The organism is Legionella maceachernii (genome assembly GCF_900167045.1).
Lineage (GTDB): Bacteria > Pseudomonadota > Gammaproteobacteria > Legionellales > Legionellaceae > Tatlockia > Tatlockia maceachernii.
Genome location: NZ_FUXJ01000008.1, coordinates 1 through 115,343, shown reverse-complemented (window position 1 = coordinate 115,343; position 115,343 = coordinate 1). Strand labels below are relative to the sequence as shown.

The window sequence follows — 115,343 nt, the reverse complement described above, 5'->3', positions numbered from 1 at the left end:
TTATTATCGATTGACTCACCCTTAGGAATTTTCGCGAGAATACTCTTTATATGATCCAAACGTTGTTCACTCATGGACAAAAATTTATCGACATTAACCCCTTTTAACTTGGCGTCTAATGCCATGACCTCCTGTAATTTAGCCAATTTTTGAGGCTGACTTGCCAACTCTAATACCTTCTGAAGATTACTTTTAGTTAACTTGCCTGCTTTAGAAAGTGCTTCAGCAATATCAATAATCGCTTTCTTATTGTTATCATCGACAATGGCGTCTTCGGTAGCCTTTATCTCCACGTTATTGCCTAACTTGGCAAGATCAATGTATTTTTTTAGTTCACCAAGCTTCGGATTTGCTTTTAACACGCTAATTTTTGGCATACTTAGCTCCAGGAATTGTCTCCACTTTGCACCAGATTAAATAGACATTTACGACTTGTATTAAACAATCAAGAAAAACAAAGTGGTAATTAATTGAAATATTTGTGTAAATTATAGCAATTATGGAGAAATTATGTTTCCCCGTTATTCGTAAAAATTTGGAAAAATCGCTGATTGGCTAAAGGAGAGGGTATTGCTTTAAAAACAAACGGATTTTATTGAATTATTCTTCTTCATAAGTTGAGCATTGGTCAACAATAAGTGAGGGAGATTTAACCAGGATCAATGTTGGACCAAAGCCTCCTCTACATTTGTCTCGCTTGATGATCTCTCACCGATATGAGGTATACTCATAGAATATCATCCAATTTAGGATTCGACTTTTGATGAGATTAATGAGAATAGCCTGCTTCATTTGTGGATTTTTGTTCACCACTTTCGCTCATGCTCAAAATGAACTACCACTCAAAATTGCCGTTAATGGGTTCTCCCCTCCTTTCGTTATGCAAACAGGCAATAAACAACTTTATGGTTTTGACATCAGCATGATGAACAGTATTTGTAAAATTTTAAAGCGACCTTGCCAATTTACTGCTATGCGCTTTCAAAATTTAATTCCTTCGGTTGAAGCAAAAAAATTTGATGTGGCTGTGGGTTCTATCATTATTACTCCTGAACGCTCCACGCATGTTAATTTTTCATTACCTTATTTAATGAGTCATTCTCGCTTCCTAGGGCCAAAAAACTTAGCCGGACAACCTTTTAGCTTGCAAATGTTAAATGACAAAACCATTGGTGTGGAAAAAGGCAGTATTTTTACGGATCAAATTAATGACATGGGTGTGCGCAATCCTAACATTGTCAGTTATAACCACATCGTGGATGTCGTGGACGCGGTGAATAATGGCGATGTCGACATTGCCTTAATGGACGATCCAACCGCTAAATATTGGGAAATCGAATCATCAGGAGGGCTCGTCGCTTTAGGACAACCCTTTATCTACGGTTTTGGGATTGGTATCGCTGTCAATAGAGAACAAGCAGGATTACTAGAACAGATTAATAAAGCCCTCATTCAATACCAAAATAGCAATGAGTTCAAACAAAATTATGATCGGTACTTAAAGCAGTTTTAAGAGAAGTGATCAATTTACTTATAGCGGCAATTTCGAATTCTCCGAAGAGGGCGGAGGAGCAGTGTTGAACAAGCTAAAAATCACCAAGAGCAAGAAAACGAAGAGAAAGGCAAAAAATAACAATTTGGCAATATAAGAAGAAGTAGAAGCAGATTTCGTATAGCCATACGCTGCGGCAATAGCGGCAATAATCAACACAACAAAAGCCCATTCCAACATTCCCTGTCCTTAGGTGATTTATCAATCTCAGTAGTCTGGTAATAGCTAATGACCTCTTCTGACTCCTGAGTCCCGCGAGATCCAGGAATTTTCCCATCGTATCCCGATCTGCGGACAAGCTGGGGAAGGGAGTGAGCTACTCTTTCTATATTAGAAGCATTAGCCTTATTTTGCTATCCCTATGAATATAATTTCAGAATTGATTACAAGATAGTTGAACTAGAGGATCAAATAAATGCCGATCCTCTCAGGCCTGAGTAAAATTCATTGCTTAGTGAACGGTTTCACCTTTAATGATGCAAGTGCTAATGACTTGACGAGTAATGAAATCGCCTCTGCTTTCTCCGTATAAGGATTTAAAATGTTCAGCTAGCATTAAAACCCAAGAGGACAACCGAAAATCCATTCGTTTTTCTTCCTGATTGACCACGACTTCAAATAATCCCAAAGAATCAGTCTCTTGCTCATTGGCATATTCCTCCATAATACGCTGAGCAGTACTCATGTCCTTATCCTTTGTTGGCCAATTCTTATTCATACACACCCCCTCTACTTCATGACTACGGGTCATTTAAAAATGGTACATCCGATAAATTGGGTCTAATAGGGCAATTGCAAGGGCTTAATCATTTCTATTATGATGCCATAAAATGAATATATTTTCAATATATTGATCATTTTTTAGCTAGTCTATGCGCCCTACCGCTCCCTTGCGACTCCTGCCAAAGCGTAATAAACAGCACCATTATAATAGGGCCAACAAACAATCCGAGCAAGCCAAGGGTCTCCACACCGCCTAAGATACCAAAGAGCACTGCAAGAAAAGGCAGCTTAATTGCTCCGCCTATCAATACTGGCTTAATAAAATGATCGGCCACAAACATGATAAACGTCCCCCAAATGATCACTATCAGTGCCCCTACCATGCTTCCACTAGCAAGCAAGATTAAGGCAACTGCCGCAAATACCACTGGGACAACAAAAGGAATCATTGCTGCGAATGCGGTTATAAATCCAATCAAGGTGGGTGCTGGAAAACCGACTACAAAATAACAAAATCCCATGAGAATACCTACACCGATACCAACCACGATCGTTCCATTTACCGTAGCTCGTAAGGCTGAAGGGAGTCGATCGGCATAACGAAACCAACGATCGCCCAAACAATATTCACCAATGTGATTGATTTGCTTAAATAATTCATCTCCATCGCGATAAAAGAAAAATAAAGTGAGCAAAGTAAAGCCCAGTTGGAACCCACGATGTGCAAGATTAACCCCTACTTGCTTAATATAGTAACTTGCGGGTGTTAGCGAAATATGCAGATTGGTGAGCAACTCACGAAGGTTTCCGGGATGACTAAAATGCGCATTCCAATAATTCACCAAATCATTCCCCACCACCGGAAATTTAACAATAAAAGCAGGAGCGGGACCACCCACTTTATTGATGACCTGTAAGTAATTAATAAATAATTGGATTTCCTTGACCAGAATCGAAATTAACCAACTCAAAGGCAATAGAAGGATGAGGCCCACAACCGTGGTGAATAATAAAGCCGCTAAATTGTCATGGCCGCCGAATAATCGCCGCCAATATTTATAGAGTGGATAAGTGGCTATCACGATAATAGCAGCCCAGATCATGGATGGGATGAATCGATGAACAATAAATATGGCGAAAGCCACTATACTAATGGTCAGGCTTATACTGAGTAACTCTTTGTGGCTTTCATTCATTTTGCAAAACCCCACACAAGTAATTGCATGATTAACCAGGCAGGTACCGCAGCTAATAAATCATCTAACATGATCCCGAGTCCACCCTTTACGCGTTCATCAACAAATCCTATTGGCTGTGGTTTCCAAACATCAAAGAGGCGGAACAAGAGAAATCCAAGAATCATCCAGATGAGTCCAACCGGCACCATGGTCATGGTCAGTAAATAACCCACCACCTCATCCCAAACGATACCTGAATAATCATGCTCACCCAAATCTCGCGATATTTTATCACATACCCATACCCCAAGAATAAAGGCAGCAAGGGTAAACAACAAGTAAAACCACAGAGAATGTCCAGCCAGTAATAAGTACAAAGGCACTGCGGCCAAACTTCCCCATGTCCCAGGAGCTATCGGCATTAAACCGCTTCCAAATCCAAAACCGATGAAATAAATTGGATCCTGCCAGACTTTTTTCGATAAATTGAGAGGATACATTTAAACTCCTGGTTGCTAAATCATCAGTTTGCCAAATATCAAATAAATCTTCGGTTAAAAATGGCTATATCCCTGCGGGGCAAAATTTTTTATCTCACCTTTGGCCATTTCTACACGCAAACCTCGATTTTCTTCAATAACCCCAATGGGATAAGCGCTCAAACCCGCTTTGTTCAAGGCAGTTAAAAACCTTGTCTCGTTTACCGCAGGCACCGTAAAACATAACTCATAATCATCACCGCCAATGAGCGCAAAATTCACTGCTTTTTCTTGCTGATACTTTTTTACCAAGGGATGCACAGGAATTGCGGTAAAGTGAAGGCAAGCGCCTACTTTGCTTGCCACACAGATGTGATTTAAATCAGCACTTAATCCATCGGAAATATCAATCGCAGCGGAAGCATAAGTTTGCAAAATTTCAGCTAAATCAACACGAGGATTCGGGTGTTGCAATTTTTGCATCAATACTCTTCTATCTTGTTCATCAATGTCATTATTCTTTAAAAATTGAACCGCTAATGCCGCAGCCCCTAGCTCGCCACTCACGTAAATTTTATCTCCTGGCTTCGCCCCATTGCGTCGTACGGCTTTTCCTGAGGGAATTAACCCATGAAGAGTTATTGTTATACTTAAAGGCCCGCGCGTAGTATCACCGCCTATTAAAGCAATATTAAATCGGCGCAATGAATCATGCAGGCCTTGAGCAAAACGATTAAGCCATGTTTGATTCAATTCAGGGATAGTCAGGGCTAAACTAAGCCAACAGGGTTTTGCTGCCATGGCTGCAATATCGCTAATGTTCACCATGACGGCTTTGCAAGCAATATCGTAAGCATCCCAGCTCGATAAGAAATGCACTTCGGCAAGTAATGTATCAGTGGAGACTAACAATTGCTGCCCTGCTGGTACAATTAAACAAGCAGCGTCGTCTCCTATTCCAAAAATCACATCGTCGCGGCTAGATGCTGGCGCTTTGAAATAAACATCGATTAATGAGAATTCATTCATCATTTAGACTGATTTCAACAGCTCTGACCTTTCTAGCCAGATTATTCAGCACACCGTTGACATACCGATGGCCGTCTTGAGATCCGAATTCTTTCGTTAATGAAATGGCCTCATCAAGCACAACCCGATAAGGGATTTCTGGACAATAACATAACTCAAAAGCACTTAAACGCAATACGGTTAACTCAATTGGATTTAAATTTTGAATAGGTCTATCGAGAAACGGAACTAAATTGTCTTCTAAACTCTTCACCTGTTGAGGCACACCATGAAGTAAATGACAGAAATAGTCTGCATCAACCTTGGTCATATCATTGGCAACACGAAATTGAGCCTCAATTTCATACAATTCATGACCTGACATCAGCCATTGGTAAAGGGCCTGTAAGGCCAGCTTTCGAGCACGCCTTTTGCCCTTAATTGATTGTTTTTCCACAAATTACCTCATTTAGTTTATTGCTCAGAACGCAGTGAGAGACTTCCTGAGTAGGTTGGGCCTTGGCCTAAGCCGCCAAGGTAGCCCGGATTATGGCTATGCTCAGGGTGCATTTTACTTAGAAGTTCGATCATCTTTCATTTGATCGATAGTCTGTCTGAAATCACTGACATCTTTAAAGCGTTTATACACTGAGGCAAATCGGACATAAGCCACGTGATCAAGCCGAAATAACTGCTTCATGACCAATTCACCAACTAACTGTGAATCGACTTCTCGTTCACCGCTGCGTCGAATTTCTTGCATAATGGCGACGATAGCCTCTTCAAGTGCATCCACACTTACTGGCCTTTTTTCAAGGGCACGTAACATGCCTGCACGCAAATTACTCACATTAAAAGGTTCACGCCGGCCATCACGCTTAATAATGGAAGGCATGATCAATTCTGCCGATTCAAAAGTAGTGAAGCGCTCATGGCAAAGAAGACATTGGCGTCTTCGCCGTACTTGCGCCCCTTCCGCAACTAAACGCGAATCAACGACCTTGGTATCTTCGGCGTGACAAAATGGACAATGCATAATTATCGATATACTGGAAATTCACGACACAATTGCAACACCTGTGACTTAACACGAGCAATAGTGGCCTCATTGTTGATATCATCGAGCACATCTGCTATCCATCCAGTCAATTGACTCACTTCTTTTTCCTTAAATCCGCGCGTCGTAATTGCGGGGGTTCCTAAGCGCAACCCACTTGTTACAAAAGGAGAACGCGGATCATTAGGCACTGAATTTTTATTCACAGTAATGTTCGCTCGCCCTAAAGCAGCATCGGCATCTTTACCGGTAATGTTTTTCTCAATCAAATTAACCAAAAGAAGATGGTTTTCTGTACCACCCGACACGATGGGATAACCGCGGCTTTTTAGAACCTCAGCCATAATTTTCGCATTTAACAGCACCTGCTGCTGATAGCGCTTAAAGTCAGGTTGTAATGCTTCTGCAAAAGCAACTGCTTTGGCCGCAATCACATGCATCAGAGGACCGCCCTGCATGCCGGGAAACACGGCCGAATTGAGCTTCTTTTCAATTTCTTCGTTCGCGCGCGCCATAATCATACCACCCCTTGGACCGCGTAAGGTTTTATGGGTGGTTGTGGTGACCACATCAGCATAGGGCAACGGAGAGGGATATAAGCCAACAGCAACTAAACCTGCTACATGCGCAATATCAGCCATTAAATAGGCACCGACTTTATCAGCAATCGCTCGGAATTTTGGCCAATCAAGCACTTGAGAATAAGCGGAAAATCCAGCAATGATTAGTTTTGGCTTATGGGTCTCTGCCAGGCTTTCGAGTTCGTCGTAATCAATAAGGCCCGTTTGCACATCCAAACCGTATTCCACTGACTGGTACAACTTTCCGGAAAAGTTAACTTTTGAACCGTGCGTTAAATGCCCCCCGTGAGGTAAGGCCATGCCTAAAACCACATCACCAGGGGAAAGAAGCGCCATCATGACAGCCGCGTTAGCTTGTGAACCTGAATGAGGTTGCACATTGACATAATCAGCCGCAAATAATTTTTTTGCGCGTGCTATAGCAAGGGATTCGGCTATATCCACGTATTCACAACCGCCGTAATACCGCTTACCCGGATAACCTTCTGCATATTTATTGGTAAGGACAGAACCTTGCGCCTCTAAAACGCGTGGACTCGCATAATTTTCTGAGGCAATTAACTCAATGTGATCCTCTTGACGCACACGCTCTGATTCGATGGCCTGAGACAGTTCCTCATCAAAACCTGCAATCGTGTAATTTCGATTATACATAGCAATCAGTCCTCAACCCTTAAATAATTTATACAATTATAGAACGCTTAAGTTGCATCAGCAGAACTTTCCGGGTAAACGATTATCCTCTTTCGCGCTCGAAGACAGGAAGGATAAGCGCTTACCTTGCCTGATATTCATTCAGGCAAGAGCTCGCTAATTTTCTTGGTGTAACGAAACTTACAAGATTACCACAGTGTCATGAACTAGTCATGACCATGAGCATGAAGATCTGCACGATTATTTTGGCCATGGGTATTATTTTTCTTAGCGTAAGCAGGCGTACGAGTCGTGTTTGGAGCAGCGTTGCGATGACCATGATGATTAGGCATTGCTGGTACCGTTACTGCTTGTCGCCCATGGTGATGGCTTTGAGCTGGGGTACTTCTTCGATGAGAATGAGAAGTCGAGGGTGAAGATGAATCAACCACAACTTGTGCAGCCCAAGAGCCCAATGGGAAAAGCACACAAGACAATAGCACTATACGTTTCATAAAAACCTCGCTTGGACATAAAAGAAAGGCACGTTAATACGTGCCTTTTTAACTGGTTCTGCCGATTACTTCTTTTTAGTTTCAACTTGGAGCTGACTATTGAAGTTAGGTCTGACTTCAAGCGGAGTACCCGTGGTAGTCCATTTCGAATACAAGGTACGCCCTCTATAATCCTCAATAGTAAGGTACATGCCTGGATGGCAAAAAACATAACCATAACGGCTATCATAATAATCCAAATGGATATAATGAGGGGTGTCGCGAGGCGGAATATAGAATGACTCCATAGGGTTGCCATTATCAAATGTGCCGTAAACCCATACCCCATCGTAGCTATTATTAAAAATTTCAATGGTACAGTAGTATGGATCCGGATAGCCTGCCCCTTTTTTTGCAGCTGATTTTGCTGCCTCTTGATTTGTTTGTGGGTAACGGTGATCGTGGTCAGCATAAGCTGAAGCAAATGCACTTAAGCAACCCGCTAAAAGCAACGTCTTAAACTTCATTATTGTTATTCCCCTATTCGTAGTGGAAACCAGATGTTAACAAAGACCTTAATTTAGTCAACAGGTTTTTTTTGTAAGCATTATCACAAAACAATTAACCTTATGAGAATGAATAACTTCCTGTTTAACAGAAAGACAATAAACCTGTAAAAACCCTCTTGGCAGTCACTTCACCAAGGAGATCCCTCTCTATGTCCGGGACGACAATACCACTCACTGTCATCCTGAGCGCAGCGAAGGACCTCCCGACTTATCACAGCCCTATTTTATGCCTCTTTTAAATAAACTTTACCATTGAGTAATCATGCAAGGATGCCGATAGCTTGGATATACAACTTATGCTATATTTACGCGTCTTTAAGGCCTGTACTCTCATTTCCTGTAAGTTGGGTCTTGGCCCAACAAAAACGTGTAGTTTACATTGTTGGCTCAAGGATCCATCTACGTTCAACGAGTGCAAGGCTTGTACTCAAGCATTTTGGGTAACATACCCTTTCTGAGGAAGCAAATGAAAAAACGCATGATCATCATGATAAGCGCCTTAGGTGTGGTCTTTGGGGGAATTATAGGGTTTAACCTGTTTAAGGGCTTTATGATAAAGCGCTTTTTTGCTAGTTACGAACCACCACCTGTTAGCGTCTCGTCAGTTATCGCCGTAAGAAAAAACTGGCAACCCCATCTTTCCGCAGTCGGTAATTTCGTCGCCATGAATGGTGTCGATATTAATGCCGAAACCTCAGGCAAAGTCGTCAAAATTCATTTTGAATCGGGACAATACCTTGAGAAGGAAAACCCCCTCATTGACATTGACGATCAGGTTGACGAAGCCACACTGAAATTTAACCAAGCAGAACTGGCTTTAAGGCAGTTGAATTTTAAGCGTCAATCCGACTTGTTCAAACGAGGTGCTACCTCGAGTTCAGTTGTCGATGAAGCAACTGCTAGTCTGCAACAAGCTCAAGCCAATGTGGAACGCACCCAGGCGGAAATCAGGAAAAAGCACATCGTTGCTCCTTTTTCTGGACAATTAGGCATTCGTCAGGTCAATTTAGGGCAATACATTACCCCAGGGCAAACCACTATTGTGACTTTACAATCACTGGATCCTCTATACCTGGAATTCTATTTGCCAGAGCATTTATTAAAGCGTTTACATATTAATCAAGGTATTCGATTTAGCGTGGAGGGATTCCCCAATTTATTATTTGAAGGAAAAATTACAGCAATTAATGCCAAAGTGGATACCAACACCCACAATATTCTTGTTCAAGCGACCCTACCCAATTGCCCCGCTGATGTACAGAGCAAGCTGGACCACTCCAACTTAGTCACGGTAAAAAAACAACCCGACGGAGAAAAGAAAATTGTCAGCTGTAATAGCCAATTAAATGCAACCAATCACGTCACACAATTTTCTTTTATACCGGGTATGTTTGCTTCCATTGAAGTAGAACAACCCCCTATTCCGGATGTGGTCGTTTTACCTTCTACTGCAATCTCTTATAGTCTCTATGGCAATTCTGTTTTCGTCATTGAGAAAGATAAAACCCAGAAAGATAAGGATGGAAAGGATATTTTGCGCGTAAAACGCGTTTTTGTAAGCACTGGAGAGCAAGAGGGTAACTACACCATTATCAAAAAAGGAGTAGAAGACGGTCAGCAAGTGGTAAGCTCAGGCGAGCTAAAACTGCAAAATGGAACCCACGTAGTCATCAATAACAGTGTGAAACTGAATGAAGTCAGTAAACTTGATGCTTTGGGTCAGTAGCTGAGGCATTTTATCGTAATAGCCCCTTATCCCTACATCCCGTAGAGAAAGAAAGAGATAGTTATTACGTTTTTACCAGGATAATTCATGAAATTTACAGATTTATTTATCAAACGGCCGGTTCTCGCCACAGTGGTCAGTTTGTTGATTTTTTTGTTTGGTTTAAATTCAATTTTATCCATGCAAATCCGTCAATATCCGCGCATGGATAACACCGTTATTACAGTAACAACAAGTTATCCTGGTGCTGATGCTAAATTAATTGCGGGATTTATTACGACTCCTTTAGAGTCCGCTGTGGCTAGTGCTGAGGGAGTCGATTACATGACCTCCTCAAGTGTGCAGGGCCTGAGCACGATTACTTTAACGATTAAGTTAAATTTTGACCCTCAAGTCGCTTTTACCGATGTGATGTCTAAAGTGCAACAGACCCTTAATAAATTGCCTCATGAATCTCAACAACCGGTTATTATAAAAAGCTCAGATACGTCTACCCCGCTTATGTACATTAGTCTTGATAGCCAAGATATGACACCGCAACAAATCACAGACTATGCAACACGCGTCGTGCAACCGCAAATAGAAACGGTTGACGGTGTGGCAAAAGCAGAAATTTTAGGTGGTGCTACCTATTCGATGCGAATATTTCTTGATCCCGTTAAGATGGCTGCGCTTAATATTGCCCCCTCTGACGTATCCAACGTGTTGGCACGCAATAATTTCCTCACCGCTGCCGGAAGCACCAAGGGGGAATACGTTTCGCTCAATATGACCGCTAAAACGGATTTAAACAGCGCAGAAGAGTTTAGCCAATTGATTGTGCGCGCCAATAATAATTCCATTATTCGCCTGCGAGACATAGGTAGAGTAGAGTTAGGTTCTCAAGACTATAACACCACGGTACGCTTTAACGGTAAAAAGGCCGTTTTCATTGCCATCACCCCCACTCCGACAGCTAATCCGCTAACCGTAATCACGAATGTGCGCAAGATGATGCCTTCCATTCAACACGAATTTCCACCGTCATTAACTGGTACCATCGTTTATGATGCCACGGATTTTATTCGCGCCTCAATTGATGAAGTAATGCACACTATCATGGAATCCGCAGCGATTGTGATCTTAGTTATCTTTTTATTTCTAGGCTCTCTACGCTCGGTCATTATTCCAGTTGTTACCATTCCCCTATCTCTTATTGGGGTCTGTACCTTAATGCTCTTTTTAGGGTATTCCATCAATCTATTGACCCTGCTCGCTTTTGTTTTGGCCATTGGTTTGGTGGTTGATGATGCCATCGTTGTGGTGGAAAATGTACACAGGCATATTGAAGAAGGCCATACGCCTTTCCAGGCTGCCCTCATTGGCGCGCGCGAAATTGCCGTTCCTGTGATCGCGATGACCATTACTTTAGCCGCGGTTTATGCGCCCATTGGATTCATGGGCGGATTGACCGGCGCTTTATTCAAAGAGTTTGCTTTTACCTTAGCTTGTGCGGTCATTATATCGGGGATTATTGCTTTAACCTTAACACCGATGATGTGTTCTAAAGTGCTGTCAGCGGATATTTCTAATGGTCGCCTTGTCCATTTTCTCGATCAAAAATTTAATCGGTTGAAAGAACGCTATCAGCGCGCATTGCATAGCCTACTAAATACACGCGCTATTATGCTAGTCTTTGCTGCAGTGGTTTTATTGATGTTGCCTTATTTATACACCCATACACCGCAAGAAACGGCCCCTGAAGAAGATCAAGGGTTTTTCTTTGTGGCAAGCCAAGCGCCTCAATATGCCACTATCAATTACCTTGAGACTTATACGAAACCTTTTGATGCAATTTACAAAAGCTTTCCTGAGGCAGAACATTATTTTACTGTCAACATGGGTTCCCCCATTTCCGGCATGGTGTTAAAGCCTTGGAATAAACGTGAGCGCAGCCAATTTGCGTTAAAAGAACCTTTGCAACAAAAACTAGATGAAGTGACTGGACTTAAATCGTTTGCGGTCATCCCACCCCCGCTTCCAGGCGGCGGTAGTGGCACGCCCATTCAATTTGTGATTAAAACCACCAATGACTTCCAAACCCTGTTTGCTCTTTCTAATCAATTGATTGAGAAAGCCCAAAAAAGTGGTCTCTTTATCTACATGGATAATAGCCTTAAATTCAACCAGCCTGAAATTGAGTTTCAAATCAATCGTTCTAAAGCAGCCGATTTGGGCATTGATATGCAAGCGTTGGGAAGCAGTTTAACCAGTGCGTTATCCGGCAATTACATTAATTATTTTAATTTGCAAGGCCGGAGTTATCAGGTGATTCCGCAATTGGAGAGGCAGTACCGTTTGACTCCTGAACAATTAGGGCAGATCTTTGTGCGCACCGTTTCAGGAACCATGATTCCCATTTCCACGGTAGTGACTGCAAAAGAAAAAATTCAGCCTAATGCAGTATCTCATTTTCAACAACTCAATTCAGCCACTATACAAGGTGTTACCATGCCGGGTACCACTTTAGGGCAAGGATTAGCTTATCTAAAAGAACAAGCCGATGAACTGCTGCCTAAAGGATTCAGTTATGATTATGGCGGACAATCAAGGCAATTCATTCAGGAAGGCAATGCCCTCATTTTTGCATTCTTTTTAGCCATCATCGTCATTTTTCTTGTCCTGTCGGCACAGTATGAGAGCTTTCGCGATCCCCTCATTGTCCTTATCAGTGTGCCCATGTCGATATGCGGAGCCCTTATTCCACTGAATTTAGGCGCAGCCTCAATCAATATTTACACGCAGGTCGGGTTAATTACGTTGATAGGTTTAATTAGTAAGCATGGTATTTTGATTGTTGATTTTGCGAATCAATTACAACGAGAGAAAAAACTGGACCGCAGAGCGGCGGTGGAGGAAGCTGCTGCAATCCGTTTACGTCCCATTTTGATGACGACAGCGGCGATGGTTTTTGGGGTTCTACCTTTATTGATTGCCAACGGTGCGGGGGCGGTAAGCCGTTTCGATATTGGCCTGGTCATCTCTGCTGGGCTATTAGTGGGCACTGGTTTTACTCTATTCGTGGTTCCTACCATGTATACTTATTTAGCTGCGGATCATCGCCATGATGACGATGACAATAAAACGGAGAAAAATAAAGGTAGAAGAAATAAATTCGCCTCGTTGATGAAAAAGCTTAAAACAGAACGTGACTTGGAAGTACAGTAATTCACATAAAAAAGGCCGACCGATTACTAAAAATTAGTCATAGCTCACGCCCCTTCTTATCCGGCTTGCCAGGAACATAGAGAAAAGTTTGATGCTGTTTTATCCATGAACCAGGTTATGCTAAAATTCGCGACTTTCACCAGTACAGGTTAAACCCATGGATACAACTTATTCTCCGCAAGACATTGAGCAAACATGGTATAAAAAATGGGAAAGTCATCACTATTTTGCTCCTCGCGGTGAAGGCAAAAGCTATTGCATTATGTTACCTCCACCGAATGTGACTGGCAGTTTACACATGGGCCACGGGTTTCAACACACTTTAATGGATGCACTTATTCGTTATCAACGCATGCAAGGATTAAAAACCCTCTGGCAACCTGGTACTGATCACGCTGGCATATCAACACAACTCGTAGTAGAGCGTAAGTTAGAGAGTGAGGGACTGAGCCGTAAAAACATGACCAGGGAAGAGTTCTTGGAGCGGATTTGGCAATGGAAAGAAGAATCAGGAAATACCATTACCAGCCAGATGCGCCGTATCGGTTCTTCAGTAGATTGGTCTCGAGAGCGATTTACTATGGATGAAGGCTTATCTGCTGCGGTGCAACGCGTTTTTGTGCAACTCTATGATGAAGGATTGATTTACCGCGGCACTCGTTTAGTGAATTGGGATCCTAAACTGGGTACTGCCGTTTCCGATCTGGAAGTGATCGCTGAAGAAGAAGAGGGTTTTCTATGGCACATCCGCTATCCTCTCGTTGATTCTAACGAATCAGTAGTCATTGCAACGACCCGACCTGAAACGCTGCTCGGTGATACCGCAGTCGCCGTTAACCCTAACGACCCACGCTACCAACATCTCATTGGCAAGCAAGTGCAGCTTCCCTTATGCGATCGGGTTATTCCCATCATTGCGGATGAGTATGTTGACCAAGAATTTGGCAGTGGATGCGTAAAAATAACGCCGGCTCATGACTTTAATGATCATGAGATAGGTAAACGGCACGATTTACCAGTCATTAATATCTTAACTAAAAAGGCAACTATCAATAAAAATGCGCCCGTCGCTTATCAAGGCATGGATCGTTTTATAGCACGCGATCAAATTGTTCAAGATTTGGATAAAGCAGGGTTGCTCGTCAAAACAGAACCTCATCAATTAAAGGTTCCTCGTGGTGAGAAATCAAATGTCGTCATTGAGCCGCTATTAACGGATCAATGGTACGTCAAAACAAAACCCCTGGCAGAACCAGCAATCGAAGTCGTCAAAAAAGGCGAAATACGATTTATCCCCGAAAATTGGACAAAGACTTATTTTCAATGGATGGAGAATATTGAAGATTGGTGTATTAGCAGACAATTATGGTGGGGACATCGCATTCCCGCTTGGTATGATAGCCAAGGGCATGTGTATGTTGGCTACAGTGAAAATGATGTCCGCTTTAAATACAAGCTTGATCAATCCACTCCTCTAAAACAAGATGAAGACGTTCTTGATACTTGGTTTTCCTCTGCTCTTTGGCCTTTTTCAACCTTAGGTTGGCCAGAACGAACTCCCGAATTAGAATCGTTTTACCCGACTTCGGCATTGATCACCGGATTTGACATCATTTTCTTCTGGGTTGCACGCATGATCATGATGGGCTTGAAATTCACTGGAAAAATTCCTTTTAGGGATATCATTATCACCGGCCTTATCCGTGATAGCGAAGGCCAAAAAATGTCTAAGTCGAAAGGGAATGTCCTTGATCCAATTGACATTATTGACGGCATTGACATTGAAAGCTTAGTCGAAAAACGCACATCCAACCTTATGCTTCCTTCAGTACGGGACAGAATTGCCAAAGCAACTCGCAAAGAATTCCCCGAAGGCATCCCTGCATTTGGTACGGATGCGCTGCGTTTCACTTTCTGTTCGCTCGCTTCCACCGGGCGTAATGTGCGCTTTGACACGGGCCGTGTGGAAGGGTATCGGAATTTTTGTAATAAATTATGGAATGCTTCTCGCTATGTTTTACTCAACACCGATGAAGAGCAAGTTGATTTTGGAGATGGCGCTTTCCAATATAGCCCTGCCGATCAATGGATCCTCTCTCGTTTACAACATACTATTGCGCAATGCCACCATTACTTTGAAACGTATCGTTTCGATTTGTTAGCAAATACCTTGTATGAATTTGTCTGGCACGAGTATTGCGATTGGTATCTTGAACTTTCTAAGCCTGTGCTATATGACCCGCAAGCGTTAGGCGCAATGAAACGTGGAACGCGTCGAACTTTAATCCATGTCCTTGATCATATCCTCAAATTACTGCATCCGATCATGCCCTTCATTACCGAAGAAATCTGGCAGCGCACGAGTAAATTCACCAGTCAAAATGGAGAAAGTCTCATGCTCAGCGCCTATCCTCAAGTGAACGAAGAATTTATTAACCCAGAGATTGAGGAAGAGCTATCATGGCTAAAGACAGTCATCCAATCCATTCGCACCATTCGCAGTGAGATGACTATTTCTCCAGCTAAATTAATTCCGTTGTCATTGCGTAATGTAACACCCGCAATAAAAGAACGAATTGAAAAATATCATGCTACTTTAATGGCTTTAAGCAAACTCACTCATATCCATTACATGCAAGCACAAGAGCCAATCCCAGTCTCTGCCACTGCTGTTGTCGGTGAATTAGAGTTACTTATCCCCATGGCCGGCCTAATTGATAAAGAGGCCGAGTTGTCGAGGCTTACTAAAGAGCTGGCAAAATTGGATAAAGACATAGCGCTGGCCGAAGGCAAGCTTAACAATCCTAAATTCACGGATAAGGCACCCGCGGAAATCATTGCCAAAGAACAGGAAAAATTGGCGCAAGCAAAGCTTACCAAAGATAAGTTATTACATCATAAACAGACTATTGAAACGCTTTAGCAACAAGCCTAGTTGGCGCAGTGCGACAGCTAGGCTACACTTGCAAAATAATGGATTATGGAGTCAATAAAATGGATTTGATTGTGCCGAAATACATCCAAAATGCCTTAGATAAAGCAAACATCACTATTAATGGTGATAAGCCCCACGACATTAAACTCCTCGATGAAAGCGCTTTAAAACGTATTATTACTGACGGTGCATTAGGTTTAGGCGAAACTTATATGGAGGGATGGTGGGAATGTGAATGCCTTGATGTCCTTTCTTACCAACTTTGCGTCGGTGAAGTGTATAGAGCAATAAAGCCCAATTTCTTTCAATTCCTTTATCATCTTTCAACCAAACTCATTAATTATCAGACGCCTAAAAAGTCAAAGCAAGTTGCGCAGCAGCACTACAATTTAGACAATCATTTATTTGAACTCATGTTAGGCAAAAGCATGGCTTACAGTTGCGCTTATTGGCAGAATGCGAATGATCTTGATTCAGCCCAATGGGCAAAATACGAACTAGTCTGTAAAAAATTATATTTAACTTCAGAAGATACACTTTTAGATATTGGCTGTGGTTGGGGAGGATTTGCTGCTTATGCCGCTGAGCATTATGGCTGCAACGTAGTGGCCATCAGTATTTCATCGAATCAAATTTCTTATGCCAAAGAACATTTTGGTCATTTGCCGATAGAATTTCAGATCGCGGATTATCGCAGTCATTCCATTTATAACCCCACAAAAAAGCAATTTACCAAGCTCGTGAGTATTGGCGCTTTTGAACACTTTGGCTATAAAAATTATGTTTCTTTTTTTCAATTGATGAGGGAGCAACTAAGCGACGACGGATTATTTCTACTGCACACCATAGGAAATAATGAGACCGCAATCGCTACGGATCGCTGGATTAACAAATACATTTTTCCTAATGGATATTTACCTTCGATGGTGCAGATTTCACAGGCTTTGGAGTCTGCTTTTCTAGTTGAGGATTGGCATAATTTCGGTGCTTATTACGACAATACACTATTAGCTTGGAATCAAAATTTTGCAAATAACTGGGATGCACTAAAATCTCGTTTCGATACTCGTTTTTATCGCATGTGGCAATACTATCTATTAATGTGCGCCGGTATGTTTAGGGCAAGGGCTGCGCAACTCTGGCAGATTGTGCTATCTAAATCAGGTGTTAAAGGGGGGTATGAGAGTATTCGGTAAGAATACTCTTTTGTAATAGGCCAACCTCCTCGACAAGGGGTAGGTGACCTAAGACTATTCCCTCTTCCCACAAACACGATGCCCAATCCAAATCGCCAAAGCCAACGTGGATAACATGGCAAGAAAGACACTGTAGCCATACCAACCCGGCCCCACCAAGGTTAAAGCATCTGGCGAATGTAAAATAGAAAAAGGGATAGCAAGTAAAACATCAATTAATGCGGCGCCAGCAACAAGTCCACAGGCCACTAAGATGCCTTTTTGCTTGTTTGCATGTTTCTTCTCATTCGATATAGGACGCTTATTGATTCGTCGATGAACAGCTAAAGCAATCATCCCTCCTAAAAATAAAGGAACAGATGACGCAATAGGCAAATACATACCAATAGCCACCCCTAAAACTGACAGCCTAAAAAAGCGCCCTATTTTAAATAGGTAGTTAATGATTAAGAGTAACAAAATAATTGCAGCCCCAATAAACATCATCGTCCAGGGTAAAGTGTTACGAAACACCGCTTCCGTAATGGCCGCCATTAAAGCAGCAGTAGGTGCAGGCAAAGATTGACTGATATCCATTCCTTCATGGGGCATTACCCCTGCTATTCCGTAGACGTCGAACAATAACTGCATGACTGGAGGAATCACTAGAGAAGAAATCACTACGCCAAGCAAAAGCATCACTTGCTGACGCCAAGGTGTAGCTCCTACTAATTGCCCCACTTTTAAATCCTGCGTATTATCGTTAGCAATGGCAGCAATTCCTGTCACAACAGAACCAATGATGATAGTAATGGCCTCAGCTGCTTTGATTTGCCCGTCCGTTAACGGCAAAGGCAAGGCGTGGTTAATCACGGTCAAGAGCGCCCACGCAGCAAAAAGCATGCCGGCAATAACGACTGAACTCCCAGGGCTTGCGGTCACTCCAACCATGCCAGAAAAATAGCCAGTAATCACTGAAAATAAGAAACCAATCACCAGCACATACAAAACAGCCCCAAAAATGAGAGTAGGTTGAAACCCTTCGTCTAAGCCAACTTCAGCCAAAGGGAAAATGAATTGGAAGAATAAGAACAATATGGCGGCCATGATAACCACCCCAATTAAAATAAAAGGCAGAGGAATATCTCTATCCGTTCGAGGTAATTGTTTTGCCGTTTGACTTTTGGCAATGAAAGCATTGAAGGAAACACTCATGCTCTTTGCTAATGGCTTAATTAATCGAAGAAAAGTCCAAGTGCCGGCAAACAACATCGCTCCAATACCTAAATAGCGCATTTCGCTATTCCATAAAAGCGTAGCGGCTTTATCCGATGGATAATGTAAGAGAAAGTGTGGATAAAATTGGCTTACAATCGGCATTGCGATAAGCCAAGAAATAATCGCACCTAAGAAAATACTGATCGCCATTTCATGGCCAACTAAATACCCCGCCCCGATCATCGTGGCTGAAAAACCAACCCCAAAACCAAATAAAGAACGCTTCGCAGTAAACCAAAAAGACCAACTACTCGCAATGATTTTAAAGCCTGCTTGAAATAATTCGATTACCCCGCCAACTAACCCTCCTAAGAAAATATCACGAATACCCACTTTCTCAGCGGAGGATTTTAGGACTTCAGCGATTGCTCGTCCCTCTGGAAATCTTAATATAGGCTCATTGACCAAGACTCGGCGTAGCGGAATAGAAAATAAAACACCTAAAATACCACCACATGCAGCGATGAAAAAATTAGTGAGGTAATCAAAACCATGCCAATACTGAATAATGATTAATGCTGGAATAGTATAAACAATCCCTCCAGCAACTGCCTCCCCAGCAGAAGCTGCTGTTTGTACCGCATTATTTTCAAGAATGGTAGCATTTTTGAACAAGCGCAAAATGCCCATAGAAATGATCGCTGCAGGAATTGAAGCTGAGGTCAAAATACCCAGTTTAAGTGCTAAATACGCATTGGATAATGCCAATAACACCGTAAGAACAATGGCTAAAATGACACTACGTACTGTTAACTCAGCAATTTTCTGATCCGCGGCAATAAACGGACTTGGTGTATTCATGGGTTACCCCAAACAGAGTTCGCTATTTCGGGGCGTAAAAGATTGCTCAATTCTGTCTTAGAAATCTTCACTTTTTGTGGACCGTAAACGTAAGCAGCCACCTGATAAGTATCAAATACAATGGTTATCCCTTCTTTATTGAATAACCAGGTTTGATAATTTTTTATTGTTGGTTCGGTTCCTTTTGCAATCCAATCGTCATCGGAGATTTTCTTCTTTTTCATCGCCCTACGACTTATCTCAGCGACTTTAGCTAAGTAATTAGTTTTTGGTTTAAATAATTGATCCATTGTTATTTCTTGGCCATTTAAAAAATTTAACGACCGTACACTGTTTGCAGGATGCGCAGCACCTTGAGTGTAAGCAGAGATGGAGAAAAAGAGACTCACGGCATGTGCATTTTGAAATACGGTTTTATAATCAATGTATAAACTGCTTTTTCCTGACTTAGCAACCGATAATTCACCTTTGCTGCTCTTTAGAGAAACTTCTTTCTGCAATCGAGTCACTAAATTTAAAACGGCAGTGTCGATTCGTTTATCGGTAAAGCCTTGAGGGTATTTAATTTGCAGATCCATTTCAGGTGTCTCTTTTTTTATCGTGACAGTCTGTGAATCCAAGGCCCAAGTACTTATCGAAAAAAACAACAGGACGGTCACACAAATCGACCTTCTCATCCACCACTCCTTAAATAACCTAATTTTCTAACCACTGACCTGCCACCATGGTATGATGAGGCAGCGGATACCCAAAATGATAACAAAGTGATGCACTATCATTCACCGACCAACGCACTAAATCAGCCACTAATCCAGTACCGATGGTGCCAATTTCTGTTTCTAAACCCAATGCCCTTGCTGCTTGATAAGTGACACCTGCTAAAGCTTCAGGTACGGTGAGTGAGAACAATTGGCAAGCCATATTTAACATGAGCAATAAAGAAGCTGTTGGCGATGTGCCCGGATTAGCATCCGTAGCAACTGCAATGCCTATATTCTTTTCACGAAGAAGCGATAGAGGGGGTTTATGCGTTTCTCGTAAAAAATAATAGGCACCAGGTAAAAGCACCGCAACCGTTCCACTGCGCGCCATAGCAGCTGCTCCGCGTTCATCTAAATACTCTAAATGATCGCAAGACAAAGCGCTGAAATGGGCAGCCAGCTCACTTGCTCCCAAATTAGATAATTGTTCTGCATGGCATTTAATGGGCAAAGACAATGCTTTTGCTCTAACAAATAGCTGTTCGGTCTGTTTAAGAGTAAATCCTATGGACTCACAAAATACATCCACCGCATCCGCAAGACCTGTTTCTGCTATGGCAGGTAGCATTTCTGAGCAAAGAAAATCGACATACCCTTGTTGATTATCTCGGTATTCAGGAGGTACTGCATGGGCGCCAAGAAAAGTCGTTTTAACCCTTAGACCACTTAATTCGCCTAAATTTCTTGCGACACGAAGTAATTTCAGTTCTGTCTCTAAATTAAGCCCGTAGCCCGATTTAATTTCGACAGTAGTCACTCCTTCAGCGCGCAAAGCTAAAATTCGAGGTAAAGATTGTTGTAGTAATTCCTCTTCTGAAGCAGCTCGGGTAAGTCTCACTGTGGATAAAATGCCTCCGCCGGCTTGGGCAATCTCAATATAGCTTCTCCCTTCAAGGCGCTGCTTAAATTCATTAGCACGATTTCCTGCATAAACAAGATGAGTGTGACAATCAATCAAACCTGGAGTGACTAAATTATGGCTGCAATCTTCAATTACTTTTGCTTGCTGCTGATATTCTAACGGTAAATCAGTCTGATTACCGCACCAGATAATACGCCCATTCGCAATGCCTATTGCCTGTTCTGCTAATTGCATGCCTTTCGCATTGATTATTGTCGCGTTTAACAGCAATCGTTCACAGGCGTGCATGATTACTCCCAATGGGGTACTTGATGTGGTGCAGCAAGCCAAAATGAGTGATGACTCTTATCATAAATATCCCATTCTTTAGACACATAAGTTGCTCTGTCTACGTCGAGTAACAGCCAGCTTAAGAAAAGAGCAACAGTCTCTGCCGACACTAATTTATTTTCATTTTTGAGAGTATGAAAAAAATTCCGTTTTTCCGTTTCCATAAATTCTGCATGGCGAATTACTCCTTGCATATCCGTATCAATAATACCAGGCATGACACTCGCAAAAGCCAAATGCGGATTTTCAAGTTGCCAGCACCGGGTTAGCATTGCTAAGCCTGCTTTTGACACACAATAACCAGACCAACCCACCACGGGAAAATAAGCTGCTCCTGAACCGATATGCAAAACGCGACCATGCTGGAGCTTATCCAATAGAGATTGGGTTAAAAATAGCGGTGCATCGAGATTAGTCGCTATGATTTGATGCCAAGCCGATTCATCGATTGCAGAGATGGAGACGATGGGTTCAATAATGCCAGCATTATGGATTAATCCTTCCAAAGAAGGAAGTTCTCGCAAATGCGCTGTAATCTGCTTTCGTCCTTCGGGTGTTGACACGTCAGCACAAAAATACTGAATTAATGGGGAAAACGCGGACGCTTCGACAAGAGTGTGCTTACGTCGTCCAATAATCATCACTTCTTTATCTCGAGTCGCTAAAGCCTGTGCTAAAGCAAGACCTATCCCTGACCCTCCTCCTGTGATTAGAAACATGCCTCTCCCCAGTAATTAGCTCCAAGTTGAATGTATTTCAATTGCTGATTGACCTAATCAAAATTGTGGCGATAATATCAGACCTAAGATCAATTCGCACGATTTTAGCAGAAACTCCCATTGCAAACTAAATAGTCTAAATTTTGGCAAGAGTTCAAACGAATGTATCGCGCATTTTTTGAACTAAAATCTAACCGATTTGTTGTTCAGTGGGAACTTCTGAAGTCTGAAGCGAAACGCAGTTGAAATACCTACCACAACCTGGCAAAGTGGTATGCTTTGTGGCGGAATTAACATTTAATGCAAGGAGTGTTATCAATGAAGAAATCCATGCTGTGTGCAGGATTAATAACTGTTTTAAGTACAGCAGTGTGTGCTGAAAGCAATGGAAGTATGGTGAATGTCAATGCTGAACCAGTAGCATCCGTTCCTACAAATACTCAACTAGCGCAGAATTCGGCCTCTACTGAATTACCAGTTACAGCACAAATCATTGCCTCCGGAGAGGTAAAAACACCTTCAACTCAAGGTTTACAACTACCTGCTGATAAAGGGACTCAAACGCCTTCAACGACTAATCCACTTCCCGCTTCAGGTAACCCTACACCAACGAGCACGCCGATGCCAGCTGCAGGGTCTTCGAATACAGGCACCCCGTCGTCTTCTCCGACGAACACAAGTACACAATCTTCTGCCAATGCGCAAACGCCGGGCAATGAGACAACAAAAAAATCTACTGCTACTGCGACATCCCCTGCTGTGAATGCCGCATCACCCGCTAACAATAAAACTTCCGAAGGTGCGTCTTCAACAAACGCCCCCTCTACCACGACCCCAACCACCGATACTTCACTTCCTGCTTCAGGCACAGCAACACCTGCTAGCCCGACACCGGCTTCAAACACCGCACCGGTTTCAGGAACAGCGCCAAGTACTAATACTACTTCTCCTACGAATGGTAGCGCTAATCCAACTACGAGTGGAACTCCTACATCGCCTGCGCCGTCCGCTCCGGGAGCAACTACTACGGCCCCTGCTACAGGAACTCCAAGTACTGCTACTCCAGCAGCCACACCGCCGCAACCTCTTAACTGCACCTACCGTATTCCTGCTGAAACGACGCATATTGAGCAAACGATTGTGATGAAATGGGCTGAAAAAGCGGCAGAGCAATCTTTCGATTTTGATCACGATACTATTGATAGCCAATTAGCAGCCCTAAAATCCTGCTATACGGAACAAGGCTGGCAAGGATTCAATGATGCATTACAAAAATCAGGGAACCTTAATGCAATTAAATCACAGCAGCTTACAGTGAGCTCAATGGTTAACGGAGAAAGCAAAATCACTGAGATTAAGGATAATCAGTGGAAGGTCAGCATCCCTATGCAAGTGGTTTATCAGAACGATAAAGAAAAATTGACTCAACCACTTACTGTCAATTTGGTAGTTGGCCGTAAAATTTCAGGCGACTTAGGTATTATGCAAATGATTGCTATCCCAAGCCAGACAACAAGTACCGATAATGGAACAATGCCTACTGCATCGGCACCGGGAACTACTACAGCTCCAATCACACAACAACCTAATCAGCCGTAAAGCTAGACGACATACCCCTTGTCATCTCGAGCAAAAGCGAGGGACCTCCCGACTCTTGGCAGTAACCCCATCCAGGGGATCCCTCACTGCGTTCGGGACGACAACAACCTCTGTCATCCCGAGCAAAAGCGAGGGACCTCCCAACTCTTGGCAGTAACCCAAAAAGGAGATCCTTCGCTTCGCTCAGGAGGCCCCCCATGTCGGCTAGAATTATTTAAAATGGATCACATAGCGAAGAATGAAGTTTGTTCCCTGAGGGCGATTCCTTGCGTCAGCCTCAAAATACAGATTAAAGAATAAAAATTGATCTTTAGTAAAACCATAAAGCATTCCTGGCCCAAGTGCCCAAACTCGTTCACGTCGGCCGGGAGCCTCAACATCGTTAACGCGAGTATCGGTGATTTGCTCAAAGAAATAGCCATTTATGCCTAAGTGAAATTTCTCAGTGATGGCATAATCGGTTGCAATATCTGCAAATATCGCTTGCCCAGCTTGTGTTGAAAAAGCTGAAGGTCCAAAAGCATCGTTCGGGTTATGATTTTTTGCGTTCCACAGGTAGTGAAGACGGTAGGAAAGATCCCATTTAGGGGTAAACCAATAGGTGACCGCCCAATAAGGATTCAACGACCAAAAATTAGAGCTCGCATTGACGGCAAACGCCTTATCGTAGTGACCAATAGGAAACACAATGTCTAAATCAAACCGCTGTACGAAGCGCGGACCTTTTCCATCCTTACGCATAATGGGATCAAACTGTAAGGCAGGACCAATAAAAAGATCACCAGCGCCGTCAGAAGCCCTTAATACTGGTTCTGGTAATCCATCATGGACGCTTGCATGAATCAACCACGGCAAAAGCACCGAGAGCCCTAAATTTGCTCCTAATACTTTTTTTGTGGAAACATAGATAAGTTGCACTATATCAGCTGTTGCATTTAAATCGGTGCGGGGAAAAGGTAATTGCCGCCCTTTCTTATCGGTTAATTTATCTACTGTATAGTATTGCGCATAGTTCTGCAGATAAAGTCCTGGTCCGGAGGGGGGGCCACCATCTAAAAAGCTGGTGTAACCCAAATTAACAACCGGTTCGTCGTAAGCAAAAACCATGGATGAAAAAACAATGCAGGCAAAACTCAACAAGCCAAGCAATGTTTTGGTCCTTTTCATAAAAATCTATCCTTAGACAATTAGCTCACAGTAGAATAACGAGTTTGACCATACCTTGGAATACAAAAGATAAAATCTTGCTATCCCGCACCACTTTCATCGGGATAAGGCAATATCGTCACCTGCGTCCCTATAGTAATAAATTGCTCATTTAACCATTTAGCAGCACTTGGAAGTACACGAACACACCCATGACTGGTATTAGCATAAGGCACCTCATAGGCAGCATGAATAGTAAATCCTCTAAAGAAATACATGCAGTAAGGCATTTTTGCTCCTCCAGTGGTTTCTACAGGGTACTCACCGGAGCGGCAATCGAGCCCTCGTTTATTGTAAACGCGGAATGTTCCCGTGACTGTACGGCAGGACTCGTTGGGATTTTCATCGCAAACATCTTTACCACCGGAAGCACTGCCTGTCATTACACGATTGCCTTCCTCATCGTAGGCAGCCCACGCGTAAGCCTTAGGATCAAAGATGAATTGTTTTTTGCCTGTTGCAGGCGCTTTCATGGGAAAGTATTCGCGTCCCCGTTTATCACGAAGATAGTGGGTTGTGCGATGCACGAAACCTGCATCATCAGTAATTAGGGTTGATTCATCATAATATTCCATACAGCCAGTTAACCCAAGGCACAGCGCACTAGCCCACAACAACTTTTTCATGGTAGAAATTTCTCTCTCTTATTATTAAATTAATCAATCTTTTAATCGGCGATATTTAATGCGTGAGGGCCTATCTGCCTCATCCCCTAATCGTTTCTTTCTGTCCGCTTCATAGTCACTGTAATTACCCTCAAAAAAAACAACTTGAGAGTCACCTTCAAAAGCCATTAAGTGAGTACAAATACGGTCAAGAAACCAACGATCATGCGAAATGACGATGGCACAACCGGGGAAATTTAATAACGCCTCTTCTAAAGCTCGTAATGTTTCCACGTCGAGATCGTTACTTGGTTCATCAAGTAACAAAACATTACCGCCTCGCTTGAGCAATTTGGCTAAATGCACACGATTCCGCTCACCACCGGATAGCTGAGCGACATTTTTTTGTTGATCAGCACCTTTGAAATTAAAGCGCCCAACATAGGCACGCGACGGCATTTGGAAAGACCCGACTTGCATAATATCATGCCCATCAGAAATTTCCTGCCATACTGTTTTACTATCATCCAAATGATCGCGCATTTGATCAACGTAAGCTAAATGAACCGTGTCACCGATGCGAATCTCGCCGCCATCAGGCTTCTCGCGGCCAGTAATCATCTTTAAGAAAGTGGACTTACCCGCACCGTTTGGACCAATAATACCCAGAATGCCTCCTTTGGGTAGCTGGAAACTTAAATCATCAATGAGCAATCGATCACCAAACGATTTACGAATGTGATTCCCTTCGATAACCAAATCACCCAAACGTTCACCAGGAGGAATATAGAGTTCATTGGTTTCATTACGTTTTTGGAACTCTTTTGAACTCATTTCTTCGAAACGAGCTAATCGAGCCTTACTTTTTGCATGACGGCCTTTGGGTGAAGTACGAACCCACTCCAGCTCGGCTTTAATGGCTCGTTGATGTGCGGCTTGTTGCTTTTCTTCCATGGCCAACCGGGCTTCTTTCTGTTCAAGCCAAGCCGTATAATTTCCTTTGTAAGGAATTCCTTCACCGCGATCCAGTTCTAATATCCATTCTGCTGCATTATCTAAGAAATAGCGATCGTGTGTAATAGCTACCACCGTACCCGGAAACTCTTCTAAATAACGTTCTAGCCAAGCCACGCTTTCCGCGTCTAAATGGTTTGTGGGCTCATCCAGCAACAACATGTCTGGGCTTGATAATAATAAGCGACAAAGCGCTACACGACGGCGCTCTCCACCCGATAACACACTCACTTTCGTATCCCAATCAGGCAAGCGCAGCGCATCTGCAGCAATATCCAAGCGACGCTCAAGATCCCAACCTCCGTGGGTTTCAATGTCGTTTTGCAATTCACCTTGCTTTTCCAGCAAGGCATTCATTTCTTCATCGCTCATGGGTTCAGCAAAACGCATACTGATTTCATCAAACTCAGCCAACTTAGCTTTTATTTCCGCCACACCTTCTTCAACCACTTCGCGTACTGTTTTATTCAAATCAAGCTGTGGTTCTTGCTCCAGATAACCAATTTTAATGCCTGGTTGAGGTCTGGCCTCACCTTCGTATTGTTTATCCACTCCAGCCATAATGCGCAATAAAGTTGATTTACCGGAACCATTTAAACCCAAAACCCCTATCTTCGCACCCGGGAAAAAACTTAAAGAAATATCTTTTAAAATAAAACGTTGATTATCGACAATTTTCGATACCCGATTCATGGTAAAAATGTATTGCGACATAGCGACTCCACACGGTGTTATGCCGAGCAAAGCAAGAAACTTCCTTAATGTAGCACTGCCTATAAACTCAGGAGGTCCCTCGCTTTGCTCGAGATGACATTCTATTATTTTAAGACCAATCTAAAATTACTTTCCCTGATTGACCTGATGCCATAATTTGAAAGGCATGCTGATATTCATCAACGGGAAAATGATGGGTGAGTACTGGTTCTAAATTCAAACCACTTTGCAACATGGCAATCATTTTATACCAAGTTTCGAACATTTCACGCCCGTAGATGCCCTTAATGACTAATCCCTTAAAAATCACATGGTTCCAATCAATGCAGGTTTCTTGCGGAGGAATCCCTAACATCGCAATGTGCCCACCATGATTCATCACTCTAACCATGTCATTTAAGGCCATAGGATTTCCAGACATTTCTAGTCCCACATCAAACCCTTCAACCATACCTAATTCGTTCATGACCTCATTGAGATTTTGATATTTAACATTCACTGCACGGGTAGCACCCATTTTACGAGCCAATTCAAGGCGATAATCATTGACATCCGTAATGACCACATGACGGGCACCGATATGACGAGCGATGGCTACCGCCATAATGCCTATGGGGCCTGCACCAGTAATCAACACGTCTTCACCAACCATATCAAAAGCAAGCGCGCAATGCGTGGCATTCCCAAAAGGATCGAAGATGGCTGCTTGTTCATCCCGAATATTATCAGGCAAAACAATCACATTGCTGGCCGGTAATGAAAGGTATTCTGCAAAGCAACCTGGACGGTTGACCCCAACCCCTAAGGTATTGCGGCACAAATGCCTTTTACCAGCGCGACAATTGCGGCACACGCCACAGGTAATATGTCCTTCGCCGGAAACACGTTGCCCAACCTTAAGCCCAGTTACCTCACGACCCACTTCCGCAATCTCCCCGTAAAACTCATGGCCTACTGTCATGGGCACAGGAATAGTGGCTTGTGCCCAATCATCCCAGGAATAAATATGGATATCGGTCCCGCAGATAGCCGTTTTATGAATTTTAATCAGGACATCATTAACGCCATACTCAGGTACTGGCACATCTTCCATCCAAATTCCTGGTTCACGTTTCGCTTTTACTAGTGATTTCATGTACCCCTCCGAAATCGTCTGCTTTGATAATCAATGACAAATTGAGCAGATTTATTTTATAACCCCAAGCTCTCTGCCTACTTTTGCAAAGGCATTAATCGCTTTATCGAGATGCTCTAATTCGTGTGCCGCTGACATTTGCGTTCGAATTCTGGCTTTTCCCTTAGGAACAACTGGATAAGAAAAACCAACGACATAAATACCTTCTTTTAATAAGCGCTCAGCCATACGACCCGCTAAGGAAGCATCACCCAACATCACAGGGATAATGGGATGTTCGCCAGAAACCAAATTAAACCCAAGTTCTGTCATTCCCTTACGAAAATACTGCGCATTGCGTTTAAGCTTTTGTGCCAATTCATTGCTGTTTTCCAGTAAATCCAAAACGGCAATAGAACTGTGCGCGATAACAGGTGCTAATGTGTTTGAAAAAAGATAGGGTCTTGAGCGTTGACGCAACCAATCAACAATGACAGCGTTGGCAGCAGTATAGCCTCCAGAAGCACCACCAAGTGCCTTTCCTAGCGTTCCAGTGAGAATATCAATCCGATCAGCAACACCACAAAATTCGGGGGTTCCACGCCCTGTTTTACCCATGAACCCAACGGCATGGGAATCATCCACCATCACCATGGCATCATAGCGATCCGCCAATTCACAAATGGCAGGCAAATTCGCAATAATGCCATCCATTGAAAATACTCCATCAGTCGCAATAAGGCGGAAACGAGCATTTTTAGCTGCAATAAGTTGTGCCTCTAAATCGCTCATGTCATTGTTGGCATAGCGAAAGCGCTGAGCTTTACACAGACGAACTCCATCAATGATGCTGGCATGATTTAAAGCATCGCTAATAATGGCATCCTCAGTACCTAGAAGGGTTTCAAATAGGCCAGTGTTAGCATCAAAGCAGGAAGAATAAAGGATAGTGTCTTCTGTGCCGAGAAAATGACTTATTCTGCGTTCAAGTTCCTTATGGACTGTTTGAGTACCGCAAATAAAACGCACTGAAGCCATACCATAGCCATATTTTTCAAGGGCTTTTTGCCCTTCAGCGATTAATTTAGGATGATTTGCAAGTCCTAAGTAATTGTTTGCACATAAATTGATTACTTCACCTTCTTTGACTTGCACTGCAGCTTGCTGCTGGCTTGCTATGATACGCTCTGATTTATATAAGCCTTCCTCTTTAAGCGTATTGAGCTCAGTTTGTAAAAACTCAGTGAATCGCTCGCGCACATTCCTCTCCTTTTGGGTCTTAATAAAATGGGGCGATAATATCAAATTTTACACAAGTCCACTACGTAAATAATTCAATTCCATAGAACTCATTAAAAACGCCAGTTTAAATGCACGAATTACTATGGAATCGATCGCACCTTTTCTCAATTCTTGCTAAAATCTCCCGCAACTGATTTTTCAAGGTAACGGTGAATCAATGACTACGAGTCAAAACGCACGAATTAATATGCTTAAGCAGCAGCTTCGTACGGGTAATGTGCTTGATGAAACTATCCTCGCTCTCTTTGATGAGATTCCTCGCCATCAATTCGTACCGAGTGCTATGCAAGATTTTGCTTACTCAGACATGCAAATCCCTTTAGCTCATCATCAAAGAATGATGACCCCCTTAGAAGAAGGCGTTTTGTTGCAAGCGCTTGCTCTCCAAGGCCATGAAACGCTCTTGGAAGTAGGGACGGGGACAGGGTTTCTTACCGCTTTACTAAGCCGCTTAAGCAAAAAAGTGATCAGTGTCGACTATTATGCTGATTTTACCAATCAAGCACGACAAAAACTCAACGAGCATCGCTGCACCAATGTTGAGTTATTCACAGGTGATGCTTGTCGTGGCTGGTTAGATAAAGCCCCTTATGATGTAGTCCTGTTTACCGGCTCTCTCGAAACCCTTACTGACACTCATCGGCTACAAGTTTTACCGGGTGGAAAGTTATTCGCAATTATCGGTAAAGAACCCATCATGCAAGCGCAATTGCATCATCTGGATCATAATGGGACTTGGCACGGTCGTGTGCTCTATGAGACCTGTATTCCACCTTTAATTGATAAATTGAAATCGAAAGAGTTCGTCTTCTAGGAACAAGTTGTATGAAAAAAACGCTATTGTGCTTGCTCTTTGCTTCCAGCGTGCCTTTCATGTCGCATGCAACTGACTTGCTGGACATTTACCAGCAGGCGCTAGAAAACGATCCTGTTTTCAAGCAAGCCTATAGCACCTATATGTCAAGTACTGAGGCAATCCCTCAAGCCCGAGCAGCTTTGTATCCGAAACTTACGGTCAGTGGCCAAGTAGCGCGTAATTATGAGAATGTGGTCACTGCTGACGGCACGCTCATCAGCACATATAACAGCAACCAATGGACAGTTAATTCATCTCAAGCACTTTTTAACTATCAGGCCTGGTCACAAGTTCAGCAAGCTAAAGCCTCTGCTAAAGCTGCGCAGGCGACTTTTAATGATGCGGCCCAAAATTTAATTCTGCGTACCGCGAGCGCTTACTTCCAGGTCTTATTAGCTAAAGACACCCTTAATTTTGCTGAAGCAAAAAAACGTGCCAATAAACGCCAGCTTGACCAAGCAGAGCAGCGATTCAAAGTAGGTTTGGATGCCATCACGTCGGTTTATGAAGCCAAAGCAGCCTATGATCAATCCGTGGCACAAGTCATTCAATCCAAAAATAATCAGATCAATCAAAATGAAAATTTGCGTAAATTAACCAATCATCTTTACGAACACCTCTCGCCCTTACGCGATAACCGCATTCCATTAGTTAGACCTGAACCGGATGATATTAATGAATGGGTCAATACGGGACTCCGACAAAATTATAGGCTTTTTTCTGCGAAATACGGCTTGCTCGCCGCGCGTGAAAACATCAAAATACAATCAGCCTCCAGCTGGCCTACTTTCGCACTGCAAGGCAATGCAACGCAAACACATAATCAGGCAAATGTAAATTCGAACAGCACCACTGCCTTTTTTGTGCCATCAAAACAAAGTAATGCCAATTTAGCCATTGCTATGAATTTCCCTGTGTTTCAAGGTGGCTTGGTTGAAGCAAAAACAAGGCAAGCTCAGTATGACTTTCAAACACAAAGTCAAAAATTAGAGCAAACATATCGAGATGTTGAAGTCAATAGCCGCATTGCTTTTAATACTATTATTGATGGTATTTCCAAGGTAAAAGCGGATAGGCAAACCATTATTTCCCAACAGAACTCATTAGAAAGCACCGAAGCCCAATTCCAAGTTGGAACACGTACCATGGTTGATGTTGTGAATGCTCAACAGCGATTATTTGAAGCACAGCAGCAACTTGCCAGCGACCAATATAACTTAATTAATTCTTTTTTGAATCTGAAATACCTGGCAGGTACCTTGAATGTGAATGATCTCGAAGAAGTTAATTCTTGGCTTGAAACCACCCGCATCACAGGCTTTCCACCGCAAATTCCAGTGGATGCGGGCAAAAAATAAGATCATTTAACCCTTTCACCCATTTTTAATTTAGGTTGTTGTTATGTCCAATCTTACTGCTATCGAAAAAAAGTTACTTCATTACACCGGAAAAGCGATTGCCGATTTCAATATGATTCAACGAGGTGATCGCGTGATGGTTTGTTTATCCGGTGGAAAAGATTCGTTTAGCTTACTTACTTTACTGCATCATTTACAGCGTCGCTCTAACAATAAATTTGAGCTATTCGCTTTTACGCTGGATCAGGCGCAACCAGGGTGGGACGATAGTCAATTACGTCGTTGGCTTAATGAAAGAAACATTTCCCATGAAATATTAACGCGTGATACCTACAGTATTGTCAAAGAAAAAATACCTGAAGGTAAAACGTATTGCTCTCTGTGCTCACGCTTAAGGCGAGGCATTATTTATCGGTATGCGGAAGAGAACGGTTACACCAAGATTGCTTTAGGTCACCATCGTGATGACTTAATCCGCACCCTTATGATGTCCATTCTTTACAATGGTGACATACGCTCCATGCCCCCCAAATTACTCAGTGATAACAAGAAGCATATTGTTATTAGGCCTCTTTGCTATGCGCAGGAACGCGATATTATCCAATTCGCCGAAGAGCAATCTTTCCCTATTATTCCCTGCAATTTATGTGGTTCTCAAGAAAATCTTGCTCGTAAACGCATCGGAAAGCTCATTGATCAACTTGCTGAGGAAAATCCCAAAGTGCCAAGTAATATTTTGCATGCATTGCAGAGTATCAAACCCAGTCAATTGATGGACCAAGATCTTTGGCAGTTTAAAAATTTAGAAAAACAGTTAATTAATGCAGTCCCTAATGAGACTGAGTCGCTGTTTTTTGAAGAGGATACGGCAATTCTTGAGGAAGACGAAAAACAAATACTCTAACTCTGTACACAGAAAAAGGAATAAATTAACTGGCACAGAGAGCGAGAGCGTTATAAAAGCACTATCGTCAAGTCGACAACTGCTATTATATTTACAAAAAAGTTAAGAAATATATCTTTCTTGTAAAGAGTGGGCGACTTAAGGTATATTACAGCCACCATAATAGGAGTACGAATGATGACTGACACATTGAGTATTGGTTTTCGTAGATTGCGTATTTATCAACAGCGACTTTTTAAATTTGATCTCATCGCAGGTATTGTTGTTTTTTTAGTAGCAATCCCTTTATGTTTAGGAATCGCGCTTGCTTCAGGCGCTCCTTTGTTCTCGGGAATAATAAGTGGGATCATTGGCGGCGTGCTTGTCGGCGCTTTAAGTAATTCGCAGGTTAGCGTAAGCGGCCCAGCAGCAGGCATGGCGGCAGTGGTTCTCGCCGCAATAACGCAATTGGGGGATTTTAATGTCTTTCTATTTGCCTTGTTGCTAGCTGGCATGATTCAAATCATTATTGGTGCCCTGCGCGCCGGTTTTATTGCGGATTATATTCCTTCCAATGTCGTTCAGGGTCTTTTGTGTGCTATCGGGCTATTATTAATTATTAAACAACTTCCTTTGGCTTTTACCCTATCGACTGATCTTAAAGAGCTACAAAGTCATCTCTTAGAATCGACCGAAGGACTTGCTTTTAATCCACTCTACGAATTGTCGGATCATATCAACACAGGTGCCTCTATTATTTCGCTTATTTCAGTGGCGCTATTGATTTATTTCGAAAAAACCAATGTAAGATGGCTTAAAGGAATCCCTGGACCTATCATTGTAGTCATTGCTGGTATTTTGCTTAATGAAGCCTTCCAAGTTACTCATTCTTCGTTTGCGCAAGATTACCCGCACTTAGTGAATATTCCCAGTCACAATGGTTTTACTGATTTACTAAGCCAGTTGCAGTATCCAGACTGGGCAGCATGGTCAAATCCTAAAGTTTATCTTTATGCGTTTATTATTGCTCTCGTTGCGTCCATGGAAAGTTTGCTTAATGTTAAAGCATCTGAAAAATTAGATAAAAAACATCGTTACTGCTCTAAAGATCAAGAACTCATCGCGCAAGGATGTGGTAACTTTGCCGCTGGCTTAATTGGTGGTATTCCTGTGACCTCCGTGATTATACGAACCTCGGTTAATATCCAGGCAGGTTCAAAAACTAAAATGTCGGCTATTTTTCATGGGCTATTTCTCTTTCTAGCGGTTTTACTTATTGAAGAATGGCTCAACAAAATCCCACTCTCTTCTTTAGCGGGTATTTTAATTTACACTGGTTACAAGCTCACTAAACCATCCATCTATCGCTCCATTTACCAGCAAGGCATGGATCGATTTATTCCCTTCATAGCAACGGTTGTTAGCATTGTCATTTTTAATCTGCTAGCAGGGATTCTCATTGGTTTAGCCATTAGTATCCTCTTTATTCTGAAATCAAACTCCACGGCTCGTTTGGATATTATTAAAGAAATCTATCCCACTGGTGAAATCAGTCGGTTGGTTTTACCCCAGCAAATCACCTTTTTGAACAAGGCGTCTTTGGTTGCGGAACTGAGTTCAATACCTAAAAATTCTCAGCTTATTATCGATGCACGCTATTCGAACTACATCGATAAAGAAATCATTGAGCTTATTAAAGAGTTTCAACGCGAACAAGCACCTTTGAAACAAATCTCGTTAAATTTGATTGGCTTCCAAGACAAGTATGATATTCATAATTTTATCGATTTCATCAATGTCACCACTTACGACGTGCAATTTAATTTAAGGCCTCATCAAGTACTCGATATTCTGCGCGAAGGAAATCAACGTTTCCTTAATGATACTCGCATCCACCGTGTTAATAAGCTTGATATTCAATACACAGCTAAAACCCAACACCCCATAGGTGTTGTTCTTGGGTGCATTGACTCGCGCGTGCCTGTAGAAACTATCTTTGACATGAGTTTTGGCGATCTATTCTGCGTTCGCGTGGCAGGAAATGTCGTTAATGAAGATATCTTAGCCAGCATAGAATATGCGTGCCATGTGGTAGGCGCAAAATTAATCGTGGTCTTAGGCCATACGTGCTGCGGTGCAATTCAGGCGGCTTGTGATCATGTCGAAAAAGGCCATATCACACAATTACTAGCTAAAATTCAACCAGCTATCTCCGCAGAAACACAAACTAAAATGGATAGAAGCTCTAAAAATAGCGACTTTGTAAATAAAGTAACTGAGCTCAACATTGCCAATACATTGCAACAAATTTATCGAGACAGCGAAATTTTAAGATTAATGATTGAGCAAGAGAATATTGGCTTAGTGGGAGCTATTTACGACGTCAACACGGGTAAAGTCGCTTTCAAAGACTACTCTACCCTTGTTAAACAAATAGATAGTGCAAAAGTGGAGAATCAGCTGGCTGAGAAAGTGCAGAAAGTATGGAACTCCGCTGAAATGACAGCCTCTGTAGAATAAGTGTTAGAGCTCATTCGCCTAACGACGCCTAAGTTATGCCGCAATCTTTGCTAGAAAACACCTGTCACCCTCCATGAGGGATGACAGATGTTTTAAAAAAACCACATTGCTTAATTTGCAATAAGTTAATTATACGCAACAGCCCTCAAATCATTTCTAAAACAGGCTTCAAGACCTGATGGGACTTCAATAGGAATGCGCTCACAAAAGTCGATAAAATCGGTGATAATCTCATGATTATCTTGTAATCCCACATTTCTTAATCGCATTTCTATCAAACGCTTAAGCTGGCTTCCACTTCCATGGCTTTCCGTCCTAATTTTAAAGCGCACCAAATTGAGTGCACTTAGTTTAAGCTTCTCTTTATTTTCGGCAGAGAGCACTCCCCCTTCCTGTTGTAAATAAAAATCAATATCTTCAATAAACTTTAATTCTTCCGTACGAGAATCTTGTCTAAAGTAACGCTTAATGGGTAATTTAAAAAAACCAAAGAGACCACTGCCATGTTTTAGAACATAGACTCTCTCATAATCGACTCGGAGGTCAGACAATTTGAGAGTAAATACTTTTTCTCTACGCGATATAAGTCCATCAAGTGTTGAATCCACGAGATGCTGAAATTGAAGAACAGCAGGCAACCCTGCTGCTCTTAAGGGTTCGTGGTGTTCAAGATAAGCCAAACTATTCTCCAACACCTTGGGAACTGCCACTAGCAATAAATAAAGCATGGCATTGTAATGATTACGCTTCGTCGGACTAAGATTGGGATTTTTTAAAAACTGGACATAGGATTTAATATGAAGTTTAAACTGATCCAGACGGGTTTGATGATTAAACCATGTAGAACTTGGACTTAAACTGCTTAATTGTTTTACTATTTCTTCATACTCGGGCTGAAGATTTAAATTCACAAGGACTAACTCGTTTTTCCATCGTTCAATAAAATGATTGAGCTTATTTTGATTCTCCCGAATAGTCTCAAACTCGAGTGCCATATTAACCCTTTAACCCTTTAAAAATGAACAAATTTAACACAAAAAGAATAGAAAGTAAAAATCAGTGAAGTCGGTTGGCCTTGGACAACGCCCAACCGACTTCGTCTATAAAAAATTACGCATTAATTCTCAAAGGAGGCTAATCCATGCTTACATGAACGAAGGTAAATCAGCAGACATCGCATCTATCCAAACCTTTACTTTCGGTTGAATAAATCGCGCTGGATGATAAAAAAGATACACCGGAATAATAGGCATGCGGTATTTGGGCAGGACCTCAACCAGTTTTTCACATTTCAATGCTTCGGCAACTTGATAATGATGAAGCGCTGTAATTCCGAGACCTCGGCAGGCTGAATCACAAAGGGCTGCGGCATCGTTCAAATAGAGAGCAGGTTCAAGATACACTGTTTCGCCGGTAGCAAAAACCCATTGATTATTAGGATTGCGCATGCTGTGAGTTAAATAGCGATGACCGTGCAAATCACTGGGCTTTTGCGGGCTACCAAAGCGGGCCAGGTAATCCGGAGAAGCGCAGAACACATAGCGTGTTGTGGTTATTTTCTTTTGAATCGAATTTGAAGCAACCTGCATGGACATCCCAAAAACAACATCGAGTCCCTCGTCAAGTAAATGCGGAACTTCTTCAGCGATTTGTAAATCCAAATGAATCTGCGGGTATTGCGCAGAAAAAGCTGGCATCCGCGGTAAAATAATATTTTTGGCAAAATAACGCGCACTTTTTACCCTTAGTAACCCTCTAGGTTTAGCTTGAGATGCTGCCACGACACTGGTTGCTTGTTCTAAAGCGTGTAAGACAGCTTGCACTTCTTGATAGTACGCTTCCCCTATGGAAGTAAGGAAAACCTTACGGGTCGTTCGCTCGAGCAGAGAAACCCCTAACTCAGTCTCCAATAAATTAACCTGCTTACTCACCGCTGCAGGCGAAATACCCAATTGTTTGGCAGCACCCGTAAAACTTTGACATTGCACTACTTTGCAAAAAGTTTGAATGAGAGCAATGGTGTTCATCAGGTCATCTCCAAGTGAAGAACTACAAAATACAGGAATCTTTTTATTTGCTCAATGATACAGTCGATATACCCAAGGCACTTCAAAATGCTCGGTTTAGTCTGTCGATTTTTCTACACTGAGGCTTTTAAAGATTCAAAACAAGAGCTCCCGAAGCAAAAAAATCAAATCGCCTAAAATCTAGCATTTTGAAGTACCTTGGGTATAATCTTTTTCTTCTATTTCTCTTCAGGAGCTTGCATGCGTGCATCCGAATGGCTATTAGCTACTCTCAAAGAAACGCCTAACGATGCGGAAATTGTCTCGCATCAATTGATGTTAAGAGCCGGTATGATCCGCAAATTAGGTTCAGGACTTTACACCTGGTTACCCTTAGGCCTTAAAGTACTGCGTAAAGTTGAGCAAATTGTTCGCGAAGAAATGAATCGTGCTAAAGCCATGGAAATCTTAATGCCTGCAGTGCAACCCGCAGAACTGTGGCAGGAAACAGGCCGATGGGAAACCTTCGGGGGCCAACTTTTAACGATGCGTGACAGTAACGAACGCGAATACTGTTTTGGTCCGACGCATGAAGAAGTGGTTACTGACATAATCCGCAATGAATTGCAATCTTATAAGCAATTACCGATAAATTTATACCAGATTCAAACCAAGTTTCGCGATGAAATCAGACCACGCTTTGGGGTCATGCGCGCGCGTGAGTTTATAATGAAAGACGCTTACTCTTTTCATTTAACCCAAGAGAGTTTGCAACAGACCTATAATGACATGTACCAAGCCTATTGCCGTATTTTTGACCGTCTTGGTTTACGCTACCGTGCGGTTGAGGCAGACTCAGGGGCGATTGGCGGGTCTGCTTCTCACGAGTTTCAGGTACTTGCTGATTCAGGTGAAGATCTCATCTTCTACAGTGATGGCAGTCATTACGCCGCAAACATTGAGCAAGCCACTTCTTTACTTCCCGCAAAAGCCACCTCCCTTCCTTTAGAAAAAATGGCCATAGTGGACACTCCAGGGCAAAAAACAATTGCTGAAGTCGCTCAATTTTTAAATGTAGGAGCAGGGCAAACGGTAAAAACTTTAATCGTTGAAGGTCAACAACATCCTTTGATCGCGCTCGTTTTATGCGGAAATGACGAATTAAATGAAGTCAAAGCAAGCAAACATCCCTTAGTCAAATCCCCACTACAATTGGCTGATGACGCGACAATTCAACGTATTTTGAATGTTCCACCCGGTTATATTGGTCCTATTGGCTTATCCATTCCAGTGATCGTTGATCACCATGCCTTGGCATTAACTTCGTTTATTTGTGGGGCAAATCAAGTCGATAAGCATTATCAACATGCGGCTTGGGGGCGTGACGCGCAGTATCAAGAGGCCTATGATCTGCGCAATGTAAAAGAGGGGGATATTAGTCCAGACAATAAAGGCCGCTTACATTCATGCCGTGGAATCGAAGTAGGCCATGTATTCCAATTAGGTGATAAATATGCGCGGGCGATGAATGCTGCGGTGGTTGATGAAGAAGGCCAATCACAAACGCTGATCATGGGTTGTTATGGCATAGGCATTACGCGCGTGGTGGCTGCAGCTATTGAGCAACACCACGATGAACAAGGCATTGTTTGGCCGCAAAGTATTGCACCTTTTCAATTGGTCATAATACCCATTAATGCGCACCGCTCAACAATGGTAAAAGAAACGGCAGAGTCTCTTTATCAAAACCTCATAAAACAGGGTTACGACGTATTGATTGATGATCGAAATGAGCGCCCTGGTGTTTTATTCGCAGACAGCGACTTAATTGGCATTCCTCATCGTTTAGTTGTCAGTGAACGTAACTTGGAACAAAATACCATTGAATACAAGGCAAGAAATCGCGAGGAGATTATTCGGATCACGTTGTCAGATCTGGATCATTTTTTAAAGGACCAACTCGGTTAATGCTTTGAATTAACACTTGGCCGCTGCACGTAGCATAGGATCTCCCTAATCAAGGTATTGCCCAGCATTGGAGGTCCTTTGCTGTATTCAGGACGACAGAAGAGATTAGGAAGAAGCTCAAATTTGCAAGACGCTTGCTAGCAACTGGCGGGTATAATCGTGTTTTGGGTATTTTAAAATCGTTTCGCAGGTTCCCGTTTCAACCGTTTTTCCATCATGCATGACTAACACATCATCGGCAATGTAGGAAACCACTGCCATATTATGAGTAATAAATAAGTAAGCTAATCCCGTTTCATATTGCAAGTCTTTCAATAAATTAAGAATTTGTGCCTGGACCGAAATATCAAGTGCACTGGTGGGTTCATCACAAATTAATACCTCAGGTTCGGTTGCTAAAGCGCGAGCAATACAGATTCGCTGTCGCTGACCGCCTGAAAATTGATGTGGATAACGATGCAGGCTGTTGCGCGGTAAATTCACTTGTTCTAAAAGAAGCTGCTGCTTTTTACGAATAAAACGGGCACTTAGTCCTTGAGCATGCATGCCTTCTGCAAGAATCTCCCCCACCGTCATGCGTGGATTCATCGAAGAAAAAGGATCTTGAAAAATAATTTGTACCTTTTTGCGGTATTCACGCAGGGCTCGCCCTCTTAATGCCCTGACATTCTGGCCACGATAATTCACCTCTCCACCGCGGATCGGTTGCAATCGTAATAACGCGCGGCTTGCCGTTGTCTTCCCACACCCTGATTCACCAACCAAGGCTAGTGTTTTTCCTTTATATAAGTTAAAAGACAACCCATCAACAGCGTTGATGGGATCGATCTTGCGCTGAAATAATCTCCTCTTTACAGAAAAAGAGACTGCAAGATCTTTCACCTGCAATACGATTTCAGTGCTTCCCTTTTTTACCATGTGATTGGTTTCTTTCATTGCGATCGCAGGCGGACGTTCATACTCAGGATATAAATGGCAACGCACCTCTCGTGCTTCAATAGCCTGCAGTTGCGGTGTGATTAAGGAGCAAATTGAAAAAGCATGGGCACACCGGGGATGAAATCGACATCCCTCAGGTAATGCATCTAAAGAGGGAACAGCACCAGGAATCGCTTGCAAGCGCTGCTTGCGCTTATTAAAGCTGGGTAGAGAAGCCAGCAGTTGCTGCGAATAAGGATGCAAAACTTGGGTAAAAAAATCGGCTACAGCAGCCTGCTCTACCACTTGGCCTGCATACATAACACAAACTCGATCAGCCATTGCCTTTACCACTCCCAGGTCGTGAGTGATGAGCAACATGCTCATTTGATATTGCTGCTGCAATTTTTTCAGTAGGGATAAGATCTGCGCTTGGATAGTGACATCGAGCGCTGTGGTTGGTTCATCAGCAATTAATATTTCCGGATTTGCAGCTAAGGCCATCGCAATCACGACACGCTGCTTTTGTCCACCGGATAATTGATGGGGGTACTGTCGAAGACGAAGCTCAGGTTTAGGCATTTCTACTTTTTCAAGTAGCTCCACTAATCGCGCTTTAACTCGCTTACCGGCAATCGGGTATTTGATTACTATTTCAACGAGTTGCTCACCAATAGTCAATACAGGATTAAGCGCTGTCATTGGTTCTTGGAAAATCATGGCCATCCGCTTACCGCGTAAAGTGCGCATGAAGTATTCAGGAAGATTCAAGATATCCTGATTATCGATTTGTATTTCACTATTCCAACCATAGAGCCCATTGCGCGGCAAGAGACGCATTAACGCAAGGGAAGTGATTGATTTGCCACAACCTGACTCCCCTAACAACGCTAAAGTTTCACCTGGACTAAGCTTAAAATTCACATGATCAACAGCAGTAATCAGCCTGCCTCTATTTTGAAACGAAACACTGAGCTGTTTAATTTCTGCAATTTTTTTCATGAATCTTATTGATATAAAAGAGAATTATCACTCTAACAAGAGATAAGTAAAGAGACAATCATTCAATTTCTAAATCTGGCATTTTGAAGTATCTTGGGTATAATTTTCGAACTGGATGTGCAACGGACTTAGTCGATTAATTTTAAGAAGAATAAACATGTTAAAAACAATAATTTTCCTAGCCCTCGTGCTTTTTTCCTGCTTTACTCAAGCCAATGACATTCCCTCGCTTTATCAAATTGACCTCATTATCTTTACTCATCCTCAATCGGCTAACTTGCCTCCAGAACTCTCTCTTTCTTCAACCCTATCCTCTGAAAGCACCCATGCTGCACCATTACAAACCGAAATTCGTAAAGAACTCACCCCCTATCATCTCCTCCCTTTTTCCTCCTCGCAATTGCGCGAAGAATATTGGGCACTGCACCGACGTCCGGAATACCGAGTGCTATTGCATTACACTTGGTTACAGCCTTTTAATAGCCAACGTGCTGTTTCACTGCCTAAGATTAACCGCGATGGTTGGCAACTGGAAGGTGCTTTACGCATTCAACGTTCAAGCTATTATTTGTTGAATACTGAATTATTGTTTTCGCCTGCTGACAGTAGCCATTCTCCGTTTGTGTTTGCTCAAAAACAACGGTTAAAAGGCGGAGAGACTTACTATTTTGATCATCCACAAGCGGGGATGTTAATTAAGATTCATCAATTGGGTTAGTTATTAATTTATTTTAAGGAAACGATTTGCAATGCGAAGGCTCTCTATCCCAATTTTCATCCATATCTTTGATAGCCTTCCACCCCACTGCCGCTATAGAATTCGACTGAGATTCAAATTGAAAGAAAGCCTGGGGATTCATTTTTGGTGTTCTAAATTGAGAAACAGTAAGTTGTTTTACTGGAATGACGGGAGCAGGTACTGACGTACCTTGGGCCCTGGGTTTTCCGGTACCCAACTGCCCTAAATCGTTGCTGCCCATACCGTACAATCGATGAGAAGCATCTAAATAAATGGTATGAGAATCATTGGCATCAAAATCGGTAACACTAGCAGCAATTTCTTCAAAACCCGGGATCAATTCTTCTAAGTTACCAAATTGTTTGCTTGAATTAATCCCTGACACCATGAGCTTATGGTCTGCAGTTAAAAGAAGACTGCCTAAAGAGGTCGCTTTGATTTTACTTACTTTATAATCATATAGCTTAGTCCAATCTGGGCAACTCTCAATGTTAGCTAACCCTAATAAGCCTAATTCATTGCTACCCTTCCCGTAAACTACACCTTCTGCAGTGAGAAGAAGGGCGTGAGACATTCCAAAGGAAACATCAATTATATCTAAATCTTCAGGCAAGGTGATCCAATCAGGTAATAGTCTTAATTGATTATTGATGAGACGGGGTTTCAAGCTATCCTTTCCAGCGGTTTTTACTTCTCCAGCATCCGTTAACACTGCAGTGGTAAAATCAACAGTAGTAATCGCTTTGATTTTTTTCAGATCAGCAACTTCTTGGAGCATTACTGGCTTTGAGGTATTTTCTGTTTCTGTTTGCGCCTCTTCTGGATTATCGCTCTTGCTCTCTGTTGTAGCTTCTGTAGTCAATGTCAATTGACCCTTGCTGTTATCACCCATGATCCATACTTTCTTTTTTTCTTTGCTTAGCAGGAGTGAGTGACTAAACCCAGCCCCTATCGCTTCAATTCGGTCAATGCCAGTGAGCTCTGTGAATGAAAAACAATCCCCACCTGGGACACCTAATTGCCCATGCTTGTTAGAACCCGTGGCAAGCACGCGTCCCTTTGCTAATAAGACAAGTGTATGGTTTTGGCCGCAAGCAAGTTGTTTTATTTTAAGTTCTAACTCGAGGTATTTCTCAACGATATCTTTTAAACCGTTGCTAACTCCACGAAGATTAATCACGGAACTGAGCGGCATGTTGTCAAAGATTAGAAACACCATCTCCCAAGGCAAACTCAGTAAACCATTCTCAATTGATTTTTTCTCAGTTCTATCATGCATAATTTAGCCTTTACTACTCCATTAGAATTCAAATCAACAAAGACGCGATTATAAACTAGTTGCTAAAAAATGATCAAATAGTACTATTCAGTGTATTTTCCTGTTTAAATTCATGCGCAATTTCACTATCTAAAGTCTTCACTATTTTGCTAACCAGAGATGCATCAAAGCTAGCAACGTCATCGGCATTCTCAATGTTTTGCGCGACATAATTTTTCCAGAAAATTCCAGCAGACTTGCTAAAAAGATTGATAAATGATTCATCATTAATAGCAGTAATCCCTTTCCATTTATATCGTTCGCCATCTTTTTCTATAGCTCGTGCATGCATTGCAAGCGTTGCGAGTTGGATTGCTGTTGCTGGATCTTCCTCACCTGTTTTAACGGAGTCAATGAGTGTTTTTACCAATTCTTTTTTAATGGGGTGGTGCAGCGATTTGTCAGCATAATTCATCAGGTCAGTAAGAAATTCCACAGCTATTCGCTGTGGTTTCGTTAATTTTTCTTCACTTTGGTTTCTGTTGCTAGCAGAAAAAAAACCCCCTCTCGCTAGAGCACTGCTTAATTCCTCACTCAGTGATTGATTAGCTGAGCTCTCTTTTTTACTCGATACAACAGGCGCTTCACTGTCGTAGCAGCATTCTAACTGGGTTGTCATTCCAGGATAAGGGTAATTTTCTTCGGTAAAAATTCCGTGAGTCGAGTCATGCCCCATAGCCACAGCCCAAGGATCGACGATGAGACAATGAGATAAATCCGTTAAATCTTGCGATTTATGACCAAGCAAAAGAAAAGTGTGTGAACCTAAACTCTGTTTATGGCTTACTATTTTTATAGGCATAGGAGGTAACTTGCCTTCCTCCATCAAATTCAATAGATGATCTGCACCCAATTGAGCAAAGGTATGGCAGGCGCCCATTTTCATTTTTTTTACTTTTGCAGCGGTTTCTTTGATCGCATTTCGATCGTAGCTTTGTTGGGCTCCCATACCGCCCATGACTTTCGGCCCATGGTATTCTTTCTTTGATCTTTCGATGACCTGCTCTTTTACAGTCGGATTGATGCAATGAGGAAATCTCAAGGCATCCATTGAGCCGTAAGTGTCTGCTCGCAATTGGTACATGTAGGAAGACAATGGCGTGTAAACTGAAGCACTGCTAGGTTTTTCTTTGTGAATAGATGGTAACTTATTAAATTTTGGATCATTAATAATGATCTCTAAAATTTGAAGATCATGGGCTGAAAAATTCGGATGACTAAAAATATAATCTTGAGGATTATTCAATAATAAATCTAACTCTTCATCCGCATTGACAATCGCTAAAAATTTCTTCATATGCCTTACAAAGGTTATCGATGGTATTCCTTCGTTTTCGGCTAAAAACTCCGCTAATTTTCTCGCCTTTTTATCTAAAGAAATTTCATTGCTATTCCAAGTTTCTTTCACCAATTTTTTATCTTGATCCGATTCTAAATTAGCGTGAACTGTTTGGAATAATTGTCGGAGAGAATCTTTATCTAATGCTGATTCCTTTGAGCATTTTTCAATAATTTTTTTAAAATAGCTATCAATCAATGCTTCTTTTTCAGATTGAATTAATTGGCGTACATCCTTAATTAACTCATCGATTTTAGGATGTTCATTTTTTGCTGTTTCCACTGATTTTGTCTTCATTTAATTGCTGATATATAAACCGTAATATGTTCAGTATATCCAAACAAAATTAAGGGAAAGTTACCTAATTATTAAGCAAATATTAACGAAATTTATCACGGAAACTTTTTAGTTTAATTACAGTCAACTCATGCTCTAACTAAGAATGAGTCCGAGTTAGACTAAGCTTTACGGATTATTTTTTTATCTCATAAAGATTTAAGGAATTCTTAATGTTCAATGGATTAAACTAACTAAAAAATTAGAGGGGATAGCGATGAGTAATAAACAATTATCAGAACGTCTAAATAGAGAGTTGGACGCCATCGGCGTTCCTGGCTTAATCGGCGAACGTATCCAAGTTTGCTCCAAATTATTCAGATTACCTAAATTTAAAGCCGAAGCGTTGCTAAATGGTGTGGCTGTCGATCCTAAATCCATGGAAAAAGTGGCCGATGAACTTGAAGTGAGTGTGGATTGGCTATTAGGTAACAAAAAAGAAAAGAAGGAAAAACATTAAGCCTGGAATGACGCATTCGCAGAATGGCCTTATAAGCTTTCAAAAACGATTACCGTCGATACATAGCGCAATCCGCGGCAAAACGCGGATTGCACATAGAAAAGAGGCTTAGAAATTATTCAGGTTTACTGCGCTCGTTATAGACTAAAGAAAGCGAAGAGGAATGTTGATTTAATTGTTCATAAGCTCTTTTTGCAGGAGTGTATTGTGGAAATCGAATCATCAAGCGTTTTAAAATCCTTCTTGATAAGTCCTCATCACCGCGGTTCCACTCACTTAACGCGTCAAAGTACATTAAATCAGCAGGTTGTTGTCCCGCCAAAACAGGGGTTTGGCTGATGGAAATGGGTTCAATAAAGCTGATTCTTTCTTGCTGCTGTGCATCAAGCCATTGCAACATTTTGCGTGCTTGTAGACTTCCGTTCTCGCTCGCTTGTTGTAATAGACGTTTGCCCTCGTCGGATTTACGCTCTGGCGAGGTATTAAACAACATTAAGGCCAATTGGTATTGAGCATATGCATTATTATTTGCCGCCAATTCACCATACAGTTGTTTTGCTTGCTCACTGTCTTGGTTTACCCCTAAACCATATTGATACATTCTGGCAAGAGCAAGTTTCGCTTTCTCATTGCCTTTTTCAGCAGCTTTATGGTAATAATTCACTGCATTGCCAAAATCAAGCTTCGTTGCCACACCGGTTTCAGACAATAAGCCAAGTTGATAAAGGGCATCGGGATCACCCAAATCAGCCGCTTTTTTGTAGAGTTGCAGTGCTTTTTGATCATTGCGCGCAATGCCTTGACCGGTGAAGTACATGTCTGCCAGCTGTGTCATCGCATCGCTATACCCTTTATCAGCCGCTTTGGTAAAGAGCTCCTGGGCTTTGGCATAATCAACTGGTAGTCCTTTACCTTTTTCATAAATTAAAGCTAAGTCGTATTCGCCAACAGGATCATCCTTTTGAGCGGCTAACTGATAGCTTTCAAGCGCTTTAAGATAATCATCTTCAACCGTGTCGTAGATAAAACCTAACGCAACGGCCGCTTTGGGATAAGTGGTTTGGGCTGCTGTGTACCACTTTTTAGCTTCCGCATAATCGGGTTCTTTTCCGATTCGGCCTAATTGATAGAGTTGGCCTAAGAGGTATTGGGCAACAGGTTGACCTTGCTCCGCTGAAGCTAAATACCATCTTGCAGCCAACTCTCGATCAAGTTTTCCAGCTAGACCCGTATCATAAAGATAACCCAGTTTTAATTGGGCATCTTTATCACCCTTGTCGGCTAAATTTTGATAAATATCTTGAGCGAGTTGCATATTACTTGGATCATTCGCTTGGGCGAGGTAGTAATCCGCGAGTAACAAGCTTGCGATGCTATTGCCTTCATCACGCGCTTTACTTAAATCATCAAGAAACGCTTCATTCTCCTCATGTTTCAATATGGCCAAATTGAGGCTTGCATAAGAGAAACCCGCATCAGCTGCTTGTTGCAGTAATGCTCTGCCTTTTTCCATGTCTTTACCAAGCCCTATTCCTTGGCTGTAGTAAGTACCAAGAATAAACGCATTCACAGGATTTAACGCTGCTTGTTGATACCAATACAAGGCTTCAACTTGATTGGCAGGTACTGCAATTCCTCTCTCATACATCATCCCAAGTAACAACGCTGCTTCAGAATTGCCTTCTTTGGCAGCTTTTTGGGCCACATTAAACGCTTGTAATTGTTTTTCAGGATTAGCAGAATCCATCGCGTTGTAATAAGCTAAGGGTAACTCAGCTTCCACTACGCCTTGATTCACTGCACCTTGATAAAGGCGTCGGATTAATTTCGTACGATTTTGTTTAGCAACAACGCTCAATCCGGCTTGCTTTTGCTTCACTAAATATTCTGCCAAGCGATATTGGGCTGGACCATAGCCATTGGATGATGCTAAGTAGTACATGGCTAGCGCTTGCTGCATATCAGGCTCGACGATCATAGTACCGTTTGCATCGGTAAATCCTTTATCGTAGATATTAGCCAACACGTATTGCGCGTAAACATTTCCTTTAAATGCAGCGTCAGTCATCCAGCTTATGCCTTGCTTGTAATCGACTGGATTTGTTTGGCCTTCTAAATACAAAATACCGAGATTGTATTCCGCACGCACCTCTTGTTGAGCCGCTGACAATTGATAATAAATGATCGCTTGTTGAGGACTTTTGTTGACAGCGATACCGTATTGATAGAGCTGACCGATTTCAAATTGAGCGGATGAATCGCCTAAAATGGCCTGCCCATACAATTGATTTAAAACCGACTGATAATTTGCCTTATTTTCCCAACCTACCGTTTTTTCTTTGAAGTAATTGAAGTCTTGGGGACCTGGTTTCTCTGGATACGGTGAACCTTCATCCACCATGGATTGTCTTGGTTTATGCTCGAGAGCTAGCGATTCATTAGCCTGCAACGCTTCAATTTGTTTATCCAATGGATAGCGAGGAAAAGTCCATGTGGCCACATGATTCGCATTGAGCATGGGTGCAATTAAGTCAAAATAGTCATTGATAGGAATTTCGCTGGGCTGAACCATCGTAAAATTAGGTTTATAAATTTCCGCACGGGAAACCGTTTCCATTTGTGGAGCGGAATTATAGTTATTTTCTTTTAAGGCAAGGGGATTTTGCCAAGCACTGTAAATTCCGCCTAAACTATAGCTGTTATCAGTAAAATTGTCCGTTTTCCCATTACTTAGCCATCGTGCAGCTTCAATAGCAGGAGCAACTTCACTGTCTTTTTTTGCTAATGTTGCTTTAGCTTTTAACTCCCATTGCTCTGCCAATTGCGGATTCATCGCAACACCCTTACCTTCTTTATAAAGAAGAGCAAGCGCTTGCTGAGCTTCGCCCGAACCATTTTGAGCGGCTTGCAGTGTCCACATAAATCCTGTTTGGGGATTGTAAATCGACGATTTTTGATCAAGATAGAGGCGCGCTAAACTCATCGCTGCACGCCCATTATGGGCATTGGCCGCTTTAGTTAACCAGTCTTTACCTGTTTCGATTTGATTTTGTTTTATTGCCAATTCGCCAAGGGTTGTCATTGCTGATGATGAATTTTGGGCAGCCGCTTTCATGAGCAAATCAACTGCTTTGTTATTATCGCGCGTCACTACGCTTCCGTTTGCGTAGAGTTCGCCTAATTTTGCTTGAGCCTCCGTAAAGCCTTGGTCAGCTGCCTTTGTTAACCAAACTGCACCCAGTTTTTTATTTCGTTGATCACGGCTCTCAAGAAAATGCATACCCAACGTGTATTGCGCGAGAGCATTACCGGCTTTGGCAGCATCAATATAATATTTTCTTGCGGTATCTGAATTTTCTTTCGTGCCCAAACCGAATAAATAAGCGGCAGCACAATACATTTGTGCCTGAACATCACCCGCAGCAGCTGCTTTTTTAAACCAATATAATGCTTTTTCTGGATTTTTTTCTTCAATAAGGTTATACCGTGCCAGCAGTTGCTGCGCGGGTAACATGCCCTTTTCAGCAGCCTGATTAAAATAGCGCAAGGCTAAATTATTATTCTTTAATTGGCCGTATCCATATAAACGCATCCGCCCCATATAATAATCAGCAACGGGATCTTTCCCAGATTCACTAAGAAGTGTTTGTGCAGCGAGTGGATAATTCCCTTGACGATAAGCATCCAATCCATTTGCGGCAAAGGCAAATTGGCCTCCAGTGGCTGCAACCAAATAAAACCATGGTACGAATGATTTCATGGTACTCCCCTCATTTTTTTGTTTACTGCATGTCAATCTGGGTAAACCCATTTGTTTTTATTGAATCATCATTTAAACATCATGTTTCCATTACATTCCTGGAATAATTCCATAATGCACTACTGCATTAACTGCGCCATTTCTGGTACTACTATTCGCCAACCAATAGTTACCTCGATTATTTAAGCCGTAACGCACATTGGTGTATTCACAAACTCTAAGCGTCTGCGCACAATCAACCACTTGACCATAGGGTGATTTTTTACTGGGAACCGAACAAATGAATTTAACTTTCTTTTCATTGGTCGATAGAATTCCCCACTCATGCGGACCAATCACGTGGTTTAAGTACATGCTGCGTGAACTTTCTTCATCACGCATTTGGAAAAGATTGACGGGCTGACCCAATGTATTAAATAAAAAGTACATGGATTGATTTTGCCCATTTCCACCTGGATGCAAATGCAAAGCTTCCAATTCGAATTGATAACCGGAGTTATAACAACCAATGGGTGGTTTATTATCGTCTTTTTCGGCCTTCTCCTCTTTTTCCGACTTAGCGTTGGCAATACCAACAGACAATAACGTCAGAAAAAGACTTACGCTTATATTTTTTGTGATCGTGTTCATTGCTGTGGTTCCTCTTTTGTCAAAACAGGACGAATCACTACTTTAGTACCCAAATAATGATTAGTTTCATTGGATAATTCGACGAAATCATGATTGAGCCATTCAGCATCGCGAGTAAACATTCTCACACAACCATGGCTTGCTCGATATCCGGGAATATCAGGCGAACCATGTAAAGCAAAACCCTTATGGAAATACATGCAGAAAGGCATTTTTGCTCCTCCGCGTCCGATGGGGTACACGTTAGACCGGCATTTTTCATTTTCCTTACTGAAAAAGCGGAAGATGCCTGTCATCGTTCGGCAGGATCGAGCGGCATCGGGACATCGATCTCTTCCTGATGAAATAGGTCCCCACTTGACCAGTTGCCCATCCCTGTCGTAAGCACCCCAGGCTAATTTATCCTGGTCAACAATAACTTGTTTTTCCCCTTTTTCATTAATCGATAGCGGAAAAGGTGAAAAATCAAGCAGTGTTTTTTGGGATAAATTACGGGGAACAACAAGGATTTTACCGGACCATAAACTGTTATACGTACGGTTTAGCCGCTGGACTATATCTCGCTGTTGCTCATCGGGAAATAATTTCTCCCAAGATTGCCCAGAACCCACTTTAATGCATTGGTAATCTGGGTAAGCGCAAAGAGATGGACCATAATAACTTGCAGCATTAATTGCAGCTGCCTGTATCATCAGTGTAATCACTCCTGTTATTTTCTTCATGTCGTGATTCCCCTAATCTACTTTCAATAATTGTGATGCAAGAAGTGTGCTTAAAATGCAAAATTCTTATTTTTTTGTTGCAAATCTTGGTGGTGAACAACTTAAAAATAAGCTTTAAAAGTTATGTCGGTAGGATGTTTAAAAAGTTTAGTGTTTGGGTAAAATTTATCTTGAGGGCTACTGCACACAGCCCTTTTACTGCCAAAAGGTAAATTTAGAATACGTTTGCGTACAACAAATAGTACATGTACAATTATAAGTACCAATCAATATTTTATTCAGGAGATTAAGATGGATGTTATCAGTTATTCTGCTCTGAGAAATAATTTAGCCAACACTTTAGATAAAGTGAATGAAGATCATGTTTCCATATTAATTACCCGCCAAAATGGTAAACCTGCAGTGATTATGTCTTTAGATGATTTTAAATCTTATGAAGAAACCGCATATTTAATGTCCAGCCCTAAAAATGCAGAGCGATTAAATCAGGCAATTGCCGAAGTTGAATCTGGACAATCTAAACCCCATGGGATGATTGAAGAATGATTCTCTCATGGGCTGAAAACGCCTGGGAGGATTATTTGTACTGGCAGATTACTGATAAGAAAACACTCCAAAGAATCAATGCATTAATCAAAAACATTTTACGTCATCCTTTTGAGGGAATAGGCGATCCTGAGCCGTTAAAACATAATTGGTCAGGGTATTGGTCTCGACGGATTGATAGGGAACATCGAATTGTCTATAAGGCTACTGACGATACTTTATACATCGTGCAGTGCCGCTTTCATTACTAACAGGGTCCAAGCAACTTCGTCTGCGAACTGTCAAGGTTCGTCATTTTAGAAACCTCTAGGAATGAAAATGGGCAAATATACGTTCGGCCAACTCATTATTGATGCCATTCACTTTGGCAATTTCACTGAGTGGCGCTTTAGCCAATTCGCGTAAGCCACCAAAACGCCGTAGCAACGCTTGGCGCCTTTTAGGCCCCACCCCTTCAATCGCTTCTAAAGAAGAATCCAACCCCACATGCTGGCGTTTTTTCCTATGCGAGGTGATTGCAAAACGATGCGCTTCATCGCGAATATGCTGCAGTAAATGCAAAGCAGGTGAATCCGAGGGTAAACTCACCTCTTTCTCTTCAGCCACTAAAATTAAACGCTCTTGGCCTGCTTTTCGCTCAGGTCCCTTTGCTATCCCTAAAAGAGTGACCCCGTTGACCTGTAAACCGGCCAAAACACGTTTCGCGACAGCGACTTGGCCTTTCCCTCCATCGATAATAAGCACATCAGGCAACTGTTGCTCTTGCTTTAAGCGCCTAAAGCGACGAGTAAGGACTTGCTCCATTGCCGCGTAATCATCACCGGGCGTAATCCCAGTGATGTTAAAGCGGCGATAATCTGCTTTGCGCGGTCCTTCTGCGTCAAAAACCACACACGAAGCCACTGTGGATTCGCCTTGCGTATGACTAATATCAAAACACTCCATGCGTGCAATGGTTTCTTGCTGGTGGAGTAAATCGGCTAGCGCTTGGTACCTCATTCTCATCGTGGAGGACGAGGCTTTATAATCCGCCACAGACAGGTGCAAATTATTAAGTGCAAAATCCAACCACCGTGCTTTTACTCCCCGTGGCTTTATTTGAATTCGGCAATTTTTACCGCGCAATTCACTCAGCATCGCCTGTAGCGCTTCGCACTCAACGATGGGTTCATGAGTGATGATCAATGCCGGTATTCGCTCAGGTGTATCAATATAATAAAAAGAGAGAAATGCGGTAAACACTTCTTGCCACAAACTATTGTCGTCATTTTCCTCTTCAGTAAAAAGTTGTTTAGGTACTGAGGGGAAAAAACTGCGGCTAGCCAAGACCCGGCCCTCTCTCACCGTCACACACTGAATACAAGCAAACCCTGGCTGCGCTTCAATCGCTATCACATCGGCATCCCCACGCAACTGGACGACCCCTTGCTGTTCTTGCACCAAACGCAGACTTTTAATTTGATCACGCAAAATGGCCGCTTCTTCAAAAGCGAGCTGCTCGACTGCTTGCTCCATGCGTTTTTCTAATTCATTGATCAATAACTGTGACTTTCCTTGTAAAAAACGTCTTGCATCATTCACCGATCGTTGATAATCCTCAACTGAGATATAACCCGTGCATGGCGCGGTACAACGCTTGATTTGATATTGCAAACAAGGACGGGAACGCGTGCTAAAGTAATTGTCACTGCAATTACGAATTTTAAATACTTTTTGGATTGTTCCTAACGTTTCGCGCACTGCAGCTGCACTGGGGTAGGGCCCATAAAATTCGCCTTTGTTTGGTTTTTTCTTGGAACGATAGAGCTCCATACGAGGAAAAGTATGACTCGCAGTCACGTGAATATAAGGATAAGTTTTGTCATCGCGCAATAAGACATTGTATTTGGGCCGGAGTGACTTAATTAAATTGGATTCAAGCAGCAGCGCTTCTGTCTCACTGCGAGTGACACTGACCTCAATTGCAGCCACCTGGCTGACGAGGGACCGTGTCTTAGCACCAACATTTTGTTTATTGAAATAGCTACTTACCCTTTTTTTTAAGTTTCTTGCTTTACCCACATAAAGAATGACACCTTTGGCATCGAGCATGCGGTAGACGCCAGGATCGTGGGTAAGTTTGGTAAGAAAATGAGTGATGTTGGTTGTCGTTTCGTCGTTCATGTACTGCAGTCAGCTAAAACAATGTCAGAAGATCGATTAAATTATAGACGTTAGAGTTGTCCCTGTTTTGTTTCGCACGGGAGCTCCGACGGGCCAATAATGGATAGGCTCCTAACAAGAGTCAGGAGGCCCTTCGCTGCACTCAAGATGACATGTTGTTTTAACCATTAATTCTCATCATGCATAGCATCGTTAGGTTGTTCGATCACGCGGTGCTTCATTGCCAGGAAAGTCAGCTCAACATCGTTCTTAATCCCTAGCTTCTCAAACATGCGATAGCGGTAACCATTAATGGTTTTAGAGCTCAAGAATAATCGATCGGCAATATCTTGGACAGTCATACCACTCGTGATCATTAACATCACTTGCATTTCACGCTCTGACAACAGATCAAAAGGAGAATCTTGCACAGCCTCTAAGCTATTAATTGCCATTTTTTGCGCAATTTCAGCACTGAGGTACTTCTCCCCTCTAGCCACCTTACGGATTGCTGCTGCCATTTCTTCAGCACCCGACTCTTTTGTTAGATAACCCATCGCCCCCAATTGCAAAACTCGAGTAGGTAATGGTTCAGCACACATGGCGGTCACCGCAATGACTTTGACTTGAGGATGGGATTTTTTAAGACGTCTCGTGACTTCCCAGCCATCTATACCTGGCATCTTCATATCAAGTAGCACGACATCGGGTTTATGAGTTTTTACCAAAGTCAAAGCTTGTTCGCCGCTCTCTGCGTCCGCAACTACCTCCATATCAGGAAGGTCATCTAATAATCGTCGAATGCCCATTCGCACCAGAGCATGGTCATCAACAATTAGCACTTTTATCAACCGTTGCTCCTTGACTACTCAATCAATGAACAGAAAACATGCATCGATATTAGCAAGACTGATTAAGCATTACAATGAGATCCCGCTTTTAGCTGTACTATATAGTATCTAATTGTTAGAATATAATCAAAAATGACATTAACAAGCCAAAATATGAATGTTCGGATTATTAGGATCCACTGGAAATAAAGGCGGATATTCGCCGAGTTCTTTAGCGCGATCGAGGTAATGATTAATGTTTGACTCTACAAAATCATAAAGTTGCTGGTAATTATCAATAACAAAATAAACGGACTGCAGCATATCTATTCGATAAGGCATACGAAAGGCAACGACAGGATCAAACAATACGCGCATGGCTTTATCGCTTTCAACACTATAAGCCGTTTCACTGATCGAGGAAAGGATACCGCCACCGTAAGCACGTAATCCTTTGGGAGTCTTTATTAAGCCAAACTCAACAGTAAACCAGAAAAGGCGCTGCAATAAAGGCCATTTCTCTTCGGGTAGACTTAAGACTTTTCGAGCGTAATTACAAACGAAATTAGCGTACACAGGATCAGTCAGCATGGGACAATGACCAAAGAGCTCATGAAAAATATCAGGCTCTTTCACATAATCAATTTCCTCTTCACAACGAATGAACGTTGCTGCTGGAAATCGCCGGTTTGCCAATAATTCAAAAAAGGCACGCGCGGAAATAAGCGCCTCCACAGGCTCAACCTGCCATCCTGTTAATGCATTAAGCCGATGGCTAAGTTCAGGTAACTGAGGAATGTGCTCAGCCGACAAACCAAGACTATCCAGACCCTTCAAAAACTCATCACAAGCTCTGCCTGGTATAATTTTCATCTGACGTTGATAAAGAATTTGCCAGATGCGATGTTCTTCATGCGAATACTCAATCCTTCCTTCAGCATCAGGTTGGTGAGCAACATAGCGACTGACAAATTCCATGGTAACTCCTAAAAGCTTGCAAAAATAAATAGATTCTAATGATTAAATTATAGCGCCTTGCGGATCGCAAAAAACCAAGTGTTTTCTCGAACTCAATGATGTTCCTTTATCAGCAACTAAGACGTAACCAATACTTTGCAGAGTTTATCTTCCAAAGTCTTGTACTTAGCAGCAGGATCAACAAATCCATTAATCATAATGGAAAAAATTAATGTCTGCTTTTTGTTCGTCTCAAGATAGCCTGACAAAGAAGTCACCGCAGTTTCAGAACCCGTCTTTGCATGTATTTTCCCTAAAGTTAAAGGATCTTTTAGCCTATCTTTAAGGGTCCCATCCACACCGGATATAGCAAGAGAAGCAACAAAATCAGATCCTCCTGAAGAGGAAAAGATTTTCTGCAATAGCGTAACGATTTGCGCGGGCGTCAAAAAATTATAACGGGAACTGCCTGCACCATCAATAAGCGTGGTTTTAGGAAAATTCAACTGCGCGGCTTGGGCTAAAATCTCACGAACTGCACTATTACCATTTGCAAAACTTCCCGCTTCATGGGCATAGTTTGCTCCCATGGTCTTAAACAGCGCATCGGCAATGGTATTATCCGATTCTTTTAGCATGGTTGCTATTAAGTTTTTAAGCGGAGGAGAATCTTGACGAGCAAAAGGTTTGGCTGGCATTTCAAACGGTTTAAATTCCACAGCTCCCGTAATACTAATGTTATTTTTTTCTAAAAAATGCTTTAACAACAGTTGCACATTTTCTCGCGGATTACGGATAGCCATTTCGACTGGATACGGGTTAGCAGAAGCACTGAGACAGCCACTGAGCTCATAGGTTGTTTCATCACTGCGCTTTGCTTTCACTACACAGTTTTTTGTTGCAGCAGGACGAGTCACCACATGATTAATAAAATGCATGGATTGCGGATAGTTAGGTAACTCTATTTTGACCAGTTGTCCTGGTTGTGAAGCTGGAATTAAGGTGGCTTTGACACAATTATGGTTGATGATTAACGCACTGATTGGTGATCCCCAGCAAAAATCCTGATCATCCCAAGAAGTTCCTGGACTCATCGTCATTTGATCAAACGCCGTGTCATCAATAATAATTTTACCCTTGATACGAAGAATACCCACTTCTGCTAATGAATTAATGAGTGATTCCAATTGTTCAGCAGTAAAGACCGGATCACCTGTAAATTGCAAATAAAGGTTATCGTTTAAAACTCCTTTGCGAATTTTGGTGTAATCAAGAAAAAGCTGAGTGCGATAAGTAAACTCAGAACCAAGCGCGTGGAGTGCGGCAAACGCGGTGAATAATTTTTGATTACTCGCTGGCGTAAAATAGCGATCGACATTCTTTTTATAAAGCACTTTCCCAGTTTTTGCATCTTGGACATAAATACCAATATTGATATCTTCACGAAACTCGCTTAAGACATGCTGTATTTTTTGGTGAAGCGAGTTAACTGCAGCGGTTTCTTCTGCAAAAGAGACCATTGAAAAGCAAGAAACAAACAGCGTAATGGCTAAAAAATACTTTTTCATATCGATTTCCAATTTAATTCCCTGGGTTATCCCTCGCTGCCAAATTAAGGCACCACCTATTTTCTGGCATTCGATTACTTAACTTATGGTGCGTGCTTATCTCTCTCTTCGTCGAATCTGCGAAATAGGTATCAGCGTTTCAGTTCCCTTTTCCATTCGATGCTGCCTTCCCTTCCAGGCATGCCCATAGACCACCTCGTACGTCAGCGGGCATTTGCCTTGCGGAATACGTAAAGCCTGATAAGCCAACTCAAAAGTTTGCCACGCTTTTTTGCCGGTTAATCCTTCATTGCGCGCTGGATTAATATTGCGTACCCCTTGCGCTTTTAAATTTTGCAATAACTGTTTAAGGCTAGAATAGTGTACTGTCAATAACTCCATATCGACAACAGGATCAAGAAAATGTTCAGCCAACAAGCAATCGCCGATATCATGCATGTCCATAAAATCGTTGGTGTGAGCATAATTATCCACGAGTGACCAGGATTGTTTTAATTCTTTAAACGTATCTGGACCTAAAGTCGAAAACATTAAACAACCGTTCAAATTCATGACACGATTCAACTCCCTTATCACGGCAGAAAACGGCTGAGCCCAGTGAACGACTTGGTTTGCAAAAACCAAATCAAACACACCATCACCGAAAGGTAACGACACCATATCGGCATTAATCAATGGCCATCGGCAGCGCCACTTTTGTTTTTTCTTAGCTTGCTTAAGCATGGTATACGACAAATCCAAGCCAATTACTTCTGCTTGCGGATAATGTTTTTTAAGCTGTGGGGTGAAAATACCTGTTCCACAACCTAAATCAAGCACATAGCGGGGGGCAATTTTTAAATAATGCAATCGTTCAAACAGACGCTCCCCAATTTCATTTTGCACTTTTGCCGCTTTTTCATACTCCATAGCATGTTTATCAAAAGCATTGCAGATTTCAGTTATTCGATTCATCATGAGGTCAACAATAATTAAGGCGTGTTAGGTATTCCCTAAAAGGGTTATCGGTACAGAATTTTAGGGCATTGCCTGTCTTTCATGCCATAAAAGGAATCCAACGTCGTGCGTCAGAAAATCGGCAGTATAACACAGTTGTTGCGTTTGCCTTCGGTCTGTGTGCTTTGCAATTTATATCATCATCAACCTTTTGCTGTATGTAGGGCTTGTGCGAGTTTACTCAAGCAAATTGGCCCCGCTTGCCGTCATTGTGCCTACCCATTGCCCGATGAAAAATTTTTAGTCTGTGGGGATTGTGTGAAAGAAAAACCAGCTCTTGATAACACCTTCACTGCTTATTTGTTTGAGGAGCCTCTACGCACTTTGCTGCATGAATTCAAATATCATGAAGCACTCTATTTAGGTGGCTTTTTGGCCAAATTAATATTAGATGCTTTGTCAAATCGGCCAATCACTACCGAATGCCTCATCCCTGTTCCCTTACATCCGCAGCGCCTTAGACAGAGAGGCTTCAATCAGACCGTCGAACTTTGTAAAATTTTGTCTAAAAAACTAAAAATACCTTATGAGCTCACCCTTTGTAAGCGAATTATTCATACTGCTCCCCAAGTTAATTTAGATAAAAAACAACGAGAGCAAAATTTGCGAGATGCATTTCACAGTCAGTTGGCCCACTATCAACACATTACTTTGGTGGATGATTTATTGACCACAGGAAGCACTGCAAAAGAACTAGCACGTGTTCTTAAGCAGCAAGGGGCCGTTCAAGTGGATCTTTGGTGTTGTGCCAGGGCTCATTAAGATGACATTAAGTACCGCTGCAAATCATTCATAAAAAGCTGAATAAGCAACATCGCAAACACAATGAATGCCAAACGATACAGTAATACTTCGACGGCAACAGACACTGGCTTCCCCCGAATTTTTTCCAGTAACGCATAAACAATAGAGCCCCCATCCAGCCCGGGAATAGGGAATAGGTTCACGAAGCCGACTGCTAAACTTAAGCTGGCAATAAACGACAAAAATACGGCGGTTCCTTGCAAAAATGAAGTGATTGATGCTGAAAATAATCCCAATGGACCCAGTAATACCGAGAAAGGGATCATGCCAGTGAATAATTGTTTCAACATCATCACAAAAAAAGTGAGCAAATAAAGTATGTGCTCAAAAGCATGGCGTACTGCCATCTGAAAAGATTGCCCAACAGCATGGTAAGTAGATAATTGCGAAGGAGCCGCTTCAATCCCCAATGCACTTAATAAAGTATCCTTTCTTTTATAATGCCATTGGCTCAAATCTAAATTCACTTTTCGTAACGTCTCCTCTTCATTGCTAACCCAGACCGGCACATTCTTTTTTCCAAGAACCATGACTAAACTCATTCCCACCTCTTGCCATGAACTGGTTTTCCAACCAGCAATTTCAACAAAGCGATCGCGTGCTTTCAAACCAGCTTGAGACGCAATACTTTGTGAAAACACCTTTTGGACGAGTGGTTTTTGCTGTTGGGAGCCCAGCATAAATAACAAAGTAAGCGCCGCCCATGCCATGAATAAGTTGGCTAAAGCACCAGACATCAAAATAATGCAACGTTGCCAAACCGGTTTTTTGTCAAAACATAAGGAGGGATAATCTTTTTCTGGCACAGGTTCTATTCTTGAATTAAGCAAATGCACATAACCACCTAACGGCCACAACGCCCAAACCCATTCCCGACCAGACTTATCGTGATAAGACAACAGTGGCTTACCAAACCCTATCGCGATTCGCTTGATTTTAACGCCAAACAGCTTTGCTGCCAGTGCATGTCCTGCCTCATGTACTCCTACGACTAGGATTAACGTGATTACAATGGCAAGCAAAGCCCATATCATGAATTTCCTCCGTGACGCTACTGATTATTGGTATTATTCACCACTAATCTTAGCATTGGCTGTCCTTTTCGCCCCTCTAATTCATAACCCTTTCGATGAACTTCAAAAATTCGATAAGCTTGACTTGTTTCACTATCCACTAACTCAACATCGTCCCCCTGCTCATCAACTAACGTGACACTCAGATGCATTTCACGGAAATTCCCAATTTTATACCGCTCTTTAAACAACCGCAGCACACTTAATAAGCTTTCTGCAGCCTCTTCACTGTTGTGGTCCCCTCGAAAAATGATGTCCATTGCCACCCCTTACCAGGATTTGCCTGTTCAAGAATGCTTATTATTGTTAGCGGCGATAACGCAAAGTACTTGAGATTGGTATGTAACAATTTTAGCAAAATTTTATTTATTTAAATCAAATTGATTTTAATTTATCCTGTTAAACCAAGAAGATGAACTGACAACTGTCGTTGCCAGAGCTAACCCCCTAAAGCAAATTGCTCTCAATTACTCCTGCTCTACAAAACCAAAACGGATTAACGCTACAAATTTTCTTGTTAATAGTTTACAATCCCAAGATTATTCTGTAGCTCTAAATTCCTATGGTGTTTGTCGCTTGTGGGCTAAATCATAAAACTGCTCCAATCAATGTGCGAGAAAAAATCGCACTACCTCTCTCAATGCAAGGTTCACTGTTGAGTAGCCTAGTGAGCCTCGCTACAGTGAATGAGGCAGCAATTTTATCCACCTGTAATCGCACGGAAATTTACTGCGATACGGATGAGCCAGAGAGTATTGCTCCCTGGCTGGCTCGCCAACATCAGCTTGCGCCTGAGGCATTGACCCCTTATTTTTATACTCATCATGGTCATCAAGGCATTCGCCATACGTTGCGTGTCGCGAGTGGTTTAGATTCCATGATGTTGGGTGAACCTCAAATTCTGGGGCAAATGAAACAAGCCTATCAATATGCTTGCCAGTTGGGTACCGTCAAAACTAATTTACGCCAGGTGTTTGAATACGTTTTTAGTGCGAGCAAACGCATCAGAAATCGTAGTGGGATTGGGACAAATCCCGTATCAGTAGCTTATGCAGCGGTACAGCTTATCAGTCGGTTATTTTCTGATTTTCAGGCATTAAACGCTTTTTTAATTGGCTCCGGAGAAACAGCCACGCTCGTGGCGAAATATTTGCATAAACAAGGTGTAAGAAACTTCTTTGTTGCGAGTCGCACCAGCGATAATGCAAAGCAACTCGCTGCCGCATTTGATGGGAAAGCATTAACCATTGGCGATATCCCTCAATACCTTGCTCAAGCTGATGTCGTCATCTCCGCAACAGCGTGCCCTTTGCCTTTCATTAATAAGAGTCTCGTTGAACATGCATTAAATAAGCGTGCTAATGCGCCTATGTTTTTTCTTGATTTAGCCGTTCCCCGCGATATTGAGCCGGATGTTGCCGATATCAAAGCAGTTCATCTCTATAATATTGATGATCTGCAATCCATGATTGTTAAGGGAATGGATGAACGTCGTTTCGCTGCGCTTCAAGCCGAACAACTTATCGAATCTGAATTAGACAATTACATTCGACGGCATCGCTCGTTGCGTGCTAAAGATGTTATTTGTGATTACCGCAACCGCATGCAAGATTTGGCACAACAAGAATTACAACGGGCGCAAGAAAAATTAAGTGCGGGGCACTGTCAAACCCATGTGCTGCAGGAACTTTGTGATAGGTTAGTTAATAAATTAATCCACCATCCCACCGTGGGCCTTCGTCAAGCCGCAAAAGATGGTCGTGAAGAAATTCTTGATTTGATTCATTATTTATATAATTTCACAACGACTCAATCTCCTTCACACAGAACTTCCTCATTTTCTCTCCCGTTCACCAGTGGGGAGAAGGTGTCCGAAGAGCGAATAAGAAGCACTGATTCGGAATTTTTATCTGAAGTTTGTCTACAGGAGGTGGAATGTTATGAAGAAATCTCTTGAATCCAAACTCGAGCAAATGCTTGAGCGCTTTCAGGAAGTAGGGCGTCTGCTGGCAGAGCCCTCAGTCATCGCCGATCAGAACCAATTTAAGAGTTTGTCGAAAGAGTATGCGCAATTAGAACCTGTTGCAAACTGCTTTAACACTTATGCCCATGCGCGTGATAACCTCGCTTCGCTGCAGGAATTGCTCGAAGGTGACGATAAAGAACTGGCAGCAATGGCCGCCGACGAAATTGATGCAGCCAAAAATAAATTGGAAGCACTTGATGAAGAACTGCAATGGCATCTCATCCCTAAAGATCCTGATGACGAACGTAACATTTACCTCGAAATCAGAGCTGGGACTGGGGGTGATGAAGCAGCCATTTTTGCGGGCGACTTATTTCGTATGTACAGCCGTTATGCTGAAACCCAAGGCTGGCACGTTGAAATTGTCAGTGCTAGCCATGGTGAGCATGGGGGTTATAAAGAAGTTATTGCACGAGTGAGTGGTCATGCTGTTTATTCGCAGCTAAAATTTGAATCCGGTGCGCATCGAGTTCAGCGTGTCCCGGAAACAGAATCCCAAGGACGTGTTCATACTTCAGCCTGCACCGTTGCAATTCTCCCTGAAGTTGAAGAAATCGATGACATCGAAATTAATAGCGATGAATTGCGTATCGATACTTATCGCGCCTCAGGAGCTGGAGGCCAACACGTCAATAAAACCGATTCTGCCATACGGATTACGCATCTGCCCACTGGGCTCGTTGTGGAATGCCAGGATGAACGTTCACAGCATAAAAATCGAGCTAAGGCCATGGCTCTGCTAAGGACGCGGTTGCTGGATGCAGAACAAACCAAACAACGCCAGCAGCAAGCACAAACACGCAAATCCCTTGTGGGCACAGGAGATCGTTCAGAGCGTATTCGCACTTATAATTTTCCGCAGGGTCGATTAACGGATCATCGCATTAACCTGACGCTTTACCAACTACCTGATATCATTTCTGGCGATTTAGCACCAGTCATTGATGCGTTAAAACGCGAATACCATGCTGAATTACTCGCCGAGCTCGGACGCCATGATTAACGTCAAAGAGGCGCTATTCCAAACGACATCCCAACTTGAAACAACCAGTAGTAGCCCTCGTTTAGACGCCGAAATTCTTCTCGCACACGTTCTCATGAAAACACGCACCTATCTTTATACCCACTCTGATGAAAAATTAACGAAAGCACAATGGCAAACTTTTGAGCAATTAGTTAATAAGCGCATTCACGGTGTGCCTATCGCCTATTTGACAGGCACAAGAGAATTTTGGTCACTTGCTCTAAAAGTGAGCGAAGATACGCTTATACCCCGACCGGAAACAGAACTGCTCGTAGAACTCAGTTTATCTCTGCTCGCTGATAAGCCACAGGCACAAATTCTCGATTTAGGTACTGGCAGCGGCGCTATCGCGCTTGCCTGCGCTTATGAGCGGCCCCATTGGCAAATTTTTGCGTGTGATTGCAGCATGTCAGCTTTGCAAACCGCTGAAGAAAATGCTGCTCGTCTCGGAGTAACGAATATTTGCTTCTACCATTCAAATTGGTTCGAAAAAATTGATCCAACACAAAAATTCGATGCTATTGTGACCAATCCACCTTACATTGCAGCAGATGATCCTCATCTTATTCAGGGCGATGTGCGGTTTGAACCTACTTTAGCATTAGTTGGAGGCATTGATGGTTTAGAAGCAATAAGACATATCGTTCAGCATAGTCTTGCTAGACTTCAACCTGACGGGCTATTATTGATTGAGCATGGTTTCGATCAAAAATCTGCAGTAGAGTCTATGCTTAAAGATTATGGATATAAACAAGTCCAGTGCTGGCAAGATTGGCAAGGGAATGACCGGGTTAGTGGTGGTATACGATAAGGAATAGGGTTGATGGTTAGCCTGTTTTTTGATATATCTAGCGGTTTTCTATCGCATGCCGTCAAGGGCCTGTTGGAGATCTAGGAGCAGGAGGCATAGATGCCAGAACAATTAATTGATAAAAACAGTGAGAGTAAACAAAACGTGAAAAATGACGCCGTTAGCAATATGGGAATAGCCCCCTATCAGGAAACTGAAGGCGAAGAATACATGAATGAAAAGCAGCTTGCGCATATTGAAAAAATATTGCTTGCTTGGCGCCAATCACTAATGGAAGAAGTCGACAGAACCGTAACTCATATGAAGGATGAAGCAGCTAACTTTCCTGATCCTTCCGATCGAGCTAGTCAAGAGGAAGAATTTAGCCTTGAATTAAGGACGCGCGATCGAGAACGCAAACTCATCAAGAAAATTGAAGATGCTCTCGAGCGATTGCGTGATCAAGATTTTGGTTATTGTGAAGCCTGTGGTATTGAAATTGGTCTTCGTCGCCTTGAAGCACGTCCTACAGCTACCCTTTGTATCGATTGTAAAACGCTTTCTGAAATTAAAGAACGCCAAAACCAAGGAAGCTAACGAGTAGCTGCAACTTTCTTAACAAAAAACAAGCAAATGTTGGGCCCTCAAAGCCCAACCCGCGATAGTTTTTTCCCGTAAACGGTTGGATTTAAACCTTACCCTAAAACCGCTTCAGCCTGAGCTGCATAACGCTGCACTGCCCCTTTATTTGCCTCAAGCACAGAAGTTGCATTCTCAACCAATCTTCTTTTCTTATTTTCGTCTTGATGCAAGGCAATAATGCGATCAATCAAATCATCCGCATTTTCTGCAAGCTCGATGGCTTGTGCCATCTGCAAGTCACGACATATGGTTTTAAAATTATGTACTTGGGGACCACTAAAAACCGGAACCTGCATCGCGATGGGTTCGAGGACATTATGTCCACCTACAGGAACTAAGCTTCCCCCTACAAAAGCATAATCACTGACTTGATAGAAACCTAAAAGCTCACCCAATGAATCCAAAATAATCACTTCATTATCAGGATTTAATGTCTCAACTTTACTCCGAAGCCCAGTATTAAAACCTTGGTCCACACTCATTTGATAGACTTTCTGAAAGCGCTCAGGATGTCTTGGAGCAATTAATAGCACCATGTTTGCTAATCCCTTCTGAAGTTTTTTCAAACGGGATAATAGTTGTTGCTCTTCATCATCATGAGTACTTGCCACTATAACGACAGTTCGTTCTTGACCCCAGCGATTTTTTAGCTCTAAAAACAGTTGAGAATTAATATTCTGAGTCTGTAAATCAAATTTCATGTTTCCTAACACAACCACCCTTTCTTCATCAGCGCCCAACGCTTTAAAGCGTTTTGCATCATCTTCACTTTGAGCAAAGATAGCCTTAAATTGATTTAGCACCGGTTTAAACAAAAACCCAACTTTTTTATATCCTTGACATGAGCGATCGGATAACCGCGCATTAATTAGGAAAAGCGGCACTTGAGCTTTGCTCGCAAAATGAATTAGATTCGGCCAGAGCTCTGTCTCAACAATTAACCCCAACCGCGGTTTAGTCCTCTTAAAAAAACGACTCACGACAATGGGTAAATCATAAGGAACATAACGATGGCTCACTTTATCACCAAAGCGGACTTTGACTCGTTCTGCGCCTGTAGGGGTCATAGTAGTAATTAAAATGCGCCATTTTTTGTCGAGTAAAGCATCAATCAAAGGCGTGGCTGCTATCACTTCTCCCAGCGAAACCGCATGCACCCAAATATCAATTTCGGGCTGCGAACGATAATCCAGCGAAAACCGTTCGGCAATCCGCTGGCGGTAAGCGGGTAAACGACGCCCTTTCCACCAAAGTCGAAAGATCAAATAAGGAGTCAGTAAATACATTAAAAAAGAATAAACCTGGCGCATAACAAGTCTCTGTGCAAAAAACTGTAATTATATAGCGATTTTATCGGCTGAAGGTAATTTAAAGCGATTTTATTGACTTTAACAGCAATAAAAGAAAAAAATATTGACACGTTTACTATAATTTAATCTTTCTGTCCGAGATTATAGTGTCACCCGCGCCATTTTAAAGCTAAAATTATTAATAACTCAATTGGAATGTGACAATGAATTTACGCCAATTCTTTACCCGTAGCCAATGGTGGGGTAAGTTGATTTGTGCCTTTCTTGGCTATCTCATAGGGGGCTCTGCCGGAGCTCTCTTTGGCCTTCTTATTGGTAATTTTTTTGATCGTGCCCTGATGGAGCATTTCAGTCGGCCCGATTGGCATTATTATTCAGAGAAGCAAGAGTATGTGCAAAAAACATTTTTTGAAGCCACTTTCTCAGTCATCGGGTACATTGCTAAATCAGACGGGCGTGTGTCAGAACAAGAAATTAAAATGGCCAAAGCGCTAATGGACGAAATGCGCTTAAACCGCAAGCAAAAATTAGAAGCTCAGAGGCTTTTTAATGAGGGAAAAAAGATTACTTTTGATCTTGTGGATACACTCAATGCGCTAGAAAATGCCTGTCGTGATAATCCAGATTTATTGAAATTATTCTTGGACATACAATATCGCGCGGCAATGACCGACGGCCTATCCGAAAGAAAAATTCAAGCCGTTGACTCTGTCTTTAGACGTTTGGGCTATGCTCCTCTACGCGATCAATTTCGCTTTTATGAAGATTTCGGCTTTCAAAAAGCGTCTCAATCATCAGGCAGCCAACGCTCTTACTCCTATAACCGCAGTCGCGCCTATCAAAACAGCGGCAATTATCAAAAACCACAAGATAGCCTAGCTCATGCTTATGCGATTCTCGAATTAAATCAAAATGCAAATAAACAGGAAGTGAAACGCGCTTACCGACGGTTAATCAGTCGCAATCATCCAGACAAATTAATCGCTCAAGGCTTACCTGAGGAAATGATTAAAAAGGCCAATGATAAAACACAAAAAATTACTAAAGCCTACGAGCAAATTTGCCTGAGTAAAGGTTGGTGATTCTAGCAGCTTCTATTCAATTGGTAATTTTGAACGAGTTACAGGGCCCAATCGTTTCATCCATCCATGCAAATAAACAACCAGCGTATTGCGCATAGATAGATAATCATGGTTGCTCTCGAAAACATTAAAGCCAGGTGTTTTTTGGTTGATTGGTATTCAACACAGCCACTGACTTTCGCGAAATTAAAAGCAACTGATTCCCTTATTCTCCAAACTGAACGCCTTCTGAATCCAAAATAGCTTTGGCGTTTTCAGCTAACATCTTATGCGCTGGTGCCGTGGGATGGACAGGGTCGAAAAATAAATAACCTTTACAGATATCATCATCGGCTTTCAATTTTACATCGGCAGCAATGTGTAAAATGGAATGACCCAAGGATTTATTAATCTGGGCAGCATAGCAAGTGTCGACAATATTAGTAAATCCATAACTTTCAGGTGACTCCAGTAACGCATTCATTTTTGATTTCACATCGTAAAACATCAACTTTACCTCAGGGTAAGTTTGCTGAAGCTCGCTGACTGAGTCAAAAAGGAGTGCATTATGCCGTTTGCTAAAATTGGAAAGTATTTTTCTTGCTTCAAGGTCAGATGCGATAGGTGTTCTACCCAGATCAGGGATATTAACCACCATGATGTATTTTGCACCAGAATCAACTAAACGTTTCAAACCTGCCACAATCCCTCGATTCACTTGCGCAAGCGACTCTTCCATGTTGCTTGGTAAACCAATGTAATTATTGGCACCAATCCAAACGATGTATAAGCTACTTTCACTGGCTCTACCTTGATGGGCGTTTAAATAAATATCAAGCTCGCGCTTTAAAGTCATTAAAACATCACTCTCTTCATCGGATATACCCGCACCACCGAATGCATAATCGAGAAGATGACTATTGGGATTTGTTGAAAAATACGACTCAGCTAGGCGTTCAACCCAAATAGGACCATTGGAAAAACGTCCCGCAAAATAAGGTGGGGACTGCGGTATCTTATGCCCCATGTATTCGTAAAGGTTCCCATTGTCAGACAGGCTATCACCAAAAACGACAATATTATTTAGCGGTAAGCTCTGCGCCTGAATTAAGCCTGAAAAAAGCAAGGCAAACAAAATAAATAGGGCTTTCATCTGTAACCTTATTAATGGTTATTAATTGATTCAATGAAACAACTTGGAAGTATAATATATACAAAATCTAAACACCTAAAGCAATCAATTTTTTTTACAGTGTGAGTATCTGAATAGCTCCTGCCCATTTATAAAGGACAACTCCATGACATTTGGAGGGTAAAACAAATCATTCGGCAATAACCTCATCGAGGAGATCCCTCACTACGTTCGGGACGACAAAAACCTCTGTCATCCCGAGCAAAAGCGAGGGACCTCCCGACTCTTGGCAATAACGACAATACCACCGTCATCCTGAGCAAAGCGAAGGACCTCCCGACTCTTGGCAGTAACCCCACCAAGGAGATCCTTCGCTTCGCTCAGGACGACAAAACCACCGTCATCCCGAGCAAAAGCGAGGGACCTCCCGACTCTTGGCAGTAACTCCATCCAGGAGATCCCTCACTACGTTCGGGACGACAACAACTGCCATCCCGAACAAAAGCGAAGGACCTCCCGACTCTTGGCAGTAACTCCACCAAGGAGATCCTTCGCTTCGCTCAGGACGACAATACCACCGTCATCCCGAGCAAAAGCGAGGGACCTCCCGACTCTTGGCAATAACTCCATCCAGGAGATCCCTCACTACGTTCGGGACGACAACAACTGCCATCCTGAGCAAAGCGCAGGACCTCCCGACTCTTGGCAGTAACTCCATCCAGGAGATCCCTCACTACGTTCGGGACGACAACAACTGTCATCCTGAGCAAAGCGAAGGACCTCCCGACTCTTGGCAGTAACGACAATACCACCGTCATCCTGAGCAAAGCGAAGGACCTCCCGACTCTTGGCAATAACCCCACCAAGGAGATCCTTCGCTTCGCTCAGGACGACAATACCACCGTCATCCCGAGCAAAAGCGAGGGACCTCCCGACTCTTGGCAATAACTCCATCCAGGAGGTCCCTCACTACGTTCGGGACGACAACAACTGCCATCCCGAACAAAAGCGAAGGACCTCCCGACTCTTGGCAGTAACGCCACCAAGGAGATCCTTCGCTTCGCTCAGGACGACAATACCACCGTCATCCCGAGCAAAAGCGAGGGACCTCCCGACTCTTGGCAGTAACGACAATACCACCGTCATCCTGAGCAAAAGCGAAGGACCTCCCGACTCTTGGCAGTAACTCCATCCAAGAGATCCCTCACTACGTTCGGGGCGACAATACCACTCACTATCCTCTCAGTTGAAATTTTTATCCACAATCCCCCTATACTTTAATTTAATCTACTGTAATTGGAGCTTCTCCAATGAAACTATCTCGCTCGCTTTTGGCCAAAGCTGTAGCAGCAAAAATTATTACCGAAGAACAGGCTGATGCTCTCTTTCGCTTTATTGAAAATCAGCCTGATCAAGGCCCAGCTCTTAATATGACAAACGTACTTTATTATTTAGGAGGACTAATCGCTATAGGAGCAATGACACTCTTTATGAATCTTGGTTGGGAACACTTTGGTGGATGGGGAATTTTAGGACTCTCATTGCTCTATGCAGCGATCGGTTTATATTTATCCTCTTTATTTAAGAATAAAAATCTCATATTACCCGCAGGGATATGCGCCACTTTTGTGATTGCGTTAACTCCTTTGGCCATTTATGGGCTTCAACGAGGGATGGGTTGGTGGCCAGACGATACGCCTTATCGCGAATACCATAGTTACATTAAATGGCACTGGATTTTTATGGAATTGGGTACATTAATTGTAGGGATCATTTTAGCATGGATTTATCGTTACCCTTTCATGGTAATGCCTATTGCCGTGACGCTCTGGTACTTATCCATGGATCTGACGTCAATGATCACAGGGGATCATTATTCCTTCGAACTCGGTGCTAAAGTATCAATGTATTTTGGCTTACTCATGATTTTAATTGCGTTTTGGACCGATCTCCAATCGCGGCATTCTGCCGATTACGCATTTTGGTTGTATTTATTTGGCGTTATGGCTTTTTGGGGTGGCTTAACGTGTCAACATTCGGATAGCGAAATAACAAAATTCATTTACCTGTGCTTAAACGTACTAATGATAGGCATAGGCGTCATTCTCATGAGAAGAGTATTCGTGATTTTTGGTGCCTTAGGATGTTGCATTTATTTAGGCCATTTAGCATCAGAAATTTTCAAAGATAGTTTGCTTTTTCCCATTGCACTTTCATTAATTGGTTTAATGATCATTTATCTTGGCACGTTATGGCAAAAACATGAAAATGCAATAACTAAAAAAGCACAATCACTCCTGCCAAAAGCCTTACAGGAATTATTACAAGCTCGACATTAGCTTGGGGTGAGCTGAATGAGTGCACTTTCCTATAAATCAATTGAATAAGGTTGCCCCATTTGCCTAATAAAGCTTCCATGATTATAAAAAATACGTTATAGTCCATTTATAAGCATATTTAATCTGTTAAGAATGCAACATACCCTATTCACTATCATCGCTATTATCTCTTTCCCAATTATCGGCTGAATAGCCGATTCTTATACCCATACCTATAACACATTATTCTCAAACTCCTTAAAAACACTCAAGCAATGAGGTGACTGATGCCTTACTCAAAACGAGATTATATGCCTTATCTAATGTGGCTTTTTCCTCTACTTTTTTTTGCTTATCAATTCATTTTGCGTCTATGGCCTGGCTTAATGATGCAACAAATTATGGGTCAATTTTCCATTGATGCCAGTCATTTTGGTTTTCTTGCTGCCCTTTATTATTACGGTTATTCTGGCATGCAAATTCCCGTTGCTATTCTTCTTGAACGCTATAGCGCACGCTCGGTTGTTTGTCTTTTTGCGCTCATGTGTGGTTTGGCTACGTTGATTTTCACCTATACCAGCAATTGGTATCTCGCTTGTCTAAGCCGCTTTTTAGTGGGTGCTGGATCTGCTGTCGGTTTCCTTGGAGTATCAAAGGTTGTCTCTCAATGGTTTCCTAAAAATCGCTATGCCAAAATGATAGGTTTGTCGTTTACTTTTGGCCTTCTAGGCGCAATTTATGGCGGAAAACCAGTCAGCCTTTTTATTACCAACTACAGCTGGCAAACTGTAGCGTTTGTACTGGCTACCACTGCTATCCTATTGGGCATTACGGTTTATTTTTTCTTATCCACCCCCAAAAATGTTTCTGGACAGTCAGAGAATCAGTTCAAATTAAATTATTTTAGTAGACTGCTTTCTTCCCCCCTCATATGGCTGTTAGCAATTGCTAATTTCCTTATGGTGGGTTCACTTGAAGGATTTGCCGATGTCTGGGGTGTTTCTTACCTGATGACCGCTTTTCATTTACCTAAAAATGAAGCCGCTCAGTTAGTTTCATTTATTTTTGTTGGCATGTTATGCGGCGGCCCGTTGCTCGCCTTTTTTAGCAATCGCTTGGGCCATTATGTGGTCATTACTGCGGCGGGTCTTCTTATGGCTCTCACCTTTTTGCTAATGCTTTCAATAACAGAATACAACTGGTATTTGTTCGCAAGCCTGTTCTTTATCATTGGAAACTTGTGTTGTTACCAAGTCATTGTATTTGCTGCCGGTGCAGAATTGGTTGATCCTAAACTATTAGGCGTTACCGTCGCATTTCTGAACTGCATTAATATGTTGGGTGGTTCTTTTTTCCATACAGTCATCGGTTATTTGATGGACTCAACTTGGGCTGGAGAAATGAGTAAAGAGGGTTTAAGACTTTATACGCTGGATTCTTATTATGGATCATTAGTCATGATTCCGTATTGTGCGGTAGTGGGTGCTTGCTTAAGCGCATTGGTAGGTTTCTTATGGCGCTATAAATCAAAAACAGCAACTATACTCAAGCAAGTTACCTAAGTAATAGAAATCTCCCTATTTCCACGTCCTTCGGCTTACTGCCGGACGTGGAGAAAAGAGTGGGTGGCTATTATTCTTAGTTCATCCCGAACTCGGTTTGATCAACTAAATCTTCTACGAAGCTTTCTGAGAAGGGTACGCTGGCAGGAGAAAACTGGCAGTAGCGGTTTCTGCCATTAGTGGACTGAGCTCTAAAAGACAAATCAAGGCCCAAAGCAGATTGATTCGCTGCAAAATTCATAAAATTATTGCAAACTTTTTTCGCGAAAACTTGACTATGATGTTCTTCTGATTCCCGGATATGATGTTTCAAATAATAAAGCGCTTGTGGAAAATCAATGTAGGCAGGGGCACTTTCCAAACCACTCTGCAAGGCATTGACATAAAATTGATATAATTTATTGGCTTGTTTTTTAACCGTATTAAGAAGTACTCCTGCCTGAGCTAGATTTCCTTCTGAAATTAAGCGATTACAATCCTTTAATAGACCATAAGTTTGCGTAAAATAGATTTTGTTTATCAAATCACAATAATCATGAATTACCAAGCTCAATCGCTTTGCGTATTGCCCGCTTCCACGCAAAGAATCGATTTCAATTTCATCCGTATAATAATCTTGTTGATTTAACAATCCGAATACATTCTTAAGCACCTCATTCGCTTTGGTCAGTTGTCTTTCGGAATACTTCTTTCGAGCCTCTTGGATGAGGATTTCAAGGTCTACTATGTATTTTAAAAACATGTCCTTTCTCTTAAAAAATAAAAAGAGGATATGATAGCGTGGTAGGTTAAAAACATTTAACCCACCTATTTAGCATTTTCTGCTAAAGCTTTTTGCTTAGCTACCGTTAGCAGCACCCAATGAAGTGAGCTTTAATTGCCTTCCGCAAACCCATGCTTTATTAAGCCCTTGGAATACTTCTTTCGGCATACCTTTAGGTAGTCGCACCGTTGAATGGTCGTCATGTATTTTCAATCCAGTAATATAACGACTTTGTAGCCCCGCTTCATTCGCAATGGCGCCTACGATATTCCCTGGCTTTACACCATGTACTCGACCAACATCGATACGAAAGAGTTCTTGTGGATAATCATCACGAAAATGTTTTTTATCCCCCTTTCGCTCGCTTGCTCCACGGCTCGCTCTTGCTTCATCGCGACTGGCCCGTGGTTCTTTCGCAGTAGAACGTGATAGTTTAGGCAAATCTTGTTGCCAAGGTTTATCCTGATTGAGCATTAAAGCGAGTGCAGCCGCAACATCAACCGCTGAAGCTTCGTTTTGCTTAATAAACTCTTCGATAATGCGACGGTAAGCAGGTAAATTTTCATGCTGTAACCGTGAACTAATGTTCGTCATGAATCGTTGCTGACGTGCCACTTGAATCATATGATCATTAGGTACGGCTATTTTTTCTATCCGCTGACGGGTATGGCGTTCAATAAGGTTTAATATTCGCGATTCTTTGGGAGTTACAAATAAAACAGTCACGCCGCTGCGTCCAGCTCGACCAGTACGGCCTATCCGATGCACATACGTTTCGCAATCATGGGGAATGTCATAGTTGATCACATGCGTAACGCGCTCCACATCCAAACCACGGGCTGCTACGTCTGTTGCTACCAGAATATCAATTGCGCCTTGTCGAAATTGAGCAATGATTCGCTCGCGTAAGGCTTGAGTGATATCACCGTGAATAGCCATAGCACGATAGCCTTGTTGCTGCAATATTTCAGCCACCTCTTCAGTACTGCTTTTAGTGCGGACAAAAACAATCACTCCTTGATAATCTTCGACTGCTAATACACGCAATAAAGCATCAGGCTTCTGAGCCCCTGAAGCAAATAAAAAGCGTTGTTCAATGCTTTTCACGGTTGCTGTTTCCGCACGAATTTCCACAGAAACGGGTTCATTTAAATAACTGTTCGCGATTTGACGGATCCGATAAGGCATTGTTGCGGAAAACAAAGCCATTTGCTTTGCCGCGGGTAGTTTCGCGAGAATGGCTTCGACATCCTCGATAAACCCCATCCGTAACATCTCATCAGCTTCATCAAGGATGAATGTGGATAGTTGATCTAATTGCAATGTGCCTCGTTCAATATGATCTAAAATTCGACCAGGTGTGCCAACCACCACCTGAGCACCCTCACGTAGCTGCTTGAGCTGTCTTCGGTAATCTTGGCCACCACAAAGCACAGACACGGTAATGTTTTGGTGAGCGCTCAATAGTTCAAATTGCTCAGCCACCTGAATCGCTAACTCGCGCGTCGGAGCTAAAATTAAGGCTTGTGTTGCTGGCGATTTGACCGACAAACGCTGCAGGATAGGTAAGGCAAACGCAGCGGTCTTTCCAGTACCTGTTTGTGCTTGAGCTATCACATCACAGCCTTGCAACAAAAGAGGAATCGTTTTTGCCTGAATTGGAGATGGAGTCTTAAATTTCATCTCTTCAAGCGCTTTTAACAATGTTTCTGATAAATTGAGGTCAGCGAAGTTCGCTAATTCTTGTGTCATAAAAAATCCAAATAGCTAAAGGAATAAGTAAAAAAGGGTCTAAGTAATGTAAAATTTGCTCAGTATAATAACAAAATAAGCATCCTGATGCACGAAATTTATTTTTCCCGAGCTTCTTCAGCAGTGAAAGATAAGGGGAATTTTAGTTCAAAATCTCACGAAATTCTCTTGGTTGTTCATTGTTTTTACTCTCTTTACACTTGCTCGCTTAAGAGTCGACCTAAATCAAAGCAGCCAAACGACAAGCCTGATCAATGGCATGACGCGCATCAAGCTCTAAGGCTTTAAATGCGCCACCAATAAGATGAACCACCAAGCCAGCCTCTTTTAGGGGTTCATACAACGCTCGTAACTCATTTTGTCCTGTGCAAATGACCACAGAATCAACAGCCAATCGTTGTGGTTTATCATCGATCCGAATGTGCAGCCCTTCGTCATCGATACGCTCATATTGAACCCCTGCAAGCATTTTAACGTGTTTGTGTTTTAAACTTAATCGATGAATCCAACCCGTCGTTTTCCCTAATCGTTTCCCATGTTTTTCTTTCTTGCGCTGCAATAAATAAACTTCTCGAGGACTTTGGCCAATTTCTGCTTGCTTTATTCCACCACGGTGTTCCATATTAATATCAATTCCCCATTCATCGAAAAACTGTTGCTTACTTTCCTGGGCTTCATGAGTCAGTAATTCAGCCACATCAAATCCAATTCCCCCTGCTCCAATAACAGCCACTCGATGTCCTGGCGACTTATGCCCTTGAATAAGCTCTATATAAGTCATCACTTTTTCATGGTTAAGGCCTTCAATCTCCGGAATACGGGGGGTAATCCCAGTTGCCAAAACAATTTCGTCGAATTCTTTTAAAGCATCAAGATCTGCGGCGGTATTTAGGCGAATATCGACCTGATATTTTTGTAACTGATAGTTAAAATAATTGATGGTGTTTTGAAACTCTTCCTTACCTGGAATTTTTTTTGCTAAATTAAATTGTCCACCTAAACCACTCGATTTTTCAAACAAGGTCACTTTATGCCCGCGCTCCGCCGCAACTGCCGCGAATGCAAGCCCTGCAGGCCCGGCACCCACCACCGCAATTTGCTTAGGATGATGTACAGTTTGATAAACCAGCTCGGTCTCATTGCAAGCGCGTGGATTAACAAGACAAGAAGCGGGTTTATTAACAAAAACCCTATCAAGACAGGCTTGATTGCAAGCAATACAGATATTTATTGCCTCACTTTCTCCTCGTTTTGCTTTTTCGACAAAGCGAGGATCCGCTAAGAACGGCCTCGCCATGGATACCATATCCGCCACTCCTGCTTCAAGCAGCTCATTAGCAAGCTTAGGAGTATTGATGCGGTTTGAGGTGATCAAAGGAATAGTGATTTCAGGTTTAAGGCGTTTTGTGATTTGCGTGAAGGCAGCAGGAGGCACCATCGTTGCAATAGTGGGTATACGCGCCTCATGCCAACCAATACCCGTATTGATAAGTGTGGCTCCCGCCTCTTCAATCGCTTTGGCAAGAAGAACAACCTCTTCCCAACTCGAACCGTCTGCAATTAAGTCCAACATCGACAGCCGATAGATAATCACAAAATCGTTACCTACCGCTTCACGTACTGCACGCATTACTTCGACTGGAAAACGCATGCGGTTGATAAAGCTGCCTCCCCACTCATCCTTTCGCTGATTCGTATGGGTTACAATAAATTGATTGATCAGATAGCCTTCACTGCCCATGATTTCCACACCGTCATAGCCCACTTCTTTGGCTAGGCGAGCACAGCGAGCAAAGTGTTTGATGGTTTTAATCACCCGCCGCTTACTCATCTCCCAAGGCTTAAACGGACTAATGGGCGATTTTATCGCGCTAGGCGCTACAATAAAGGGATGATAACCATAACGGCCTGCGTGCAGGATTTGCAATGCAATTTTACCCCCCGCTTCGTGTACAGTATGTGTAACAAGCTCATGGCGCTGCTGTTCTTTGCTTGAAGTGAGTTTAGCGGCGAAAGGCGCCAAACGTCCCGCCCGGTTAGGCGCAAAACCACCTGTAACAATGAGTGCTGCTCCTCCTTGCGCTCTTTCGCGATAAAAAGCAGCCAACCGATGCAATCCCTCTTTCTCTTCTTCTAAACCAGTATGCATTGACCCCATTAATATCCGATTTTTTAGCTGAGTAAATCCTAAATCGAGAGGCTGAAAAATAGCCTTAAAGGGAGTATTGTCAATTCTTAGTTCCATGAACACTCACGTTAAAAGATCTTAATAAATCAGTATAAAGCTTTTGAGAATTATCATGAATAAATTATTTATCTTATTTTAGCCCAGCTCTATTTGGCCGAAAACGAGTTTTTATACCATACTATTAGAAAACACTAAACCTCGAGTAGTACGAAACCTCATGTATGGAGAAATCATGGAAGTGCAAGCCTTTCAATATTTGCCAAAAACGGGTTGGAGCTTAGATCACTTCCCTCAGTTAGATTCTGAACAAACTTTAATTCTGATTTTTGCGTCGCCCGAGTTTTTGCGTGATCCTCAGCCAATAAAAGAAATAGCAGGCGCCTACAAAAAATCTAAAATCTTGGGTTGTTCCAGTGCAGGAGAAATTTTTGGGGCCCATATTTTTGATCATAGCCTTTCTGTTGTGGTTGCCAAATTCGACAAAACGAAAATTAAAATTGCTAAAGCAAAAGTAAACAGCAACGAAGATTCTTTTGCCGCAGGGGAATCAATTACCCAGCAATTGTTAAATGATGAACTCAGCGGCATTTTCGTCTTATCCGATGGTTTAAAAATCAATGGTTCAGAATTGGTCAAGGGATTGAACTCATTAGCCCCAGATTCGTTGGTGATTACAGGCGGATTGGCCGGAGATGGCAGTGATTTCAAACACACCTGGACCATTTTTAATGGTGATATCATCACCGACCATGTCATCGCTGCTGGATTTTATGGTAATCACATCCATATCGGCCATGGTTCTAAAGGAGGATGGGATATTTTTGGCCCATTACGTCGCATTACCCGCTCTTCCAAGAATATTCTTTACGAATTAGATCATCGACCTGCCTTACAACTTTACAAAGAGTACTTGGGTGAAAGAGCAGCTGACTTGCCCGCTTCAGGTTTATTGTATCCTTTGGCTATTAGAGACATGACTTCAAATGAATGCACTCCCCTTGTGCGCACTATTTTGGGAGTGGATGAGGAATCGCAATCACTTATTTTTGCTGGTGATATGCCCGCTGGTTACCATGCACAATTAATGCGAGCTAATTTTGATCGCTTGATAACAAGTGCCAGTGAGGCAGGAGAAACAGCGATGAAAAAAATACAGAGGGAAAATAAATCCATAGAGCCGGCCCTTATTGTGAGTATCAGTTGTGTGGGCCGCCGATTATTGTTGGGAGAACGCACAGAGGAGGAAACCGAATCCACTTTAGAATCATTTCCTGCCGGTTCAACACAAATAGGATTTTATTCTTACGGTGAATTATCACCACTCGTTACACCAGAATGTAAGTTACATAATCAAACCATGACCTTAACAACGTATGCTGAATTTGATTAGTTATGAATTGAGGAGAATTATGGAAATTCATAAATTGCTAAAAAGACAACTCAGCCGTACTGAATTTAGCATTGATGAACTACCTAAAGATTTAGGCAAATGGCAAGAATTTCTTTCCCACATTAATAAAACTTATCAAGAAAATGACCAAGACAGGTATTTATTAGAGCGCTCAATGGAAATTTCTTCTAAAGAAATGATGCTTTTGAATGAAAAACTTGAGAATGCACAGCATATAGGCCACCTTTGTTATTGGCAATATGATGGTAATTCAGATTATATTTTCGGTTCTAATGAGCTTTATAATATTTTTAATTTAAACCCATTAAAACCAGTATTTACTTATAAAGAATTTTTACAATTTATTCACGAAGATGATCAAGAAAACTTTCAACACTTAATGCACAGATCTTTATTTGATAAAGTGAATTTTGAATGCGAAATAAGGATTAAAAACCGTGAAAATGATTATGGTTGGTATCGTGTAATTGCTCATTATCAAGATCAAGTAAACCAACTAACAGGAATTATTATTGACATCAATCAGGATAAAAAAACAGAAGCTAAGATTAAAGAATTAAATCAGAAACTATTAATCACCGCACGCCGAGCTGGTATGTCAGAGGTTGCCACCACCATTTTGCATAATATAGGCAACATACTCAATAGCTCCAATATTTCTCTTAATGTATTAAAAGAAGATATGTCACAACCCTATTATGATAAACTTTTTAAAGTCGTCAATATGATTAGAGAAAATCTTCATGATCTTGCCACCTATATAACCCACGACAGTAAAGGAAAATTAATTCCTGAGTACCTGATTGCTCTCTCTGAATTAATTGAAAATAATCATCATAAAAATCAGATGGAAATGGAAAGCATTGAAAGGGATTTACAACACATTAAAGACATTGTATCCACTCAACAGTCTATTGGTGGAAAATCGAGCTTACCAGAGAAAATTTTTATCCCTGACTTGATAGACACAGCTTTACAAATGTCATCTAAACCTTCTCAAGATAAGTTCATTAAAATTGATATAAAAAGTATCGAATCTATTGATATTATTGCGGATAAATCTAAGCTACTGCAAATTCTTGTTAATCTAATCCAAAATGCAAAAGATGCCGTTTTAAAAAACTTAAATGTCAAAGAAAAGAAAATAGAGTTTATTGTTGATGGTAAAGAACCACAAAAAGTGGATATTCAAATCATCGATAACGGGATAGGCATTTCTCCAGAACAGCTTGAACGCATTTTTTCATTTGGCTTTACTACTAAAGAAAATGGTCATGGTTTTGGTTTACATAGTAGCGCCTTGTCAGCTCAGGATATGGGTGGCTCGCTCAGAGCGGAAAGTGCAGGCATTGGAAAAGGGGCTAAGTTTATTTTGACTTTGCCATCAGAAACGCAAGGCAATGAGGGAATAGTTCAATGAGTGAGGATCTACGCATTATAGTGATTGATGACAATCCTGCGATTCATCAGGATTTTAAAAAAGTGCTAACTGCTAGCGGACATTCTCAGGCTTTTGAACAGCTGGACGAAGAATTATTTGGTAAAAATAATTCAATGAGTCAAAATAATTTACTGCCTAATTTTGAAATTGATTCCGCAGAACAGGGGCATGAAGGCGTTGAAAAAATAAAATACGCTTTAGAACAGGGAAAACCTTACGCTCTCGCTTTTGTTGATATACGAATGCCCCCAGGCTGGGATGGACTCGAAACCATCATGCGAATCTGGGAAATTGATAAGGACATTCAAATTGTAATCTGCACCGCTTATTCGGATTATTCTTGGGAGGAAACCGTACAAAAATTAGGCGTCAGTGATAACCTACTTATTCTAAAAAAACCCTTCGATAAAATAGCAGTAAGACAACTTGCGTGTGTATTAACGCGCAAATGGCTATTAGCAAGGGAATCGAAAAACCACACTGAATTGCTTCATCGAATTGTCAATGAGCGCACTGAATCATTGCAACAATCGCTTTCTTTACTCAGAGCAACCATTGAGTCCTCCACTAACGGCATTTTAGTGGTGGATTTATCTGAAAAAATTGTTGATTACAATCAACAGTTTATAAAAATATGGAATGTTCCTCGGTCTATTTTAGAATCAAAAGACGCCAATTTACTCTTCGCCTTTATGTTGAATAAGTTACAAAAACCGAAAGAGTACCTCGAGCTAATTAATCGACTTTACGATCATATTGATGATCCCAGTCTTATTCTTTTGCAATTTAAAAAGAAAGAAAAAATCATTGAATGTTATTCACAACCACATCAAGTCAATACCACCACTGTAGGAAGAGTATGGAGTTTCCATGACATCACTGAACGCGCCTTTCTAGAACTAAAATTGGAACATCAGGCCACTCATGATTCATTAACTGATTTGCCCAATCGCGTGTTACTTATCGATCGCATTCAACAATCCATTGCCTCAGCCATTCGCCGAAAAAAACGCTTTGCTATCTTCTTTCTCGACTTGGATCGTTTCAAATTGATTAATGACAGCTTAAGTCACAAAGTGGGCGATGAATTACTGCTTGCCGTGTCAAAGCGGCTCTTAGCAGTGCTACGCAAAGAAGACACACTAGCTCGATTAGGTGGTGACGAATTTGTCATGATTATCCCCGAACTTGCCAACAACGAAAGTGTCGTGAATGTTGCCCAAAAAGTACTTACGTCTTTCAATCAACCCTTTTACATTGCTGGCCGCGAAATTCCAATTTCCACGAGCATCGGCATTAGCCTTTATCCCAGTGACGGCAAAAAAATAAATACCCTTTTGAGAAATGCAGACTTAGCCATGTACAATGCTAAAGAACAAGGGGGCAATCAATTTAAATTTTATATCCCAAAATTAAATCAAGATCTTGGCAAACGCTTACAGCAAGAAGCTGAATTACGACGAGCCATTGCTAATCACGAATTTTTCTTACTTTATCAACCTCAGTTTGATATGGAAGAAAATTATCTGGTTGGCGTAGAAGCACTCCTGCGTTGGCAACATCCGCAAAAAGGGACAATTTTACCTCTCGATTTTATCCCCATTGCTGAGGAAACCGGCCTTATTGTGCCTATTGGTGAATGGGTCATCCAGCAAGTCTGTGAGCAACTAAGCAGTTGGAAGAAAAACAATCTCCCTTTAGTCCGTATTTCAATCAATGTAACCACCCAGCAACTCAAGCAAACCCATTTCGCCACTACATTGGAAAGCTATTTGAAGCAATATGACGTGGACCCTCAATACTTAGAACTTGAAATCACTGAAAATGTCATTATCACCCATATTGAAATTCAGCAAATGATTCAACAGATTAAAAAACTGGGCGTGCAAATTGTTCTGGATGATTTTGGTACAGGAAATTCAAGCTTAAATTATCTTAAAAAACTGCATTTTGATCGCTTAAAAATCGATCAATCATTTGTGCAAAATATATCAAAATCACGAAGCGACGAAGTGATTATTGAAGCCATTATTGCAATGGCCCGTAGTTTCAATTTTCAAGTCTTAGCGGAAGGCGTCGAAACTCAAAAACAAATTAATTTCTTAAAAGAGAAAAATTGCGATGGCATACAGGGTTTCTTCTTAAGTAAACCCGTCCCACCTGACAAAATTACCAAGATTCTCAATAAAAAAGCCTCGGGAAACAGAGAGCGCTTATAATAATCCCCCGAGTAATCTATCGCTCAGGGGTACACTCACTTTGCACGATTGAAGTTGAGCGCTCACAAATCGAGACACACATGCGCTGCATGAATCACAGCAGCAATACGTCCAATCCGCGCTAGTGCGTGCGCTGATATCCCTTGCTCTTGTAATTGCCTAGTATGCGCACTCATGCAGGCACCACAACCATTTAAAATCGATACCGCAAGTGAAAATGTTTCAAAGGTTAAGCGATCGATACCGGGATTCATCATCCCTTGCATACGAAGACCTGCCGGAACTTGAGTGAGTTCTTTATGCTCGCTTAAATGGACAAATCGATAATAAATATTCGTCATTGCCATCAGGCTAGCAGCCAGTTTTGCCGCTTCTGCAACTTTTTCTTCTTGGTTAAGCTCGAGTAAATCAGCGATGAGTAACTTATTACCCAAATGATACGCCACAGCAAGTGCTGAGCCGATAATTTGCTGTTCAGTTAACCCATCCGTTTGCGTTAAATCCAATACCTTAGTCAAATTGAGACGCACGTCCTTGGCAAACGGGGGCAATTGTTGTTTAGTAATCTCTAGCATGATTATATCCTTCTTAAGCGGCGTGAATGGTTTCTTCGCCTTTCTTCCAGTTACATGGGCAAAGTTCATCGGTCTGTAAGGCATCCAAAACACGAAGAACCTCTTGTGGATTACGCCCCACATTGAGATCAGTAACCATCACAAAACGGGTAATACCTTCTGGATCCACAATAAAAGTGGCTCGTTGCGCAACGCCCTCCTGCTCATCAAGGATCCCTAAAGCTTGCGTTAACTCTCGTTTAATGTCAGCGAGCATGGGAAAAGGAAGTTCATGCAAATCCGGATGTTGATTTCGCCACGCCAAGTGCACAAATTCACTATCGATACTTGCTCCTAATAATTGCGCATCGCGATCACTGAATTCCTCATTGAGTTTACCAAACTCAGCAATTTCAGTGGGGCAAACAAACGTGAAATCTTTCGGCCAGAAAAACACCACTAACCATTTGCCCTGATAAGTCTCATTGGAAATCACCGCAAAAGCGTCTGTCATGGTATTGCTTACAGTAGCTTTAAGATGAAATTCAGGAAATTTATCGCCTACTTTAATCATTTTTTCTCTCCTCAAGTGGGTATACCCTAACTTTAGGAGAAATACATTCATAAGTAAAATCGAATATATTGATTACATTAATCAATATTAGCTATTGAAGTTTCCGTTTCTTTATTTGCTAACAAAAGCACGATGATACCAATGAGACTAAATAACACCGCCGGAATGGCTAAAGGTAATGTCGAGCTCACGGTTTTGGTAATAAGAAAATAACCGACGATGCCTGCAAATAAGAAACGTAAAGCCCCTACGGCTGCAGCCGCCGCTCCTTTGGCTTCTTCAAAAGGCGCCATCGCACCCCCTGACCCAGCGCCCATGCAAAAGGTTCCCCCAATCCCAATTAACAACATGGGGTAAATAAAATTATGAATGCTAAGACCCTGGGCTAGATACCAAATCAACATCCATAAGCCCCCTATTAAACTTAAAACATAACCCAAAAGACAGGTCTTAAAAATACTTAACCGTTCAACAATTGAACCACTAATAAAACTGCCAATGAGCAATGAAATCCCCATAAAACAAAAATAAAATCCGTATTGGGTTTGTGGAATTTCTAAAGTTCGAATGATTAAATACGGCGATAAAGCGCAAAATAAATAAAAATAACAATGGCCAAAAGCCGAAGCTAACGTATAAATTGCAAATTCTTGATTGCGAATGACATGAATGTATTGCCGAAACACCTGGGTGGTTAATCGCGTTCGTCTGTTGGCTGGTAAACTTTCCTCTAACCAAAAACCCACCGTCCCGATAGCAGGTATTGCCACCACTAATAACGCCCAAAAAGTCGCTGACCATCCCCAATATAAATCAATATAACTACCAATAAAAGTGGCGAAAATAGGAGAAAACGAAATCATACCGTTAAGAAAGCTATACGCCTTCGCACTTCTTTCACCAGCATAATGATCGCGTACTATAGCGAAACCAAGCACCATCATTCCACACGAACCCAGAGCTTGAATGACACGATAAACAACCAGCTCATTCACATTCGTTGCTAATCCGCAATAGACAGAGCCAAAAGCAAAACAAAATGCCATGAGGACACCGATTCTCCTGCGACCAAAATGATCGGAAATGGGTCCAATCACTAACTGCATCAAACCCGCACTTAGCATGAATAAATTAAGAGTCATTAACATTTGCGTGTCAGTGGCATGAAAATCTTTAGTCAGGTGAGGAATGGCTGGAACATAGATATCCATAGCTAGAGGAAGCGCTAAAACCATCGGCGTTAAGGCAATAATTAATTTGGCAAACATTAGATTTGACTCAGGCTTTTACGAGCACCTATTTTACCTCATAACGCCCCCTCAAAAAACTCCTCTTTCCTTCTTTTGTAAGTCCAATCATTGACATTAGTTATCGTTTGCGTAAGGAACTACAATGTAGATGGCTGTATTCGGTAACACAAGGGGTATAGAAACAATCGATTTTTCTGACACGTAAGCATTGCATTATTTGATTTCCCTTATCGACAAGGCAATATAGATGACGTATTATCAAGGAACTCTTTATGCCTTTACCGTCTGATTTTTCGCCAAATACGGCTGTTTTTGGTAGGGGCTAAGCATTTATTTTGATTTGATACCACTTGGAGTGAAAGCCATGGCTGCCGAGCAACTTGCGGCCTCTTTTGTCAGCCCACTGTCATTACCTGGCACCCACAAAATGCCACAAGGGTATTATCGTTCAAAATTATTTATTGCTCCTTTTACGACCAATCCTTTAGTTGCAGCAGCAGGGCCGATTCTCTCTTTGGTGGAGCGTTTGTATGTGACACCGTCGTTACCTCCCATTCATAGTATTCGTGAAAACATTGAACATGAATTGCGCGCGTTTCACAGCCGCTTGAACAGCAAAGCTTACACCGAAGAATTTGATGCCATTGCGCATTATTTGCTTTGCGCGACTATAGATGAATTGATTGGTAAAAATTACCTAAGACTTTATGGTAAACCCGCTGAATTCCAAGCATTTACTCCCTCATCGCACGGGGAAAAAGGACCTGAAAGCCGTTTTTTTGACATTGTAAACTACATTAAACAAAGACCTAATCAATACCTCGATTTACTCGAACTTGCTTATTATTGCCTTATTACAGGCTTTGAAGGTGAGCAGCATGGCCGAGCTGATGGTAGACAGGTATTGGATAATTTGCTCGAAGAATTGTATCAACTGATTAAACAACATCGAGTCAATAAATCGCATCGACTCTTTAACGAACAAAAAGGCGTTGAAAGTTTTCCTAAAAACCGTAAACCTTTAGTGGCAGTAAGTATTGTGGCTTTGAGTGTATTAACAGCCAGTTATTTTGTCAGTCAACTTCTTTTGGAAAAGCAGGCTAGAACAGTTCAGTTTGGACATACAGTAACCGCAAAACTGGATGATTGATGGATAGATCGTTAAGCGCGCTTTGTGACGCATTAAAAAAAATTTTTGGCCATTTAAAACCGCAGCACAATGCCATTTCTTTTCTCTTAATGACGGGCAAAATAAATCAAGGTAAAACCACCCTTCTGCGTCAAAGTAATTTTACCCACTATCCCGCCGACAATGAAACCAGTGCTAATCTTTTTTACAATCAGCAAGGTGTCATCTTAGAGCTCGGTGAATCCTGGCTAAATCAAACCGAAAACTTGATTGGCTATACTTTAAAACAATTAAACCGCTGCCATCGAAATGTCCGAATTTCTGGAATCATCCTATGCGTGGATTCAAGTGAATTGTTACTCGCAGAGCCAGTGCATCTTTTGGAGCTTTGCAAGTCACATGCTCAATTGCTTGAGCGGTTTGGTCAGGGTTTAGGATATGCTGTGGATACTGCCCTTTTACTGACTAAATTGGATGCCGTTGCTGGATTTTGTGATTTCTTTCAGTCCGATCACCCCACTGATTTAACGAAGCCTTTGGGCTTTTCTTTGGATAATGCGAAGCTAAGAAAAAAATTACTTGAAAATTACCGCCATCAATTTGATCAAATGCTTGAGCTATTAGGTCAACAAATTATCAATAAATTGCATCCTGCTCGCTCAACCGTTAAACGGACTCTGATTAGGGAATTTCCTCTTCAACTCACAACTCTACGCGTATCAGTTCAGTCTTTGATTCAAAATTTACCTTTACAACTCTTTCGTTTAAAAGCCATTTATTTTACGAGCGCTGAACAAGGCGGCCTTAGTATTGATCGTTTAAATAAAAAAATTCAGCATGAATATGCGTTGACGGTGCAAGATAAATTTCCTCAATCGAATAACTACCGCGCTTATTTCATCGAAGGTGCATTAAAAACGTTCCAGGAACAAACTAAGCGCTACATTCCGCAAATCAGTATTTCTCAGAAATGGTTAGCGGGTGTCGCAGCCGGAGGTGTCGGTTTGTCGCTGCTCTGGCTTGCTTACCACCACTTTAAAGCGACACAACTGCTCGATGAGGCGAGCAAAGAATTGCTTACTTACGAAGCATTACTTGGTCAATCCAATGAGAAAACATCGGCGCTCTATCATTTATCATTAGCAGCCTCCAAACTTGAGCAAATTCCTACTAATTTCTTTTCAGTTCCCACTATTGAGCACTTGAAAGCACAACTGAAAAATAATAATAAGCAGCGATTATATGATAATTTCATACCCGAATTGCTTGCCGACATAGAGCGCATTATTTCCGATCCCGTACAGACACAAATAGCCCGCTATGACGCCTTAAAAGTTTATCTCATGCTTGCCGAACCCGAGCATTATTCAGAATCAGAGGTCACTGATTGGTTTAAGCAATACTGGGCTGGCAATAATCAACAGAAAAACATCGATAAACAACTCGTATTACTGAAAAATGCGTTAAAACAACCGATGCAACCATTGCCTATTAACCGACAAATAGTCAGTGACGCACGCAATTACCTCAATGCCTTGCCTGCTACTTACCTGTATTACTCACTTGCTAAAAATCATTTTTCTCAAGAAAAACAGAAAATTACGGTGGAAGGCTTTGAATTAGCCTCACAAGATTTGCCTCACTATTACACAAAAGAAGGCTTCAAAGAAGTCGTTGCCAAACTTCCGACAGTTGCAACTCAACTACAACGTGAAAATTGGGTTCTTGCTCGCCAAGATCTTGATAATCTACCCGCTTTACTGGAAGAGGCTTACAGCTATGAGTACGTGACTTGGTGGCAGAATTTTATTCGCCATACTCAGCCGCAGCATTACCAAGATTATCAACAAGCACGTAAATTGACTTTAAGCTTGCATCAATCCAATGCCGTCGCTAAATTGATTGAACTTATTCAGCAGCAAACTGGCCCAGAACTCAGTGACAACTCGAGCCGATTTAATGAAAAAGTAGCTTATCAATTTACTAATTTAAATTTAATGACCGCTTCCGCTACGAATGAATTAACTCAGAATATTAACGAGCTTGAAAAATTCTTGACGACACTCTCTTTAATTAATGACCAAGGCAGAACAGCTTTTGAATTAACCAAATCAAGGTTTCAAGGAGGATCGCTTTCTGATCCGTTGAGCATGCTCTACAACCGTTCACGACAGCTTCCAGAACCCGTCTCAACTTGGGCAAAACAATTAGCCGATGACACTTGGTTTATTTTTATTAATGAAAGTAAAAACTACCTTAATAAGCAATGGCAACAAATGGTTTACAGAGAATACCAAACAACCATTGCCAATCGTTATCCCTTGGATTCTTCACAATCAAGCGAAGTCAATCTTGCTGATTTTGATCACTTCTTTTCGCCGCACGGAACGCTTAATTCATTTGTCAATAATTACATTAAACCGTTTTTAGATACCTCAATACCCCAATGGCAGCCCAAAGAGTTAAACGGCTATGTGTTACCCATATCAAGCGATATTATTAATGAGTTAATACGGGCGAATGTGATTTCCAACATGTTCTTCCCTAACAATACAGAGACCAGTAAAATTGAATTCAGTTTACAGAAAATTAGCTTAGATCCTGTCGTTTCGAATTTGCAACTGACCATCGGTCAAACCAAACTTACTGATAATCAAAACTCCGACTCTTACACGCAATTTAGCTGGCCCCAAAACGACGCGAGGTTAATGCTCTATTCCATCGAAGGCAATCACTACGAACTTGAGGAAACAGGACCATGGGCCTTCTTTAAGATGCTTCAGAAAGTTAACGTCTTAGTGGATGGCAATGACAGCTCAAGCTTGCAAATCCTGTTTGAAGTGAATGGGAACTCAGGCCGGTACGTGTTAAAAACACAAAATCAAATTAATCCATTTAGCCCAGGTATTTTGTCCGGCTTTGTTCTTAAACAAGAAGTGACTTAATAGTATGTTAATATGGCCAAACAAAAAAAACTCTTTTTAGAACAACGCTGGCATGAGCAATCTATAGAAGGAACTCTTACAACGTTAAATGCTACAGAGTCCGGTCTAAACAGCGAAGAGTCTCAAACCAGATTGAAATCTTATGGTTTCAATCGCTTCCCAGAACCCCAAAGAAAAAGTGCTTTTTCCCGCTTCTTGCTCCAGTTTCACAACATACTGATATATGTATTATTAGCGGCTGCATTAGTGACCTCCTTCTTGCAACACTGGGTAGACACTACGGTTATTCTAGCCGTTGTCGTCATCAATGCCCTGATTGGGTTTATCCAGGAAGGAAAAGCCGAAAAAGCACTGGAAGCGATTCGAAAAATGTTGTCTCCTACTGCTACTGTATTACGAGACGGGACGCGACGACGGGTTGCTGGAGAAGAACTTGTGCCAGGCGATATTGTCTTTTTAGAAGCCGGAGATAAGGTTCCCGCAGATTTACGCTTAATAAAATCTCATGGGCTCACTATTCAGGAAGCCATCTTGACAGGCGAATCGATTCCTATTGAAAAAAGCATCGATCCTATTCCTGGGGATGCAGTACTGGGCGATCGATTTTGCATGGCTTTTAGCGGAACCTTGGTAACCAATGGCCAAGGCAAAGGTATTGTAGTAGCCACAGGGACATCGACCCAAATTGGACAGATAAGCGGGCTGTTATCAACAATTGAACCCTTGGCTACACCGTTAGTCCTACAAATGGGACAATTCGCAAAATGGCTCACTTTATTCATTCTACTGATTGCCGCACTCCTCCTAGTTTATGGCTATTTTGTTCAGCATCATCCATTTGCGGAATTGTTTATGGTAATCGTTGGTTTATCTGTTGCAGCAATTCCTGAAGGTCTTCCTGCTGTCCTTTCAATTGCCTTAGCCCTTGGCGTGCAGGCGATGGCCCGAAGGCAGATGATTGTACGCCGCCTTCCCGCAATTGAAACATTGGGCTCAGTATCGGTTATCTGTACCGACAAAACCGGCACACTGACGCTTAATGAAATGGCTGTTGCTTCAGTTTTAACCGACAACCAGTTGTTTACTTTGGCTGGCATCGGCTATGAACCCCAAGGAACGGTTACTTTAGATGGGCAAGTAATTGATTGTGATGGATATCCTCTACTTAAGCAACTCGCGCGAGCTGCAGTGCTTTGTAATGATGCTGCACTTCATTCACAAGAAGGTAATTGGATTGCGGAGGGCGATCCCATGGAAGCTGCCCTGCTTGCATTTGCAGGTAAAATAGGGCTTACTCAACAAGAAGAAAATGCTGCCTGGGTTCGTACCGATGTAATAGCCTTCGATGCCAAGCATCGTTTCATGGCCACCCTCCATCATGACCATTTGCAACATGCGCTGCTCCTGGTTAAAGGGGCACCCGAACAGATTTTAAAGATGTGTCAAAATCAACAAACCACCAGTGGAGAAGTACAGCCTCTAAACGAAGCTTACTGGAATGAACAAATGGGACAGGTAGCCACCCTAGGGCAGAGAGTACTCGCTTTTGCAGTTAAAGAGGCAAAACCAGAACATACTGTTTTGGAGTTCGCGGATGTTGATTGCAATTTGACGTTACTTGGAATGGTTGGGCTAATTGATCCTCCTAGGCCTGAGGCGGTTGCAGCGGTAGCTCGATGCCATACGGCAGGTATTGGGGTCAAAATGATTACCGGTGACCATGCCGCGACGGCAATAGCTATAGGTCGTCAAATAGGACTTAGAAACGTAGAAAAAGTATTAACAGGCCTAGATTTGGATAACATGGATGATGCGATACTCAAAAATGCTGTATTGGAAACTGATATTTTTGCACGTACAAGTCCCGAACATAAGCTAAGGCTTGTCATGGCACTGCAATCCAATGGGATGATTGTAGCTATGACTGGCGATGGAGTGAATGACGCCCCCGCATTAAAACGAGCAGATGCAGGAATTGCCATGGGGAGGAAAGGAAGTGAAGCCGCCAAAGAAGCAGCTGAATTTGTACTAGTGGATGACAATTTTGCCTCTATTGTAGCTGCTGTTCGTGAGGGCCGTACTGTTTACGACAACCTTAAAAAGGTCATTAGCTGGACTTTACCCACTAATGCAGGCGAAGCAATGACCATTATTTTAGCGATACTCTTTGGACTTAGCATACCTGTCACAGCAATCCAGATTTTATGGATTAACTTAATTACCGCAATCACTTTGGGGATTGCCTTGGCTTTCGAACCCACGGAAGAAGGAACTATGGACCGTCCGCCGCGTTCTCGAAATGAACCACTTCTTACTGGCAGTTTGGTATGGCATATGATCTTAGTTTCGATTTTATTTATCGGTAGCGTTTTCGGTATCTATTTTTATGCGCTCGATCGAGGTTATTCACTTAAGTTAGCCCACACGATCGCTTTGAATACTTTAGTTGTCCTTGAAATTTTTCATCTGTTTTATATTCGCAACATTTACAGCACTTCACTCACATGGAAAGCAGTACAGGGAACTAAAGTGGTGTGGATGTCAGTCATTGTAATTACAGGGGCACAGTTTGCAATCACCTACCTCCCTCCCTTGCAAACTCTATTTGCAACTCAGAGTATCCCTTTTTGGGATGGGGTAATTATCGTGATAACTGGGGCTATATTTTTTGCTGTGATTGAAATTGAAAAACAACTTCGCTTAAGGATAAGTGCTATCTGTAATGCCCCCCAATCAAATCGGTCCACTAGTTATTAACAAAAATAACAAGTAAGGACTAGTAACATGACTATACCCACAGCTATCGAAACCCAACGAATTATATGTTCTACTTCAAAGAAACGGCATTGGACCGTCTTTGAGACCTTAGCATAATACTTTTAACCAGGGTAACCGCATCGTGCGCCACGAGGCAGTTACCCTGACTTTTAATCTTGATAAGTGGAATCTAATGTAATATTTTTATCAATGATCAAACCCATTTTTTGTACTTCCCCGGTAAAGCTTTCTATGTTTGAGTGGGTACAAAGCTCGACATCCTCTTGAAATGTCATTCCATTAATTGAAGCTCCTTTTTTAAAAACCAGACATCCTCTTGAACTAAAAAAAAGATATTGAACATAATTGGGTGCATGGGTTACTGTTTGAATATCACCATTATTATTTTTTATAGTAAAAGTACCGTTCCAATCTTTAGTGCCAGCAAAACTTGTGAGCCCTAAAAATCCTAATATCGAAGCCATAGCTGTTTGCTTTATTTTCATTTTTTATCCTTACTATTTCTGAAAAACGCCAATTCTATCAAAAATGTCATTTATTTTTTATCACTAATTTATTTCCTAGGTATTTAACCCCAAAAAATCAAAACTCTTTTTGCTGATTCACTTAATATTCGTTACAAATAAATACGAACTTATAAAAGCTAACGAGCCATTAACTTGCCGCGCCTAAGATCAGTGTTATTCATATCAACTAGTCAACCAATTATTTTTCTTAAGAGAGAGTAATTTGCAATTCACTAGATTTCAAACAAAAATGCGAAATGCAATCATTTACGTTTAATCATGGAAAATCACTAAAAAAACAATGCCTTCCCATATAAAATTCAAAAAATCACGCTTTATGATCATGACCTCATCAGGAATTAATCATGAGTTAGACAAGATGCTCGAAAAAACCTTTACGAACCACCTGTCTTTACCCTACTTCACAATCTCTAGAACAACATCAAGCACATTGATTAGTGAAGATAATACCATTGCCTCAAAAGCAGCAATCCTCATACTGAATTGATTGGGCTGTATCGCTAATATTGCCATTAACGGCCATGAAGCTAAGAAGGAAAATTTTGAAGATTAGTTTGTTAAGCTACCTGTGCGGCAGTGAACGGCTTTTAGCAAGACATCTAAAAGACAAGCATTTTCTAAGCTGCCTGTGCGGCAGTGAACGATCATTATCAAATTTTGCCCTAACTTTAGCATTTCTAAGCTGCCTGTGCGGCAGTGAACTTATATGACCTGTTATTATCCCCTGCAAGCTTTTTCTAAGCTGCCTGTGCGGCAGTGAACTGCGTTAATCATAAAGGCTTCCTTAGTTTTTTTTTCTAAGCTGCCTGTGCGGCAGTGAACCTAAGGTTCGCGCAAAGTTTGATAATGATCCTTTTCTAAGCTGCCTGTGCGGCAGTGAACGAACGAGAAAAATCATGTGCACGAATCATGCCTTTCTAAGCTGCCTGTGCGGCAGTGAACCCGAAAATATATGCTCATATTCTTTGTCTGATTTTCTAAGCTGCCTGTGCGGCAGTGAACTAATCATAGCATTTGAAATTAAAAATGTATTTTTTCTAAGCTGCCTGTGCGGCAGTGAACGATACGCACTTAAAACCAAGAGGAGATGTAAATTCTAAGCTGCCTGTGCGGCAGTGAACTCTGCGGAACAATATAATCAGTCGAATCATCATTTCTAAGCTGCCTGTGCGGCAGTGAACTAAAAGCTTAGGTTTAGCTCTTGATTTTGTTGTTTCTAAGCTGCCTGTGCGGCAGTGAACTTCGAGGAGCTTTGTTGTAATTTTCTCGTCAATTTCTAAGCTGCCTGTGCGGCAGTGAACCATCATCAACTTTAATATCACCGTATTTTTTATTTCTAAGCTGCCTGTGCGGCAGTGAACATTAGGGGATTTATGCGCGGAAAATCCGCATTTTTCTAAGCTGCCTGTGCGGCAGTGAACTTCGAGGAGCTTTGTTGTAATTTTCTCGTCAATTTCTAAGCTGCCTGTGCGGCAGTGAACGCTCATCAACAACAGCTTTAACACGCTCCATATTTCTAAGCTGCCTGTGCGGCAGTGAACGTAACTCTACAGCAGGACCCTTCTGAGGCCAGGTTTCTAAGCTGCCTGTGCGGCAGTGAACGTTGTTTTTTTAGAATCTTTTGATATTCTTTCTTTCTAAGCTGCCTGTGCGGCAGTGAACCCATAACTGCTCAAGAATATCCGAGCGATACATTTCTAAGCTGCCTGTGCGGCAGTGAACTTAATGATGTTTCCTGGCAGACTAACCCAGTCTTTCTAAGCTGCCTGTGCGGCAGTGAACTCCTGTTAATGATGTCTCCTGGCAGACTAACCTTTCTAAGCTGCCTGTGCGGCAGTGAACTCAGTCCGCCCCATTACATCAAGTGGAAAGTTTTTCTAAGCTGCCTGTGCGGCAGTGAACCGTCGCTTGGCTCAGCTATCCCCTCGCTTATTTTTCTAAGCTGCCTGTGCGGCAGTGAACTTATTACTGGTCGTTTTCGTTCTAATGCTACCTTTCTAAGCTGCCTGTGCGGCAGTGAACCCAGATTATATTAAAAATATTCGATATTCTTAATATACTTAGCTAAAAATACCCAGAATTACCAATGAAAATCATGCCTTTCCTAACCTATTGATTTTATTATATTTTTAAAGAGCAGCAAAAATAAAGGCTAAAAATTCGGTAATGTTGACGTAGCGCTTAAACCGTAACAACTAAAACCATTGTTTATCAGCTCATGAGCAACTTCTTTTATAATGAAAATTTTGAAGCTCTCTCCCGAACTATTGCTCGATATATTGATATAAGGCGCATTTATTAATTGCTCTTTTCGATTTTTAAGTAATTCTAATGCTTGGTCAAAACTAATGGCTTCGTACTTCGCTTTTCTCCTTGCCAATCGTTCCAAATTTGACTTAGACTGCTTTCTTTTAAAACGAACATAGGAGCATATATTTTGTGGCACCTCCCGGATACTAGTGATGTGCGTGTAATCAGACAAAAAATTTAGCCATTTTTTCGCATTAAAATTTTCTAGCACCACTTTGTCTTCCGCGAATATGCGAAGTTTACTGCCTAAGCTGCATAATTCATTGCTATATTCTGGAAATGAAATTCCAATGGGTGACAAACCATGATAGTTTTGTATAGCAACCAATCCTAAATGGATCTGTTTATAAACCTTTCCCCATAAGAAATAGTGGCCAATATCTGCACCAGGTATTAATGTTATATCCAGATAAAAATTCATGCTCAATCCTTACCGCTCTCGCCAAAAACTCCTCCTCTTACTAATACTGCCATGACGTAATGTTCCTGCGCTTCTGTTTCTAATGGCTCTCCACGAGCAAACTTATCAAATAAAGTAAAAAAATCTGATTTGTTTTTAGGGTTCCGATAAGCTATTCCTAAATTGGTAACTGCCCCATAAGGTTCAATAGCGATAGGGCCTGTCGTCACTTCCTCAAAATCAGGATACCAAGTATCAATACTTCTTAGGGCATTGCCAATCTTTTGTGAGTGCATTCCGGCTATATTATTAATTTGATAGAGTATTTTACTTTTCTTATTTTTATTATTACTTTTGTCCAAAATGAGCTCTTCACTCGGGTAAACTTCTTGTGCTTTGCCGATCTGGGCATAAGCATTAATATCTAAAAGTAAAAACGGAATTTCCCCGGAAAGTGCTTGTGCAATCTTTTTTGCCAAGGAATTGACATCCTCATCATTGACATCGAAATCAAATAAGCTAAATTTAGTCGAATCAAACGTCCAAGACTGAATTCCTGTGGCATTTAAAACTTGCACTTTAACCTCAATTTTTTCTGCGCCCACCCGATTTCGCCATAAGAAACGAGCATTCGCGATATTAAGCGCATAACGTTTCGCAAGCTCACTAAAACCGGTATGTTGGATGTAGTTTTTTACAGCAGCTTTATAACTTTCATTGAAACCAGCATTATTAGATGCCGAGGGCTTTTCAATATTACTTAATACTTTCAAAGTAAATTGAATTTTTAAGGTGTCCTGATTTTCGCTCAATGAACAGCAGTCCACTTTTTGCAAATTAGGCTTTTCCACTTCAGCATCTAATTTTGCTGGATCCGCTTGCATGGCTTTCTTTAGACGATTAGAAATAGTACCTCGCACCGATTTTTCCATTAGCGTCAGGGGGAAGGCATTCGTGTATCGATCTTCCCATGTCGTGCCATAAAAAAAACCGTCAGACGGGACTAATTTTTTTTCAAAAGCAAGTACGGTTGCTACATTATCATTTCTGGCCATAATCTTCCCTTCTATTAAGTCATAGGTTTTGTTGACAAAGATATAAGTCCTTTTCAGTTTCAACGTGATAATGCCACAGCATTTCATCAAGATGCCTGATCTGGTATACCATTTTAAACTCCCCGAGTGTCAAGATACTTTCAGCAAAACGGTGAAGAATGGTAGGATCACGTTGATTCTCCGCTTTTCCTAAAGCTGAGACACCATAAAATCCTGTGGCTATCGGGACTATCCATCCTGGTATTTTACGTTTACTCGTCCATTCAATTTTTCCATCCTCATCCTGCTCACTGCGATGCATCACTTTAAGATATTCAATAATCGCATCAAGGGCATCTTGGCTATTAGCCATGGCCTCTACCATGAGATCACGACGCTCAATAATCACATAGCCCGGCATGAGTCTTCGTACCAGCTTTTTTAAATCCTTTTCTTCTGCAATTTTAAGTATTTCAGGCGTTTTTAATTCCAAAATATCGCCACCTGAAATCTTTACATTAGTCTGTAGTTCGTTTTCAATCGTTTTAATGAATGTAACCTCTTCCGTTTTTTTAACCCCTTCGCATTCGATAACTAGGGAAGCGATTAAATGGCATCTTCCTTCTTCGATAAAAGAAGAGCGCTCACCCAGTTTATTTAAAGGATTCCCTGTACCTATGATTGAATAAACGAAATCACCCTCATCTTTATGGATATGTAAGACAAAATCATGGCATATTACCGCCGAACTTTTAAAAAAAGTGTCTAGGAACCCATTCTTGATTAACTGCCGTTGCAGGGCATGCACTGCCCCTAACCAGGCCGTCATCGCTGGAAAACCAATCGTATAAGGACTCGATAAAGCATTTGCATTTTGAATTTTTATGTAGGGAATCAATAAAACGCTTTTCATCGTAAATCCTCTTTATTGTTTTCTATGAGGGATTTTATATAAGTAAATTCAGGATCTGCCAGAAATATAGCATGGTTGCCATATAAGGTTTTATAAGCGTAAATAAACCAGTGTGCAAATTCAGAAACAATTTTGTCCAGCCATTCATCATTTTTCAAGCGATCTTCTTTATAAGCGTCATCAAGCCATATTTTTTGATGCATGGGTAGATCAGTGTATTGCTCTTTTGCAGACCATCCTTCCTCTTCAAGACGGATGGACCACTGCATTTCGATTACTTTATCAATAATTATTTGTAGCCGGATTTTTAAACCATCCCGAATATTTCGATTGTTATAGTCAGTCTTTAACAATTGGTGCACTGGTTTAAATTCATCGGCAAACGATTTCGGCGGCAGCAAATTTTTAAAGAAATGCCTTTTGGGTAACCAGCGCTTCTTTATTAACGAGGGTGGTATACAAGGTAAAAGATAAGCCTTTCCCCCATAAGTACTATTTAATACACTAATATTTTGAGGTTTAGTGCCTCCAAAACCTATCATCACCAAGCCATATAGATCGTCAAAACCCATTTCGTTGAAAACGTTTTTGCGCTTATCTTCCCGCGCTTGCTTGGTTTGCTCAGAAAATCTGATTTCTTGTATACGCTTTCTAAGCTCAAATAGTAATCCGGAAGGGGTTAAAATAGATAATAAATGATAACTATCCGCTACAGGAAAGTAGACTTGCTTGATTTTTCCACTCGTTACAATCCTATCATCTGATTTTTTAATAGACAAAAAATCTGTTCTTAACTTCTCAAATGAAGCGGATGAAATTCGAAATTCATCTTGTATTTTTTGAGTATTTGACTCCAAATGACGTAAGATTGTCTGCCCATCATTTAAAACCAATGACAAAAACTTAAATACATCTAATGCTGCAGCATTGCCAATTACGTCTGTATCCATATGCACATTGCCAGTTCGTAGGAATCCATCGGCGTCCCTTCTCATCTCAGCAACAACTGAACTAATCTTCGCATCCGGATGACTAAATTTAGGAGGATGGGTCGCAATCCTTAATTGATCCGCTTTTTTTGCCGCACCTGGCAACCAGTTTTCGAGCATAAATTCCTGGCTGGCTTCGTGCTCAATTTGAAATATTTCTTCTGAGGTCATGCCCGATTTAATTTTCTTTTTAATCCGCTCGTCTTTTCTATCAGACAGAAATTTCCTAATTGACTCATCCAAAGTACCACTCCTCTGAGCTTATATAAAAGAGTATATACGCAATTATATTTTTTTTATGAAGGATATTGACCATTTTCGGCACGCATTAAAGCGAAAAAACTTATAAATTATAAAGCCTCAGTCAAACCAAATTGTAACGAATATTGATACCTTTTATCGCCACCATAATTCGGAAAGGAAAGCTCCCCGTACTTGAGTGCCACAGCTCGTTCAGAGAGATTCTGCTCGTCCGCATACCCTCTGATTAACTGTTTATAATTTACGCTTAACCAACATTTACTCAAGAGCGCTTCCTCCAACTCCAACTTGCTAATGTTGTAGATATTCTCAACGACATGAGGATGGCCCTTTTCATCCTTCTCCACAAATACTAGGTTATCATTTTGCGGAATTAAAAAAAGCTTAACCTGATCGATGCCATGACGAAATGGGTTCAATTGCTGTGGTAAGGCGGTTAACCACCAACACTGAGTCAACCAACCTTGCATCGTTTCGGGACCCACTAAATTTTTTATTGGTTCTGTTTTATACCTTGTGAGTAATTTGGAGATGGAATAGTGCTCTAAATCGGCGAAGCTGTGTTTTGGGTTCAGGCATGGCTTACTGGATATCCGCGGTTTGGCACTTATGCCAGACGTAATAAATTCATTATCAATGAGCTGCGTAATATCATGGGTCGCAAGCATGTAGTTGGAATCTACTGGATTATATTGCTCATATCCAGGACGTTGATAGGCGGGCACATGGTCTGTATTCTTTAAGGCTCTCAAATTATACTGCATTAGGGCAATATTAGGTGTATTCGTCTGCTTGTCACGATGGCGCAATACCCTACCAGATAATTGAATAATCGAGCGAAGCGAAGAGGGCTCCACGACTGCCCAATCAAAATCGTGATCACGACCAATTTCTTCTACCGGAGTGGCAACAAGAATGAAAACCATATGTTTCGCTAAGCAACGATCAAGATGGTCACGAATCACTGAGTTTTTAAAAACTTCCGCTACTTCCCCCCGTTTTTCATTACGTTTAAGCACACAATCCAAATGTTTTTCTTGCTCATTGCGAACTAGTAGCACTTGCTGGCTGTGATAAGCCATAACACGTATATCGAAATCCGCAGGCCAATCATTCATTACCAAATACGTTGTTAAAGAGACGCACGGGTTGATGTTTGCCATACGCACAACACCAAATGAAACCATCTTTTCTGTCACTGGATCCAAGTAACAATGCCGTAGATGGAGGCCGATGATTGCATGCTGGATCCGTTTAAAATAAGCACCCTCAATAAGTTGCTTATCTTGCCGTATCTTCTTCCCCCCTTCTTCTTTAATGCAATCGCAGGAAATGATTTCAGCTTTTCGCTTTATCGGTGCATCTTTTAGTTTATTTATCCTCTTGCCGATAAATGCATTATGATGACTTTGATAATGATGGATAGCCTCAACGGTATCAAAATCAGATATCGTTTCAACCTTGGTGTTAAATTCATCAATCCATGCACAACCAATATTCGCGCTGACCTGGCGCGTTTTTGCAAAAAGCCGCCAACCCTCACGATAAACATTGAAATACCCTTGTGCCAAATCAGGAGGAATAGTAGCCGATGAAATCATAACCTTTCGCCCCAGCATACCTGCAAAATGTATGAGCCGCCCTATTGCTATTAAATCTTCACCATCAAAATCATCAATCTCATCAATGACCAAATCAGACGACATTAAACGAAGATACGGTAAAATGTAACGACCGCCACGCTTACATTCGCTTAAAGACATCATATGGTCAATGGTACAGACGAGCACTGGAGCATACAGAAATTTTCTATCACGCTCTTGGGAAAGAATTGTATTTAAACCTTCTTCGGGAATAGCACACTCATAATCCACAACCTCATCGTCCAATAAAGATTCTAGCGATTCTGAACCAAATTGTGCATAACTGCTGTACTCCTGTTGTTTTTGCATCATGGTATTTTTTTGATGGAGCTCCAAAACTGCACGAGAACCAATTAATACAGCAAGCTCACTGTTATCTAAGCCAATCCTTTCTCGATATTCATCCCCCGTTTGTAATGTTAATGTGCGCAAACCTAAGGCTAAAATATAACGCAGCCTTTCACCATCCTCCGAAAGGGCGCGCATCATTTTTGCATTAGCGAAAGTCTTACCGCATCCTGTACTGGCCATATTAACAGCAAAAAAACCATAATTCTTACTGTGCAGCGCTACAGGCAATTTTTGTCTCCATATTTTTATTTTTTCAACCGCCTTATCTTGCCAAAGAAATGAAGGAGGACTTTTTTTCTTGAGCGATTTAATGTCATAAGCATAAGGAGGTTCACTTTCAAATGCTGGTAATAAATGGGTAATTTTAAGAGCCGACTCAGCAACACCCACTAAATGCTCGTCAAGCTTTTGCTTGGGCTCCCCTTTTCGATGCTCATTTCCATCCTCCCTATAGGTATTTGCAAACAATTTCATGTCTGAGCGCCATAGCTTATTCGCATCACAGGATGAATAATGGTGGTCACCTAACATCAATGCCAAGCGTGAGTAAAGCAATATAGGACGCCAGCTCCCATCACTCATTGCTTTGTTTAATAAAGGTAAGCAAGAATGCATCCTGGTAGCCCATTTTTTGATTTGCTTTAACCAAGGTTTTGATTGACTAGGTAAACCATAGGGAAATTTTAAACATTGGGGGAGTCTCTCTTCAAATGTGGATGTGCTCTTATTTTCATAACCCCACTCTTGTGAGAGCTGACTTAATAATAAAGAATAGTTTTCAGCTGATTCATTTCTCCAACTGCCATAATCAGAGACTAATGGCAGCTTATGATGGGTAACTACCAACCAGGCTATTAGGCTTGCAGCGGGTGGTAAATTTCCTAAAGGCGAGTTTTGTCCTTTTATTTGAATATTCCTCAAGCAATCGTCCATTTGCCCGTTCATAAGGCGTGTTAGCCATTGCTCATCAGTTGCATTGTCTACTAAAGCATTTAACAGCAATGTAGAAACCCATTCATGGCGAAGCGGATCGCCTAATAATTTATTTTTGCTATCGGGTTGTAGTTTTTCCTGAAAGCACATAGAGGCCTTGCCAAAATCGTGAAACAATGCAGCTAATGCTGTAATGCTTTTTATCAGTGGAAGATAATGCCAATCATTCTCCCATTGGGTATTTACTATAGTCCTGCTTGTGGTGCTTACAGGAGTAATTCCTTGAGAATTGAATTTACTCCTATTCCCTATTATCCAGACCAATTCCATTCGACTTCGGCTACGAAGCCAATGGCAAGCAACTGCTGTATTTTTAGAAGCCGTTTTTTTCAATAATTTTTTTACTGCATTCAATCCTTCATTTGTTATAACTGTCTGCCATGTTCTGTCGCCAATTCGATTGGCAAAAATATCTAGCACTCTTCGCGTTTTGTTTAAGGCTTTTTTTTCACACTGAGACACAAAAATAACCATCATAGTGAGTTGCCCTCAAGGCTAAGTGTTTTAACAAAGTCAAACATATAATCAAGGGCACGATGTTTTATAAAATTTTTTAAGCATTGCTGTCGAAAATCCTGCTCTGTCATTTGCTCTTTCGCACCGATAAAGGCCCATGGTAAAATTAAAGCATCCTTAACTAAATCAGCCACATCAAAAATTAATGCACCTCGACGTGTTTTCCCATGCATTACCGCAAACCCATGAGGAATACCTAACACCCATAAAGTTGTTGCAGCCAACCCATAAGCCAAATAATTTCCGTGATTCAAAAACCTATTTGCTTCATCATCACTAGTATACTCACGAGCAAATCCAATATTTTTAGTACGAGTAGAAGCAATTTTATACAGTGCTTTTGTTAGTTTTGCTTCGATTAGCAACAACTCATTAATTGACGTCGCTTTATTAAAATTGTTACTAAAACTACTTAAAGCCTTCTGGATATCCATATCATCCAGGAAAAAGCCTTCAGATTTTAAATCCTGATCAGCACTCCATGTGTGTTCAATGAATGAAATTCTAGCCTGCTGAAAACGTTTTGCTGCCTTTAGCCGTTTTATTTCATCAAACCAGAAAGACATCCAGCCTTGAACATACTCTGTAGGTCTATACTCACTTTGTGGACAAAACCATTCCACTTCGTTTGCAGCAATTAATGGGGTACCACCACTTCCACTAAAACCCACTAAGACACCAGCAGAAGCAAGCATTCTTATGGCTGCCTGTGTAATTGAAGTTCCAATACCCAATAAAATAACTGTTGTGTTGGCGATAGGAATATTCCAATACTGGTTTTCTTCCCTAGATTCGGTAAGGTAGACAACGCTTCCACCTTTTACCATAACCCGGCATTTCTCTAGGTAATAGATATTGGCTCGTTTAGAATATAAAATAGCTTTAAGATCGGTTAATATTTCCATTATAACTCAAATATCTACTTTGATTTGAACTAGCAATGCCACATATTTAGTAGATAATCAATAGGTTATTTATCTCCTCATTTTTAACCTTTAAACTCAAATTGTTACCATCCATTTCGTTTAAATAATTTTAAATTCGCGTGATTATCTAAAATTATCTAGGCAGGAGTCGCTAACGAGGAGAAAGCGTTTTGGCCGACTCTCCCTGCCAAATTGAAAAAAACCTATTCTTAATATTCCCTTAATGTTGCTTTGTTATTTTATTCCCTTTATTTGAAAATTTAATATGCTTATAAAGTTCGATCTCGCCAAAGCGTTAACTTATTGTCCTGCTAAAATTGGCATAGGGCCTTTTACATTAAAAATGTGTATGGCAGACCTTTTTGAATCACCCTCTGAAGCAAAAAAATTTAATATAAAATTAAGCAGCGGTGATACTTTGGAGTTTATATTACATCAGGATAATAATAAAACTGTAGCTACTTGTTTGGATTCACTATCAACTCACTGTAATGACGGGGTTTCTCTTGAATTTTTACCTGAAATATTAACAAAAATAAAAGAAAGGGGTATACAGCTTACTGCTCTCCAATTTCCCCATGTCTTTATGGTGAAAGGCTATTATTCAGACAACACTTATCGAGCGCATTATAATCATATTATTCTCTACAAAGATTCATCTGACCGTTTAAATGCCTCTATTGTTGAGTCAAGTATTAATCCTCTAGGGGTCTATAATCCAATACCCGTTTTAGGATGGCTTGCCTCAAATTCAATAGTATCAGGCGATGAGCTATTGCAGGTCAAATTAATCAGGTTATTAGGAAAAACTGAGGCTATTCAATCAATGCGAGCGTCTTTTAATTTGCCAAGTAATGCCATGCCGGTTATAACAAACCCTTTAGTCACTAGCAAGCAACCAACTCTTGGTGATAAACGTTGTAGTATGTATGTACTCAATGCAATGGTCGGTTTAATCAATTACATTACCTCGGATAAATCAATAAATACAAATGAAATTAGTAAAACGATAGTAGAAGCGCATCAACAGCTTAATGAGAAAAAAATGATGGCTATCTCGTTCCCAGCGAATAATAATAACAAAATAACCCCACCAAGTAATAATTGAACGTTATTGCGCTAATACTGCTATCGGAGGGATTCCTCCAAAGCAAAAATTGTCACTAGTTGCGTAATCTTCTACTTTTAGTATCAATTAAAAAGGGGGGATTACCAATGGTATTTGCGAACGCTTCCACAAAACGATTTTGCAAGAGTTTACGAAATAACTTTCCGTAAGAAAATCTACGATGATATTAAAGAGCTACAAAAAGATCTGGACGAATGGCTTCATTATTATAATAATGAGCGCACCCATCAAGGCAAAATGTTGTGATCGAACACCTGTGCAAATATTGGTTGATGGTAAACAAATCTGAATGGAAAAATTTATAAACTAAATCTAACCTGACAGACACTTCTTGAAAAACCGGTAACTGTCAGATCAAGTTTGAACTACTACAGCTTAACAAATAGTTAATTTTTAGGATTTATTCATGAAATACTTTTTAATCGTTATTTTTGAGGTATTCTTTTTTTTATTTTCATTAACTGCTGCAAGTCTTTGGCTCTCAGCGAATCAAATTTCTACGACTGGATTTTTATCAAATGTAGAACAAATTCTTCATGATTACGGCGTTCTAATTATTAAAATGATTCCTGCTTTAAAGAGTTATGAATTTTATGCAGGTTTGTTGTCCCTGATGGTCGGAGTTGGTTTTGCATTTTTGTCTGTAAAAATCTTATCTACTGCAAAAAAGTATAGGCCATAGTTGGTTTAAATTATCGAACTGGGGTAAAAACGCATTGGTTTAATATTAGACTATAAAATGCAAAAACGTTTTCTCGATAGCATACTTTTCGCTCTCAAGGGTTATCGCATCAGCATGTAATTCAGGACCTCTAATATACTTTTGTACTAACATTTCCTCATTCAAGTGATTAAATAAATTAGGCTTATTCAAATAAAGAGCAAAACTTTTCTCCACTTCGCTTTCATTTTAGAGCTTTGCAAAGGCCACCTTGCTATAAGTATCAACAAAGGTTTGTTGGTAAATACGACCAACGCCTTTGAGTGTTCCCACATAAAAAGTATCTTGGGAGCCCAGGGTATTCTATCGCATAGTCCCTAACCTCCAATTCAATCGCTTCGTCAACTCGGTTCTTATGATTCGGCTTTCGTCGTGTTTTATCAAAGAGAGCCTCTACACCTCCAGACACCACTGCTGATTTATAACGATAAAATGTATCTCGCGATAAGCCCATTACTTTACGATACATTACCCAATTCTTCAGCTAAATTAAGTAAGCCAACTTGGTGTTTAATAATTTTAACGTTATTATCTATCATGAGAGTTTTCCTTTGAGTTTTGTTAAAGTTCGCACTTCAATCAAAACTGGAAACTCTCACTTTTTCAAGTGGTTATGTCAGATTAAGTCAAAAACTAATTCAGTTAAGCCCCTATTTATTATCCTTCACCATTGGAAAAACACCAGCCATATCACCGATAACGTTAATGAGTTGAGAGCCGCCTGGAACTACAATTTTTGCATTGTCTTTTAATGATTTTTCAACTGCCTCTAATTTTCTGAGAATCTGAGCATTGCCAATAAAATATTTTTCAGCCGCTTCGTTGACTGTTTTTATAGCTTGTGCTTCTCCTTCAGCTTCGAGAATGCGCGCTTGCTTAATCCCTTCTGCTCGCTTAATCTCAGCTCTTTTATTGCCATCTGCGGCTGTTTCTGTAGCTGTTGCAAAATCAATTGCTGCGATCTTTTCATTTTCTGCCTTTACCACTTTATTCATCGTTTCCTGGACATCTTTCGGCGGGCTGATTTCTTTAAGTTCAGCACGCACTATATCCAAGCCCCAATTACTTGTTTCTGTGGCAAGCGTTTTTAATAGTTCTGAATTTATTTTATTTCGTTCACTATTGGCAGCTTTTAGAGTCATCGTCCCAATAATATTTCGCAGCGTTGTCCTTGTTAGATTGACTATTTGAAATGCATAATCATTGGCTTTATAAATAGCATTTTTAACGTCTTCCTCAGTTGCTTTAACTTTATAATATATTTGAGCATCAACAATGGCATTCAAGTTGTCGTTAGTAATGATTTCCTGGGGCTGAGCTTCAACCAACATTTCAGTGATATTCACTCGGTACAAATTTTCAATAAAAGGAATAATCCAATTAAAACCCGGTTCTGCAAAGCGCTTATATTTCCCAAGAAATTCAATAAGACCACGCTCTGTTGGGCGTAATATTCGAATTCCACTTACAAAGATTACCAGTATTAAAAATAAAACAATTAAAATAACACTCATTTGAAAGCTCCATGTTATCAATAGAAGAAGGGGTAATCCGCCTTTGAAAAGATCAAGTCATTAGTTTAAAGCATACGTAGATAAAGGCTAGAATTTCCTATTTTAAAATTGATTTCCCATCTTAAACAGTAATTTTTTATGTTTGGCAGATTGATGGGTTAAATTACAGATCTGGAGCACTGTTGAGGCACCCTATTCATTAAGAACCTTCTCTAAAATAGTTTTATTTACAATATCCATGATGACAAAGCTCCCTTAATCAAAAATTATGGTATTATTTTGATAACTTTACGCACGAAAACAATCTTTATCCAGTAAAGTTATATCTTTCAACGCTCGATACTGATAGAAATATTGTTGTTCTGTTACAATCCAAAAATCCAATGAATTTGAATTTTGAATAAAGGCTTGCCATCTATCAGAAAATGTTGAGGCTTCTTATCTTCATGAGCTATTCTGCAATACAATCCATATGGCCACCTGATGGACGTGGATTACTTGACTGAATAGTCTTTAAGAGAGTTTCACTAACTGCGATCTTTTTAAGCTTATTTTTAATTGTGAATGCTGTTTGGAACGCTCCATGAGCAGGAAGGTTCTTTGTTTCTGCAGCCTTTATAAATTCTTGATATCCATATCCGGAAATACTTTCGACGTACACCAGACCTTTATAGTGTGAATCTTGTTTAAGCTTGGAAAGCCACAGCTAATTCTGTCAAATTCACTGTTCTTACTTTAATAAGTGCCGCCAACATACTCACAAAACAAGTCCATCCGTGCCTTGTTTCAACCAAAATAACTGTTTAAAATCTCCACTAGCTCATTAACATTCATTCTAATCCTTGGCTTTTCTTGGTCGAAAAATTCGGATTATCTATAACTTAATGAGCTAGCTCAAATTTTTATCCCGTACAGATCGGATTTATTGGACTATAGATATAAAGATAGTTACCATTTGTGCGTGGCAAGGATAAAAGTCCTATTTTGCTAAATCCGCTTTTAAAAATCGAATCTCAACAAAGTAAGAGGTTGAAATGGCACTCATAAAAAATAAAAATCTAAACAGTAAGAAACAAATTAAAATAAAAATTGATGAGAAAACGCTAAAACAGATTGAACAATATTGTGAATGGTCAGGTATTTTTGATCTCGGCTATTTTTTTGAAAAAGCCTCAGATTTTGTATTTAAAAAAGATCTTGAGTGGAAATTATTTAAAAAAGGCAAACTTACAACAGATGCTTAACGAAATTGGATATAGAAATAAGGCATCATCAGTTAATCGTTTTATCTACTTAAAAAAGAGATAGTTTAACTTATTGCCTGATTTGTCTGTAAGCTTGAACCTAATCTTTAATTCACTTTGCGAAACTTACTTTTAATAAGCTAAGTTTGCTAAAAATACTTTTAACATTTAGGGTGAAAACTGCACTAATGAAAATAGAGAAACTAGCTAAAAAAATAATTTTATAAGCCTGCAAAGCGAAGAAGCTTTTATAAAGAACTCCTAAAATTAATCCTGTAATAATTTGAGGAAAAACAATAGGTAAATTAACTACTCCCATATAAAAGCCGTTCCTTCCTTTAGGAATTATCTTTGCAAAAAGTTCATAAGGACATATGGATAATACTGCCCATGAAGCACCAAAGAAAATCATAAAAATCCCAATAATGTATTGGTTAGATACCAAAGCAATTAACAACAAACTTACGCTTCCTACTAATAAGCCTATTCCCAAAATGTTTTTGATGGTTACCCATTCGCTTAAATAGGGAATAGCAAAAGCAAATCCTGTACTTGATAATTGTAAGACACCGAAGTAAACCGCAGTTAAGATATTTGCATTAGTTAGATAATTTCTTGAAATCTCTAGCTTATCTGTAAATTCTATCGGCATATTAAAAGCGGTTTGGGCAATGTGAATATTGAGGTAATTCCACACCGCAAAAATCGCCACCCATGCAAAAAAAAGAATTAAACTAAGCCTCCAAAATAGTGGAGATAATTTTTTTAAAGAGAAAATCGATTCTTTCTTTAACAAAAAATTTTTAGAAGATGGTTTTAAAAAGTGTTTCCCTATAATTGGTTTCTCTTTCACCATAATTAAGGTTATCGCTGAAAACAACAAATAAATGAAAGCACCCAGAAGAAAGGTCAATTGAATATAAAGAGGACTCTTAGAAAACAGCACTTCATTAGATGAGTGAACAAAATGAGTAATAAGCCAGGGTAAAATTCCGCCGCACATTGCCCCTAAACCATACAAGGCGCTCGACCAACTGAATGCTTTTGTACGTGCTTTACCTTTATATAAATCAAGAATCATTATTCGCGCCAATTGCGCATTACCATTGCAACCTATATCAAGAAAAATAATGAGAGCAATGAGTAAATACCCTTTTGACGCAAAAGGCAAACCAGTCAGCCCTGAAAACCCCATCATGGTAGAAAGTAGGAAAAGAGGCCTTCGCCGACCAAAGCGACTCTGTATATTATCAGATAAATATCCTATGATTGGTTGAAAAATAAGTCCAGTTAACGGTGCAATTAGCCATAGATAAGCAATCTTATCGGACTTAAATCCGACAAATTGTAGAATAGGGCTTAAATGAGCAATTTGCAGAGTATTTACCAAGCCGAAACTAAAAGAACTCAATGTAAGCCAAAAAATTTTTTTATCGATCATAATTAACCCTTTTTCTACTCGCGAAGTAAAACGTAATACTGCTTAGGATAAAAATAAAAATAATTAAAACCCAGGAATTGTCTTTTCCATTAAAAAAAAGAGCAATTAATAAACTCGCAAGCCCTGCCATACTCGCCATAGTAAGGCCTAATAAAGCTGATATAGCACCTTTATTATCTGAGCCTGTTGATAAAATCATACTCATTAAGGGGCTACCTAGAAGAGCAAAACCATACATAAAAAGTATCGCACCAAAGAGATAGGTAAAAAAACTTGCATAAAATGAAAGAAATAAAAAATAAAAAGCACTAAATGAAATGATGACAAAGCCTAAATAAACAGCATGTTGAAGTGGATATTTTTTTAAAAGTAAATTAACCGTCATAGCGCCTATTAGATAAGCCATCGCAGGCGGAATTTGAGTAAGTCCGAAATATTTCAATGGAATTTTAAACTGATCAGTAACTATAAATGGCGCTGAAGTTAAATACGCAATAAGCGCTCCTAAACAAGCAGTATAAGCTCCAATTAAATACCATAAATATTTATTTTTAAACAATGGAACATAATAAGCCCAGGAAGAACCAAAGCCGATTTTAAAATCAACTTTTCTAACTGTCTCATTTCCTTCGATCAGAAAATGATACAGTCCGATGAGAGTAAGACACCCCAAAGCTAAAATGAAGGAAAATGTGCTGCGCCATCCAAAAAAATAACATAAAAAGCTACCGAGGGGTGGCCCTACCAAAGGGGCAATCGAACCCATTATATTGACCCAAGAAATGAATTTAACGCTTACTTGCTCATTGTAGTAGCTGCTGCGGATAGTAGTAAAAGTCACGATATTTAAGCTTGATACACCAATCCCCTGCAAAAAGCGGCCTAATAACAATAAATAGATATGAGTGGAAAGAAAGCAAAATAAAGTGCCTATTAAAAAAATGAGCCCGCCCCACAACATAAGGGGACGGGTACCAAATTTATCTGCAATAAGACCAAAATAGATCTGGGGGGTAGCAACTCCCAGAAACCAGACGGTAATACTGAACTGTACTAAAAAATCGGAGGTTTGCAGATCTTTAGCTAGCACAGGCAGTATAGGTAAATAAATATCGTTTGATAGATTACCTGCCAAGTTATAAAGAATGACAAATAAAGGAGAGTAAAAAAAAATCGTTCTAGTTGATAAACGAGACATATAAATTCCTTCAGCATAAAAATATTTTTTATGTGTTTGTAATCTGTACTCTCATTTTAAAAAATGACGTGTTAAAATAGTATTAATTTATAATGACTTTTATGTCATAATATTAGTGACAATAACAATTTATTTTCTTTAGCAACAAAAGTCAATAAATTAGGGACATTCCAGAAGAGAAATATATATTTAACAAAACTCGGAGATAAAATGCTTATAACGCGTGAGCCAAGTGATAAAAAGATACAGTTTCGTCTGCGTATGAATGAATCAGTCTTCAATGAAATTACAGATTATTGTCAATGGGCGGGTATTCGAGTGCGAGATTATTTTATTGAACAAGCGTGTAGGCATATTTTTATAAATGACACGGAGTGGATTAATCATAAACAACAGCGCCAAAATCAAAGTGAAAAAGAATAAATAACTACATTACATCTTGGTTCTAATTATTCGGATGTCATTTAGATTATGTTACTAAGGAGATAGTGACCAAATTACTAGCAAGATCGTGGTCGAAACAATCAATAACCAAGCTATTAAGTATTTGAACATATGCGGTTTTCCTTTTAAAACGAGTAGCTTATTTGAATTTGTCAAACAAGCTACTTCCTTGCTGGTAAATGCAGAAGAATGGGCATCAAAAATTAAGCCACTTTTTTGTTACAGGGATTTTGTATGCTTAACTTTTGAATAATGGCTCGAGTCGTTAAATGAGAAAAACGACGCCCCTGAAGAAAACGACTAATAAAGGAAATTGTTTTTTCTGAATAAACAAATTCTCCGTGAAATCTTTTTTTTATCTCCTTCATTGCTCGAAGAATCTCACTGTCTAATTGGGCCAGTGTATTAGTAATAACTTTGTCATTAATCCCTTTCTCTTTTAACAAATCGATAATGAATTGATCTCCTTTATGGGCATAATGATAGGCTAAGGAATAGGCCAAACGCCCATCATCAATTAATCGTTCCTTTTTTAAACAATTCAAGACGCTGTTTATACGGGGAAGTGTATTTCTTGATTTGCCAAATTTATTCTCTAAGTATTCACGAACTGCTTTTTCACTACGAGGCATTTCTGATAGATAGCTAAGTGATGTGGTCATTATATCCATTAGAGTATCTCCTTAAACTTTAAGCAATGGCTATCATAGCCTTAAAACCTATCTTAGCATTAAGCCATATATTGTCAAATAATATTTGACAATAATTATTTTTATTTAATTAAAAATGTCACGTAAACTATCAATTGATTGTCACCCAAAACTTATTCTGCTAAAAATTATCTTTTCCTCTTTCAAAATGATTGAGTGGCACGAGTCATGTGCAAAGTATTTGGATAATTTATCCCGATCGGCTTACATCCTTATTAATCATTCAAGCGTTAGTGAGAAGTAGGTTACAGAGCTCGCGGACGATTCAGAAACTTTGTCGTTGCAATCTATACGTTCTGATTGTTTTATAGTTGTATTCCCGTATAACTCAAACAACAGGTCTAAAATTCAGAATGTTTTTCTTTCCTAGATAAAGGCTCGCAACGACCCCATTTGAGACTCGTAAAACAAAAAAGTGACGACTCGTCAGGCCCAACTTATCAAATGTCACGTTATTTGTGCCAAAAATTATAATATGCTATGCTTATTTTGTCACAATAAGTAAGCCGAAAATTTTAGCTGGCATGACTAGGAGAATAAAAATGAAATCATTACTCTCTAAAAAAATTATACTCTATTATCTGCTTTCATTATTACCTTGGGGTGTATTTGCAACGGAAGCTCATCTAAATGAAGGCCTACCAATTATGGTTGATAAAAATACAGAGCTAAATGATATCAGACTGGGAGACATGACTGTGTGCTATGTATATAAATTAAAAGACATGACAGTGGATGACGCGCTCGAGGAGCGAGAAAAAAATAAAGATTTTATTCAGAAACATGCTTGTAATGATATAGACATCCAGGTATTACTGCATAAAGATTTAAATGTGAAATTTATTTATTACCTCGATGAAATGGAAATCCTCTCGGTAAAAATTAACAGACAACTTTGTCAAGACTTAGAGCAATTTACCTCATTTTTACATCCAAGGAATGAGTATTTAACAGTTTAATTCAGAAAACTTTCCTAACTTATATGCCCACTATACCCAGTGGGCAGCACTCTTTTTTATACAAAGCCAAGCAACTTATTTCTATTTGATAAGTCAAAATAACAGTGACTGAAAAAACTGTATTAAAATTTATATAATGACACACAAACAGAGAGAGGCATAATATTTAATTTGTCATTTTTTGTTGACATAATTGTCACAATAAGTTATGTTGGTATTGTTTCATTGAATAGGAGAAGAATAATGAAAAATTTAAAATTACTCAGCTTAACTCCTTTGCTCCTCTACGGAACAGTCTTTGCTGCCAGCCCCAAATGCGATAATTTTCAAATTAACATTCAAAACAATCTGGCAGACGATTTGGTGGTTTCTACGATTCGATTAGTAGGGGCAGAAATTCAACCTAAAACTATTGAACACATAGCTCATGGCACATCACAGGTTTTCACCGTAAATAATAGTAATGAAAACGTGCCCATGACTGGTGAATTTACCCTTCATACCATTTCATTACCAATGAAAACAATCAAAATTACTTACACTTTAGATAATAAGGCAACATTTTGTGAGCATACCGATATTGCTACGGAGGGAGATTATTCAGCAATCAAATCGCGACCGGTAGGTGGGGTAACTTATACTATTGTTAATCAATAATATCCTCACAAGTAAGGGTAGTCGTATTTCCCCCACCGTTGGAGTGGAAATCTTAAATACTAGATATTTGGGTTAAATTGCAAATCTGGGGCAAAAGCGAAGTAGAATCAAGATGAATCCAATTTATACATAAACAGTAATTCGTTTTTGCCCCAGGCCTGTAATTTAACCCAATAATTCCGAATTGGACATCGAGGTTAGCTCGGCTGATTCGTCAAATTAAAAGTCTATGATAACGAATGATGGTGCGTTGGATATAGTTTTGTAAACTGAATTTGACTGTGACAACATGCTCTATAAGATTAAGTAAATAGCTTTCGGATAAATGCGAAAATGATTATCGCTTTGATGGATTTTTGCAGTGATTTGATTGAGATTTCTAGCGATACCCGTTAGCTGCCGAACAGCCAAACGAAATTCTTTTAAGGCCTCAATTAATCGACTTTTATTATGTGTGCCAAATAATTTAAACTGGCTGCTTCAGCATGTGCTAATTCATCATCAGTTAATCTTACGCGAATGGATTTAGTTTTGTTCATTTTTTTATTCTTAGTAATTATAAAAAATTAAGTTATTGCAGGCCGCAAGGTTGAGAATTAAACGCGGTGCGTTTGGCGATGTGGAACATTTTTTATAAAATGTCCCACACTTCGCCTATCCCGCAAATACTTAATTTATGCCTTTGAATATATTATAATAGTTATTAAAAACTGGAGCTATAACTAACGTTTAATTTTTAAAATTAGTTGGAAAAATAATTTAAAATACAAGGAGGGGAAATAATGAATTTGCCACAAAAAGCAGACTTAGAACAAATTTATGATTCGCATATATTTCTAAACAAGCAGAAAGTTATTACCCCATAAGCCGCAGTCATAAAAAGCAAGCCTCAATGCAATTTTTTATGGATGTTGCGCTTTCTTCTTTTAAACAACGCTTATTCATTGATGCCATAATCAAAGAATTAACTTTTGCTTTTATTGCTTTATCCACTTACCTTTTTATGCAGAATAGTGGCCGTATTCAATCATTAAAAGGTTTTGGTAGTTTGATTGGCATAGCGCTTATCGCGGCTCTTGTGTACAACTTATATAAAGCGGCATTTAAATCCCTTGCACCAGGGTTAATTTGCATGGGCGGTGGATTATTGCTGTTAACAACGAATTTGCATCAACATTTTTAAATTCTTAACCAATGGTGCAATTGATTACATTACAGCAGGTACATTTTTTGTTGCTTTATTACTTTTTAAAAGTGAAATTGGATAAATCATTAAACGATATTTTTTGATTAAATTGATAAAAAATTTAGATGGGTTATGGATGTAACTTTAATTGAAATAAAAAGATTATATATTAAAATTCATTTCGAAGGTGTTATTTAAAAAAGTAGTATAGGGATATGTTTTTATGAATAAGAAAATAGTAGTTCCTCTCATATTCACACTCATTCCGTTCTCAGCTCAAGCCGGTTTGCCTTTGGTAAAGAATCAAAAGTGTTAATTAGTTCTGCTGTTGATTCTAAATCAAGCCTAGAAGGTATACTCAGTATGCAGTTCATTACTAAACCCCAAATGTCTGCTTTATTTCCGACTTTCCCATCCAATAGCAGAGTAATGGAGCGGGTAACTGCATAATATTTGTTGTAATTTCAGGTAGATTTTTCATAATACCAAAGTCATTTAGCGATTTAGTTATTACATACCCATGTGCAATATTTTTTTTCTTACAAAGTTCTAACAATCCTTTCAGTGCATTGGCGTTCGTATGTTGCGAACGATATTTGACTTCAAAAGGAATTATTTGATCAGCAATTTGCGCAACAACATCCACTTCATGATCTTTGATACCACGCCAATAACTAAAGCGTACATTTTGCGAGTAATATCGAGCAAACAAATGCTTAAATACGGCTGTTTCAGTGGCAACCCCTAAGGACTCAGGATCATCCAGAATACTTTTATCCTTTAATAATACAGCCGGGGCTATAGCTGCGTCTGCTAAATAAATTTTGTATTTTGCTCTCAAAATATCTTTGCCATAACCAAATGGTGGTAAGCGATAAATCAGATTGGTAGCCTCTAATAAAGAGATGTAATTTTGTATTGTGGGTCTTTTTACTTCAAGATTACTGCAAAGGTCGGTCATATCTAGCAATCCACCATCATGCATGCATAGATAAAGAAAGGTTTGTTCCAACTCTAGAATACGACGTACCCCAAAGAGTGCTGTCATATCCCTTTTTAATACCTTATCAATGATATCTTCTCTTAATAGGCGCTGTGCCTGAGTGATGCTTTCAACTTGCGCTGTTTGTGGAAATCCGCCTCGTAATAAATATTCATGAAAATGTCCTACATAATGAACAGCTAACTCTTTAACTTTATAAAACTCTTGTTGTGGCCACTCGAATAATTCTCTCAATGTCTTAACCATTGGCAATTGAGGCAAATCAATTCTCTTTATTTGTAAATATTCATAAAATGAGAGAGTAGTTAGACGAATAGTATACCAACGCCCTACCCCAGACTCTTGATCAGCCTCTATAATTGGTGTTGCAGATCCTGTGAAAAAAATTCTTCTACTTTTTGAAAAATCTACTTGATGTTTAATCCATGTTCCCCAGCTACGCATGAATTGTGCTTCATCGATAAAAATATATTCTAAATCATCGGTTTTAGGTTCTCGTTCTCTCCATGCCTCTAATACAGCATCAATATCAGACATTTTTATTAAAGGATGATCAAAAGTTACATACAAAATATTTCCTGGCTTTACACCATCTTTTAAGAGCTTATCAATAGCTTGTAGTAAAAGGGTTGTTTTACCTATCTGCCTAGCGCCAGATAGAAAAATGGCTCTGGGTGCAGGAGGATTAATTAACCAGAATTCCAGCTCATGATAAGCAGCGCGATGCCAAATCGGCAAATCCTGGACAGGTTCACCTCTCCACCAGGGATTGAATTGGGATACTACAGAAATTAATTCATTTGTATAAATTTTCATGAAACAAACTAAATCAATAAATTAGTTAAAGTATACTATAACTAAATAGGTAAAATAAGTATATTTTATGAATTTTTTAACTTTATCGCATGGTAATCCCCCCATTTTTAAGTGATGCTAAAAGTAGAGGATTAAGCAACTAGTGCCAATTTTTGCTTTGGAGGAATCCTCCGATAGCAGTATTAGGTCGTTCATTATTATACGTCCATAGCCATTGTGTCGCATGGTGTTGTACCTCGGCAATACTTTCAAATAAATGTTGGCTTAACCAATCATATCGAACTGTACGGTTATACCACTCAATAAAAGCATTTTGCTGCGGGTTTCCTGGCAAAGTAGACAAGAGAAATTGGTTAATTAACTTTTATCAAACTGCTCAAGAAAGTATAGGCCTTCCATTAGAAGAAAACTCTCAGGCAATTGATATGTTTCGCGTAATCCTCCATGAACATCAAGGGTTATGTAAGCGATTAAAAGAAATTGAAGAAACGGCAGATTCATTTCTTCAGGGAAATAATGATTACAAGAAATTGCTTTCTATTCCTGGGATAGGACCAATTTTAGCACTTATGATTTTAGCAGAGGTTGGTGATTTAAGGCGCTTTAAACACTATCGCCAATTCCTTAAATTCTGTGGTTTTGATTTGAGTACGCATCAATCTGGGTATTTTCGTGGTACCAGCAAAATATCTAAATATGGCAATAGTAAATTACGTTATGCTTTCTGGCTTGCTGCAACTGTAGCTATTAGAATGCGCGAAAATACATTTAGGAAAAAATTTGAGAATTACATTAAGCAGGATCCCAATAACGATGATTTAAAACGTAAAGGATACACTGCTGTTGCTGCCAAAATGGCTCGTGTAGTCTTTGGCATCATTAAAAATGAAACGAATTATCGATCTATTTTGAATCGGTAATACCCAGTGGAAGAATCCCCTCTGTAGGGCCGTAGAGGCTATTGACCTCGTAGATAATGTTTGGATCTTCCATTGGGATTTTATTTTGTTTTAAGTACAGTAAAGGCCTGGCATTTTGCTCTGGACCTTATGTCACTCTGGTTAAAAAATATTCCTATAAAAATGGAAAACCATTGGGTTTTGATTGAGGTTAGCGGGAATAAATTTAAAAAATAGTTCATTGAGCTATCGGGATCTGTTTTTCTAAAAAAATATTGACTCCAGATTTAGTACGTTGTCACAACGAATTTGTCGTGGCTTACCACGCCACTCAATG

The 115,343-nt window shown here is 40.8% G+C and carries 93 protein-coding genes, 4 pseudogenes and 1 CRISPR repeat array (1 of these 98 running past the window's edge); of the genes and pseudogenes, 38 read left to right on the top strand and 59 right to left on the bottom strand.

The window, feature by feature from the left end; translation table 11 throughout:
* Nucleotides 1-377, bottom strand: partial view of a hypothetical protein gene (locus B5D33_RS08420; RefSeq protein WP_058451261.1) — the start only. Its footprint begins 3,568 nt before the window's first position; only the first 377 of its 3,945 coding nucleotides appear in the window; its start codon is at nucleotides 375-377; the stop codon falls past the left edge of the window.
* Nucleotides 378-772: 395 nt separating this feature from the next.
* Between B5D33_RS08420 and B5D33_RS08415 the strand changes: the two genes are divergently transcribed.
* Nucleotides 773-1,513: a transporter substrate-binding domain-containing protein gene (locus B5D33_RS08415; protein WP_078767393.1), complete on the top strand. Its 741-nt coding sequence runs from the start codon at nucleotides 773-775 to the stop codon at nucleotides 1,511-1,513.
* An 18-nt stretch (nucleotides 1,514-1,531) separates the two neighbouring features.
* On the opposite strand, the gene B5D33_RS08410 is transcribed toward B5D33_RS08415, so the two are convergent.
* The 10 genes from B5D33_RS08410 to B5D33_RS08365 all read right to left on the bottom strand — a co-directional run bounded on the left by B5D33_RS08410 (nucleotide 1,532) and on the right by B5D33_RS08365 (nucleotide 8,232).
* Entirely contained in the window at nucleotides 1,532-1,732 is a 201-nt protein-coding gene (locus B5D33_RS08410) for a DUF1328 family protein (RefSeq protein ID WP_058451259.1), read from the bottom strand.
* Nucleotides 1,733-2,003: 271 nt separating this feature from the next.
* Entirely contained in the window at nucleotides 2,004-2,270 is a 267-nt protein-coding gene (locus B5D33_RS08405; protein ID WP_058451258.1) for a hypothetical protein, read from the bottom strand.
* A gap of 136 nt (nucleotides 2,271-2,406) precedes the next feature.
* A complete protein-coding gene (locus B5D33_RS08400) occupies nucleotides 2,407-3,471 on the bottom strand; it encodes an AI-2E family transporter (RefSeq protein WP_058451257.1) in 1,065 nt (354 codons plus the stop codon).
* Nucleotides 3,468-3,953, bottom strand: coding sequence for a phosphatidylglycerophosphatase A family protein (locus tag B5D33_RS08395; protein ID WP_058451256.1), 486 nt, complete (start codon nucleotides 3,951-3,953; stop codon nucleotides 3,468-3,470). The genes B5D33_RS08400 and B5D33_RS08395 overlap by 4 nt, the downstream gene beginning before the upstream one ends.
* 54 nt (nucleotides 3,954-4,007) lie before the next feature.
* Nucleotides 4,008-4,961: a thiamine-phosphate kinase gene (gene thiL / locus B5D33_RS08390; protein WP_058451269.1), complete on the bottom strand. Its 954-nt coding sequence runs from the start codon at nucleotides 4,959-4,961 to the stop codon at nucleotides 4,008-4,010.
* Nucleotides 4,954-5,397, bottom strand: a complete 444-nt coding sequence (gene nusB / locus B5D33_RS08385; RefSeq protein ID WP_058451255.1) for a transcription antitermination factor NusB — start codon at nucleotides 5,395-5,397, stop codon at nucleotides 4,954-4,956. The genes thiL and nusB overlap by 8 nt, the downstream gene beginning before the upstream one ends.
* Before the next feature lie 114 nt (nucleotides 5,398-5,511).
* On the bottom strand, nucleotides 5,512-5,976 hold the full coding sequence (gene nrdR / locus B5D33_RS08380) for a transcriptional regulator NrdR (protein ID WP_058451254.1): 465 nt from the start codon (nucleotides 5,974-5,976) through the stop codon (nucleotides 5,512-5,514).
* A gap of 2 nt (nucleotides 5,977-5,978) precedes the next feature.
* Nucleotides 5,979-7,232 (bottom strand): serine hydroxymethyltransferase, encoded by a 1,254-nt coding sequence (gene glyA, locus B5D33_RS08375; protein ID WP_058451253.1) that lies wholly within the window; start codon nucleotides 7,230-7,232, stop codon nucleotides 5,979-5,981.
* Between the two features lie 206 nt (nucleotides 7,233-7,438).
* Nucleotides 7,439-7,726 carry a hypothetical protein gene (locus tag B5D33_RS08370; protein ID WP_058451252.1) on the bottom strand — a complete coding sequence of 96 codons (288 nt, stop codon included), beginning with the start codon at nucleotides 7,724-7,726 and terminating at the stop codon, nucleotides 7,439-7,441.
* A gap of 65 nt (nucleotides 7,727-7,791) precedes the next feature.
* Nucleotides 7,792-8,232 (bottom strand): hypothetical protein, encoded by a 441-nt coding sequence (locus B5D33_RS08365; RefSeq protein ID WP_058451251.1) that lies wholly within the window; start codon nucleotides 8,230-8,232, stop codon nucleotides 7,792-7,794.
* 508 nt (nucleotides 8,233-8,740) lie between these two features.
* On the opposite strand from B5D33_RS08365, the gene B5D33_RS08360 reads away from it, so the two are divergent.
* The 4 genes from B5D33_RS08360 (at nucleotide 8,741) to cfa (ending at nucleotide 17,338) form a co-directional block, all read left to right on the top strand.
* The gene (locus tag B5D33_RS08360) at nucleotides 8,741-10,000 is read left to right on the top strand and encodes an efflux RND transporter periplasmic adaptor subunit (RefSeq protein ID WP_058451250.1); all 1,260 of its coding nucleotides are present in this window, start codon (nucleotides 8,741-8,743) and stop codon (nucleotides 9,998-10,000) included.
* A gap of 87 nt (nucleotides 10,001-10,087) precedes the next feature.
* Complete coding sequence (locus tag B5D33_RS08355; RefSeq protein ID WP_078767388.1) at nucleotides 10,088-13,207, top strand: efflux RND transporter permease subunit; 3,120 nt, start codon at nucleotides 10,088-10,090, stop codon at nucleotides 13,205-13,207.
* A gap of 157 nt (nucleotides 13,208-13,364) precedes the next feature.
* Nucleotides 13,365-16,130, top strand: a complete 2,766-nt coding sequence (locus tag B5D33_RS08350) for a valine--tRNA ligase (protein ID WP_058451249.1) — start codon at nucleotides 13,365-13,367, stop codon at nucleotides 16,128-16,130.
* 71 nt (nucleotides 16,131-16,201) lie between these two features.
* Nucleotides 16,202-17,338: a cyclopropane fatty acyl phospholipid synthase gene (cfa, locus tag B5D33_RS08345; RefSeq protein WP_058451248.1), complete on the top strand. Its 1,137-nt coding sequence runs from the start codon at nucleotides 16,202-16,204 to the stop codon at nucleotides 17,336-17,338.
* 54 nt (nucleotides 17,339-17,392) lie between these two features.
* Here cfa and B5D33_RS08340 read toward each other — a convergent pair whose 3' ends face one another.
* Genes B5D33_RS08340 through B5D33_RS08325 form a run of 4 tightly spaced genes read right to left on the bottom strand, consistent with a single transcriptional unit; the run spans nucleotide 17,393 to nucleotide 22,068 of the window.
* Nucleotides 17,393-19,396: an OPT family oligopeptide transporter gene (locus B5D33_RS08340; RefSeq protein WP_058451247.1), complete on the bottom strand. Its 2,004-nt coding sequence runs from the start codon at nucleotides 19,394-19,396 to the stop codon at nucleotides 17,393-17,395.
* Nucleotides 19,393-20,073, bottom strand: a complete 681-nt coding sequence (locus tag B5D33_RS08335) for a DUF3298 and DUF4163 domain-containing protein (RefSeq protein ID WP_058451246.1) — start codon at nucleotides 20,071-20,073, stop codon at nucleotides 19,393-19,395. The genes B5D33_RS08340 and B5D33_RS08335 overlap by 4 nt, the downstream gene beginning before the upstream one ends.
* 19 nt (nucleotides 20,074-20,092) lie before the next feature.
* Nucleotides 20,093-21,307 (bottom strand): imidazolonepropionase, encoded by a 1,215-nt coding sequence (hutI, locus tag B5D33_RS08330; RefSeq protein WP_058451245.1) that lies wholly within the window; start codon nucleotides 21,305-21,307, stop codon nucleotides 20,093-20,095.
* Nucleotides 21,308-21,309: 2 nt separating this feature from the next.
* Nucleotides 21,310-22,068: an SDR family NAD(P)-dependent oxidoreductase gene (locus B5D33_RS08325; RefSeq protein WP_058451244.1), complete on the bottom strand. Its 759-nt coding sequence runs from the start codon at nucleotides 22,066-22,068 to the stop codon at nucleotides 21,310-21,312.
* A 318-nt stretch (nucleotides 22,069-22,386) separates the two neighbouring features.
* Between B5D33_RS08325 and B5D33_RS08320 the strand changes: the two genes are divergently transcribed.
* Complete coding sequence (locus B5D33_RS08320) at nucleotides 22,387-23,667, top strand: DotI/IcmL family type IV secretion protein (protein WP_234802485.1); 1,281 nt, start codon at nucleotides 22,387-22,389, stop codon at nucleotides 23,665-23,667.
* A 210-nt stretch (nucleotides 23,668-23,877) separates the two neighbouring features.
* Here B5D33_RS08320 and B5D33_RS08315 read toward each other — a convergent pair whose 3' ends face one another.
* The 5 genes from B5D33_RS08315 to B5D33_RS08295 form a co-directional block, all read right to left on the bottom strand.
* Nucleotides 23,878-24,834 (bottom strand): SphA family protein, encoded by a 957-nt coding sequence (locus B5D33_RS08315; protein WP_058451241.1) that lies wholly within the window; start codon nucleotides 24,832-24,834, stop codon nucleotides 23,878-23,880.
* Nucleotides 24,835-24,914: 80 nt separating this feature from the next.
* Nucleotides 24,915-25,499 carry a L,D-transpeptidase gene (locus B5D33_RS08310; RefSeq protein WP_058451240.1) on the bottom strand — a complete coding sequence of 195 codons (585 nt, stop codon included), beginning with the start codon at nucleotides 25,497-25,499 and terminating at the stop codon, nucleotides 24,915-24,917.
* 33 nt (nucleotides 25,500-25,532) lie between these two features.
* Nucleotides 25,533-27,206 carry an energy-dependent translational throttle protein EttA gene (ettA, locus tag B5D33_RS08305; protein WP_058451239.1) on the bottom strand — a complete coding sequence of 558 codons (1,674 nt, stop codon included), beginning with the start codon at nucleotides 27,204-27,206 and terminating at the stop codon, nucleotides 25,533-25,535.
* Between the two features lie 109 nt (nucleotides 27,207-27,315).
* Nucleotides 27,316-28,341 carry an L-threonine 3-dehydrogenase gene (tdh, locus tag B5D33_RS08300; RefSeq protein WP_058451238.1) on the bottom strand — a complete coding sequence of 342 codons (1,026 nt, stop codon included), beginning with the start codon at nucleotides 28,339-28,341 and terminating at the stop codon, nucleotides 27,316-27,318.
* Nucleotides 28,342-28,392: 51 nt separating this feature from the next.
* The gene (locus tag B5D33_RS08295) at nucleotides 28,393-29,580 is read right to left on the bottom strand and encodes a glycine C-acetyltransferase (RefSeq protein ID WP_058451237.1); all 1,188 of its coding nucleotides are present in this window, start codon (nucleotides 29,578-29,580) and stop codon (nucleotides 28,393-28,395) included.
* A 199-nt stretch (nucleotides 29,581-29,779) separates the two neighbouring features.
* Here B5D33_RS08295 and B5D33_RS08290 point away from each other — a divergent pair, with 199 nt between their 5' ends.
* The 4 genes from B5D33_RS08290 to B5D33_RS08275 all read left to right on the top strand — a co-directional run bounded on the left by B5D33_RS08290 (nucleotide 29,780) and on the right by B5D33_RS08275 (nucleotide 35,239).
* On the top strand, nucleotides 29,780-30,436 hold the full coding sequence (locus B5D33_RS08290) for a protein-L-isoaspartate O-methyltransferase family protein (RefSeq protein ID WP_058451236.1): 657 nt from the start codon (nucleotides 29,780-29,782) through the stop codon (nucleotides 30,434-30,436).
* 11 nt (nucleotides 30,437-30,447) lie between these two features.
* Complete coding sequence (locus B5D33_RS08285) at nucleotides 30,448-31,836, top strand: TolC family outer membrane protein (RefSeq protein ID WP_058451235.1); 1,389 nt, start codon at nucleotides 30,448-30,450, stop codon at nucleotides 31,834-31,836.
* Nucleotides 31,837-31,879: 43 nt separating this feature from the next.
* Nucleotides 31,880-32,740, top strand: coding sequence for a tRNA 2-thiocytidine(32) synthetase TtcA (ttcA, locus tag B5D33_RS08280; protein ID WP_058451234.1), 861 nt, complete (start codon nucleotides 31,880-31,882; stop codon nucleotides 32,738-32,740).
* A gap of 174 nt (nucleotides 32,741-32,914) precedes the next feature.
* Nucleotides 32,915-35,239 carry a bifunctional SulP family inorganic anion transporter/carbonic anhydrase gene (locus B5D33_RS08275; protein ID WP_058451233.1) on the top strand — a complete coding sequence of 775 codons (2,325 nt, stop codon included), beginning with the start codon at nucleotides 32,915-32,917 and terminating at the stop codon, nucleotides 35,237-35,239.
* A gap of 125 nt (nucleotides 35,240-35,364) precedes the next feature.
* Here the strand turns inward: B5D33_RS08275 and B5D33_RS08270 are convergent, their stop codons facing one another.
* Both B5D33_RS08270 and B5D33_RS08265 read right to left on the bottom strand, forming a co-directional pair.
* Nucleotides 35,365-36,234, bottom strand: a complete 870-nt coding sequence (locus tag B5D33_RS08270) for a hypothetical protein (RefSeq protein ID WP_058451232.1) — start codon at nucleotides 36,232-36,234, stop codon at nucleotides 35,365-35,367.
* A gap of 150 nt (nucleotides 36,235-36,384) precedes the next feature.
* The gene (locus B5D33_RS08265; RefSeq protein ID WP_058451231.1) at nucleotides 36,385-37,266 is read right to left on the bottom strand and encodes a LysR family transcriptional regulator; all 882 of its coding nucleotides are present in this window, start codon (nucleotides 37,264-37,266) and stop codon (nucleotides 36,385-36,387) included.
* 240 nt (nucleotides 37,267-37,506) lie between these two features.
* Here B5D33_RS08265 and B5D33_RS08260 point away from each other — a divergent pair, with 240 nt between their 5' ends.
* Entirely contained in the window at nucleotides 37,507-39,213 is a 1,707-nt protein-coding gene (locus B5D33_RS08260; RefSeq protein WP_058451230.1) for a proline--tRNA ligase, read from the top strand.
* A 117-nt stretch (nucleotides 39,214-39,330) separates the two neighbouring features.
* On the opposite strand, the gene B5D33_RS08255 is transcribed toward B5D33_RS08260, so the two are convergent.
* Entirely contained in the window at nucleotides 39,331-41,133 is a 1,803-nt protein-coding gene (locus B5D33_RS08255; RefSeq protein ID WP_058451229.1) for an ABC transporter ATP-binding protein, read from the bottom strand.
* Between the two features lie 157 nt (nucleotides 41,134-41,290).
* On the opposite strand from B5D33_RS08255, the gene B5D33_RS08250 reads away from it, so the two are divergent.
* On the top strand, nucleotides 41,291-41,851 hold the full coding sequence (locus B5D33_RS08250; protein ID WP_058451228.1) for a CsiV family protein: 561 nt from the start codon (nucleotides 41,291-41,293) through the stop codon (nucleotides 41,849-41,851).
* A gap of 13 nt (nucleotides 41,852-41,864) precedes the next feature.
* On the opposite strand, the gene B5D33_RS08245 is transcribed toward B5D33_RS08250, so the two are convergent.
* Nucleotides 41,865-43,151, bottom strand: a complete 1,287-nt coding sequence (locus tag B5D33_RS08245; protein WP_058451227.1) for an F-box protein — start codon at nucleotides 43,149-43,151, stop codon at nucleotides 41,865-41,867.
* 73 nt (nucleotides 43,152-43,224) lie between these two features.
* Nucleotides 43,225-44,826, bottom strand: a complete 1,602-nt coding sequence (locus tag B5D33_RS08240; protein ID WP_058451226.1) for a hypothetical protein — start codon at nucleotides 44,824-44,826, stop codon at nucleotides 43,225-43,227.
* A gap of 256 nt (nucleotides 44,827-45,082) precedes the next feature.
* Here B5D33_RS08240 and B5D33_RS08235 point away from each other — a divergent pair, with 256 nt between their 5' ends.
* Nucleotides 45,083-45,325, top strand: a complete 243-nt coding sequence (locus tag B5D33_RS08235; protein WP_058451225.1) for a hypothetical protein — start codon at nucleotides 45,083-45,085, stop codon at nucleotides 45,323-45,325.
* A gap of 115 nt (nucleotides 45,326-45,440) precedes the next feature.
* Here the strand turns inward: B5D33_RS08235 and B5D33_RS08230 are convergent, their stop codons facing one another.
* From B5D33_RS08230 to B5D33_RS08220, 3 genes are all read right to left on the bottom strand, one after another.
* Nucleotides 45,441-49,085: a tetratricopeptide repeat protein gene (locus B5D33_RS08230; RefSeq protein WP_058451224.1), complete on the bottom strand. Its 3,645-nt coding sequence runs from the start codon at nucleotides 49,083-49,085 to the stop codon at nucleotides 45,441-45,443.
* 90 nt (nucleotides 49,086-49,175) lie between these two features.
* Nucleotides 49,176-49,715 carry a hypothetical protein gene (locus B5D33_RS08225; protein ID WP_058451223.1) on the bottom strand — a complete coding sequence of 180 codons (540 nt, stop codon included), beginning with the start codon at nucleotides 49,713-49,715 and terminating at the stop codon, nucleotides 49,176-49,178.
* Nucleotides 49,712-50,437, bottom strand: coding sequence for a L,D-transpeptidase (locus tag B5D33_RS08220; RefSeq protein WP_058451222.1), 726 nt, complete (start codon nucleotides 50,435-50,437; stop codon nucleotides 49,712-49,714). The genes B5D33_RS08225 and B5D33_RS08220 overlap by 4 nt, the downstream gene beginning before the upstream one ends.
* A 291-nt stretch (nucleotides 50,438-50,728) precedes the next feature.
* Here B5D33_RS08220 and B5D33_RS08215 point away from each other — a divergent pair, with 291 nt between their 5' ends.
* Together B5D33_RS08215 and B5D33_RS08210 are read left to right on the top strand one after the other, a co-directional pair.
* Complete coding sequence (locus B5D33_RS08215; RefSeq protein ID WP_058451221.1) at nucleotides 50,729-50,983, top strand: type II toxin-antitoxin system Phd/YefM family antitoxin; 255 nt, start codon at nucleotides 50,729-50,731, stop codon at nucleotides 50,981-50,983.
* Nucleotides 50,980-51,234, top strand: coding sequence for a Txe/YoeB family addiction module toxin (locus tag B5D33_RS08210; RefSeq protein ID WP_058451220.1), 255 nt, complete (start codon nucleotides 50,980-50,982; stop codon nucleotides 51,232-51,234). The genes B5D33_RS08215 and B5D33_RS08210 overlap by 4 nt, the downstream gene beginning before the upstream one ends.
* 55 nt (nucleotides 51,235-51,289) lie before the next feature.
* Here the strand turns inward: B5D33_RS08210 and uvrC are convergent, their stop codons facing one another.
* From uvrC to bioC, 5 genes are all read right to left on the bottom strand, one after another.
* Nucleotides 51,290-53,146 (bottom strand): excinuclease ABC subunit UvrC, encoded by a 1,857-nt coding sequence (gene uvrC, locus B5D33_RS08205; protein WP_058451219.1) that lies wholly within the window; start codon nucleotides 53,144-53,146, stop codon nucleotides 51,290-51,292.
* Nucleotides 53,147-53,313: 167 nt separating this feature from the next.
* Nucleotides 53,314-53,976 carry a two-component system response regulator LetA gene (gene letA / locus B5D33_RS08200; RefSeq protein WP_058451218.1) on the bottom strand — a complete coding sequence of 221 codons (663 nt, stop codon included), beginning with the start codon at nucleotides 53,974-53,976 and terminating at the stop codon, nucleotides 53,314-53,316.
* Between the two features lie 138 nt (nucleotides 53,977-54,114).
* Nucleotides 54,115-54,933 carry a phenylalanine 4-monooxygenase gene (gene phhA, locus B5D33_RS08195; protein WP_058451217.1) on the bottom strand — a complete coding sequence of 273 codons (819 nt, stop codon included), beginning with the start codon at nucleotides 54,931-54,933 and terminating at the stop codon, nucleotides 54,115-54,117.
* 116 nt (nucleotides 54,934-55,049) lie between these two features.
* Complete coding sequence (dacB, locus tag B5D33_RS08190) at nucleotides 55,050-56,480, bottom strand: D-alanyl-D-alanine carboxypeptidase/D-alanyl-D-alanine endopeptidase (protein WP_058451216.1); 1,431 nt, start codon at nucleotides 56,478-56,480, stop codon at nucleotides 55,050-55,052.
* Nucleotides 56,481-56,576: 96 nt separating this feature from the next.
* Nucleotides 56,577-57,434, bottom strand: a complete 858-nt coding sequence (bioC, locus tag B5D33_RS08185) for a malonyl-ACP O-methyltransferase BioC (protein ID WP_058451215.1) — start codon at nucleotides 57,432-57,434, stop codon at nucleotides 56,577-56,579.
* 108 nt (nucleotides 57,435-57,542) lie between these two features.
* Here bioC and B5D33_RS08180 point away from each other — a divergent pair, with 108 nt between their 5' ends.
* A complete protein-coding gene (locus B5D33_RS08180) occupies nucleotides 57,543-58,238 on the top strand; it encodes a ComF family protein (protein ID WP_220096597.1) in 696 nt (231 codons plus the stop codon).
* On the opposite strand, the gene B5D33_RS08175 is transcribed toward B5D33_RS08180, so the two are convergent.
* Nucleotides 58,235-59,314 carry a M50 family metallopeptidase gene (locus B5D33_RS08175; protein ID WP_058451214.1) on the bottom strand — a complete coding sequence of 360 codons (1,080 nt, stop codon included), beginning with the start codon at nucleotides 59,312-59,314 and terminating at the stop codon, nucleotides 58,235-58,237. The genes B5D33_RS08180 and B5D33_RS08175 overlap by 4 nt on opposite strands.
* Before the next feature lie 17 nt (nucleotides 59,315-59,331).
* Nucleotides 59,332-59,613: a hypothetical protein gene (locus tag B5D33_RS08170; RefSeq protein WP_058451213.1), complete on the bottom strand. Its 282-nt coding sequence runs from the start codon at nucleotides 59,611-59,613 to the stop codon at nucleotides 59,332-59,334.
* Between the two features lie 302 nt (nucleotides 59,614-59,915).
* On the opposite strand from B5D33_RS08170, the pseudogene hemA reads away from it, so the two are divergent.
* The 4 genes and pseudogenes from hemA to dksA all read left to right on the top strand — a co-directional run.
* A pseudogene (gene hemA / locus B5D33_RS08165) lies at nucleotides 59,916-61,169 on the top strand (glutamyl-tRNA reductase); the annotation flags it as partial.
* A 124-nt stretch (nucleotides 61,170-61,293) separates the two neighbouring features.
* Complete coding sequence (prfA, locus tag B5D33_RS08160; protein WP_058451212.1) at nucleotides 61,294-62,382, top strand: peptide chain release factor 1; 1,089 nt, start codon at nucleotides 61,294-61,296, stop codon at nucleotides 62,380-62,382.
* On the top strand, nucleotides 62,375-63,214 hold the full coding sequence (prmC, locus tag B5D33_RS08155) for a peptide chain release factor N(5)-glutamine methyltransferase (RefSeq protein WP_058451211.1): 840 nt from the start codon (nucleotides 62,375-62,377) through the stop codon (nucleotides 63,212-63,214). The genes prfA and prmC overlap by 8 nt, the downstream gene beginning before the upstream one ends.
* Before the next feature lie 99 nt (nucleotides 63,215-63,313).
* A complete protein-coding gene (gene dksA, locus B5D33_RS08150) occupies nucleotides 63,314-63,790 on the top strand; it encodes an RNA polymerase-binding protein DksA (RefSeq protein WP_058451210.1) in 477 nt (158 codons plus the stop codon).
* A gap of 98 nt (nucleotides 63,791-63,888) precedes the next feature.
* Here dksA and waaA read toward each other — a convergent pair whose 3' ends face one another.
* The gene (gene waaA / locus B5D33_RS08145; RefSeq protein WP_058451209.1) at nucleotides 63,889-65,145 is read right to left on the bottom strand and encodes a lipid IV(A) 3-deoxy-D-manno-octulosonic acid transferase; all 1,257 of its coding nucleotides are present in this window, start codon (nucleotides 65,143-65,145) and stop codon (nucleotides 63,889-63,891) included.
* A gap of 203 nt (nucleotides 65,146-65,348) precedes the next feature.
* On the opposite strand from waaA, the gene djlA reads away from it, so the two are divergent.
* Nucleotides 65,349-66,227 carry a co-chaperone DjlA gene (gene djlA / locus B5D33_RS08140; protein ID WP_058451208.1) on the top strand — a complete coding sequence of 293 codons (879 nt, stop codon included), beginning with the start codon at nucleotides 65,349-65,351 and terminating at the stop codon, nucleotides 66,225-66,227.
* A gap of 205 nt (nucleotides 66,228-66,432) precedes the next feature.
* On the opposite strand, the gene plaA is transcribed toward djlA, so the two are convergent.
* The 3 genes from plaA to B5D33_RS08125 form a co-directional block, all read right to left on the bottom strand.
* The gene (gene plaA / locus B5D33_RS08135) at nucleotides 66,433-67,359 is read right to left on the bottom strand and encodes a GDSL family lysophospholipase PlaA (protein ID WP_058451207.1); all 927 of its coding nucleotides are present in this window, start codon (nucleotides 67,357-67,359) and stop codon (nucleotides 66,433-66,435) included.
* 231 nt (nucleotides 67,360-67,590) lie between these two features.
* Nucleotides 67,591-67,788 (bottom strand): hypothetical protein, encoded by a 198-nt coding sequence (locus B5D33_RS08130; protein WP_078767385.1) that lies wholly within the window; start codon nucleotides 67,786-67,788, stop codon nucleotides 67,591-67,593.
* 195 nt (nucleotides 67,789-67,983) lie between these two features.
* Nucleotides 67,984-68,292, bottom strand: coding sequence for a hypothetical protein (locus tag B5D33_RS08125; RefSeq protein WP_078767384.1), 309 nt, complete (start codon nucleotides 68,290-68,292; stop codon nucleotides 67,984-67,986).
* Nucleotides 68,293-68,648: 356 nt separating this feature from the next.
* Here B5D33_RS08125 and B5D33_RS08120 point away from each other — a divergent pair, with 356 nt between their 5' ends.
* Nucleotides 68,649-69,677, top strand: a complete 1,029-nt coding sequence (locus B5D33_RS08120) for a hypothetical protein (protein ID WP_058450952.1) — start codon at nucleotides 68,649-68,651, stop codon at nucleotides 69,675-69,677.
* Between the two features lie 266 nt (nucleotides 69,678-69,943).
* Nucleotides 69,944-71,218, top strand: a complete 1,275-nt coding sequence (locus B5D33_RS08115; RefSeq protein WP_058450953.1) for an MFS transporter — start codon at nucleotides 69,944-69,946, stop codon at nucleotides 71,216-71,218.
* 76 nt (nucleotides 71,219-71,294) lie between these two features.
* Here B5D33_RS08115 and B5D33_RS08110 read toward each other — a convergent pair whose 3' ends face one another.
* The 3 genes from B5D33_RS08110 to B5D33_RS08100 form a co-directional block, all read right to left on the bottom strand.
* Nucleotides 71,295-71,960: a hypothetical protein gene (locus B5D33_RS08110; protein ID WP_058450954.1), complete on the bottom strand. Its 666-nt coding sequence runs from the start codon at nucleotides 71,958-71,960 to the stop codon at nucleotides 71,295-71,297.
* A 96-nt stretch (nucleotides 71,961-72,056) separates the two neighbouring features.
* The gene (locus B5D33_RS08105; protein WP_058450955.1) at nucleotides 72,057-73,733 is read right to left on the bottom strand and encodes a DEAD/DEAH box helicase; all 1,677 of its coding nucleotides are present in this window, start codon (nucleotides 73,731-73,733) and stop codon (nucleotides 72,057-72,059) included.
* Nucleotides 73,734-73,953: 220 nt separating this feature from the next.
* Nucleotides 73,954-75,978 carry an NADPH-dependent 2,4-dienoyl-CoA reductase gene (locus tag B5D33_RS08100; RefSeq protein ID WP_058450956.1) on the bottom strand — a complete coding sequence of 675 codons (2,025 nt, stop codon included), beginning with the start codon at nucleotides 75,976-75,978 and terminating at the stop codon, nucleotides 73,954-73,956.
* Between the two features lie 175 nt (nucleotides 75,979-76,153).
* On the opposite strand from B5D33_RS08100, the gene B5D33_RS08095 reads away from it, so the two are divergent.
* Genes B5D33_RS08095 through B5D33_RS08085 form a run of 3 tightly spaced genes read left to right on the top strand, consistent with a single transcriptional unit; the run spans nucleotide 76,154 to nucleotide 80,992 of the window.
* Nucleotides 76,154-77,311 carry an FIST signal transduction protein gene (locus B5D33_RS08095; protein ID WP_058450957.1) on the top strand — a complete coding sequence of 386 codons (1,158 nt, stop codon included), beginning with the start codon at nucleotides 76,154-76,156 and terminating at the stop codon, nucleotides 77,309-77,311.
* Between the two features lie 19 nt (nucleotides 77,312-77,330).
* Nucleotides 77,331-78,752, top strand: coding sequence for a sensor histidine kinase (locus B5D33_RS08090; RefSeq protein ID WP_058450958.1), 1,422 nt, complete (start codon nucleotides 77,331-77,333; stop codon nucleotides 78,750-78,752).
* Nucleotides 78,749-80,992, top strand: coding sequence for a GGDEF/EAL domain-containing response regulator (locus B5D33_RS08085; RefSeq protein ID WP_058450959.1), 2,244 nt, complete (start codon nucleotides 78,749-78,751; stop codon nucleotides 80,990-80,992). Before B5D33_RS08090 ends, B5D33_RS08085 begins: the two co-directional genes overlap by 4 nt.
* A 62-nt stretch (nucleotides 80,993-81,054) precedes the next feature.
* Here B5D33_RS08085 and B5D33_RS08080 read toward each other — a convergent pair whose 3' ends face one another.
* The 3 genes from B5D33_RS08080 to B5D33_RS08070 all read right to left on the bottom strand — a co-directional run bounded on the left by B5D33_RS08080 (nucleotide 81,055) and on the right by B5D33_RS08070 (nucleotide 83,388).
* On the bottom strand, nucleotides 81,055-81,567 hold the full coding sequence (locus B5D33_RS08080; protein ID WP_058450960.1) for a carboxymuconolactone decarboxylase family protein: 513 nt from the start codon (nucleotides 81,565-81,567) through the stop codon (nucleotides 81,055-81,057).
* A gap of 13 nt (nucleotides 81,568-81,580) precedes the next feature.
* Nucleotides 81,581-82,120 (bottom strand): peroxiredoxin, encoded by a 540-nt coding sequence (locus tag B5D33_RS08075; protein WP_058450961.1) that lies wholly within the window; start codon nucleotides 82,118-82,120, stop codon nucleotides 81,581-81,583.
* A gap of 77 nt (nucleotides 82,121-82,197) precedes the next feature.
* Nucleotides 82,198-83,388 (bottom strand): multidrug effflux MFS transporter, encoded by a 1,191-nt coding sequence (locus B5D33_RS08070; RefSeq protein ID WP_058450962.1) that lies wholly within the window; start codon nucleotides 83,386-83,388, stop codon nucleotides 82,198-82,200.
* Between the two features lie 346 nt (nucleotides 83,389-83,734).
* Here B5D33_RS08070 and icmH point away from each other — a divergent pair, with 346 nt between their 5' ends.
* Genes icmH through B5D33_RS08055 form a run of 3 tightly spaced genes read left to right on the top strand, consistent with a single transcriptional unit; the run spans nucleotide 83,735 to nucleotide 90,201 of the window.
* Complete coding sequence (gene icmH, locus B5D33_RS08065) at nucleotides 83,735-84,520, top strand: type IVB secretion system protein IcmH/DotU (RefSeq protein WP_058450963.1); 786 nt, start codon at nucleotides 83,735-83,737, stop codon at nucleotides 84,518-84,520.
* The gene (gene icmF, locus B5D33_RS08060; protein ID WP_058450964.1) at nucleotides 84,520-87,444 is read left to right on the top strand and encodes a type IVB secretion system protein IcmF; all 2,925 of its coding nucleotides are present in this window, start codon (nucleotides 84,520-84,522) and stop codon (nucleotides 87,442-87,444) included. The genes icmH and icmF overlap by 1 nt, the downstream gene beginning before the upstream one ends.
* 12 nt (nucleotides 87,445-87,456) lie before the next feature.
* A complete protein-coding gene (locus tag B5D33_RS08055; RefSeq protein ID WP_058450965.1) occupies nucleotides 87,457-90,201 on the top strand; it encodes a cation-transporting P-type ATPase in 2,745 nt (914 codons plus the stop codon).
* A gap of 170 nt (nucleotides 90,202-90,371) precedes the next feature.
* Here B5D33_RS08055 and B5D33_RS08050 read toward each other — a convergent pair whose 3' ends face one another.
* From B5D33_RS08050 to cas1f, 7 genes are all read right to left on the bottom strand, one after another.
* On the bottom strand, nucleotides 90,372-90,707 hold the full coding sequence (locus B5D33_RS08050; RefSeq protein WP_058450966.1) for a hypothetical protein: 336 nt from the start codon (nucleotides 90,705-90,707) through the stop codon (nucleotides 90,372-90,374).
* 596 nt (nucleotides 90,708-91,303) lie between these two features.
* Nucleotides 91,304-92,771: a CRISPR direct-repeat array (repeat unit 28 nt; unit sequence TTTCTAAGCTGCCTGTGCGGCAGTGAAC).
* A 130-nt stretch (nucleotides 92,772-92,901) separates the two neighbouring features.
* Nucleotides 92,902-93,480: a type I-F CRISPR-associated endoribonuclease Cas6/Csy4 gene (gene cas6f, locus B5D33_RS08045; RefSeq protein WP_058451365.1), complete on the bottom strand. Its 579-nt coding sequence runs from the start codon at nucleotides 93,478-93,480 to the stop codon at nucleotides 92,902-92,904.
* A gap of 2 nt (nucleotides 93,481-93,482) precedes the next feature.
* On the bottom strand, nucleotides 93,483-94,514 hold the full coding sequence (gene csy3 / locus B5D33_RS08040; protein ID WP_058451364.1) for a type I-F CRISPR-associated protein Csy3: 1,032 nt from the start codon (nucleotides 94,512-94,514) through the stop codon (nucleotides 93,483-93,485).
* 19 nt (nucleotides 94,515-94,533) lie between these two features.
* Nucleotides 94,534-95,406 carry a type I-F CRISPR-associated protein Csy2 gene (gene csy2, locus B5D33_RS08035; RefSeq protein WP_058451363.1) on the bottom strand — a complete coding sequence of 291 codons (873 nt, stop codon included), beginning with the start codon at nucleotides 95,404-95,406 and terminating at the stop codon, nucleotides 94,534-94,536.
* A complete protein-coding gene (gene csy1 / locus B5D33_RS08030) occupies nucleotides 95,403-96,638 on the bottom strand; it encodes a type I-F CRISPR-associated protein Csy1 (RefSeq protein WP_058451362.1) in 1,236 nt (411 codons plus the stop codon). The genes csy2 and csy1 overlap by 4 nt, the downstream gene beginning before the upstream one ends.
* A 107-nt stretch (nucleotides 96,639-96,745) precedes the next feature.
* Nucleotides 96,746-100,120 carry a type I-F CRISPR-associated helicase Cas3f gene (gene cas3f, locus B5D33_RS08025; RefSeq protein WP_058451361.1) on the bottom strand — a complete coding sequence of 1,125 codons (3,375 nt, stop codon included), beginning with the start codon at nucleotides 100,118-100,120 and terminating at the stop codon, nucleotides 96,746-96,748.
* Nucleotides 100,117-101,064, bottom strand: a complete 948-nt coding sequence (gene cas1f / locus B5D33_RS08020; RefSeq protein WP_058451360.1) for a type I-F CRISPR-associated endonuclease Cas1f — start codon at nucleotides 101,062-101,064, stop codon at nucleotides 100,117-100,119. Before cas1f ends, cas3f begins: the two co-directional genes overlap by 4 nt.
* Before the next feature lie 286 nt (nucleotides 101,065-101,350).
* On the opposite strand from cas1f, the gene B5D33_RS08015 reads away from it, so the two are divergent.
* The 3 genes and pseudogenes from B5D33_RS08015 (at nucleotide 101,351) to B5D33_RS08005 (ending at nucleotide 102,896) form a co-directional block, all read left to right on the top strand.
* On the top strand, nucleotides 101,351-102,193 hold the full coding sequence (locus B5D33_RS08015) for a hypothetical protein (protein WP_058451359.1): 843 nt from the start codon (nucleotides 101,351-101,353) through the stop codon (nucleotides 102,191-102,193).
* Between the two features lie 103 nt (nucleotides 102,194-102,296).
* Nucleotides 102,297-102,503 (top strand): annotated as a pseudogene (locus B5D33_RS08010) (integrase core domain-containing protein); the annotation flags it as partial.
* A gap of 117 nt (nucleotides 102,504-102,620) precedes the next feature.
* On the top strand, nucleotides 102,621-102,896 hold the full coding sequence (locus B5D33_RS08005) for a hypothetical protein (protein WP_058451358.1): 276 nt from the start codon (nucleotides 102,621-102,623) through the stop codon (nucleotides 102,894-102,896).
* A 231-nt stretch (nucleotides 102,897-103,127) separates the two neighbouring features.
* Here B5D33_RS08005 and B5D33_RS08000 read toward each other — a convergent pair.
* Both B5D33_RS08000 and B5D33_RS07995 read right to left on the bottom strand, forming a co-directional pair.
* Nucleotides 103,128-103,474: pseudogene (locus tag B5D33_RS08000) on the bottom strand (helix-turn-helix domain-containing protein); the annotation flags it as partial.
* A 111-nt stretch (nucleotides 103,475-103,585) separates the two neighbouring features.
* Nucleotides 103,586-104,449, bottom strand: coding sequence for an SPFH domain-containing protein (locus tag B5D33_RS07995; RefSeq protein WP_078767383.1), 864 nt, complete (start codon nucleotides 104,447-104,449; stop codon nucleotides 103,586-103,588).
* Between the two features lie 1,034 nt (nucleotides 104,450-105,483).
* Between B5D33_RS07995 and B5D33_RS07985 the strand changes: the two genes are divergently transcribed.
* On the top strand, nucleotides 105,484-105,693 hold the full coding sequence (locus B5D33_RS07985; protein WP_058451356.1) for a hypothetical protein: 210 nt from the start codon (nucleotides 105,484-105,486) through the stop codon (nucleotides 105,691-105,693).
* Between the two features lie 112 nt (nucleotides 105,694-105,805).
* Here B5D33_RS07985 and B5D33_RS07980 read toward each other — a convergent pair whose 3' ends face one another.
* Together B5D33_RS07980 and B5D33_RS07975 are read right to left on the bottom strand one after the other, a co-directional pair.
* A complete protein-coding gene (locus B5D33_RS07980; RefSeq protein WP_058451355.1) occupies nucleotides 105,806-107,134 on the bottom strand; it encodes an MFS transporter in 1,329 nt (442 codons plus the stop codon).
* A complete protein-coding gene (locus B5D33_RS07975) occupies nucleotides 107,124-108,332 on the bottom strand; it encodes an MFS transporter (RefSeq protein ID WP_058451354.1) in 1,209 nt (402 codons plus the stop codon). Before B5D33_RS07975 ends, B5D33_RS07980 begins: the two co-directional genes overlap by 11 nt.
* Nucleotides 108,333-108,542: 210 nt before the next feature.
* Here B5D33_RS07975 and B5D33_RS07970 point away from each other — a divergent pair, with 210 nt between their 5' ends.
* The gene (locus tag B5D33_RS07970) at nucleotides 108,543-108,755 is read left to right on the top strand and encodes a hypothetical protein (RefSeq protein WP_058451353.1); all 213 of its coding nucleotides are present in this window, start codon (nucleotides 108,543-108,545) and stop codon (nucleotides 108,753-108,755) included.
* Between the two features lie 224 nt (nucleotides 108,756-108,979).
* Here the strand turns inward: B5D33_RS07970 and B5D33_RS07965 are convergent, their stop codons facing one another.
* A complete protein-coding gene (locus B5D33_RS07965; RefSeq protein WP_058451352.1) occupies nucleotides 108,980-109,447 on the bottom strand; it encodes a RecX family transcriptional regulator in 468 nt (155 codons plus the stop codon).
* 581 nt (nucleotides 109,448-110,028) lie between these two features.
* Between B5D33_RS07965 and B5D33_RS07960 the strand changes: the two genes are divergently transcribed.
* The 3 genes from B5D33_RS07960 to B5D33_RS07950 all read left to right on the top strand — a co-directional run bounded on the left by B5D33_RS07960 (nucleotide 110,029) and on the right by B5D33_RS07950 (nucleotide 112,285).
* Complete coding sequence (locus tag B5D33_RS07960; protein ID WP_058451351.1) at nucleotides 110,029-110,445, top strand: hypothetical protein; 417 nt, start codon at nucleotides 110,029-110,031, stop codon at nucleotides 110,443-110,445.
* Nucleotides 110,446-110,688: 243 nt separating this feature from the next.
* Complete coding sequence (locus tag B5D33_RS07955) at nucleotides 110,689-111,102, top strand: hypothetical protein (protein ID WP_058451350.1); 414 nt, start codon at nucleotides 110,689-110,691, stop codon at nucleotides 111,100-111,102.
* An 892-nt stretch (nucleotides 111,103-111,994) separates the two neighbouring features.
* Entirely contained in the window at nucleotides 111,995-112,285 is a 291-nt protein-coding gene (locus B5D33_RS07950; RefSeq protein ID WP_058451349.1) for a hypothetical protein, read from the top strand.
* A 379-nt stretch (nucleotides 112,286-112,664) separates the two neighbouring features.
* Here the strand turns inward: B5D33_RS07950 and B5D33_RS07945 are convergent, their stop codons facing one another.
* Both B5D33_RS07945 and B5D33_RS07940 read right to left on the bottom strand, forming a co-directional pair.
* Entirely contained in the window at nucleotides 112,665-114,107 is a 1,443-nt protein-coding gene (locus B5D33_RS07945) for an ATP-binding protein (protein WP_058451348.1), read from the bottom strand.
* Between the two features lie 131 nt (nucleotides 114,108-114,238).
* Nucleotides 114,239-114,438: pseudogene (locus tag B5D33_RS07940) on the bottom strand (integrase core domain-containing protein); the annotation flags it as partial.
* 94 nt (nucleotides 114,439-114,532) lie between these two features.
* On the opposite strand from B5D33_RS07940, the gene B5D33_RS07935 reads away from it, so the two are divergent.
* Nucleotides 114,533-115,027, top strand: coding sequence for an IS110 family transposase (locus tag B5D33_RS07935; RefSeq protein ID WP_058453415.1), 495 nt, complete (start codon nucleotides 114,533-114,535; stop codon nucleotides 115,025-115,027).
* Nucleotides 115,028-115,343 lie beyond the last annotated feature (316 nt).

What these genes read in the sequence shown, in the direction of transcription:
- B5D33_RS08220 (WP_058451222.1), bottom strand. Translation starts at nt 50,437, where the DNA reads ATGAAGAAAATAACAGGAGTGATTACACTGATGATACAGGCAGCTGCA.
- B5D33_RS07985 (WP_058451356.1), top strand. Translation starts at nt 105,484, where the DNA reads ATGGCACTCATAAAAAATAAAAATCTAAACAGTAAGAAACAAATTAAA.
- B5D33_RS08335 (WP_058451246.1), bottom strand. Translation starts at nt 20,073, where the DNA reads ATGAGAAGGTCGATTTGTGTGACCGTCCTGTTGTTTTTTTCGATAAGT.
- B5D33_RS07975 (WP_058451354.1), bottom strand. Translation starts at nt 108,332, where the DNA reads ATGTCTCGTTTATCAACTAGAACGATTTTTTTTTACTCTCCTTTATTT.
- B5D33_RS08085 (WP_058450959.1), top strand. Translation starts at nt 78,749, where the DNA reads ATGAGTGAGGATCTACGCATTATAGTGATTGATGACAATCCTGCGATT.
- B5D33_RS07995 (WP_078767383.1), bottom strand. Translation starts at nt 104,449, where the DNA reads ATGAGTGTTATTTTAATTGTTTTATTTTTAATACTGGTAATCTTTGTA.
- bioC (WP_058451215.1), bottom strand. Translation starts at nt 57,434, where the DNA reads ATGAATCGAATAACTGAAATCTGCAATGCTTTTGATAAACATGCTATG.
- prmC (WP_058451211.1), top strand. Translation starts at nt 62,375, where the DNA reads ATGATTAACGTCAAAGAGGCGCTATTCCAAACGACATCCCAACTTGAA.
- djlA (WP_058451208.1), top strand. Translation starts at nt 65,349, where the DNA reads ATGAATTTACGCCAATTCTTTACCCGTAGCCAATGGTGGGGTAAGTTG.
- B5D33_RS07955 (WP_058451350.1), top strand. Translation starts at nt 110,689, where the DNA reads ATGAAAAATTTAAAATTACTCAGCTTAACTCCTTTGCTCCTCTACGGA.
- thiL (WP_058451269.1), bottom strand. Translation starts at nt 4,961, where the DNA reads ATGAATGAATTCTCATTAATCGATGTTTATTTCAAAGCGCCAGCATCT.
- B5D33_RS08355 (WP_078767388.1), top strand. Translation starts at nt 10,088, where the DNA reads ATGAAATTTACAGATTTATTTATCAAACGGCCGGTTCTCGCCACAGTG.
- B5D33_RS08395 (WP_058451256.1), bottom strand. Translation starts at nt 3,953, where the DNA reads ATGTATCCTCTCAATTTATCGAAAAAAGTCTGGCAGGATCCAATTTAT.
- csy3 (WP_058451364.1), bottom strand. Translation starts at nt 94,514, where the DNA reads ATGGCCAGAAATGATAATGTAGCAACCGTACTTGCTTTTGAAAAAAAA.
- B5D33_RS07950 (WP_058451349.1), top strand. Translation starts at nt 111,995, where the DNA reads ATGCAATTTTTTATGGATGTTGCGCTTTCTTCTTTTAAACAACGCTTA.
- phhA (WP_058451217.1), bottom strand. Translation starts at nt 54,933, where the DNA reads ATGGAATTTGTCAGTCGCTATGTTGCTCACCAACCTGATGCTGAAGGA.
- nrdR (WP_058451254.1), bottom strand. Translation starts at nt 5,976, where the DNA reads ATGCATTGTCCATTTTGTCACGCCGAAGATACCAAGGTCGTTGATTCG.
- B5D33_RS08365 (WP_058451251.1), bottom strand. Translation starts at nt 8,232, where the DNA reads ATGAAGTTTAAGACGTTGCTTTTAGCGGGTTGCTTAAGTGCATTTGCT.
- B5D33_RS08260 (WP_058451230.1), top strand. Translation starts at nt 37,507, where the DNA reads ATGCGTGCATCCGAATGGCTATTAGCTACTCTCAAAGAAACGCCTAAC.
- B5D33_RS08055 (WP_058450965.1), top strand. Translation starts at nt 87,457, where the DNA reads ATGGCCAAACAAAAAAAACTCTTTTTAGAACAACGCTGGCATGAGCAA.
- B5D33_RS08370 (WP_058451252.1), bottom strand. Translation starts at nt 7,726, where the DNA reads ATGAAACGTATAGTGCTATTGTCTTGTGTGCTTTTCCCATTGGGCTCT.
- B5D33_RS07980 (WP_058451355.1), bottom strand. Translation starts at nt 107,134, where the DNA reads ATGATCGATAAAAAAATTTTTTGGCTTACATTGAGTTCTTTTAGTTTC.
- B5D33_RS08225 (WP_058451223.1), bottom strand. Translation starts at nt 49,715, where the DNA reads ATGAACACGATCACAAAAAATATAAGCGTAAGTCTTTTTCTGACGTTA.
- B5D33_RS08275 (WP_058451233.1), top strand. Translation starts at nt 32,915, where the DNA reads ATGATGACTGACACATTGAGTATTGGTTTTCGTAGATTGCGTATTTAT.
- cas3f (WP_058451361.1), bottom strand. Translation starts at nt 100,120, where the DNA reads ATGATGGTTATTTTTGTGTCTCAGTGTGAAAAAAAAGCCTTAAACAAA.
- B5D33_RS08115 (WP_058450953.1), top strand. Translation starts at nt 69,944, where the DNA reads ATGCCTTACTCAAAACGAGATTATATGCCTTATCTAATGTGGCTTTTT.
- B5D33_RS08400 (WP_058451257.1), bottom strand. Translation starts at nt 3,471, where the DNA reads ATGAATGAAAGCCACAAAGAGTTACTCAGTATAAGCCTGACCATTAGT.
- B5D33_RS08285 (WP_058451235.1), top strand. Translation starts at nt 30,448, where the DNA reads ATGAAAAAAACGCTATTGTGCTTGCTCTTTGCTTCCAGCGTGCCTTTC.
- B5D33_RS08080 (WP_058450960.1), bottom strand. Translation starts at nt 81,567, where the DNA reads ATGCTAGAGATTACTAAACAACAATTGCCCCCGTTTGCCAAGGACGTG.
- B5D33_RS08410 (WP_058451259.1), bottom strand. Translation starts at nt 1,732, where the DNA reads ATGTTGGAATGGGCTTTTGTTGTGTTGATTATTGCCGCTATTGCCGCA.
- B5D33_RS08175 (WP_058451214.1), bottom strand. Translation starts at nt 59,314, where the DNA reads ATGATATGGGCTTTGCTTGCCATTGTAATCACGTTAATCCTAGTCGTA.
- dksA (WP_058451210.1), top strand. Translation starts at nt 63,314, where the DNA reads ATGCCAGAACAATTAATTGATAAAAACAGTGAGAGTAAACAAAACGTG.
- B5D33_RS07945 (WP_058451348.1), bottom strand. Translation starts at nt 114,107, where the DNA reads ATGAAAATTTATACAAATGAATTAATTTCTGTAGTATCCCAATTCAAT.
- cas1f (WP_058451360.1), bottom strand. Translation starts at nt 101,064, where the DNA reads ATGGAAATATTAACCGATCTTAAAGCTATTTTATATTCTAAACGAGCC.
- B5D33_RS08005 (WP_058451358.1), top strand. Translation starts at nt 102,621, where the DNA reads ATGAAATACTTTTTAATCGTTATTTTTGAGGTATTCTTTTTTTTATTT.
- uvrC (WP_058451219.1), bottom strand. Translation starts at nt 53,146, where the DNA reads ATGAACGACGAAACGACAACCAACATCACTCATTTTCTTACCAAACTT.
- B5D33_RS08230 (WP_058451224.1), bottom strand. Translation starts at nt 49,085, where the DNA reads ATGAAATCATTCGTACCATGGTTTTATTTGGTTGCAGCCACTGGAGGC.
- icmH (WP_058450963.1), top strand. Translation starts at nt 83,735, where the DNA reads ATGGCTGCCGAGCAACTTGCGGCCTCTTTTGTCAGCCCACTGTCATTA.
- B5D33_RS08320 (WP_234802485.1), top strand. Translation starts at nt 22,387, where the DNA reads ATGAAGAAATCCATGCTGTGTGCAGGATTAATAACTGTTTTAAGTACA.
- B5D33_RS08265 (WP_058451231.1), bottom strand. Translation starts at nt 37,266, where the DNA reads ATGAACACCATTGCTCTCATTCAAACTTTTTGCAAAGTAGTGCAATGT.
- B5D33_RS08415 (WP_078767393.1), top strand. Translation starts at nt 773, where the DNA reads ATGAGAATAGCCTGCTTCATTTGTGGATTTTTGTTCACCACTTTCGCT.
- B5D33_RS08360 (WP_058451250.1), top strand. Translation starts at nt 8,741, where the DNA reads ATGAAAAAACGCATGATCATCATGATAAGCGCCTTAGGTGTGGTCTTT.
- ettA (WP_058451239.1), bottom strand. Translation starts at nt 27,206, where the DNA reads ATGTCGCAATACATTTTTACCATGAATCGGGTATCGAAAATTGTCGAT.
- B5D33_RS08240 (WP_058451226.1), bottom strand. Translation starts at nt 44,826, where the DNA reads ATGAAGACAAAATCAGTGGAAACAGCAAAAAATGAACATCCTAAAATC.
- B5D33_RS08405 (WP_058451258.1), bottom strand. Translation starts at nt 2,270, where the DNA reads ATGAATAAGAATTGGCCAACAAAGGATAAGGACATGAGTACTGCTCAG.
- hutI (WP_058451245.1), bottom strand. Translation starts at nt 21,307, where the DNA reads ATGCACGCCTGTGAACGATTGCTGTTAAACGCGACAATAATCAATGCG.
- B5D33_RS08315 (WP_058451241.1), bottom strand. Translation starts at nt 24,834, where the DNA reads ATGAAAAGGACCAAAACATTGCTTGGCTTGTTGAGTTTTGCCTGCATT.
- B5D33_RS08105 (WP_058450955.1), bottom strand. Translation starts at nt 73,733, where the DNA reads ATGACACAAGAATTAGCGAACTTCGCTGACCTCAATTTATCAGAAACA.
- csy2 (WP_058451363.1), bottom strand. Translation starts at nt 95,406, where the DNA reads ATGAAAAGCGTTTTATTGATTCCCTACATAAAAATTCAAAATGCAAAT.
- glyA (WP_058451253.1), bottom strand. Translation starts at nt 7,232, where the DNA reads ATGTATAATCGAAATTACACGATTGCAGGTTTTGATGAGGAACTGTCT.
- B5D33_RS08170 (WP_058451213.1), bottom strand. Translation starts at nt 59,613, where the DNA reads ATGGACATCATTTTTCGAGGGGACCACAACAGTGAAGAGGCTGCAGAA.
- B5D33_RS07965 (WP_058451352.1), bottom strand. Translation starts at nt 109,447, where the DNA reads ATGGATATAATGACCACATCACTTAGCTATCTATCAGAAATGCCTCGT.
- B5D33_RS08120 (WP_058450952.1), top strand. Translation starts at nt 68,649, where the DNA reads ATGAAACTATCTCGCTCGCTTTTGGCCAAAGCTGTAGCAGCAAAAATT.
- B5D33_RS08070 (WP_058450962.1), bottom strand. Translation starts at nt 83,388, where the DNA reads ATGTTTGCCAAATTAATTATTGCCTTAACGCCGATGGTTTTAGCGCTT.
- B5D33_RS08090 (WP_058450958.1), top strand. Translation starts at nt 77,331, where the DNA reads ATGGAAATTCATAAATTGCTAAAAAGACAACTCAGCCGTACTGAATTT.
- tdh (WP_058451238.1), bottom strand. Translation starts at nt 28,341, where the DNA reads ATGAAATCACTAGTAAAAGCGAAACGTGAACCAGGAATTTGGATGGAA.
- plaA (WP_058451207.1), bottom strand. Translation starts at nt 67,359, where the DNA reads ATGAAAGCCCTATTTATTTTGTTTGCCTTGCTTTTTTCAGGCTTAATT.
- B5D33_RS08075 (WP_058450961.1), bottom strand. Translation starts at nt 82,120, where the DNA reads ATGATTAAAGTAGGCGATAAATTTCCTGAATTTCATCTTAAAGCTACT.
- B5D33_RS08245 (WP_058451227.1), bottom strand. Translation starts at nt 43,151, where the DNA reads ATGCATGATAGAACTGAGAAAAAATCAATTGAGAATGGTTTACTGAGT.
- waaA (WP_058451209.1), bottom strand. Translation starts at nt 65,145, where the DNA reads ATGCGCCAGGTTTATTCTTTTTTAATGTATTTACTGACTCCTTATTTG.
- B5D33_RS08310 (WP_058451240.1), bottom strand. Translation starts at nt 25,499, where the DNA reads ATGAAAAAGTTGTTGTGGGCTAGTGCGCTGTGCCTTGGGTTAACTGGC.
- B5D33_RS08130 (WP_078767385.1), bottom strand. Translation starts at nt 67,788, where the DNA reads ATGGAGTTACTGCCAAGAGTCGGGAGGTCCCTCGCTTTTGCTCGGGAT.
- B5D33_RS08270 (WP_058451232.1), bottom strand. Translation starts at nt 36,234, where the DNA reads ATGGCACTCGAGTTTGAGACTATTCGGGAGAATCAAAATAAGCTCAAT.
- B5D33_RS08125 (WP_078767384.1), bottom strand. Translation starts at nt 68,292, where the DNA reads ATGGAGTTATTGCCAAGAGTCGGGAGGTCCCTCGCTTTTGCTCGGGAT.
- cas6f (WP_058451365.1), bottom strand. Translation starts at nt 93,480, where the DNA reads ATGAATTTTTATCTGGATATAACATTAATACCTGGTGCAGATATTGGC.
- B5D33_RS08100 (WP_058450956.1), bottom strand. Translation starts at nt 75,978, where the DNA reads ATGGAACTAAGAATTGACAATACTCCCTTTAAGGCTATTTTTCAGCCT.
- B5D33_RS08325 (WP_058451244.1), bottom strand. Translation starts at nt 22,068, where the DNA reads ATGTTTCTAATCACAGGAGGAGGGTCAGGGATAGGTCTTGCTTTAGCA.
- B5D33_RS08015 (WP_058451359.1), top strand. Translation starts at nt 101,351, where the DNA reads ATGCTTATAAAGTTCGATCTCGCCAAAGCGTTAACTTATTGTCCTGCT.
- B5D33_RS08290 (WP_058451236.1), top strand. Translation starts at nt 29,780, where the DNA reads ATGACTACGAGTCAAAACGCACGAATTAATATGCTTAAGCAGCAGCTT.
- B5D33_RS08255 (WP_058451229.1), bottom strand. Translation starts at nt 41,133, where the DNA reads ATGAAAAAAATTGCAGAAATTAAACAGCTCAGTGTTTCGTTTCAAAAT.
- B5D33_RS08215 (WP_058451221.1), top strand. Translation starts at nt 50,729, where the DNA reads ATGGATGTTATCAGTTATTCTGCTCTGAGAAATAATTTAGCCAACACT.
- B5D33_RS08235 (WP_058451225.1), top strand. Translation starts at nt 45,083, where the DNA reads ATGAGTAATAAACAATTATCAGAACGTCTAAATAGAGAGTTGGACGCC.
- B5D33_RS08110 (WP_058450954.1), bottom strand. Translation starts at nt 71,960, where the DNA reads ATGTTTTTAAAATACATAGTAGACCTTGAAATCCTCATCCAAGAGGCT.
- B5D33_RS07935 (WP_058453415.1), top strand. Translation starts at nt 114,533, where the DNA reads ATGTTTCGCGTAATCCTCCATGAACATCAAGGGTTATGTAAGCGATTA.
- ttcA (WP_058451234.1), top strand. Translation starts at nt 31,880, where the DNA reads ATGTCCAATCTTACTGCTATCGAAAAAAAGTTACTTCATTACACCGGA.
- B5D33_RS07970 (WP_058451353.1), top strand. Translation starts at nt 108,543, where the DNA reads ATGCTTATAACGCGTGAGCCAAGTGATAAAAAGATACAGTTTCGTCTG.
- B5D33_RS07960 (WP_058451351.1), top strand. Translation starts at nt 110,029, where the DNA reads ATGAAATCATTACTCTCTAAAAAAATTATACTCTATTATCTGCTTTCA.
- icmF (WP_058450964.1), top strand. Translation starts at nt 84,520, where the DNA reads ATGGATAGATCGTTAAGCGCGCTTTGTGACGCATTAAAAAAAATTTTT.
- cfa (WP_058451248.1), top strand. Translation starts at nt 16,202, where the DNA reads ATGGATTTGATTGTGCCGAAATACATCCAAAATGCCTTAGATAAAGCA.
- dacB (WP_058451216.1), bottom strand. Translation starts at nt 56,480, where the DNA reads ATGAAAAAGTATTTTTTAGCCATTACGCTGTTTGTTTCTTGCTTTTCA.
- B5D33_RS08210 (WP_058451220.1), top strand. Translation starts at nt 50,980, where the DNA reads ATGATTCTCTCATGGGCTGAAAACGCCTGGGAGGATTATTTGTACTGG.
- B5D33_RS08340 (WP_058451247.1), bottom strand. Translation starts at nt 19,396, where the DNA reads ATGAATACACCAAGTCCGTTTATTGCCGCGGATCAGAAAATTGCTGAG.
- B5D33_RS08050 (WP_058450966.1), bottom strand. Translation starts at nt 90,707, where the DNA reads ATGAAAATAAAGCAAACAGCTATGGCTTCGATATTAGGATTTTTAGGG.
- B5D33_RS08350 (WP_058451249.1), top strand. Translation starts at nt 13,365, where the DNA reads ATGGATACAACTTATTCTCCGCAAGACATTGAGCAAACATGGTATAAA.
- B5D33_RS08095 (WP_058450957.1), top strand. Translation starts at nt 76,154, where the DNA reads ATGGAAGTGCAAGCCTTTCAATATTTGCCAAAAACGGGTTGGAGCTTA.
- B5D33_RS08250 (WP_058451228.1), top strand. Translation starts at nt 41,291, where the DNA reads ATGTTAAAAACAATAATTTTCCTAGCCCTCGTGCTTTTTTCCTGCTTT.
- prfA (WP_058451212.1), top strand. Translation starts at nt 61,294, where the DNA reads ATGAAGAAATCTCTTGAATCCAAACTCGAGCAAATGCTTGAGCGCTTT.